This is a genomic window from Metabacillus sp. SLBN-84, from assembly GCF_053629595.1.
Map to the genome: position 1 here is coordinate 2,642,581 of NZ_JBRJIP010000001.1, position 115,343 is coordinate 2,757,923.

116 protein-coding genes and 4 pseudogenes (2 of these 120 only partly in view) are annotated in these 115,343 nt (G+C 43.8%); 33 read left to right on the top strand and 87 right to left on the bottom strand.

All coding sequences use genetic code 11. The features are described from left to right. The 3 genes from abc-f to RKD52_RS13515 all read right to left on the bottom strand — a co-directional run. Nucleotides 1-1,645, bottom strand: partial view of a ribosomal protection-like ABC-F family protein gene (gene abc-f / locus RKD52_RS13505; protein WP_454100095.1) — the 5' portion only. Its footprint begins 116 nt before the window's first position; 1,645 of the gene's 1,761 nt are visible here — the first part of the coding sequence; the start codon lies at nt 1,643-1,645; its stop codon lies beyond the left edge, outside the window. Nucleotides 1,646-1,926: 281 nt separating this feature from the next. Further along, nucleotides 1,927-2,802, bottom strand: coding sequence for an aminoglycoside phosphotransferase family protein (locus RKD52_RS13510; RefSeq protein ID WP_454100096.1), 876 nt, complete (start codon nt 2,800-2,802; stop codon nt 1,927-1,929). Further along, nucleotides 2,799-3,965, bottom strand: a complete 1,167-nt coding sequence (locus RKD52_RS13515) for an acyl-CoA dehydrogenase family protein (protein WP_454100097.1) — start codon at nt 3,963-3,965, stop codon at nt 2,799-2,801. Before RKD52_RS13515 ends, RKD52_RS13510 begins: the two co-directional genes overlap by 4 nt. Nucleotides 3,966-4,125: 160 nt before the next feature. Between RKD52_RS13515 and RKD52_RS13520 the strand changes: the two genes are divergently transcribed. Beyond that, entirely contained in the window at nt 4,126-5,355 is a 1,230-nt protein-coding gene (locus RKD52_RS13520) for an aminopeptidase (RefSeq protein WP_454100098.1), read from the top strand. A 119-nt stretch (nt 5,356-5,474) separates the two neighbouring features. Continuing rightward, nucleotides 5,475-6,389, top strand: a complete 915-nt coding sequence (locus RKD52_RS13525; RefSeq protein ID WP_454100099.1) for a CobW family GTP-binding protein — start codon at nt 5,475-5,477, stop codon at nt 6,387-6,389. 92 nt (nt 6,390-6,481) lie between these two features. Here RKD52_RS13525 and RKD52_RS13530 read toward each other — a convergent pair whose 3' ends face one another. Both RKD52_RS13530 and RKD52_RS13535 read right to left on the bottom strand, forming a co-directional pair. Then, entirely contained in the window at nt 6,482-7,324 is an 843-nt protein-coding gene (locus RKD52_RS13530) for an ABC transporter permease (RefSeq protein WP_029565527.1), read from the bottom strand. Beyond that, the gene (locus RKD52_RS13535) at nt 7,317-8,522 is read right to left on the bottom strand and encodes a quaternary amine ABC transporter ATP-binding protein (protein WP_454101225.1); all 1,206 of its coding nucleotides are present in this window, start codon (nt 8,520-8,522) and stop codon (nt 7,317-7,319) included. Before RKD52_RS13535 ends, RKD52_RS13530 begins: the two co-directional genes overlap by 8 nt. A gap of 218 nt (nt 8,523-8,740) precedes the next feature. Here RKD52_RS13535 and RKD52_RS13540 point away from each other — a divergent pair, with 218 nt between their 5' ends. Beyond that, nucleotides 8,741-9,610 carry a glycine betaine ABC transporter substrate-binding protein gene (locus RKD52_RS13540; RefSeq protein WP_454100100.1) on the top strand — a complete coding sequence of 290 codons (870 nt, stop codon included), beginning with the start codon at nt 8,741-8,743 and terminating at the stop codon, nt 9,608-9,610. An 82-nt stretch (nt 9,611-9,692) separates the two neighbouring features. Here the strand turns inward: RKD52_RS13540 and RKD52_RS13545 are convergent, their stop codons facing one another. Next, entirely contained in the window at nt 9,693-11,312 is a 1,620-nt protein-coding gene (locus tag RKD52_RS13545; RefSeq protein ID WP_029565524.1) for an ABC-F family ATP-binding cassette domain-containing protein, read from the bottom strand. Nucleotides 11,313-11,474: 162 nt separating this feature from the next. Between RKD52_RS13545 and RKD52_RS13550 the strand changes: the two genes are divergently transcribed. Beyond that, nucleotides 11,475-11,735, top strand: a complete 261-nt coding sequence (locus RKD52_RS13550; RefSeq protein ID WP_369732878.1) for a hypothetical protein — start codon at nt 11,475-11,477, stop codon at nt 11,733-11,735. Nucleotides 11,736-11,761: 26 nt separating this feature from the next. Here RKD52_RS13550 and RKD52_RS13555 read toward each other — a convergent pair whose 3' ends face one another. From RKD52_RS13555 to lepB, 3 genes are all read right to left on the bottom strand, one after another. Next, nucleotides 11,762-12,124, bottom strand: a complete 363-nt coding sequence (locus RKD52_RS13555; RefSeq protein WP_454100101.1) for a DUF1499 domain-containing protein — start codon at nt 12,122-12,124, stop codon at nt 11,762-11,764. Nucleotides 12,125-12,180: 56 nt separating this feature from the next. After that, nucleotides 12,181-13,104: a DUF4349 domain-containing protein gene (locus RKD52_RS13560; RefSeq protein ID WP_454100102.1), complete on the bottom strand. Its 924-nt coding sequence runs from the start codon at nt 13,102-13,104 to the stop codon at nt 12,181-12,183. A 69-nt stretch (nt 13,105-13,173) separates the two neighbouring features. Beyond that, the gene (lepB, locus tag RKD52_RS13565; protein WP_454100103.1) at nt 13,174-13,713 is read right to left on the bottom strand and encodes a signal peptidase I; all 540 of its coding nucleotides are present in this window, start codon (nt 13,711-13,713) and stop codon (nt 13,174-13,176) included. Nucleotides 13,714-13,907: 194 nt separating this feature from the next. On the opposite strand from lepB, the gene RKD52_RS13570 reads away from it, so the two are divergent. Further along, the gene (locus RKD52_RS13570) at nt 13,908-14,555 is read left to right on the top strand and encodes a LysE family transporter (RefSeq protein WP_454100104.1); all 648 of its coding nucleotides are present in this window, start codon (nt 13,908-13,910) and stop codon (nt 14,553-14,555) included. A gap of 13 nt (nt 14,556-14,568) precedes the next feature. On the opposite strand, the gene RKD52_RS13575 is transcribed toward RKD52_RS13570, so the two are convergent. The 10 genes from RKD52_RS13575 to RKD52_RS13620 form a co-directional block, all read right to left on the bottom strand. Beyond that, nucleotides 14,569-15,192: a YdcF family protein gene (locus RKD52_RS13575; RefSeq protein WP_454100105.1), complete on the bottom strand. Its 624-nt coding sequence runs from the start codon at nt 15,190-15,192 to the stop codon at nt 14,569-14,571. Between the two features lie 370 nt (nt 15,193-15,562). Beyond that, nucleotides 15,563-16,756 (bottom strand): ABC transporter permease, encoded by a 1,194-nt coding sequence (locus tag RKD52_RS13580; protein WP_454100106.1) that lies wholly within the window; start codon nt 16,754-16,756, stop codon nt 15,563-15,565. Further along, nucleotides 16,753-17,439: an ABC transporter ATP-binding protein gene (locus RKD52_RS13585; protein WP_454100107.1), complete on the bottom strand. Its 687-nt coding sequence runs from the start codon at nt 17,437-17,439 to the stop codon at nt 16,753-16,755. The genes RKD52_RS13580 and RKD52_RS13585 overlap by 4 nt, the downstream gene beginning before the upstream one ends. Continuing rightward, on the bottom strand, nt 17,436-18,560 hold the full coding sequence (locus tag RKD52_RS13590; RefSeq protein WP_454100108.1) for an efflux RND transporter periplasmic adaptor subunit: 1,125 nt from the start codon (nt 18,558-18,560) through the stop codon (nt 17,436-17,438). The genes RKD52_RS13585 and RKD52_RS13590 overlap by 4 nt, the downstream gene beginning before the upstream one ends. Then, entirely contained in the window at nt 18,557-19,264 is a 708-nt protein-coding gene (locus tag RKD52_RS13595) for a Yip1 family protein (protein ID WP_369732869.1), read from the bottom strand. The genes RKD52_RS13590 and RKD52_RS13595 overlap by 4 nt, the downstream gene beginning before the upstream one ends. A gap of 128 nt (nt 19,265-19,392) precedes the next feature. Continuing rightward, a complete protein-coding gene (locus RKD52_RS13600; protein ID WP_454100109.1) occupies nt 19,393-19,941 on the bottom strand; it encodes a hypothetical protein in 549 nt (182 codons plus the stop codon). A gap of 130 nt (nt 19,942-20,071) precedes the next feature. Continuing rightward, nucleotides 20,072-21,892 carry an ABC transporter ATP-binding protein gene (locus RKD52_RS13605; RefSeq protein WP_454100110.1) on the bottom strand — a complete coding sequence of 607 codons (1,821 nt, stop codon included), beginning with the start codon at nt 21,890-21,892 and terminating at the stop codon, nt 20,072-20,074. Between the two features lie 8 nt (nt 21,893-21,900). Continuing rightward, a complete protein-coding gene (locus RKD52_RS13610) occupies nt 21,901-23,655 on the bottom strand; it encodes an ABC transporter ATP-binding protein (RefSeq protein WP_454100111.1) in 1,755 nt (584 codons plus the stop codon). A 221-nt stretch (nt 23,656-23,876) separates the two neighbouring features. Then, on the bottom strand, nt 23,877-24,425 hold the full coding sequence (locus RKD52_RS13615) for a flavodoxin family protein (protein ID WP_454100112.1): 549 nt from the start codon (nt 24,423-24,425) through the stop codon (nt 23,877-23,879). Further along, the gene (locus RKD52_RS13620; protein ID WP_454100113.1) at nt 24,422-25,015 is read right to left on the bottom strand and encodes a GrpB family protein; all 594 of its coding nucleotides are present in this window, start codon (nt 25,013-25,015) and stop codon (nt 24,422-24,424) included. The genes RKD52_RS13615 and RKD52_RS13620 overlap by 4 nt, the downstream gene beginning before the upstream one ends. Before the next feature lie 220 nt (nt 25,016-25,235). Between RKD52_RS13620 and RKD52_RS13625 the strand changes: the two are divergent. From RKD52_RS13625 to RKD52_RS13645, 5 genes and pseudogenes are all read left to right on the top strand, one after another. Further along, nucleotides 25,236-25,524 (top strand): annotated as a pseudogene (locus tag RKD52_RS13625) (hypothetical protein). Between the two features lie 102 nt (nt 25,525-25,626). Continuing rightward, nucleotides 25,627-25,887, top strand: a pseudogene (locus tag RKD52_RS13630) (spore germination protein); the annotation flags it as partial. Between the two features lie 120 nt (nt 25,888-26,007). Continuing rightward, complete coding sequence (locus tag RKD52_RS13635; RefSeq protein ID WP_029285275.1) at nt 26,008-26,250, top strand: spore germination protein; 243 nt, start codon at nt 26,008-26,010, stop codon at nt 26,248-26,250. Nucleotides 26,251-26,274: 24 nt separating this feature from the next. Next, on the top strand, nt 26,275-26,718 hold the full coding sequence (locus RKD52_RS13640; protein WP_454100114.1) for an Hsp20/alpha crystallin family protein: 444 nt from the start codon (nt 26,275-26,277) through the stop codon (nt 26,716-26,718). Between the two features lie 12 nt (nt 26,719-26,730). Beyond that, entirely contained in the window at nt 26,731-27,129 is a 399-nt protein-coding gene (locus RKD52_RS13645; protein ID WP_454100115.1) for a hypothetical protein, read from the top strand. 70 nt (nt 27,130-27,199) lie between these two features. Here the strand turns inward: RKD52_RS13645 and RKD52_RS13650 are convergent, their stop codons facing one another. The 10 genes and pseudogenes from RKD52_RS13650 to RKD52_RS13695 all read right to left on the bottom strand — a co-directional run bounded on the left by RKD52_RS13650 (nt 27,200) and on the right by RKD52_RS13695 (nt 40,798). Then, complete coding sequence (locus RKD52_RS13650) at nt 27,200-27,760, bottom strand: maltose acetyltransferase domain-containing protein (RefSeq protein ID WP_454100116.1); 561 nt, start codon at nt 27,758-27,760, stop codon at nt 27,200-27,202. A 113-nt stretch (nt 27,761-27,873) separates the two neighbouring features. Beyond that, nucleotides 27,874-29,238, bottom strand: coding sequence for an aminotransferase (locus tag RKD52_RS13655; RefSeq protein WP_454100117.1), 1,365 nt, complete (start codon nt 29,236-29,238; stop codon nt 27,874-27,876). Between the two features lie 18 nt (nt 29,239-29,256). After that, nucleotides 29,257-30,720, bottom strand: a complete 1,464-nt coding sequence (locus RKD52_RS13660) for a CoA-acylating methylmalonate-semialdehyde dehydrogenase (RefSeq protein WP_454100118.1) — start codon at nt 30,718-30,720, stop codon at nt 29,257-29,259. A 1,284-nt stretch (nt 30,721-32,004) separates the two neighbouring features. Continuing rightward, on the bottom strand, nt 32,005-33,621 hold the full coding sequence (locus RKD52_RS13665; RefSeq protein WP_454100119.1) for a PucR family transcriptional regulator: 1,617 nt from the start codon (nt 33,619-33,621) through the stop codon (nt 32,005-32,007). Nucleotides 33,622-33,748: 127 nt separating this feature from the next. Then, nucleotides 33,749-33,958, bottom strand: coding sequence for a hypothetical protein (locus RKD52_RS13670; protein WP_369732857.1), 210 nt, complete (start codon nt 33,956-33,958; stop codon nt 33,749-33,751). 13 nt (nt 33,959-33,971) lie between these two features. Next, nucleotides 33,972-35,447: an NCS1 family transporter gene (locus RKD52_RS13675; RefSeq protein ID WP_454100120.1), complete on the bottom strand. Its 1,476-nt coding sequence runs from the start codon at nt 35,445-35,447 to the stop codon at nt 33,972-33,974. Between the two features lie 52 nt (nt 35,448-35,499). After that, nucleotides 35,500-36,921 (bottom strand): dihydropyrimidinase, encoded by a 1,422-nt coding sequence (gene hydA, locus RKD52_RS13680; RefSeq protein WP_454100121.1) that lies wholly within the window; start codon nt 36,919-36,921, stop codon nt 35,500-35,502. A 16-nt stretch (nt 36,922-36,937) separates the two neighbouring features. Continuing rightward, a pseudogene (gene preA, locus RKD52_RS13685) lies at nt 36,938-38,219 on the bottom strand (NAD-dependent dihydropyrimidine dehydrogenase subunit PreA). A 310-nt stretch (nt 38,220-38,529) separates the two neighbouring features. Then, nucleotides 38,530-39,888 carry an NAD(P)-dependent oxidoreductase gene (locus tag RKD52_RS13690; RefSeq protein WP_454101226.1) on the bottom strand — a complete coding sequence of 453 codons (1,359 nt, stop codon included), beginning with the start codon at nt 39,886-39,888 and terminating at the stop codon, nt 38,530-38,532. A gap of 19 nt (nt 39,889-39,907) precedes the next feature. Then, entirely contained in the window at nt 39,908-40,798 is an 891-nt protein-coding gene (locus RKD52_RS13695; protein ID WP_369732853.1) for a nitrilase-related carbon-nitrogen hydrolase, read from the bottom strand. Nucleotides 40,799-41,051: 253 nt separating this feature from the next. Here RKD52_RS13695 and RKD52_RS13700 point away from each other — a divergent pair, with 253 nt between their 5' ends. Beyond that, entirely contained in the window at nt 41,052-41,345 is a 294-nt protein-coding gene (locus RKD52_RS13700) for a DUF6509 family protein (protein ID WP_454100122.1), read from the top strand. A 37-nt stretch (nt 41,346-41,382) separates the two neighbouring features. Here the strand turns inward: RKD52_RS13700 and RKD52_RS13705 are convergent, their stop codons facing one another. The 4 genes from RKD52_RS13705 to RKD52_RS13720 all read right to left on the bottom strand — a co-directional run bounded on the left by RKD52_RS13705 (nt 41,383) and on the right by RKD52_RS13720 (nt 44,178). Continuing rightward, nucleotides 41,383-42,000, bottom strand: coding sequence for an acetate uptake transporter (locus RKD52_RS13705; RefSeq protein ID WP_454100123.1), 618 nt, complete (start codon nt 41,998-42,000; stop codon nt 41,383-41,385). A 454-nt stretch (nt 42,001-42,454) separates the two neighbouring features. Next, complete coding sequence (gene cspD / locus RKD52_RS13710) at nt 42,455-42,655, bottom strand: cold-shock protein CspD (RefSeq protein WP_029281530.1); 201 nt, start codon at nt 42,653-42,655, stop codon at nt 42,455-42,457. Nucleotides 42,656-43,112: 457 nt separating this feature from the next. Then, a complete protein-coding gene (locus RKD52_RS13715; RefSeq protein ID WP_454100124.1) occupies nt 43,113-43,568 on the bottom strand; it encodes a TlpA family protein disulfide reductase in 456 nt (151 codons plus the stop codon). A gap of 67 nt (nt 43,569-43,635) precedes the next feature. Beyond that, nucleotides 43,636-44,178: a peroxiredoxin gene (locus RKD52_RS13720; protein WP_029281532.1), complete on the bottom strand. Its 543-nt coding sequence runs from the start codon at nt 44,176-44,178 to the stop codon at nt 43,636-43,638. 332 nt (nt 44,179-44,510) lie between these two features. Here RKD52_RS13720 and RKD52_RS13725 point away from each other — a divergent pair, with 332 nt between their 5' ends. After that, the gene (locus RKD52_RS13725) at nt 44,511-45,353 is read left to right on the top strand and encodes a mechanosensitive ion channel family protein (RefSeq protein WP_454100125.1); all 843 of its coding nucleotides are present in this window, start codon (nt 44,511-44,513) and stop codon (nt 45,351-45,353) included. Nucleotides 45,354-45,394: 41 nt separating this feature from the next. Here RKD52_RS13725 and RKD52_RS13730 read toward each other — a convergent pair whose 3' ends face one another. From RKD52_RS13730 to RKD52_RS13750, 5 genes are all read right to left on the bottom strand, one after another. Continuing rightward, entirely contained in the window at nt 45,395-45,637 is a 243-nt protein-coding gene (locus RKD52_RS13730; RefSeq protein ID WP_029281537.1) for a YkuS family protein, read from the bottom strand. Nucleotides 45,638-45,680: 43 nt separating this feature from the next. Further along, entirely contained in the window at nt 45,681-46,811 is a 1,131-nt protein-coding gene (locus tag RKD52_RS13735; protein ID WP_454101227.1) for an N-acetyldiaminopimelate deacetylase, read from the bottom strand. A 79-nt stretch (nt 46,812-46,890) separates the two neighbouring features. Then, nucleotides 46,891-47,601, bottom strand: coding sequence for a 2,3,4,5-tetrahydropyridine-2,6-dicarboxylate N-acetyltransferase (gene dapD / locus RKD52_RS13740; RefSeq protein WP_369732848.1), 711 nt, complete (start codon nt 47,599-47,601; stop codon nt 46,891-46,893). 81 nt (nt 47,602-47,682) lie between these two features. Then, nucleotides 47,683-48,150: a flavodoxin gene (locus tag RKD52_RS13745; RefSeq protein WP_454100126.1), complete on the bottom strand. Its 468-nt coding sequence runs from the start codon at nt 48,148-48,150 to the stop codon at nt 47,683-47,685. Nucleotides 48,151-48,284: 134 nt separating this feature from the next. Further along, a complete protein-coding gene (locus RKD52_RS13750; RefSeq protein ID WP_029281541.1) occupies nt 48,285-49,157 on the bottom strand; it encodes a LysR family transcriptional regulator in 873 nt (290 codons plus the stop codon). Between the two features lie 126 nt (nt 49,158-49,283). Between RKD52_RS13750 and RKD52_RS13755 the strand changes: the two genes are divergently transcribed. Continuing rightward, complete coding sequence (locus tag RKD52_RS13755; RefSeq protein ID WP_454100127.1) at nt 49,284-50,015, top strand: sulfite exporter TauE/SafE family protein; 732 nt, start codon at nt 49,284-49,286, stop codon at nt 50,013-50,015. Nucleotides 50,016-50,026: 11 nt separating this feature from the next. Next, on the top strand, nt 50,027-50,389 hold the full coding sequence (locus RKD52_RS13760; protein ID WP_454100128.1) for a VOC family protein: 363 nt from the start codon (nt 50,027-50,029) through the stop codon (nt 50,387-50,389). A gap of 20 nt (nt 50,390-50,409) precedes the next feature. On the opposite strand, the gene RKD52_RS13765 is transcribed toward RKD52_RS13760, so the two are convergent. From RKD52_RS13765 to RKD52_RS13790, 6 genes are all read right to left on the bottom strand, one after another. Beyond that, nucleotides 50,410-51,852 (bottom strand): MDR family MFS transporter, encoded by a 1,443-nt coding sequence (locus RKD52_RS13765; protein ID WP_454101228.1) that lies wholly within the window; start codon nt 51,850-51,852, stop codon nt 50,410-50,412. Between the two features lie 151 nt (nt 51,853-52,003). Continuing rightward, the gene (gene cbpB, locus RKD52_RS13770; RefSeq protein WP_369732842.1) at nt 52,004-52,447 is read right to left on the bottom strand and encodes a cyclic-di-AMP-binding protein CbpB; all 444 of its coding nucleotides are present in this window, start codon (nt 52,445-52,447) and stop codon (nt 52,004-52,006) included. Between the two features lie 197 nt (nt 52,448-52,644). Beyond that, nucleotides 52,645-52,839: an antirepressor AbbA gene (gene abbA, locus RKD52_RS13775; protein ID WP_029281550.1), complete on the bottom strand. Its 195-nt coding sequence runs from the start codon at nt 52,837-52,839 to the stop codon at nt 52,645-52,647. Nucleotides 52,840-52,912: 73 nt separating this feature from the next. After that, nucleotides 52,913-53,431, bottom strand: coding sequence for a ribonuclease H-like YkuK family protein (locus tag RKD52_RS13780; RefSeq protein WP_454100129.1), 519 nt, complete (start codon nt 53,429-53,431; stop codon nt 52,913-52,915). A 483-nt stretch (nt 53,432-53,914) separates the two neighbouring features. Beyond that, a complete protein-coding gene (locus RKD52_RS13785; protein ID WP_369732840.1) occupies nt 53,915-54,064 on the bottom strand; it encodes a hypothetical protein in 150 nt (49 codons plus the stop codon). 14 nt (nt 54,065-54,078) lie between these two features. Beyond that, nucleotides 54,079-54,315 (bottom strand): YkuJ family protein, encoded by a 237-nt coding sequence (locus RKD52_RS13790; RefSeq protein WP_029281554.1) that lies wholly within the window; start codon nt 54,313-54,315, stop codon nt 54,079-54,081. A gap of 176 nt (nt 54,316-54,491) precedes the next feature. Here RKD52_RS13790 and RKD52_RS13795 point away from each other — a divergent pair, with 176 nt between their 5' ends. Beyond that, nucleotides 54,492-55,454, top strand: coding sequence for an MBL fold metallo-hydrolase (locus RKD52_RS13795; protein WP_454100130.1), 963 nt, complete (start codon nt 54,492-54,494; stop codon nt 55,452-55,454). Between the two features lie 22 nt (nt 55,455-55,476). Beyond that, complete coding sequence (locus RKD52_RS13800; protein ID WP_454100131.1) at nt 55,477-55,713, top strand: glutaredoxin domain-containing protein; 237 nt, start codon at nt 55,477-55,479, stop codon at nt 55,711-55,713. Between the two features lie 46 nt (nt 55,714-55,759). On the opposite strand, the gene RKD52_RS13805 is transcribed toward RKD52_RS13800, so the two are convergent. The 5 genes from RKD52_RS13805 to fadH form a co-directional block, all read right to left on the bottom strand. Further along, a complete protein-coding gene (locus RKD52_RS13805; RefSeq protein WP_454100132.1) occupies nt 55,760-56,656 on the bottom strand; it encodes a manganese catalase family protein in 897 nt (298 codons plus the stop codon). Between the two features lie 98 nt (nt 56,657-56,754). Next, nucleotides 56,755-57,414 carry a DUF3993 domain-containing protein gene (locus tag RKD52_RS13810; protein WP_454100133.1) on the bottom strand — a complete coding sequence of 220 codons (660 nt, stop codon included), beginning with the start codon at nt 57,412-57,414 and terminating at the stop codon, nt 56,755-56,757. A gap of 182 nt (nt 57,415-57,596) precedes the next feature. Continuing rightward, nucleotides 57,597-57,836 carry a hypothetical protein gene (locus RKD52_RS13815; protein ID WP_369732835.1) on the bottom strand — a complete coding sequence of 80 codons (240 nt, stop codon included), beginning with the start codon at nt 57,834-57,836 and terminating at the stop codon, nt 57,597-57,599. A gap of 56 nt (nt 57,837-57,892) precedes the next feature. Continuing rightward, entirely contained in the window at nt 57,893-59,113 is a 1,221-nt protein-coding gene (locus RKD52_RS13820; RefSeq protein WP_454100134.1) for an EAL-associated domain-containing protein, read from the bottom strand. Between the two features lie 129 nt (nt 59,114-59,242). Further along, a complete protein-coding gene (fadH, locus tag RKD52_RS13825; RefSeq protein ID WP_454100135.1) occupies nt 59,243-60,049 on the bottom strand; it encodes a 2,4-dienoyl-CoA reductase in 807 nt (268 codons plus the stop codon). A 157-nt stretch (nt 60,050-60,206) separates the two neighbouring features. Here fadH and RKD52_RS13830 point away from each other — a divergent pair, with 157 nt between their 5' ends. Further along, entirely contained in the window at nt 60,207-61,019 is an 813-nt protein-coding gene (locus RKD52_RS13830) for a metallophosphoesterase (protein WP_454100136.1), read from the top strand. Between the two features lies 1 nt (nt 61,020). On the opposite strand, the gene RKD52_RS13835 is transcribed toward RKD52_RS13830, so the two are convergent. The 3 genes from RKD52_RS13835 to RKD52_RS13845 all read right to left on the bottom strand — a co-directional run bounded on the left by RKD52_RS13835 (nt 61,021) and on the right by RKD52_RS13845 (nt 67,082). Continuing rightward, nucleotides 61,021-63,120, bottom strand: coding sequence for a sensor domain-containing protein (locus RKD52_RS13835; protein ID WP_454100137.1), 2,100 nt, complete (start codon nt 63,118-63,120; stop codon nt 61,021-61,023). 166 nt (nt 63,121-63,286) lie between these two features. Beyond that, on the bottom strand, nt 63,287-65,398 hold the full coding sequence (locus tag RKD52_RS13840) for an RNA degradosome polyphosphate kinase (RefSeq protein ID WP_454100138.1): 2,112 nt from the start codon (nt 65,396-65,398) through the stop codon (nt 63,287-63,289). Nucleotides 65,399-65,555: 157 nt separating this feature from the next. Then, nucleotides 65,556-67,082, bottom strand: a complete 1,527-nt coding sequence (locus RKD52_RS13845) for a Ppx/GppA phosphatase family protein (RefSeq protein WP_454100139.1) — start codon at nt 67,080-67,082, stop codon at nt 65,556-65,558. Between the two features lie 368 nt (nt 67,083-67,450). Between RKD52_RS13845 and RKD52_RS13850 the strand changes: the two genes are divergently transcribed. The 4 genes from RKD52_RS13850 to RKD52_RS13865 all read left to right on the top strand — a co-directional run bounded on the left by RKD52_RS13850 (nt 67,451) and on the right by RKD52_RS13865 (nt 71,522). Next, nucleotides 67,451-67,945, top strand: a complete 495-nt coding sequence (locus RKD52_RS13850; RefSeq protein ID WP_454100140.1) for a L,D-transpeptidase family protein — start codon at nt 67,451-67,453, stop codon at nt 67,943-67,945. A gap of 89 nt (nt 67,946-68,034) precedes the next feature. Further along, on the top strand, nt 68,035-69,324 hold the full coding sequence (locus tag RKD52_RS13855; protein ID WP_454100141.1) for an MFS transporter: 1,290 nt from the start codon (nt 68,035-68,037) through the stop codon (nt 69,322-69,324). A gap of 124 nt (nt 69,325-69,448) precedes the next feature. Beyond that, complete coding sequence (locus tag RKD52_RS13860) at nt 69,449-70,972, top strand: HD domain-containing phosphohydrolase (RefSeq protein WP_454100142.1); 1,524 nt, start codon at nt 69,449-69,451, stop codon at nt 70,970-70,972. An 82-nt stretch (nt 70,973-71,054) separates the two neighbouring features. Continuing rightward, nucleotides 71,055-71,522, top strand: a complete 468-nt coding sequence (locus tag RKD52_RS13865; protein ID WP_369732825.1) for a YkyB family protein — start codon at nt 71,055-71,057, stop codon at nt 71,520-71,522. Nucleotides 71,523-71,584: 62 nt separating this feature from the next. Here the strand turns inward: RKD52_RS13865 and RKD52_RS13870 are convergent, their stop codons facing one another. Together RKD52_RS13870 and RKD52_RS13875 are read right to left on the bottom strand one after the other, a co-directional pair. Next, complete coding sequence (locus RKD52_RS13870) at nt 71,585-72,487, bottom strand: chemotaxis protein (protein ID WP_454100143.1); 903 nt, start codon at nt 72,485-72,487, stop codon at nt 71,585-71,587. A 98-nt stretch (nt 72,488-72,585) separates the two neighbouring features. Next, a complete protein-coding gene (locus RKD52_RS13875; RefSeq protein ID WP_454100144.1) occupies nt 72,586-73,905 on the bottom strand; it encodes an MFS transporter in 1,320 nt (439 codons plus the stop codon). A gap of 254 nt (nt 73,906-74,159) precedes the next feature. Here RKD52_RS13875 and RKD52_RS13880 point away from each other — a divergent pair, with 254 nt between their 5' ends. Continuing rightward, nucleotides 74,160-75,443, top strand: a complete 1,284-nt coding sequence (locus tag RKD52_RS13880) for an NCS2 family permease (protein ID WP_454100145.1) — start codon at nt 74,160-74,162, stop codon at nt 75,441-75,443. A 527-nt stretch (nt 75,444-75,970) separates the two neighbouring features. On the opposite strand, the gene RKD52_RS13885 is transcribed toward RKD52_RS13880, so the two are convergent. After that, on the bottom strand, nt 75,971-76,456 hold the full coding sequence (locus RKD52_RS13885; protein ID WP_454100146.1) for a DinB family protein: 486 nt from the start codon (nt 76,454-76,456) through the stop codon (nt 75,971-75,973). Nucleotides 76,457-76,513: 57 nt separating this feature from the next. After that, on the bottom strand, nt 76,514-77,764 hold the full coding sequence (locus RKD52_RS13890) for an ATP-binding protein (protein ID WP_454101229.1): 1,251 nt from the start codon (nt 77,762-77,764) through the stop codon (nt 76,514-76,516). A 228-nt stretch (nt 77,765-77,992) separates the two neighbouring features. Here RKD52_RS13890 and RKD52_RS13895 point away from each other — a divergent pair, with 228 nt between their 5' ends. From RKD52_RS13895 to RKD52_RS13910, 4 genes are all read left to right on the top strand, one after another. After that, nucleotides 77,993-78,550 (top strand): PadR family transcriptional regulator, encoded by a 558-nt coding sequence (locus RKD52_RS13895; protein WP_369732820.1) that lies wholly within the window; start codon nt 77,993-77,995, stop codon nt 78,548-78,550. After that, nucleotides 78,540-79,004 carry a GNAT family N-acetyltransferase gene (locus RKD52_RS13900; RefSeq protein ID WP_454100147.1) on the top strand — a complete coding sequence of 155 codons (465 nt, stop codon included), beginning with the start codon at nt 78,540-78,542 and terminating at the stop codon, nt 79,002-79,004. The genes RKD52_RS13895 and RKD52_RS13900 overlap by 11 nt, the downstream gene beginning before the upstream one ends. A 131-nt stretch (nt 79,005-79,135) precedes the next feature. Then, the gene (locus tag RKD52_RS13905; RefSeq protein ID WP_426864468.1) at nt 79,136-79,333 is read left to right on the top strand and encodes a hypothetical protein; all 198 of its coding nucleotides are present in this window, start codon (nt 79,136-79,138) and stop codon (nt 79,331-79,333) included. A gap of 206 nt (nt 79,334-79,539) precedes the next feature. Beyond that, on the top strand, nt 79,540-79,836 hold the full coding sequence (locus RKD52_RS13910) for a transporter (RefSeq protein ID WP_369733075.1): 297 nt from the start codon (nt 79,540-79,542) through the stop codon (nt 79,834-79,836). Nucleotides 79,837-80,062: 226 nt separating this feature from the next. Here RKD52_RS13910 and RKD52_RS13915 read toward each other — a convergent pair whose 3' ends face one another. Then, nucleotides 80,063-80,617, bottom strand: a complete 555-nt coding sequence (locus tag RKD52_RS13915) for a TIGR00725 family protein (RefSeq protein WP_454100148.1) — start codon at nt 80,615-80,617, stop codon at nt 80,063-80,065. Between the two features lie 102 nt (nt 80,618-80,719). Continuing rightward, a complete protein-coding gene (gene corA / locus RKD52_RS13920) occupies nt 80,720-81,691 on the bottom strand; it encodes a magnesium/cobalt transporter CorA (protein WP_454100149.1) in 972 nt (323 codons plus the stop codon). Between the two features lie 155 nt (nt 81,692-81,846). On the opposite strand from corA, the gene RKD52_RS13925 reads away from it, so the two are divergent. Then, nucleotides 81,847-82,995, top strand: coding sequence for an aminotransferase A (locus tag RKD52_RS13925; protein WP_454101230.1), 1,149 nt, complete (start codon nt 81,847-81,849; stop codon nt 82,993-82,995). Nucleotides 82,996-83,038: 43 nt separating this feature from the next. Here the strand turns inward: RKD52_RS13925 and RKD52_RS13930 are convergent, their stop codons facing one another. From RKD52_RS13930 to RKD52_RS13945, 4 genes are all read right to left on the bottom strand, one after another. Then, the gene (locus tag RKD52_RS13930) at nt 83,039-84,850 is read right to left on the bottom strand and encodes a PAS domain S-box protein (RefSeq protein WP_454100150.1); all 1,812 of its coding nucleotides are present in this window, start codon (nt 84,848-84,850) and stop codon (nt 83,039-83,041) included. Between the two features lie 299 nt (nt 84,851-85,149). Further along, on the bottom strand, nt 85,150-85,323 hold the full coding sequence (locus RKD52_RS13935; RefSeq protein ID WP_369732813.1) for a hypothetical protein: 174 nt from the start codon (nt 85,321-85,323) through the stop codon (nt 85,150-85,152). A 43-nt stretch (nt 85,324-85,366) separates the two neighbouring features. Further along, complete coding sequence (locus tag RKD52_RS13940; RefSeq protein ID WP_454100151.1) at nt 85,367-86,038, bottom strand: carboxymuconolactone decarboxylase family protein; 672 nt, start codon at nt 86,036-86,038, stop codon at nt 85,367-85,369. A 118-nt stretch (nt 86,039-86,156) separates the two neighbouring features. Then, nucleotides 86,157-88,283: a peptidoglycan D,D-transpeptidase FtsI family protein gene (locus tag RKD52_RS13945; protein ID WP_454100152.1), complete on the bottom strand. Its 2,127-nt coding sequence runs from the start codon at nt 88,281-88,283 to the stop codon at nt 86,157-86,159. 386 nt (nt 88,284-88,669) lie between these two features. Here RKD52_RS13945 and RKD52_RS13950 point away from each other — a divergent pair, with 386 nt between their 5' ends. Continuing rightward, nucleotides 88,670-89,428: a CAP domain-containing protein gene (locus RKD52_RS13950; RefSeq protein ID WP_454100153.1), complete on the top strand. Its 759-nt coding sequence runs from the start codon at nt 88,670-88,672 to the stop codon at nt 89,426-89,428. Between the two features lie 45 nt (nt 89,429-89,473). Here RKD52_RS13950 and RKD52_RS13955 read toward each other — a convergent pair whose 3' ends face one another. The 13 genes and pseudogenes from RKD52_RS13955 to RKD52_RS14015 all read right to left on the bottom strand — a co-directional run bounded on the left by RKD52_RS13955 (nt 89,474) and on the right by RKD52_RS14015 (nt 101,569). Beyond that, nucleotides 89,474-89,935 carry a GNAT family N-acetyltransferase gene (locus RKD52_RS13955; protein ID WP_454100154.1) on the bottom strand — a complete coding sequence of 154 codons (462 nt, stop codon included), beginning with the start codon at nt 89,933-89,935 and terminating at the stop codon, nt 89,474-89,476. After that, nucleotides 89,911-90,804 (bottom strand): annotated as a pseudogene (locus RKD52_RS13960) (NAD(P)-dependent oxidoreductase); the annotation flags it as partial. The pseudogene RKD52_RS13960 and the gene RKD52_RS13955, both read right to left, overlap by 25 nt. 18 nt (nt 90,805-90,822) lie before the next feature. After that, nucleotides 90,823-91,323: a hypothetical protein gene (locus RKD52_RS13965; protein ID WP_454100155.1), complete on the bottom strand. Its 501-nt coding sequence runs from the start codon at nt 91,321-91,323 to the stop codon at nt 90,823-90,825. Continuing rightward, a complete protein-coding gene (locus tag RKD52_RS13970) occupies nt 91,320-91,793 on the bottom strand; it encodes a hypothetical protein (protein WP_454100156.1) in 474 nt (157 codons plus the stop codon). Before RKD52_RS13970 ends, RKD52_RS13965 begins: the two co-directional genes overlap by 4 nt. 59 nt (nt 91,794-91,852) lie before the next feature. Beyond that, a complete protein-coding gene (locus tag RKD52_RS13975; RefSeq protein WP_454100157.1) occupies nt 91,853-92,638 on the bottom strand; it encodes an SDR family oxidoreductase in 786 nt (261 codons plus the stop codon). Between the two features lie 109 nt (nt 92,639-92,747). Beyond that, on the bottom strand, nt 92,748-93,776 hold the full coding sequence (gene splB / locus RKD52_RS13980; RefSeq protein ID WP_454101231.1) for a spore photoproduct lyase: 1,029 nt from the start codon (nt 93,774-93,776) through the stop codon (nt 92,748-92,750). Nucleotides 93,777-93,918: 142 nt separating this feature from the next. Next, nucleotides 93,919-94,161: a transcriptional regulator SplA domain-containing protein gene (locus RKD52_RS13985; RefSeq protein WP_454100158.1), complete on the bottom strand. Its 243-nt coding sequence runs from the start codon at nt 94,159-94,161 to the stop codon at nt 93,919-93,921. A gap of 38 nt (nt 94,162-94,199) precedes the next feature. Beyond that, entirely contained in the window at nt 94,200-95,738 is a 1,539-nt protein-coding gene (locus tag RKD52_RS13990; protein ID WP_454100159.1) for an ATP-binding protein, read from the bottom strand. A gap of 117 nt (nt 95,739-95,855) precedes the next feature. After that, nucleotides 95,856-97,571, bottom strand: coding sequence for a phosphoenolpyruvate--protein phosphotransferase (ptsP, locus tag RKD52_RS13995; RefSeq protein ID WP_454100160.1), 1,716 nt, complete (start codon nt 97,569-97,571; stop codon nt 95,856-95,858). Beyond that, the gene (locus RKD52_RS14000) at nt 97,571-97,837 is read right to left on the bottom strand and encodes a phosphocarrier protein HPr (RefSeq protein WP_029281636.1); all 267 of its coding nucleotides are present in this window, start codon (nt 97,835-97,837) and stop codon (nt 97,571-97,573) included. Before RKD52_RS14000 ends, ptsP begins: the two co-directional genes overlap by 1 nt. Nucleotides 97,838-97,936: 99 nt before the next feature. Further along, nucleotides 97,937-100,036, bottom strand: a complete 2,100-nt coding sequence (ptsG, locus tag RKD52_RS14005; protein WP_454100161.1) for a glucose-specific PTS transporter subunit IIBC — start codon at nt 100,034-100,036, stop codon at nt 97,937-97,939. A gap of 223 nt (nt 100,037-100,259) precedes the next feature. Next, nucleotides 100,260-101,102 carry a glucose PTS transporter transcription antiterminator GlcT gene (gene glcT / locus RKD52_RS14010; protein WP_454100162.1) on the bottom strand — a complete coding sequence of 281 codons (843 nt, stop codon included), beginning with the start codon at nt 101,100-101,102 and terminating at the stop codon, nt 100,260-100,262. An 83-nt stretch (nt 101,103-101,185) separates the two neighbouring features. Beyond that, nucleotides 101,186-101,569 (bottom strand): DUF6843 domain-containing protein, encoded by a 384-nt coding sequence (locus RKD52_RS14015; RefSeq protein ID WP_454100163.1) that lies wholly within the window; start codon nt 101,567-101,569, stop codon nt 101,186-101,188. 137 nt (nt 101,570-101,706) lie between these two features. Between RKD52_RS14015 and RKD52_RS14020 the strand changes: the two genes are divergently transcribed. Both RKD52_RS14020 and RKD52_RS14025 read left to right on the top strand, forming a co-directional pair. Next, nucleotides 101,707-102,132: a hypothetical protein gene (locus tag RKD52_RS14020; protein ID WP_454100164.1), complete on the top strand. Its 426-nt coding sequence runs from the start codon at nt 101,707-101,709 to the stop codon at nt 102,130-102,132. Between the two features lie 111 nt (nt 102,133-102,243). After that, nucleotides 102,244-103,041: an HAD family hydrolase gene (locus RKD52_RS14025; RefSeq protein ID WP_454100165.1), complete on the top strand. Its 798-nt coding sequence runs from the start codon at nt 102,244-102,246 to the stop codon at nt 103,039-103,041. Nucleotides 103,042-103,071: 30 nt separating this feature from the next. Here the strand turns inward: RKD52_RS14025 and RKD52_RS14030 are convergent, their stop codons facing one another. Next, complete coding sequence (locus RKD52_RS14030; protein WP_454100166.1) at nt 103,072-105,468, bottom strand: putative bifunctional diguanylate cyclase/phosphodiesterase; 2,397 nt, start codon at nt 105,466-105,468, stop codon at nt 103,072-103,074. Nucleotides 105,469-105,697: 229 nt separating this feature from the next. On the opposite strand from RKD52_RS14030, the gene RKD52_RS14035 reads away from it, so the two are divergent. After that, complete coding sequence (locus tag RKD52_RS14035; RefSeq protein ID WP_267881635.1) at nt 105,698-105,829, top strand: hypothetical protein; 132 nt, start codon at nt 105,698-105,700, stop codon at nt 105,827-105,829. A gap of 238 nt (nt 105,830-106,067) precedes the next feature. Here RKD52_RS14035 and RKD52_RS14040 read toward each other — a convergent pair whose 3' ends face one another. The 6 genes from RKD52_RS14040 to RKD52_RS14065 all read right to left on the bottom strand — a co-directional run bounded on the left by RKD52_RS14040 (nt 106,068) and on the right by RKD52_RS14065 (nt 108,636). Next, nucleotides 106,068-106,154: a putative holin-like toxin gene (locus RKD52_RS14040; RefSeq protein WP_369733073.1), complete on the bottom strand. Its 87-nt coding sequence runs from the start codon at nt 106,152-106,154 to the stop codon at nt 106,068-106,070. Between the two features lie 167 nt (nt 106,155-106,321). Next, complete coding sequence (locus RKD52_RS14045) at nt 106,322-106,573, bottom strand: hypothetical protein (RefSeq protein WP_454100167.1); 252 nt, start codon at nt 106,571-106,573, stop codon at nt 106,322-106,324. A 420-nt stretch (nt 106,574-106,993) separates the two neighbouring features. After that, nucleotides 106,994-107,857, bottom strand: a complete 864-nt coding sequence (locus RKD52_RS14050) for a cation diffusion facilitator family transporter (protein ID WP_454100168.1) — start codon at nt 107,855-107,857, stop codon at nt 106,994-106,996. Nucleotides 107,858-107,895: 38 nt separating this feature from the next. Then, nucleotides 107,896-108,036, bottom strand: coding sequence for a YvrJ family protein (locus RKD52_RS14055; RefSeq protein ID WP_029281653.1), 141 nt, complete (start codon nt 108,034-108,036; stop codon nt 107,896-107,898). Nucleotides 108,037-108,168: 132 nt separating this feature from the next. Then, nucleotides 108,169-108,384, bottom strand: coding sequence for a DUF2922 domain-containing protein (locus RKD52_RS14060; protein WP_454100169.1), 216 nt, complete (start codon nt 108,382-108,384; stop codon nt 108,169-108,171). A 33-nt stretch (nt 108,385-108,417) separates the two neighbouring features. Then, nucleotides 108,418-108,636: a DUF1659 domain-containing protein gene (locus RKD52_RS14065; RefSeq protein WP_369732794.1), complete on the bottom strand. Its 219-nt coding sequence runs from the start codon at nt 108,634-108,636 to the stop codon at nt 108,418-108,420. 187 nt (nt 108,637-108,823) lie between these two features. On the opposite strand from RKD52_RS14065, the gene RKD52_RS14070 reads away from it, so the two are divergent. Continuing rightward, entirely contained in the window at nt 108,824-109,279 is a 456-nt protein-coding gene (locus tag RKD52_RS14070) for a hypothetical protein (protein WP_454100170.1), read from the top strand. A 267-nt stretch (nt 109,280-109,546) separates the two neighbouring features. Further along, entirely contained in the window at nt 109,547-110,623 is a 1,077-nt protein-coding gene (locus RKD52_RS14075; protein ID WP_454100171.1) for an FAD-dependent oxidoreductase, read from the top strand. 8 nt (nt 110,624-110,631) lie between these two features. Here the strand turns inward: RKD52_RS14075 and RKD52_RS14080 are convergent, their stop codons facing one another. The 5 genes in view from RKD52_RS14080 to RKD52_RS14100 are tightly spaced (at most 11 nt apart) and all read right to left on the bottom strand, a layout consistent with a single transcriptional unit that may run on beyond the window. Continuing rightward, complete coding sequence (locus RKD52_RS14080; protein ID WP_454100172.1) at nt 110,632-112,053, bottom strand: dihydrolipoyl dehydrogenase family protein; 1,422 nt, start codon at nt 112,051-112,053, stop codon at nt 110,632-110,634. 11 nt (nt 112,054-112,064) lie between these two features. Next, complete coding sequence (locus tag RKD52_RS14085) at nt 112,065-112,646, bottom strand: CDP-alcohol phosphatidyltransferase family protein (RefSeq protein WP_454100173.1); 582 nt, start codon at nt 112,644-112,646, stop codon at nt 112,065-112,067. 9 nt (nt 112,647-112,655) lie between these two features. After that, entirely contained in the window at nt 112,656-113,309 is a 654-nt protein-coding gene (locus RKD52_RS14090) for a TVP38/TMEM64 family protein (RefSeq protein ID WP_454100174.1), read from the bottom strand. Beyond that, nucleotides 113,306-114,292: an ABC transporter ATP-binding protein gene (locus RKD52_RS14095; RefSeq protein ID WP_454100175.1), complete on the bottom strand. Its 987-nt coding sequence runs from the start codon at nt 114,290-114,292 to the stop codon at nt 113,306-113,308. Before RKD52_RS14095 ends, RKD52_RS14090 begins: the two co-directional genes overlap by 4 nt. Nucleotides 114,293-114,297: 5 nt before the next feature. Then, nucleotides 114,298-115,343, bottom strand: the 3' portion of a protein-coding gene (locus RKD52_RS14100; RefSeq protein WP_454100176.1) for an ABC transporter permease subunit. The gene runs 610 nt beyond the window's last position; only the last 1,046 of its 1,656 coding nucleotides appear in the window; its start codon lies beyond the right edge, outside the window; the stop codon is at nt 114,298-114,300.

Here is a 115,343-nt window from a genome sequence, read left to right on the forward strand (position 1 = left end):
CTGCTGTCAGACGGTTATTCACTTTCAGCAGTTCTTCCTCATCGTCATTAGGCACGGTATTTTCATTCTTTAATGCAGAATAATACTCACCAATTCTCATCTCGGCTCTTCTAATGCTCCCGTACTCAAAAACCAGCAGTTTATCGCACAGTTTTTCAACAAGATATCTGTCGTGGGAGATGATGATGAGGGTGCCTTCAAACTGACTGAGCGTCTCCTCCAGCTGCTCCCTGCTTGGCAGATCGAGATGGTTCGTCGGTTCATCCAGAATCAGACAATCGTATTCGTTTAAGATGAGCCCGGCTAGTTTCACTCTGGTTCTCTCGCCAAGACTCAAGCAGCCAATCTTCTGCTCTATTTTGTCTTCTTTAAGCCCCATATTGGCAAGCAGTGTCCTTGCTTTAAGCAACTTATCCCTGTCGGCTGCCTGCATGGCTTCGAGAACACTTTCATCTGCATTTAAGTCACCCACATCCTGGCTCAGACAAGCGATTTTCAGTGTAGGGCTCCTCCATAATTCTCCGCCGGACAATCCTTCAATTCCCTGAAGCATCCTTATAAGAGTCGTCTTTCCTGCACCGTTTCTGCCGATGACTCCTATTCTTTCTCCATGTTTCATGTAAAAATGGCTGCTGCCGATCAGAGTGCGTCCTGCAAATGATTTCTGAAGACCTTTTGCTTCAAAAATCCGTTTTCCCCTCTTCCCTGCAGCATCAAATTCAAACTGTACAGCCGTATCCTCAAGAGGCTTTTCAATTTTATTTTTTTCAAGCTCTGCTTCGAGCCTTTTCATTTTAGACCGAACTTGCACATCCATCTTTTTTGCTTTTGCCCGGTGATACTCTTTAAAGCCCATTTGCCTGCGCTCAGACAGACTTCCCTGTTTTGTTGAATTCCGGTGTGCCTTTTCAGACCAGCTGCGCAGGTTCTCCATTTGTCCCTCAATATTCGCTTTATGCCTCTGCTGCAATTCATAATCATGCTTTTGTTCCTCAAGCTGCCGCTTTTTTTCCTGTCTGTACGCAGTATAATTTCCTTTGTATTCCTTTAGCTTTTTGTTCTCAAGTTCAAAAATGTGTGAAACAGTCCGGTCCAGAAAATGCCGGTCATGGGAGATGATCAGTACTGCTCCCCTGAATGTTTGGAGCCAGTCTGCCAGCCATTCAATGCCATGATAATCCAAATGATTGGTTGGTTCATCCAGAATCAGCAGGTCGGGATTTGATGAAATGACCTGAGCAAGAGCAAGCTTCAGCTTTTCTCCCCCGCTCAAATGCAGGAGCCGATCTTCTTCCCAGTCAGCCACCTTTTCAAGTCCAAGCCTGCCTGCTGCTTCAAGCACTGTTTGATCCCCTTCGCTGTTCAATGCGTCTTTAAAATTCTGTACGGAATAATCTACCGACTGAAGCAAATAGCCAATTTTAAGGCCTGCTTTCCTTGTCAAGCTGCCTTTGTCAGGTTCAATTGTTCCATACAGCAAATTCGCAAGTGTTGTCTTTCCCGTGCCGTTATAGCCTGCCAGTCCGGCACGATCACCTTCTCTGATGTCAAAACTGACATCCTCAAAAACCAATTTATCTCCAAAATGCTTTGTCAGTCCGTTTATTTTTACAATTACTTTTTCGTTTCGACTATTTTTAGCCATAAAAAAACCTCCCAGTTTGCCCTAGAGAGGATTTTCAACCATATGAAAGAAACCGAAAGAACCTGGCATACAGATGCACAGAAAAATCTTTTCAATTCGGAAATGGTATGAAAAATGAGCGCACTCATCCTATTCTCTAGGTCCCGTTTTTTCTTTATTCAAAAAACGTTTAGAAAATAAGATTAGTTCCACATTGTTTCAAGCACCTTTTCCTTTCCAAAAATACACTATACTTCAGTATATTCAGTATTCTGATTAGAAGTCAACAAAAAATGGCATATTCAAAGCAGTTTTTCATACAAATCAGCGAGTATCAGATTTTCATCAGCGCACGGCATATGATCTTCTTTACACCAGCAGGCGCTTAAAACGGCCCCGCAATAGCCCCACCGGATCATCTTTTTAAGGTTAAGTCCGGCTGCTTTCTCAAATAATGACAGTCTGTTTTGAAGGACAGCAAATGGATGGAGTTTGTCAAAAAGATAATTCCTGCAAAAAGCGGCAGCTTCAAACTCCTTTTCGCCAATCACGCCTTTCGGGTCAATCGCTTTCCATTCCCCTTGATGGCTGAGGATATTATTTTGATGCAGGTCTCCATGCAAAAGAGAGGGATGATGCATTTCAAAAAGCAGCTCATTTACGATCACAGATGCCTTCTTGAGGTACCTTTCGGGAATATCTTCTGCAAGGTCCAAACCTTTAAACCAGTCAGATAAATGAGGAAAGTGCAAGCTGCCCCAGTCATCAGTACGAATACTCCCCATAACAGCCGCTGCCGCAGCGACTGCTTTTTCATCTTCCATGCTGTCTGAGAGAACCGTACCCGGAACTGCCTTTTCAAGCAGCAAAAATCCTTCATCGGTATGATCCTCAAGCAGCTTGATCATTCCGGCGCCTTTTCCAAAAACAGCAAGGGCGTTTTTTTCGTTAATAAGCTCTTTATTAGCAGGCAATCCCACTTTAATAACCGCTTCCACGCCGCCATTAAGCGTAACTTCAGCAACAAAATGAAAGGTCATTGGATAGAATTTGCCAATCCTGATGCCGTATTTTTGCTCCCACCCGGCCAGCCTGGCAGGAAGTTCCCGAAGCCAGACATCTCCATTCTCACCATGAACGCCGCGGATTGTCTGCTTGAACGTTTCAGGAAACATCATGATCCTTCACTGAATGCCTGGTCGGCCAGAAGCTTATAAGTAATGTCATCTGCCGGGGGGTTATGAAGTCCGGCTCTTACATCCCGGTAATAGCGTTCAATTGGATGAGAACGGAATATACTTTGTCCGCCGACAATTCTCATTGCAAGATCAACGACTTCTACGGCCGTGTTTGTTGCAACCGTTTTGGAAGCCGCCAGTTCTGCTGAAAGTGTGTGCCGCGTATCGGGACTCTCATCCCACTTTTCTGCTGTGCCGTACAAAAGGTGCCTTGCCGTCATAAGCTTTACATCCATTTCTGCTGTCTTTCTTCTGACTTCAGGAAGCTCAGAAATCGGATGGTCCAAACTGTTTGGCTGATGTTTCTTCGCAAACTCCACGGCGAAATTTCTTGCGGCAATCGCGATTCCAAGATAACAGGCCGGAATATGAAGGAGCCAGCCCTGCGGCATCGGTTTTTTGGCAGGTTTTGAACGGTAAGAAGCAAGCGCCTGATTTTCGAGCACAACATCGTCCAGAATGAGATCATCGCTCCTGGTCCCTCTCATGCCAAGCGTATCCCACGTCTCCATGATGGAAAGTCCTTTTGAATCCTTCGGAATAATAAATTCTCCCACTTCACCAGATTCTTCTATTGTTGCTGTAATTAAAAAATAATCAAGGGCAGGGGCAAGCGATGTAAAGATCTTCTTCCCGTTGATGACCCACTTATCCCCCCTGCGGACAGCCGTTGTTTCCGGTTTCCCCCCTCTTGCAGGACTTCCGCTGTTCGGCTCGGAAGCAGCGCTGTTGATGATTTTGTCGAACTGTATGATTTCTCGCGAAATCTGCGCGTACAATTCTTCCGGCCATCTATTGGTTTCTCTTATATTCATTAAAATGCCGAGATGCCAGCCAAGCGAAAGCGCTGTCGGTCCGTCTCCCTGCGCCAGGGTTTCCTGGACCATGACAAAGTCATAAAGAGACAGTCCTGATCCGCCGTATGCATCCGGTATAGACAATGTCAAAAAACCGGCTTTTTTCAAGTCATCAAAGTTTTCAAATGGAAAGAGCGCATGGCGGTCATAATATTCCGCACGCTCAGAAAAGGTTTCAGCAAGCTTCTCCGCCTTTGCGGCAAGCTGTTTTTGTTTATCGGTCTTGATAAAAGATGAATTCAGCATACACTCACCCGCTTTCTGACTATATTTTATCTCTTTCATACATCGTTGAAAAGAATTCCGGTCTGAGCAGCTCCAGAAAATAGAATACTCAGTCTTTTTTATTTCCTAAAACCGGCAGTTCTGATAAAATAGAACCAATCTTATATAAGGAGCTAAACAAATGACTTCTTTTCAAACAAACTTAGAAAAATATGCTGAGCTAGCCGTTAAAGTCGGCGTAAATATTCAAAAAGGACAAACGCTTGTCATCAATGCTTCTCTTGATGCAGCGGAATTCGTCCGTCTTGTTGTCAGAAAAGCATATGAGACTGGCGCAAAACACGTTCAGGTTGAATGGGCGGACGATGAAGTAACACGCGCACGCTTCGAGCTTGCTCCGATGGAAGCGTTCAGTGAATTTCCTGAGTGGCGCGCAAAAGGGCTTGAAGCACTGGCTGAAGGCGGAGCTGCTTTCATGTCCATCGTTTCATCATCACCGGATTTGCTGAAAGGCATTGATTCAAAACGCATCGCAGCCAATTCAAAAGCTGCAGGAACGGCGCTTTCAACCTACAGAAATTACATACAGGCAGACAAAGTCAGCTGGTCTGTCATTGCTGTTCCTTCTGAAAAGTGGGCGGCAAAAGTGTTCCCTGATGCAGAAGACCAGGCTGTAGATCTGCTGTGGGATGCTATTTTTAAAGCAACACGCACTGACCTTGAAGATCCTGTTTCGGCATGGAAAGAACATGACCGGTCACTGAACAGCAAAGTCGAGTATTTAAACGGCAAGAAATATAAAAAGCTTCACTACCGTGCAAAAGGAACCGATTTAACGATAGAGCTTCCCGAAAAACATTTGTGGATCGGCGCAGGCAGCACAAATGAACAAGGTCATGACTTTATGGCCAATATGCCGACAGAGGAAGTCTTTACTGTACCTGCAAAAGAAGGCGTAAACGGCACAGTAGCCAGCACAAAGCCGTTAAGCTATGGCGGGAATCTGATCGACAACTTCTCCATCACGTTTGAAAACGGGAGAATCACAGATGTGAAAGCAGAAGAGGGCGAAGAGATTTTGAAGGAGCTTGTCGCTACTGATGAGGGATCTCACTACCTTGGCGAAGTTGCTCTCGTACCTCATGACTCCCCGATCTCCATGTCAAATGTTCTTTTCTATAATACGCTGTTTGATGAAAACGCGTCGAACCATCTGGCAATCGGCAATGCGTATGCATTCTGCATTGAAGGCGGAAAGAAAATGTCCCGAGAAGAGCTTGAGAAAAACGGCGTCAACTCAAGCATCACTCATGTTGACTTTATGATTGGCTCTGAAGAGATGGATATTGACGGCATTCTTGAAGACGGCACAAGCGAACCGATTTTCAGAAAAGGAACATGGGCTATTTAATTTAAGCGACTTTACCCAAACCTGCATGACATTCGTGCAGGTTTTTCTATTGGAATTGACGCTGGATACAGCCTTCATGTACCATAGAAAAATAGCTTATAGAACGGAGCGTACATGATATGAAATCTGTTGAAGTCTACATTCTGTCCGGATTTTTAGGGGCAGGGAAAACCACTCTATTAAAAAATATTCTAAAACAGGAACAAGAAAACGGAAGAAAAATTGCCGTCGTGATGAACGAGCTCGGTAAAATATCCATAGATTCGGATGCTGTTTCTGATGATATTCCGCTGAAAGAACTGCTCAACGGGTGTGTCTGCTGCACGATGCAGGGACAGCTCGAAGCACAGCTTCAAGGCATGCTTTCGCAGTATGAGCTTGATGCCATCTATATTGAAACAACAGGTGCAGCACATCCTATTGAAGTCCTTGACGCCTGTTTGTCTCCTGTTTTTGCAGACAAACTTGCTATTGGAGCCATTGTCACCCTTGTTGACGGCCCACGCTATCACGACCGTACCGGCCTTAGCATTCAGCTTCAGAAACTGCTTCAGGAGCAGATTCATCATGCAGATGTTGTGCTTCTTAATAAAATCGATTCCTTATCAGATTCTGAGCAGGCGTCCCTTGTAATGGATATTCAGAACATAGCTCCTGCATCCAAGGTACTGCTTACCCAGTTTGCATCCATCCGCCTGAGTGATTTTCAGCAGGTGTCACGCATGAAGAGACGTGAGCACGAGCAGACACATGTCGAGCACCATCTTCATTTAAAAACGTATGTACATACCTTTACAGGTCCAATTGATTTTGACTCATTTGAGAACTTCCTGCGAACGATGCCTGATACGATCTACCGGGTAAAAGGCTATGTTGCTTTTACCCGCTCGGCGGAAACGTATCTTTTTCAGTATTCCTACGGGATGCCGATTTATATGAAAGAACCTGTTAAAATGAAAAAAACCCTTGTCTTTATTGGAGAAAACCTGGATCATGACTGGCTGAAGCAAGAGCTTACCAGTCTGCAGCACTGAAAAACCTTCCTGCACACCTGCTGCAGGAAGGTTTTTTAACGTCTATACTGAGCTGTACAGTCTTCAGTATTTCATACTTGTGCAAAGTCTCTTTATACCTCTTTTTTACGAGTGCCCAAATGCTGTGTGATACGGTCCAGAATAATGGCAAGGATAACGATTGATATTCCTGCTTCGAATCCTCTTCCTACTTCAATACGTGTGACCGCCCGGTAAACGTCGACTCCAAGTCCCGGTGCACCGACCAGAGAAGCGATGACCACCATGGACAGCGCAAGCATAATGCTCTGGTTGACACCTGCCATAATGGTTTTTGTGGCAAGCGGCAGTTCTACCTTCATCAATTTCTGAGCTGTAGTCGATCCGAAAGCGTTCGCCGCTTCAACGAGGTCCTCCGGAACCTGTCTGATTCCAAGGTTAGTAAGCCTGATGGTAGGCGGCATGGCAAAAATGACAGAAGCAATAATGCCAGGCACAACGCCGATTCCAAAAAAGAGAATGGCTGGAATTAAGTAAACAAAAGCGGGCATAGTCTGCATCAGGTCCAGTATTGGCGTTAAAATCTTTGAAAAGGTATCGTTTTGTGAAGCAATGATACCAAGAGGCACTCCAATAATAACGGAAATGATTACAGAAGTAAGGACCAGTGAGAGTGTGTCTATCATTTGCTCCCAGTATCCAAGATTCAGAATAAACAGGAGCCCTGCCAGTGACAGTAAAGGAAGGGACCAGCTTCTGCTGACAAACCAGGCTATTGCTGCGACAATCACTATCAGCAGCAGTGCAGGTATCGCCATCAGCCCGTAAACAATGAAATCTGTAAATCCTTCAATACCATTTGAAAGCCATCCGAAGAAACCTTCAAAGCTTTCATTTAAATAGGTAACAAATCCATCGACCCATTTTCCAACAGGTATTTTGGGGATATTATTCATGCGGCTGCACCTCCTTTGATTCTGTTCCCGCCAGTGCCTGAATGACTTTCTCGCGTTTTATAACACCTTTGATTCTTCTGTTTTCATCTACTACCGGCAGAGGGTACTTGCTCGCAGCCATCTTTTCATAAAGATCCTCAAGCACTGTGTCAAGCTCCACATAAGGCATTTCTCTTTTCACATATGTTTCAGTCGGCACGTTTTCTTTAATCGCTTTTACCGCATCGTCAGCTGTGATCAGGCCGATCAGTGTCTGCTTTTTATCTACGGCATACACACTCGAATAGCCTGCATCACGCATAAGCGTCAATGCTACACGAGGTCCTCTGTCGATCTGGATGGTTTCCGCCCGGTTCATGATGGATCCTGCCGTTATGACCTTGGACAGATTCACATCTTCTACGAACCGCTCAACATATTCATCAGCCGGATGAGTCATAATTTCCTCAGGAGTCCCTATCTGGACGATTGATCCGTCCTTCATCAGAGCAATCCTGTCCCCAATGCGAAGTGCTTCATCAAGATCATGGGTAATAAAGATAATTGTTTTCTCCATTTTTTCCTGAAGCTCAAGCAGTTCATCCTGCATATCTTTCCGAATCAGCGGATCAAGTGCGCTGAAGGCTTCATCCATTAAAAGAACATCCGGTGCGTTTGCCAGTGCACGGGCAAGGCCCACCCGCTGCTGCATGCCCCCGCTCAGTTCACCCGGATAGCTGTCTGCGTACCCTTTTAATCCTACGAGCTCAAGAGATTCTCTGGCCCGCTGATAACGCTCTTTTTTCTTCCAGCCCTGAATTTCAAGACCATACTCAACGTTTTCAACGACCGTTCGGTGGGGAAATAAAGCAAATCGCTGAAAAACCATGCTCATTTTCTTTCTCCGAATTTCTCTGAGAGCATCTCCCTTCAGCTTCATAATGTCCTCATCATCTATAAAAATATGGCCGGATGTAGGATCAATAAGCTTATTCAGCAGCCTGACCAACGTTGATTTCCCGCTGCCTGACAGACCCATAATGACGAAGATCTCTCCCGAATAGACCTCAAAGCTCGCCCGGTTAACACCGACGGTCATTCCGGTTTCTTTCAGAATATCCTCCTTTGAGCTCCCTTTTTTAAGCATAGCAACTGCTTTTTGCGGGTTCTTTCCGAATACTTTTGTGACTTCATCAACTTTCAACTTTACCGTTTTCATCATACACCTCTCGCTAGCGACTTCTTTGTATCAGTTTTCACATCATAAAAATGAAATATGTAAGTTTTCCGTTCTAATTGGCAGAATAAAGAAGGACGGATGTTTGGGACCTAATAGATAGTACCCGATCCTAAGAAAAACAAAACAATTTTATGTTTCCAGAAAAGTTTTTAAGGGAATATAAGGTGATATACATATATCCTTTGGAGGTTCAATACGTGAAAAAATATTTTTATGCCCTATCTTCAATTATTCTTTTATCAGCATTACTTGCATCCTGTGCCCCGGCAAATTCAGACAAGAAGATAAAAATTGGCATGGTGAACTGGATTGATAACATTTCTACTGCTTACTTGTGGAAAATCATCCTGGAAGAGAAAGGCTATGATACAGAAATTATCGAACTTGAAAAAATTGCTCTATGGACCGGTATATCCAGAGGGGATATTGATGTCACCGGACAAGTATGGCTCCCTCTGACAGACAAGCCCCTGTACGATAAGTTTAAAGAAGATGTGGAAATCGGGGAACCTTGGTTTGAAGGTACAAAAATGGGGATTGCTGTACCGGCATACGTAAAAGATATTAACAGCATCGAAGATCTGAATTCAAAAAAAGGGCAGCTAAACGGGGAAATCATCGGAATCGACCCGGGATCAAGCTTGATGCAGCTGACATCGAAAGCCAAAAAAGAGTACGGGCTTGAACTTGAACTTGTCGAGTCTTCGGAAGCTGCCATGCTGACTGAATTTAAAAAAGCGTATGAAAAGAAACAGCCAATTGCAGTCACTCTCTGGAATCCTCATTGGGTTTTTGCAGATTATGAAATAAAGTATCTGAAGGATTCTAAAAACGTATTTGGTGCGCCTGATAAAATACATTCTATGTCACGAACAGGATTCGAAAAGGATCATCCTGAAATCGGCAAATGGATGTCTGAATGGGAAATGAATGATGAACAGCTGAATTCCCTCATTAAAGAAGTACAGGAAGAATCACTGACTCAGGAACCTGATGCCTATGAAAAAGGGGCAAGAAAGTGGATTGAGAAAAACAGGGAACTTGTCGACAGCTGGACCGACGAATAACACACCTCGAGAATACTTCAAGCTCAAAAAAGAGCAGAACAAAAGACCGCCGAATGAATCGGCGGTCTTTTATTTGTTTAAATTAAGCGTACAACCCCTGTACTTGCTTTTGAACATCTTCATTTTCAAGGTACTCATCATACGTCATTTGCTTGTCGACAACGCCGTTTGGAGTTACCTCAATGATGCGGTTGGCAATCGTCTGTACAAACTGATGGTCATGTGACGTAAAGATCATAGCGCCTTTGAAAGCAATAAGACCGTTGTTCAGTGCTGTAATCGACTCAAGGTCCAAGTGGTTCGTCGGTTCGTCAAGAAGCAGGATATTTGAGCTGCTGAGCATCATTTTTGAAAGCATGCAGCGTACTTTTTCTCCTCCGGACAGAACGCTTGCTTTTTTAAGCACTTCTTCACCTGAGAACAGCATTCTGCCAAGGAAACCGCGAAGGAAGCTCTCGCTTTGGTCATTCGGCGAATACTGGCGGAGCCAGTCAACAAGGTTCATGTCGACACCTTCAAAGAACTCGCTGTTGTCTTTCGGGAAATAGGCCTGGGAAGTTGTAATTCCCCATTTGAACGTTCCGCTGTCAGGCTCCATTTCACCCATCAGAATTTTGAAGAGCGTTGTAATCGCAATTTCGTCGCGGCCGACTAACGCAATTTTGTCCTCTTTGTTCATGATAAAGCTGACATTATCAAGCACTTTCACGCCGTCAATCGTTTTAGAAATGCCGTCTACGCGGAGAACATCATTCCCGATTTCGCGCTCAGGTGAAAATCCGACATACGGATAGCGTCTTGAAGAAGGCCTGATGTCATCAAGCGATATTTTATCAAGCAGTTTCTTTCTTGAAGTGGCCTGCTTGGATTTTGATGCATTCGCACTGAAGCGTGCAATGAACGCCTGAAGCTCTTTGATTTTTTCTTCTTTTTTCTTGTTCGCATCCGAAGCCATTCGGGATGCAAGCTGGCTTGATTCGTACCAGAAGTCGTAGTTTCCGACATAAAGCTGGATTTTACCGTAGTCAAGGTCAGCGATATGAGTACATACTTTGTTCAGGAAATGACGGTCATGGGACACAACGATGACGGTATTCTCAAAGTTGATCAGGAATTCTTCAAGCCATTGGATCGCCTTGATGTCAAGGTGGTTGGTAGGCTCATCCAGAAGAAGAACATCCGGTTTGCCGAACAGAGCCTGTGCAAGAAGAACCTTCACTTTGTCTCCGCCCGTAAGATCTGCCATTTTCTTCGCATGAAGATCTTCAGTGATGCCAAGTCCTTTTAAAAGAATGGCAGCCTCACTTTCTGCTTCCCATCCGTTAAGCTCTGCAAATTCACCTTCAAGCTCAGCCGCACGCATGCCGTCTTCATCTGAGAAATCAGCTTTCATATAGATTGCATCCTTCTCCTGCATGACTTCATACAGACGTGCATGGCCCATAATAACGACCTGCATCACTTCAATTTCCTCGTACTCGAAGTGGTTCTGTTTCAGGACAGCAAGACGCTCTCCAGGTCCCATGCTTACATTGCCGGACTGTGCTTCAATTTCTCCAGAGAGAATTTTAATAAATGTTGATTTGCCTGCACCGTTTGCCCCGATTAATCCGTAGCAGTTTCCCGGTGTGAATTTTATATTAACATCTTCAAAAAGTTTGCGGTCACCATAGCGCAATCCTACATTGCTTACTGTTATCATTAAAGTTAAGCCTCCATCTATACAATATCTACAAAATTATAACACGAACCGGAAGAAAAAAATATGCATACAGGAACTGATTTCAATGTTCACAGTCCTGACATGTTGAATCTCCGGTTTTTATGGTAGGATTATGTTCAGTACATCACGGAGGTATCTGCTATGAAATTACTGACTTTAATGGAATATTCTCTGTATATCTTCTTTACGGGGCTCTTTCTCGCTTATACAGGATTTAAAACAAGCAACATGACCTTTTTCATTGGTCTTGTGATTATTTATCTGCTAGTGCATTACTTCAGCAAAAAGATTCTAACCCGGCTTGGAAAAATAGATGAAAGAGTTTCGTTTCCAAAAACAATCCTTGGGATAATTGGTTCTGTCTTTATCACCATGCTGATCTTAACCCTCATCTATACGTAAAAAAAATCAGACACCTGTCTGATTTTTTACGTTCCGGATTCTTTTTTAAATCTCTCCTCAATCTCCTCCATGCGCCTGCGGTTAACACCGAAGTCATAATAGCCGGTTCGGGAAGCCGATCTAAAATGAATTTTTTTTGCCTTGTCATTCATTTCAAATTCCACATCGTCTTTAAATTTCATTTTATCCGACGTAAATACCGCATGAAGACGGGTACCGCTCTGCTCGGCAATTTCAGCGCCCTTCATGGAATAAAGAACATTGCGCAGGTGATTCATTGCTTCAGATGCACTGCATGAATACGTGATGGGATTCATGCTCCGTCCGCCTTTTTCATTTGTCGTTGACACACAATTTTTTGTAAGCTTTGAACATGCTTTAATTGTCATTATTCATCCCGCCTTTTCCTTCTTTTTCCCAATCTGAGAAAAAAGAAAACACAGAATCAGTCACCCATATCAGCCGGAGGTGCCGGATCGTTCCTGTTCATACGTTTTTTTACAGCAAGCCATATGGCAAAGCCGGCAAGGAAGATCACCGCAAGTACAGGCAAATTTCCAGCTGTAAAGACGATGATGGCTGAACCTGCTGACAATAGAGTATTTAAGCTTTCCATGAACTTCTGTTTTGTTTTCAGCCATGTATTCAAGTTTTCATTCTCAAGGCCGGGAACATTGATTTTATTTTCTGATAGATGTATGGAAACAGTGGCGAAAGATGTTTGATTGTTTAAGTAATTGATTCTGCCTGTAAGCTGTTCAATTTCTTCCTGAACAGCACTTAAATCATTTGAAATTTTTAAAAGGTCCTCCGTTTTTTGAGCTTCTTTCATAAAGCTCAGCAGCCTCTCCTCAACGGTCTTTTTAGATTTCAGCCTTGATTCTAAATCCACATATTCCTCCGTTACATCCTGTCCTGAAACTGTTTGGTTTTCAACCTTGATGCTTCCCTTTTCAACCATAGTCAGGAACGACTGAAAGGCTTCCTGAGGGACTTTTACGGTCAGCGTCCCTTCCTGCGGCTGGTCTTCTTCCCCTGAATATGTATTTGATTCCATGATATATCCGCCTAGTGAGGCAAGTGTTTTCTGTATGGATGACACAGCTTCCTGATAGCTTTTCACCCTCACGGACATGTCAGCCGTGTAGATCACTTTGCGGTCTTGCGGAATAGGTGCTGCTGTTTTGCTGTCATTTTGCATCGTCGTTTCTTCAGGAGCAGGTTTTTCGGATTTCTCCGCAAAGTCAGCATTGGACATTTCTTCTGATGAACTTCCTGAGCTGTCCATTTTTGATTCCTCTGAGCTGCTGCAGGCTGAGACGATCAGAATTAAAATAATCATGAATAAAGATACCGCGAATTTTCTCATGGATTGACACTCCCCTTTTTCTTTACACGATTAGACGAGAGTGTTTTCCATTTCGTTACATTCTTTCTATTATTTTGTTGACCTTATTTTTTCAAAAGGATAAAAAATGAATGCCGCTTTTCCCTCGATGCGGCTGATTTTAATGCTGCCGAGTCCATTTCGTGAATCCATGCTGTTCGCGCGGTTATCGCCCATGACAAACACCTTGTCTTTTGGAACTTTGACTGGCGGAAAGTCCTCCATAATGTATGTGCCAAGTTCCGCTGCCTTCTGCTCGTTCGATTTGATATACGGTTCATCTGACGGCATTCCATTTACACGCACCTTGTGGTCTCTCACTTCTATACGATCTCCCGGCAGTCCAATCACCCGCTTGACATAATGAATCCCTTTCTCTTGTCCGCTGATAATCACAATATCACCATGCCTTATGCCACCGGAGACAAACAGGGCTTTGTTTACAAACAGTCTCTCTCCGTCATGAAGCGTCGGATCCATCGAAGAGCCTTCCACCATGTAGGGTTCAAATAAGAACAATCTGATTAAAAGAGCCAGTCCTGCTGCAAAAAGAACTGCCTTTCCCCATTCAATAAAAGAATGCCGCTTCATTCGACTAATCAACCTCCTCTGCAGTCCTTCCAGACAACCTATTTGTGAAATTCCAAAAAAGCAGGCGTTTGTCATTAAGTTTGCCGAATACAAGTAAAATTCCTCTAAAGTTAAAAAATTCCTCCTCCCCCAAAATTGAAGGACGAAATAGACAGCCATCTGAATACACTTTAGGGACAAGGATGGAAAGGCAGATGAACAAATTGGATATGATTCTGTTTATTATAAAACCGCTTGTGCTTGGGATCAGTCTTGCTGCTCCGGTCGGCCCGATAAAGCTCGAGATGATCAGAAGGGGGATTAGAGGGGGGTTTTGGCCTTCCATGTTCGTCGGACTCGGTGCGGTCACGATCGATATGGTCCTTATGTTTCTTATATTTCTCGGACTTGCCGTTTATCTTACTCATTCGTTCTTTTCTTATGTTCTTAGCGCGGCCGGTTTTTTATTGCTGGCCAGGCTTGGCATAAAAAGCATGAAGAGCGCGCTGTCTGATGAAAACATGCTGGACCACGCAAGTGAAACTACTGCTGAAAAGAGTTCCTACTGGACAGGGTTTTCCATTGCTCTTGCCAATCCGTTTATTTTCATTTTCTGGCTTGGTGTTTACGGTTCAAGTTTAACAACTCTTGGCCCTGGACATTCTTTCATGTACCTTTTCCTCTTCAGCATGCTGATCATTGCAGGGATTATATTATGGAACATCAATGTTGCGATGACGGTTCATTTTCTAAGAAATTATTTGAAGGATTGGATTCTAAAAGCTGTATCGTTTGCTGCCGGAGCTTATCTCCTTGGGTACAGTTTTTATTTGCTTTCACATTTGTTCACGCTGCTTATTTAAACAAAAAAGAGGATTACCCGCTGGGCAATTCCTCTTTTTTGTTCATCATTTCAAATGGAAGCGTCACAAGATACCCTGCATAGAACAGCACTTCCTTTGAGTAAACGGGAAGTTTCGTTTCCCATGTTCTGTATGCGGATGTGGTGGTTGGAGATGAGTAAACGTTCATCCCGATTTTTTCTGCCAGCAGCACCGATCGCTTCATATGGTAGGGGTCACTCACAATGGTATATGATTCAATGCCTGCTTTTTTCCCTTTTTCATAGGCAAATTTCAAATTATCTTCTGTCAGTCTGGAACTTGTCTCAACTAAAATATCTGATTCGCGGACACCATGATCGACTGCATAGTTTTTACCGACTACAGATTCAGGAAGATCGGTCTGAATCGCTTTTCCGCCTGTAAAAATAATTTTCTCCACCTTTTTTTCCTTGTACAGTTTAATGGCATGATTGATGCGTTCTTTGAAAACAGGAGACGGATCTTCTCCCCAGGCGGCTGCTCCAAGAACTACTGCTGCATCTGTTTTGACTGAATCATGTTTGTTTCCATAGAACCATATGCTTGCTGAAGAATAAAGGAACAGTCCGATAACCGCTATCATTGTCAGTTTTATAAGCGTTCCTGCAAGTTTCATCTTACATCATTCCAATCTCGTGGCACATAAAATCTCTATTCCCTTTGTATCATCATCACAACCACGTAGCAAGGGTTTTCTGTGATTTCCTTTTTATGGATTTTTAAAGGTTGGTATTTTTTGCGTTAGTGATACTGTTCCCTTTCGCTCCAGTCACTTGCTTTCCGCGGGGAGGCATGGGATCCTTCTCGGCGAGCCTGCGGGGTCTCCCATTCCCTCTTCATCCCGCAGGAGTCAAGTGCCTTCCGCTGCAGTCCACTAGCAGTCATTCGGACAAGTACTCAAAATAAAAACACACCGATTGCTGAAGCTCGTCGGTGTGTCTAAAAACTTTTTCAGTACCTGAACCAAATCCGTCCAGAAAAATTGTTTATTCATAACGCAGGGAATCGATCGGATCAAGACGGGCTGCTTTGTTTGCCGGCAGCATGCCGAAAATGATGCCGATGACCATTGAGAATGCTAGTCCTCCCAGGACGACTTGCCAGGATACGAGTGACGGCCATCCGGCAAACACGGAAACGAGTGAAGCCCCTCCTGCACCGAGTAGGATGCCAATGATGCCTCCAATGAGGGTAAGCGTGATGGATTCGATGAGAAACTGGGTCAGGATCTGACGCTTTGTCGCTCCAAGCGCTTTTCTTATGCCGATCTCACGGGTTCTTTCTGTTACGGAAACGAGCATGATGTTCATGACGCCAATTCCGCCGACAAACAATGAGATGCCTGCGATTGAACCAATGATCAAGGTCATGATCCTTGTTACCTGACCAATTCCTTCAGCGATTTCCTCCATATTAAACACCTGATAGGAATCTTCCGTATCATGCTTTTGATTCAGCATGGAAGTGGCTTTTTTTCCTGCTTCCTGCAGGCTTTCTGCATCTTTTGCCTGCAGCGTCACCTGATTAAAATCTGATTTGCCGAAAGAAGCGCGATACGTATTGGACGGGATGTAGATTTCCATTGAACCGAACGAAAACAGCCCCTCCGGTTTTTCAAGAACTCCGACAATTTCAATCGGCTGACCATTGATCCAGACAATTTCCCCGATCGGGTCAGTGTCTTTGAAGAGCTCTTTTTTCGTCTCTTGGCTGATAATGCCGGCCCTTTCGCCTCCGATAAAATCAGCTTCCATCAGATTTCTTCCAGATTCGATCTTCAGCTGATTTACTTCGATGTAAGCCAGATTAATGCTGAAAATCGACGTATCCGCCGTTTCCTCTTTATGACGCACCGGCATGAACTCAGAGCTTGAAGCAACAACTTTTTCAACCTCTGGAATGCCTGCCATGTCATTAATATCTGACTGGTCAAAAGCAGACTTCATATACGCATTGGGGTCTGATTGCATTTCTTCCTCACTCGGCTGGTAAAAAACTTCGATCGTATTGCTGGTACCGGTAAACTGTGATTTAAGCATTTGCTCTCCGCCCTGCCCGATGGCTACAACTAAAATAACGGACGCAACCCCGATAATGATGCCAAGCATTGTTAAGATCGACCGAAGTTTATGAGCCAGAACAGAGGAGAACGCCATTCTGATGTTTTCAACAAAACTCATGCGTTTCTCCTTTCTGCTCCCTGAGAGATAATTTCACCGTCTCTGACCATAATGACCCTTTTTGTATAATCGGCTACTTCCTGTTCATGGGTGACGATTATGACAGTCGTGCCTTCCAGATTAAGGGCAGCAAATTGCTCCATGATTGATACACTTGTTTTTGTATCCAAAGCCCCTGTCGGTTCGTCAGCAAGAATCAGACGGGGCTGATTAACGATAGAACGGGCAATGGCAACACGCTGCTTTTGCCCCCCCGACAGTTCATTTGGAAGATGATTGATTCGCTCTGAAAGGCCGACCTTTTCAAGCGCAAGTCTTGCTCTTTCTTCGCGCTCTTTCTTTTTAATGCCGGCATAAACCATGGGTAATTCAACGTTTTTAATCGCTGTAAGTCTCGGAAGAAGCTGAAACTGCTGAAAAACAAAGCCGATGGAGAGATTCCGCACACTTGCAAGCTCTGAATCCTGATAGCCTGCCACATCTGTACCATCGAGGAAGTATTGGCCTTCTGACGGCCGGTCCAGACAGCCGATAATGTTCATCAGCGTTGACTTGCCTGAACCGGACGGTCCCATGATCGAGATGAATTCTCCCTCTTCAATGACAAGGTTGATGTTCTTCAGCACGTCGAAGGATTCTTTTCCGACCTTATAGCTCTTTGTGATGCCGGAAAGACTGATCATTTCACCGTCACTTCCGTCCCGCTCAGAAGATTGTCTTGGGGTTTTGCCACCACTTGATCTTTGTCTGTCAGCCCTTCTTTAATTTCCATATAGTCAGAAGAAGCTGTACCAATTTCAACTGTTTTCTTCTTTGTTTTGCCTTCTTCTACTGTATAGACATAATAGTCTTCCCCGTCCTGTTTGACCGCATCTACAGGCACTGTCTGTACGTTCCGCTTTTCTGTTTCAATTTCCATAATCAGCTTAAAACCGGGTTTTGCCTGCATTTCACTGCCTTCAATGATGACTTCAACAGGGTATTGAACGGCTGTATTTTCAGTTCCCATCGTTCCTGCTGCAACTTCTGGAAGAAGGCCGATTTTACTGACTTTCCCCTTCCATTCAGCATCTGTCACAACATCAGAACGAAGGGTTACAGGCTGGTCTTTGGCAACTTTAAGAGAATCATATTCTGACAGAACTCCGCTTACAATATAGGAATCTGTTTTTGCAATATGTATGACCGCTTTCAGCGTACCGTCTGCAGACTGTGTATGCTGATCCTCAACGGCAATAACGGTGCCGGCCATCTCGCTTTTCACTTCAAGATTCTCAAGCTGCTTTTGGACTGTTTCTTTTTGAAGATTCAGCTGGCGCAATTCGATGTCTGCCATTTTAAGCTCCATCTTCAGCTGGTCACGCTCTGCTTCAACAGTTTTTTCTGCTTCTTTTTTACCTGCCTGCTCAGCTAACTCTTTTTCTTTTTCATCAAGATCCTCCAGCTGATCTTTCAGCTGGCTGATCTTAAGATAGCTTGATTCAATAGATAGCATATTTTGTTCTTTTTCGAGTGCTGCCTGTTCATTTTCATACCGGAGAAGAGGGGTTCCTTCTTTAACAGCATCCCCCTCTTTCACCAGAATTTCGGCGATCCGGCCTTTCTCAGGTTCCTGATAGATGTATTGCTCGCTTTGAAACTTAAGTGTCCCGGGAACCATTACATTTGAAACGATTTCCCGGTCTGATAGATTCACTGTGCTGACTTTAACCTCTTCTGTATTCATGGCACGGTATACATTCACACCTGCAAGTAATACGATAATGGCTGCAACTCCGATGGATATCCAGATTTTTTTCTTCATGCTGCCGGTACAAGTCCTTGCAGCACTCCGCCGGCTACAGCAAGAACAGCTCCAAGTGCAAAGAAGATAAGGGCGATTGTCCATGAAGCTGCTTTAGATAGACCTGCCACTTTCTGAAGACCCAGCGCCGTCAGAACAACACCCCAGATTGTGAAAACTTCAACCGTCATTAAAAGACCGCCAAGGCCGCCCTCAGCGCCGACAATGCTGTTCACACTAGTATAAGGATTCACATAATTTTCATCTTTAATGAAGAAAGCAATAAGTCCATTTAAAAGAGTGCCGATTGACGTAACAAAAGAAATATAGATTGTCATAGAAAGAATTTGTTTGAACTTTACAGCCGAACCGGTCATTTTCACGATAGCTAAAGTGATAGCAGCCATAATAATAAGAACAACAATGCTTCCGATTGCTCCTACAGCCATGCCGACAATAGTCATCACAGTAGTGAACATGGCCGCTTCTTCTGATGACATTCCGATATCGGACGGCATATCCTCAGTTAGCGCCGGCGTATGAAAAACGGTAAGCACTGTCCCGATTAAAATCATGAGTGTAACAAGCAGAAAACCCGCAAGCACTTTAGGGTTTTGGCGGATGCGGTCAAATTGCTCACCCGGGTTCATAATCATACCGAATAATGATGGTTTATTCGGCGGCGGTGTGTTTCCTTCCAAAACAGGATTCGTTTGATGTTCCATATCCATATACCTCCACTTTTTATGTATTCTGTAAGTAATACGTGTATTTTAGCAGAAGGTTTCAGTTTTTCTTTAAAACTCCCAAAATATTTTGCAGTTAATGAGTTTTCATACGGCTGATTCCTGGCTTATTCGGCCTCTCTCAAATCTTCTGCCAGTCCATCGTCATCCAGGTTCTGAAATCCCTGGATCTTTTCTTTTTCCTGCGTTGAGAATAATGCTTCCCCATCTACATTTGCCGTTTTTTCTTCTCCATTTTTATGCTGATAGCCGACCTCTGCACTGAACATATAAAGCGCGGATTGGTTCTCATCCTGTTTTACCGTCAGATTTTTAAGACTCAGCGTGTATCCATTTTCGTATGCCAGTATTGTGTATTGAGCACCAATCGTCGACAGGAACGTATTTAAGTAATCTTCTGTCATGTACGGCCCATATTCTTTTTTTATGTATGCATCCAATTTCTCATTCTTTTCCTCGCCATTAACTACCTTCCTGTATTTAGGATTCAGCATTAAATCTGCAAATGTTTCATCAGGACCTGTGAAAAGACGGTTCAGTACTTCGTTGACTGCTGTCTCTTCCTGCTTCCTGTCTTCTTCACCGCTGCATGCTGCTGTAAAAAGTGCTGCCAAAATCAAAATCACACCTATCAGAAGCGATTTTTTCTTCACCATAAAATATCACTCTCCTTTCTTAGAAAATACGATTCAATTGACTAAACGTTTCATTTTAATAGAATCTTCCCTCAATATAAGCATTAAGACTTAAAAAAATGAGCCAGCCGAAACGGCTGACTCTTTGCTGTTATCCTGCATCAAGCATTTTAAACTGTGACTTTACCAGTTCAAAATAAATTCCCTGATGTTTCATTAATGCATCATGATTGCCCTGCTCCATAATGTTTCCGTGGTCGAGGACGATGATGTTGTCTGCCTCGCGGATGGTTGACAGGCGATGGGCGATCATAATGGCGGTTCTGCCCTTCAGCAGCGTTTTCAATGCCTGCTGAATTTTCATTTCAGACTCCGTATCAATGCTTGCTGTTGCTTCATCAAGTATGAGAATTTTGGGGTCTGCAAGAATGGCTCTTGCAAAAGAAAGAAGCTGGCGCTCACCGACAGACAGAACATTCCCCCGCTCTTCCACTTCTGTCGCGTAACCGTTCGCCAAATCTTTTATAAATTCATCAGCACCTACCGCTTCGGCTGCTGCAATCACCTCTTCATCTGACGCTGACGGTCTGCCGAAACGGATATTTTCCATTATTGTGCCGGAAAAGATAAACGTATCCTGCAGAACCACACTGATTTGTGAACGGAGACTTCCTATTGAAAGATCTTTAATGTTATAGCCGTCGATTTTCACTTCGCCCCCGGTAGCATCGTAGAACCTGCTGATCAGACTCGCAATCGTTGTTTTTCCTGAGCCGGTATGTCCGACAAGTGCTACAGTCTGGCCGGACTTGATTTCAAGAGAAACGCTGTTTAATGCCTTTCGGGTGCCGTCATAGGAAAATTCGACTTCATCAAAGGCGATGTTTCCTTTCATATCCGGCAGGACAACAGGGTCATCCTTTTCAGAAACAATTGGCTTTTCATCAAGAAATTCAAAAATCCGTTCAGAGGAAGCCATCCCCATCAGCAGCTGATTGTACACCTGCCCAAGTCTTGAAATCGGCTCCCAGAACATGCCCAGATAAAAAGCAAACGAAACAAATTCTCCAATTGTAATCGATTTATTTGCAATGAGAGAAGCGCCAAACCAGATAAGAATTGCTGTTCCGATTGCATTAGTCATTTCAACGAATGGCCGGAACACGGCGTTCTTCTGGGTCGCATCCTGCCAGCTGCTGAAGTTCTCTGTATTGATTCCGTCAAAGAACTCGATGTTCTCTTTTTCCTGAGTATACGCCTGCGTCACGCGAATTCCCTGAATACTCTCGTTCAAATGCGAATTCAGCATGGACTGCTTAAGCCTTACTGTCTGCCATGATCTTCTGATTTTTTTCCGCAGGCTTGTTGAGATAAAGAACATCACCGGCAGAATAATCATAATGGCAAGGGCAAGCGGCGGACTGATGGTAAAGAGAATGACGATAACGCCGATCAGCAGCAGGAAATCCATTAATAGATTGATAACCCCGCTTGTGAACAGCTCCTGAAGGGAATTGATGTCATTCATGATCCTTACCAGAATGGACCCCGCCGACCTTGAGTCAAAGAAACGGTGGGAAAGGGACTGTACATGGGTGAACAAATGCTTGCGCAAATCATAGATCACGTTTTGCCCGAGCATATTCATCCACCTGATCCGGAGGGTATTCGCAACATAGGAAACGAGATACAGTCCGAAAATCGAACCTACAAGCACCCACAGCAGATCAAGGTCTTTTTGGACGATCGCTTTGTCAAGGGTATAGACGCCAATCAGGATCGGCACAATCAGCCTGACGATCGTTGTCAGAATGACCGTTAAAAAAGACAGCGGCAGAAGATTCTTTGAATAAGGCTTAATATAGCCCATCAGACGCCCCATCTGCTTCCAGTTAAAAGGTTTTTCAATAATCTGGTCCGTTGAATAATAGAACCTCTGTTTAATCAAATTTTGTTTTTCATCCGTTTTCATGTTCCCACCTACCCTGCGTTTGACTGAACTACGGCTTGCTGATCTTTGTACTGGATATCATAGATTCGTCTGTATGGGCCTTCAGCCTGAAGCAGCTGTTCATGCGTCCCTCTCTCTGCGACCCCGCCGTCTTCAAGGACAATAATTTCATCTGCATGTTTTAATGAAGAAATGCGGTGGGCAATGATGATCGTTGTACGGTCCTTCATCACCATTTTTAAATCCTTTTGAATCCGGAATTCTGTTTCCATGTCAACAGCACTCGTTGAGTCATCCAGAATCAGAATGCTCGGATCAACACATATAGCCCGCGCTATCGAAATCCGCTGTTTTTGACCGCCTGAAAGTCCCATTCCCCGCTCACCGAGCATCGTGTCGTAGCCTTCAGGAAGCTCCATAATAAAATCATGCGCCTGGGCCCGTTTTGCCGCATTTACAATCTCATCCATCGTGGCATTTGGTTTCCCGTAAGCAATATTAGACTTGATTGTCGTAGAAAAAAGGAATGATTCCTGGAGGACAACTCCAATACTGCCCCGCAGTGTTTTAATTGTATGATCTTTTATATCTTTGCCGTCCAAAAGGATTTGTCCTGAAGTGGCTTCGTAAAAACGTGTCATCAGCTGGGTGACCGTCGTCTTTCCTGAACCTGTGGCGCCTATCAGCCCGATTGTTTTCCCTGGAGGCGCATCAAATGACACATTTGTAAGGGCAGGAACATCTTGATCATTGTATGATAAGGAGACATTCTTAAAGGTGACATGCCCTGACAGCTTTTCTCTGGAAAGCTGTTCATCCCTGTCCGTAATTTCTTCATCTGCTTCCAGAATTTCGAGCAGCCTTTCCCCGGATGCCTTTGACTGGGAAAATAAGTTAATGACAAATCCAAGGTTCATAATCGGCCACATGATGTACCAGACGAGACTGTAAAAGGCTACAAGTTCCCCGGGCTGAAGACTTTCGTTTATGACCATATATCCTCCAAAGCCCAATAGAGCAACAACTGAGATGTTGCCGATAAACTCCATCAGCGGAAAGTACTTTGCCCAGACATCAGAAGTATCCAAATATTTTTGTCTGTATTCATTGTTGGAGGAATTAAACTTTGAAATTTCAAAATCTTCTCTGGATAATGATTTTACAGTATGAATGCCGCTGATGTTTTCCTGCACGTTTGTGTTCAGCTTTCCAAACGATTTTCTGATGCTTCTGAATGCCGGATGAACCCTCTTGTCAAAACGGTAGACCGCTACGGCAAGAAACGGAAGAGCCGCAATTGTAACAAAAGTGAGCGGCACAGAGTAATAGAACATGACGCACAGACTGATGGCAATAAGAATAATGAAGCGGATAAGTTCAGCAATCCCGAATGAAAGAAAAAACCGGAAGCCTTCTACATCTGCTGTCAGCCGTGACATCAAGTCGCCTGTTTTCGCATTATCATAGTAGCGGAACGGAAGCCTCTGCAGTTTTTCATATAGTTCATTTCTCAATCTGTAAACAGATTTGATGCCGAACATGTCGCCAAGATACTGATGAAAGTATGTCGCAACTCCTTTAACCACCATAATTCCGACAAAGCCCAGGGCAATCCACGGCACAAGCGAAAATTGCTCTTTCAGCACCACATCATCAATCGTAAACTGAAGCACCATTGGATACACAACAGTAATCCCCGTCATAATGAGCAAAAAAGCCATTGACCATAAAAAATCATTTTTGTAAGGCATATAGAAGGCCTTAAGCTTCTTAAATGTTTCCACTTCTTATCCCTCCTCCGGCCTCAACCGTTTCCTCAACTGTTTAAATTTACAACGTATTACTTAATATATCGGGTTTCGAAATATATTTCTAGTCATTTTACTCAATTTTTAAAAAATTAATGCTAATTAATGAAACAGGTTTAAAACTTTATCATGAAACGCCTCCATCCATGGTCTTACATGAAAAAAACATGGATGAACTCATCCATGTTTTCTGAACATTACCTATTCATATGCTTAATCTGCGCGTTCATGACTTTTGCTTCTGCAGCTGCTTTTTTGTCTTTTTCCATATCTCCGGGCGCATTGGCTTCCCCAATAATGTAGCCGCAAAATTCCATGCCGACGAAATCAAAGATATACTGAAACTGCTGGATCAGCGGCAATGCCTTTATTCTAGGGGAGTCTCCGCCAGCAATGACTACATAGGCTTTTTTCCCTTTAACTGTTTCTTTAAAAGATAATTTTTCATCCCGTAATGCCTGTGACCACCGGTCGAAAAAGTCCTTCATTGAACCAGACATTCCGTACCAGTACAGCGGGGTTGAAAAGACAACCGTGTCCGCCTTCAGAAAGGCGTCAATGACAGAATCAAAATCATCTTCAACCGGCTGAAAGCCCCCTTCCTCATGCCGCTTATCAGCAATCGGCAGGATGGTTTTTTTACGGAGATGGATAGCCGTATGCTCTGTTCCCTCTAACACCCAATCTGCCAATTTTTCTGAATTGCCGTTCTCCCGGCTGCTTCCATATATGGCTAATAAACTCATTCCGACACTTCCTCTTGATTTGTTTTCAGCTGTTTTGCTTTGTTTAGTATGTGCATGACACAATCTGATTTTGCAGATGCATAGTCATTGCCGCTTTCCCACTCTTTTTCAGAGAGGGCTCTTTTTGTTTCTTCATAGTATTTGAGGTCATCGGGACTGGCCCGAAGATGATCACGGAACAAAAGATGATCCTCCCACCACTGATGCGTAACCGGCACAGCATGAATATGAGCGGTTCTGTGCTCCCTGGCAACCGTCAGACCCTCATCTTCAACAGGATTTGGATAGAGGTCAAGCACATCCTCTTTTACCCCAATAAAAAACCGCCTGAAGGGCAGTGCCTGATCGTAAACTTTCTTGTATATGTATGGCTCTCCTGCAAGAGCTGAAACCACATCGGGCAAGTCCTTTTCACCAGGGACGCCGATCAGAATATCGATTATCGGCTTGGCAGACAGACCTTCGACAGACGTGCTTCCGATATGCTCAATTTTAAATTCCGCATTTTTAAAGCATTTTTCAAGCTTTCTTTTTTGCTGCTGGAACAGTGTTTTCCAAGCCGGATCATATGCCGCAAGCTCAATTTTCATATGCAGGACTCCTTTATAAAAATTCACCTTGACTATCGTACCATTACCTGTAAGCTTTTTTAAAGCATTTTGCATGACTTCGGTACGAACGATTTTTCTCCAAAGACGCCCACCCGGCAAAGCTTTTCCCTGCATATACTTTTTTTGTGCAGGCATCAATGAAATGCTTATCCCTGTTCAAGGAGATGTTAAAATGGAAAATCAGCAGGAACTGCTTGATATGAATGATGTCAGAAGACCGTTTGGATTTGGCGGTTTTGGAAGGCCGGGATTTGGGTTTGGAAGACCGGGGTTTGGTTTCGGGAGACCGGGATTTGGATTTGGCAGACCGGGGTTCGGGTTTGGCTTCGGACGTCCATTTGGGTTTGGATTATGGCAGACCGTTTGGATTTTATCCGTTTGGATTTGGTTTTCCGTTCTTTGGCGGACTTCTCGGAGGACTCGCGCTGAGCTCGCTGTACAATCCATATTATTATGGATACGGATATCCTTATTACGGCTATTATTGAAAACGGGAAGAATGACTCTTCCCGTTTCTTATTTTTCCGGGCAAGAACCGATGAGCCCTTTTCTGCATATGGATAACGTAAAGATGAATAGAAGGTGAAGCAATGCCTACAGTTGTTAATCTCTACTGCTTAAAGGTAAACAGTATTTCAGGCAACGGATCCGTAACAATTGGGGAAGCGATTCACAACAGTCATACATCCAACAATAAATCTCAGGGACTTAACTCTTCTTACGGTGACACCTCCCCTGCAGAGGCATTGATGGAAAACGTTTATATTGATCCGGATGTCAATGATCAAACCGATATTGCCAACTCTGATCCTATCAGTATAGGTGTTCCGGCGCAGGTTCCTGTTCCCATTCCAAATCCGCCGGTAAACGGGTTTCCATTTCCGGTGCCCGCAATGGCTGGTCCTGGTTCAAATATGGATTTACCTCCTGAGGTATATGTTCCGATTACTAAAAAGTAAGGAGTTAAAGATATGCCCTTTCAGATAAATGTGTTTAACTTTCAGGTCAACGGTGTTACCCAGAACGGGAATGTTGACTTGGGTCCTACTGTCCATAACAGTCATACCGCAAACAGCAAATTCTTTGGCGTTAATTTTTCCCTCGGCAATTTTTCTCCAACTTTTTCACAAATGAACACATGTACAATTGATCCGGACGTAAGCGATCAGGATCAAATCGCGAATCCGTCGATGCCGGTTGTCAGTCAGATATAAAAATGGGATTAAAGGAGGAGCTCTATGGATATTCACAAGGTTCAAAAATGGCTGGAATTTACGAATGCCAATCAGAAGAATGATTTCTGGCAGAATATTTTTGATCAGCAAAAGCCTGAGCGGCTTTTTGAGGAAAACCATAAGCCTCTTTATGACCTATATAAAAGCGATACACATGTATGTGCAGTCATTGAGCTCCCCGGGGTTGGACGGGATGATGTCACATTTGCGCTTAAATCCAATATCGATTTAATAGTAAAAGGTCATAAAAGGGCCTTGTACCCCCAGGAGATGGAAGTTGAAAAACATCGGGCCTACGGGGATTTCGAGTGGGTCATCCGGCTTCCTGAACCTGCTCACGCCAGTCAAATCAGCCTCCACTTTGATCATGGTCTTGTTTATGCTGCCTATCCTGTTTCGAGAGCGGAACCCATTCAGCCAATAGAAGGTCACAACAATCTAACTTAAGTGTGTGATACTATGCTATTTTCCTACTTAAAAAGAAAACTGCTGGCAGACCTTACAGATCAGACAATGATTGAACGGGATCAGCTGGTGAAAAAAATTGAATCTCTTGAAAACGAAATCGGCATTCTTGTTAAGCATTTGGCTAAAGAACAGGTGAAAGATGTTTGGAAGAATGAATCCCGTTCGATCATTATCGAGAACGTAACCATTGAAAACCTGAACATCGATCAGGCCGATCTCAGCAGCAACTTTGGGCAGCTTGGCATCAACGAATTAAGCGGCCAGCTGAACATCGGCACAACGTATCAATCGAAACTTTCGGATAAGATTTCTGAAAAAACAAACAGACTGTTTGAACAATCCGGGGAAGCAGGGCCGAAGACAACCATTCGAAAAAGGCGGGATGAATAGGAACATCCGGAAAGTTCCTCATTCATTACATAATGAAAGCTGAAATCGTGGTCGATTTCAGCTTTTGGTGTCAGTTATTTTCAATTACTTTTAAAACCTTTGCCGGATTTCCTCCGACAACTGTGTTTGGAGGCACGTCCTTTGTCACGACCGCACCGGAAGCAATCACAGCATTGTCGCCAATCGTTACGCCAGGATTGATAACAGCAGCTCCTCCGATCCATACATTGTTTCCAAAGGTAACCGGCTTACCGAACTCTCTGCCGCTGTTACGTTCTTTCGCGTTTAAGGGATGAGTTGCCGTATAGATGTGAACACCAGGTGCAAGCATGCAGTTGTCTCCGAATCTTACTTCGCATACATCCAGAATGACACAGTCAAAATTAGCAAAAAAGTTTTCGCCGACATGGATATTCGAGCCGTAATCACAGCGGAAGGTCGGCTCTATGTAGACATGGTCGCCAGTTGAACCTAAAAGCTCTTTCAGAAGGCTGACACGTTCAGGGTCTGTTTCAGTTGTTTCGTTAAAATGACGGACAAGTTTCCTTGCTCTTATTCGCTCCTCTACGAGCGTTTTGTCTTGAGGGTCGTACATTTCTCCTGCCAGCATGATCTCTTTTTCCGTTCTCATAGTTGTCGCTCCTTCTGATTTTTGATACCTAAAATCTTACTCTTTTTTTCATGTTTTGTTAAGCACTGCAAAATAAAAAGACAGCACAGATTTCTCTGCACTGCTCGAGGTATTTAAGACAGGTCCGCGATTGTATTCAATTCTGAAATCAGCGTTTCTACAATAAATGCTGCATCCTCTTCCTCGATATTCAGAGGCGGTGAGATGGCCAGCACGTTGTTATAGCCTGCCACTGTAGCCCCGTTCTTTCCGATCAGCAGCCCTTTTTCCTTGCATGCAGCCATGACTTTATTGACAAGACCGGCATTTAACGGGGCTTTTGTTTCTTTGCTTTCGACAAGCTCGACTCCAATAAGAAGACCCTTCCCTCTCACATTGCCGACCAGAGGATTTTTCTGCAGCCTTGAGGTGAGTTCCGATCTTATTTTTGCGCCAAGCTCTGCTGAGCGCTCAAACAAATTCTCTTTTTCAAAGATTTCAATGTTTTTAAGGGCAAGGGCACATGCTGCCGGATTTCCTCCAAAGGTATTTACATGGCGGAAATAATCGTATTCCTCCGTCCCTTTAAAGGCTTCATAGATTTCTTTTTTCACAGCCGTTGCAGACAGAGGAAGATAGGCGCTTGTAATTCCCTTTGCCATGGTGATGATATCCGGCTTTACTCCGTAGTTCATAAAGCCGAATGCTTTCCCGGTCCGGCCGAATCCGCAGATGACTTCATCCACAATCAGGAGTGCGCCGTGCTTCTCGCACGATTCTTTAACACCCTGCATGTACTGCTCAGGAGGCATCAGAATGCCGCCTCCGGTAATGATCGGTTCCATAATAACCGCAGCGACTGTCTCGCTGAGCTCCCAAGTCATGGCCTGATCAATCGCCTGAACCGATTTGAGCTCAGCAGGCTTTGCACCTTCTTCTTCAGGAAAACGGTACTGATCGGGCGGTGCTACATGGATAAAGCCCGGAGCGAGAGGTTCATATTTGTACTTCCTCTGCGCCTGGCCGGTTGCAGCCAGTGAACCAAGAGTGTTGCCGTGATAGGCTCTGTACCGTGAAATAATCTTGTACCGCTCATTGCTTCCTGTCTGCTGATGGTATTGGCGGGCTATTTTAAACGCCGTTTCATTCGCCTCAGATCCGCTGTTTGAGAAAAAGATGACATAATCCCCGCCAAGCATGTCATTCAGCTTCTCCGAAAGCTCAATGGCAGGCAGATGACTCTGTGTCAGCGGAAAATATGCAAGCTTTTTCAGCTGTTCATAGGCTGCTTCTGCAAGCTCTGTTCTCCCGTAGCCAGCATTGACGCACCATAATCCAGCCATGGCATCAAGATACCTCTTGCCGCCGGCATCTGTCACCCATGCTCCCTTAGCTTCTTTCGCGATTATGGTTGCCTCTGGATTGAACGGCTTCATGGAATGCCACAGATGCGCTTCGTCTTTTTGCAGGGCATCTTTTACATCTGTACTCTTTTGCATACTCATCCTCCCTGTCTGTTAAAAATCAAATCGGGATGTAATCATTTTTTTCCGCGTATAGAAGTTTACGCCGTCTTTTCCGTTAACATGTAGATCACCGTAAAAAGAATCCTTCCATCCTGAAAACGGGAAGAAGGCCATCGTCGCAGGCACGCCTACATTGATGCCGAGCATTCCGGCATCCGCTTCTTCTCTGAATGTGCGGATAGCCTGCGCATCCTTCGTATAAATGGTTGCCCCGTTTCCATAACGGGATTTGCGGATATATTCAAGAGCCACGTCAAGGTCTGATGCTCTCAGAACACTGAGTACCGGCGCAAAGATTTCTTCTTTTGCAAGGGTCATGTCCGGGGTGACTTCGTCAAAAATGGTCGCTCCGAGGAAATAGCCTTCGTTGTTGGCTTCCATATCTCTCCGTCCGTCTCTGACAAGAGCCGCTCCTTCTTCCATCCCCTTCTCAATATAGCCTATCACTTTCTTCAAATGGGAATCCCTGATAACCGGTGTAAGTAAAACCTCATCATCCAGGCCATTCCCCATCACAAGTTCATCCGCTTTTCGCTTAAGGATCTTCATGAACTCGGTTCCGTCTCCGACCGTGACAACTGCACTGCATGCCATACACCGCTGGCCCGCGCTGCCGAATGCCGAACTGACAATATGCTGGGCTGCTTTTTCAAAGTCAGCGTCCGGCATGACGACATGATGATTTTTTGCTCCCGATAACGCCTGCACGCGCTTTCCGTTAGCAGCAGCTTTTTCATAGACATATTTGGCGACCGGCTGTGAGCCGACAAATGAAATCGCTTTTATTTCCGGATGCCCGAGCAGGCCGTTAACCACATCGCGGCTTCCGTGAACAACGTTCAGCACACCGGCCGGAGCCCCAGCTTCCGTAAACATCTCCGCAAGTCTGTTTGACAGGAGCGGAGTTCGTTCAGAAGGCTTCAGCACAAAAGTATTTCCGCATGCTACTGCAAGAGGGAACATCCAAAGCGGCACCATCATCGGAAAGTTAAAAGGCGTAATGCCGCCTACTGCCCCGAGCGGGTAACGGAACATTTCAGAGTCCATCTCTTCAGCAATTCCGGAAAGCGACTCGCCCATCATCAGACTTGGAGCCCCAGCCGCAAACTCCACACACTCGATTCCCCTTTGGACTTCCCCGTAGGCTTCTTTATAAGCCTTGCCATTCTCTGAAACAATCAGTTTCGCAAGCTCCTCATGGTTTTGGGACAATAAGTGATGATAGGCAAAAAGAATTCTGGCCCGCTTTGGAACAGGCACACGCTTCCAGGTTTTAAAAGCTTCTGCCGCTGCCATTGCAGCTGCATGCACATCCTCTTCAGTTGAAATCGGCACCGATGCTATTTTCTTTCCCGTCGCAGGATTGATGACATCCTGCATCTCACTTCCAGCAGCACTCACCCATTTCCCGTTAATAAAATTCTTTATAACCGCTGCCTCATTAGCAACTGTCATTCTCATCCCTCCTGATTACTGAAAATTCTATAAATTCATTATCCCCCACAACACCACCATGTTCATTAGACACACTGTAAAACAAAAGAAAGGAAGAATGCTACATAGTGACAAGAAAAGCGGAGCCGACTGTTCAGGCCTAGCAGTCAGATAAGAAATCACTGGAATCGATCGTTTGCTTACCCTCCGATATCGATTCTCGGTTTGAGAGGGTAGGATTCAGGCTTTTGCTTACCCTCCGAAATCGATTTTCAGTTTGACAGGGTACGATTCAGGCTTTTGCTTACCCTCCGATATCGATTTGCAGTTTGAGAGGGTACGATTCAGGCTTTTGCTTACCCTCCGTTATCGATTTTCAGTTTGAGAGGGTACGATTCAGGCTTTTGCTTACCCTCCGATATCGATTTGCAGTTTGACAGGGTACGATTCAGTCATTTGCTTACCCTCCGATATCGATTATCAGTTTGAGAGGGTACGATTCCAACGTTTGCTTACCCTCCCACATCGTTTCTCGGTTTCCGAGGGTACGATTCACGCTTTTGCTTACCCTCCCACATCGTTTCTCGGTTTCCGAGGGTACGATTCAGTCATTTGCTTACCCTCCGATATCGATTATCAGTTTGAGAGGGTACGATTCAGGCTTTTGCTTACCCTCCGAAATTGATTTTCAGTTTGACAGGGTACGATTCGATCTTTTGCTTACCCTCCGATATCGATTTTCGATTTGACAGGGTACGGTTCGGACGTTTGCTTACCCTCCGATTTCGATTTTCAGTTTGAGAGGGTACGATTCAGGCTTTTGCTTACCCTCCGATTTCGATTTTCAATTTAAGAGGGCACGATTCCAACGCTTGCTTACCCTCCAATATTGATTTTCAGTTTGACAGGGTACGATTCCAACGCTTGCTTACCCTCCGATATCGATTTTCAGTTTGACAGGGTACGATTCCAACGTTTGCTTACCCTCCGTTATCGATTTTCAGTTTGACAGGGTACGATTCCAACGTTTGCTTACCCTCCGTTATCGATTTTCAGTTTAAGAGGGTACGATTCCAACGTTTGCTTACCCTCCGTTATCGATTTTCAGTTTGATAGGGTACGATTCACGCGTTTGCTTACCCTCCCACATCGTTTCTCGGTTTCCGAGGGTACGATTTACGGTTTTAGAGGGGAAGGTCCAGCAGCTATCTCGCCCCCCAAAACCGATTTTCAGTTTTACTGGATGCAATTTCCCCTCCCGCACAGCAAAAAAGAGCACCTCCACTTAGAAGTGCTCCTAATCTATTATTCAATTTTATGCTGCAGCGGAATGGTCCCTTCTGTGTTCCTGATAAAATCATAGGCCATGAGCATAAACTCAAGGGCAAGGCGTTTGTCTGAATTCATGAAGTTCTCCCCAAGCAGCAGCTCAAGTTTTTCGATGCGGTGGTACAGGGTCTGCCTGACAATAAAGAGCTTTTTGGAGGTTTCCTGCTTCGACCCGCTGCAGGCAAGATAGGTTTTCAGCGTAATCAGCATATCACCGTTGTACTTGCGGTCGTATTCAAGAACAGGACCGAGGTATTCATTGATTGTCTCTTCAAGGTCACCGTGTTTTTTTAAGAGAGACATCATTCTGTACATATGAAGATCCTGATAAAAGCAGCTTTTTCCTTCTGCTGAGAGTGAGTCCTGCAGGGCGAGAGTTTCTTTGGCCGTCTGATAGCTGTACGGTATATTCCCCAGTCTGTCCGCGAATTTTCCCACACCGATAGTGAGGGAGGAGGCTCTCTGCCTCTCTGTTCCGCTTCCTGAATATATTCTGGAAATCGCTCCGCTCATGCGGTCTTTCCAGTCCTGCTTGTTCCGTTTGTTTCCTGCAATGAAAATCAGGTGATGGCGGACTTCTACGGTAAACAAGTGAAAGCCGAATTGTTCAAAAACGGTTCTGAATAATAACTTAAAGTAAGTGCTGTCTGCATTTTGGGTCTGGCCTGCGGCATCAGGGGATAATTTGCAGATGCACACCGCGCCTCCGTTAAGCCTCAGCATAGGATCTTGAAAAGCAAGCTGCTCTTTGATCACTTCATCGGTATATTCTCCCTCAAGCCAGTTGGTCAGCCACTCGCTTTCTTCAGCCATTTTTTTCTCTTTTACATAAAGGTCCCTGAGCAAATGCTGGGCAAATGCATTTGCCGTTCGGTCCAGTACAAGAAGGTCAAATTCGTTCAGTTCTCTGCACTCGGTCCATATATGCAATTCTGCATATGTTTCGCCGAGAATTTGGACGGGCTGTCTTGCCGCCCATGCTTTCTTTTCCTCACTTCTTAATGAAAATAGCAATGCTTCCTTTTCGCTGATGTCAGGTTCCGGGAAAAAGTCGGTTTTATTCCCTCCAAGAACAGCCGCCACCTGTACCTCCAGATAAGATTGCATAAATTTGAGGATTTGTTTGTAATCTTCAATTTCAAGAAGCATTTTATTCAGCTGCTGAGAATAGGTTTCAAGTTCAGATAATAGTTGATATTGTTTATTGATGATGAGGGAATGCACATCTTGTGTAATTTCAACAAAAGGCACTTCGTGATGAAACAGAATGATGGGAAAATGGCGGGAATCAGCAAGTTCAATAACATCTTCAGGTATGGTATGGATATGAGTGCCGAGCTCAATGCACAGTCCGGCAGCCTGCCTGTCGATTAACTGCTGAAGAAAAGAAACAAGTTGTCCGGGATGATCCTTGAAACCAAGACCGGTAGTCAGAATCAGTTCATGACCATTTAAGAGATTGCTGATTTGAATCGATTCGACAATATGCACCCATTTTAACTGCCGCCGCAGGCCATTTGCTCCTGCAATGACTTCAGTCCGGGAAAAATGCTTTCGATTTAAAATCTCATCAATCGTTATGTATGATTTCATCCGCACACCCCTTTTTTGATGTCTCTTCCTTATATTATAAAAGAGGCACAGGGTGAACACTATACGTTTGTCAGCTTTTCTCACAAAAAAGATAGGACAAAATCTGCCCTATCCGCGTCGAACAATGTCAATTTTTAGCTTGTGCAATAAGCATGGCCGAAAAGTATTTTCTGCCATCAGCCGTTTTCACTTGCATTTCCGCTTCAGAATCATCCTGATCTTTGAAGACAAGGAATGCTCCGCTGAGGTTTTCTGTAACGGAAGATATCTTCCACCCTTTTCCGAGATAGTAATCGATTTTGTCCCGTTCAGCAAGATACTCCTGGTAATCTGACATCTTTCTCCTCCTATTATATGTGTTCTGTTGGAGCAGGCGAGATTGCTATGTTCGGCTCATATTCTTCTTCAAGATCAATGATCCAGTCGTTTCCTGCGGTGATACCGAGGTATTTTGAATCATCCGGGTCAGTGATTTCAGCCTGTGCATATTTTTTAAACCACCAGTATTTTGCAAGAAAATAGTAGCTTGCCCCACCGGCTGCAAAACCAATGATAAATGAGTAGTCTTTAAATATGACAGCAGCCGCTCCCCCGGCTATCCATGCTATATAGCCCGCTGCATTAATGCCTTTATAGTATTTGTACTGTCCTTCTGTTTCGTAGAGGTCCTTTACATTCACTCTTCGCTTTCTGAGAAGATAGTAGTCTGAAATTAAAATGCCGCAGATGGCGGAAAGAATGCCCCCGACGACGAGCAGAATTTCAATTATGATACCAAACAGGCTCCAAGGCTGCACGACAATTCCAATTAGGCCTGCAACGGCAACTCCCGCCCAGAAAGGCACTTTCGGACCGCCAACATTTGAAAAGATAGTGGCAGCCGGTATCAGGTTGGCTGACGTATTGGTCGACCACTGCGCAAGGACTATCATGATGAGCAGTACGCCGAGAACGATGCCTGTTGCAGACTGCTGCAGGGCAACAACCGGGTCGTAGTTCGTCACAGCGATATAGGAAACCGCACCAATCACGACCATAAACGTTTGAACAATGGGATAGGCGATCAGATTTCCTGCAATTTGGCTCCTGTTCCGCTTAAACCAATTACGCTCCATTTTAGGAGCCTTTACGAACCTGGAAAGGGAGGGCATATCTGCCGCAAGCGTTCCCCAAAACCCCATGTTCGCCATGATGACAACCATAAAAGCGGTGACAGCTGCACCTCCGGCTGCCGGACTCTCTACCCATGACCAGACGCTTCTTCCCTGCGCCAGGGCCTGATCTGACAGCGTAAAATACATCCATCCGGAAATAAGAATAATAACGGGTGCCGCAAGATCTGCAAAGCGCTCGATCGCTTTCATGCCGAGAGCCGTGTTGACAACTTGCAGAATGGCAAAGATGAAAAAGCAGACCATCCAATTATCAAATCCAAATAACGTTGCAAGAATCGCATTCATCGCGCTTGCTCCGAAAAACGTATTCACTCCAAACCAGCAGGAAGCAACAAATCCCCTCACAATAGAAGGAATGTGTGTCCCAAATGTCCCAAACGGCGCTCTCATATAAACCGGAAAACTCAAGCCGTGCTCAACACCTATGTCGCCCGTAAGCGTCATAATAAAACCAAGAGCAACGGATCCCAGTATTGTGGCGGCCACGACCCATCCAAGCGGAAGAGACTGGACCCCGGAACCCCCAATGGCAAATGCAGCAAGAACAACAGCCATCCCTACCCAAATCAGGCCAAAACCAAGTGAACCGATGTTTTTCTTATGATGAGGAATCGGCAGCAAATCCGGAGATTTCAAATAACCTTTCGCCACAATACATGTCCCCTTCCGCATGAAACATTTAAATTTTCAAGAAGCCTCACTCTTATTTTATTGAAACCTTTGAAGAGCCGGCCGTTCCAAGCTGTTTCCCGTATTTAGCCCGTTTTATATATTGTCCGCTGCCGGTTTTGCCTGCAAATTGTCTGTCGCGCACGACAAATTCCCCTCTTGAAAGAACGGAAACGGGAACTCCTTTCACCTCCATGCCTTCAAACGCATTATAGTCCACAGCCATGTGGTGGGTTGAAGCAGAAATTGTTCTCTCTGCTGACGGGTCAAACAGCACAAGATCAGCATCAGATCCAACTGCAATGGTTCCTTTTTTCGGATACAGGCCGAACAGCTTCGCAGCCTTGGTGCTCGTCAAATCAACGAACTGATTTAAATTGATCCTGCCTTTGCTTACCCCTTCAGAAAAGAGAATGCTGAAACGGTCCTCAATAATCGGCCCGCCGTTAGGTATTTTCGTAAAATCGCCCTTGCCAAGATCCTTTTGCCCATTAAAATCAAACGAGCACTGATCAGAACCGAGTGTCTGCAGCACGCCTGTCTTCATGGCGTTCCACAGAACATCCTGGTGCTTTTTCTCGCGGAGCGGAGGTGACCAGACGTACTTGGCGCCTTCAAACTCAGGCTTTTCTAAATAAGACTGATCAAGCACAAGATATTGCGGGCATGTTTCTCCCCAGACATCAAACCCTCTGCTCCTTGCTTCGGCTATTTTTTCTACAGCCTCTGCACAGGAAACATGAACGACATACAGCTGCGATCCCGCAAGACCTGTAAGCTGGGCTGCTCTTCCTGTTGCTTCGCCTTCTACTTCAGGAGGACGTGTAAGAGCATGATAAACTGGATCTGTTTTGCCTTCTTGGAGTGCCTTTTTTGTTAAATAATCAATCACGTCCCCGTTTTCTGCGTGGACCATGACAAGTCCGCCGAGCTCTTTTGCGGTCAGCAGTGTCCGGAAAAGGGTTTCATCATCTGCCTGAAAAACATTTTTGTAGGCCATAAAGACTTTAAAGGAAGAAATTCCTTCTTCTTCAATGACAGAAGGCAATTCATCAAGGACATGATCATTGATTTCTGAGATCATTAAGTGGAAGCTGTAATCGATTACGGCTTTGTCTTTGGATTTCTTATGCCAAGTCTTTATGGCGTCCTTTAATGGCTTTCCTTTTTCCGTCAGGCAGAAATCGATGATGGTCGTTGTGCCTCCAAAGGCCGCTGCGGTCGTCCCTGTTTCAAAATCATCTTTTGTAACGGTTCCTCCAAACGGCATATCAAGGTGTGTATGAGGGTCAATTCCTCCCGGGAAAATGTAGCATCCGTTTGCATCAATGATTTCTGCACCGTTTTCTGTCAGATTGAGGCCAATTGCAGCAATCTGTTCTCCGATAATGAGAATATCTCCCTGAAAGGTATCCGAAGCTGTCACAATCGTTCCGTTTTTAATGAGTTTTTTCACAATTCCTCCCCCTTTCCTATTTCACAGCATTGGACGTTCCAAGAGAAGCGATCGCTGACTGCCGCTCATTCCAAGTCATTGGTGGCAGTTCATTTGCAAGTTCAACCATGTCAATAGCCCCGTCAACAGGACAGACGATGGAACAGAGATTGCAGCCGACGCAATCTTCTTCCCTTACTTTTAAGTATGGTTTTCCGTCAGACGTCATCAGCATATCAATGCACTGATGGGACGTGTCTTCGCACGCAATATGGCATTTATTGCAGTTAATGCAGACGTCTTCATTAATTTTTGCAGCAATTTTATAATTCAGATCAAGCTCGCCCCAGTCTGAATACCTTTCAACCGATTTTCCGACAAGGTCCATAACGGACGCAAGACCCTTTTCATCTAAGTAGTTTGAAAGACCTTCAATCATGTCCTCAACAATTCGGAAGCCATGATGCATGGCAGCTGTGCATACTTGCACGCCGGTTGCTCCCATCAGCATGAATTCAACTGTGTCCTTCCAGTTTGAAATCCCTCCTATTCCTGATATCGGTACATTAATGCGGGGATTTCTCGCACATTCAGCGACCATATTCAGCGCAATTGGCTTAACAGCAGGACCGCAATATCCGCCGTGAGCCCCTTTTCCTGCTACATGCGGAATCGTATTCCATGTATCGATGTCTACTCCTGCAAGGCTGTTGATCGTATTGATCATCGAGATGGCATCAGCTCCGCCTGACGCTGCAGCTTCTGCGGTCACGGTGATATCGGTAATATTCGGCGTCAGCTTCACGATAACAGGCGTTTTCGCAGCTTCTTTCGCCCAGTAGGTCTGCCTTTCAACGAGATCAGGCACTTGTCCTGAGGCCGCGCCCATACCGCGCTCTGCCATACCGTGAGGACAGCCGAAATTCAATTCAAGCCCGTCAACTCCGACATCTTCAACACGCTTGACAATTTCATGCCACTTTTCCTGGTTTTGGCTCAACCATCAAAGAAGCGATAATTGCATGATTCGGAAACCTTTTTTTCGTTTCATAAATTTCCTTCAGGTTCACTTCAAGCGGCCGGTCCGTAATAAGCTCAATATTGTTAAAACCTGCAACGCGCTGTCCATTAAAACTGACTGCTGCAAATCGTGAAGAAACATTCAGGATCGGATCACCGAGTGTTTTCCATACAGCTCCTCCCCAGCCTGCTTCAAATGCCCTCTGAACCTGATAGCCCGAGTTTGTCGGCGGAGCTGAAGCAAGCCAGAACGGATTCGGAGACCGTATCCCGGCAAGATCAATCTTTAAATCAGCCATGTTTTGGATCCTCCTTTATAAGAAATGTGGAACCGCCTCGATCAGCTCCGAAAGACAGAAAAGAAATCACCGGAAAAGGCCGGGTTTGCCTTTTACGGGGATTTTGTTCTGGCCGAGGAGTTAGGCGGTGGAACTGGACAATACGAAAAGTGGAACCGCCTTGGTCAGCTCCGAAGGACAGAAAAGGATCAGCCAGAAAAAGCCGGGTTTGCTTTTTATGGCTGAGCCGTTCTGGCCGAGGAGTTAGGCGGTGGAACTGGACAATGCGAAATGTGGAACCGCCTTGGGCAGTTCCTAATGACAAAAGAAATCACAAAGCAGGGTTCAGCGCCTCTGAAATTAGTTTTTTGTGAATCTGATAAGCTGTCAGTTTCCCCTGCTGGGCAGCGGAGACGACCATGGCTTCACCCTGGCCTTTTCCGAAGATAACATCACCGCAGGCAAATACTTTTTCGTTTGAGGTCTGATAAGTCCCTGCTGTGAGCTTTACGACTCCGTCTGCATGATCGAGGCCAAAACTCTCTATGAGAGATACATATCTTGATTGGCCGATCGCCCGGATGACCGCATCTGTTTCAATGATGAATTCAGATCCTTCAACAGGCACCGGACGCGGCCGCTCTCCTTCACTTGCTGAAGCAAGCTCCATTTTGATGCATTCAACACCTGTCACTTTGTTTTCTTCATTTTTAATAATCCGCTTTGGAGCCGTCAGCCATCTGAAGACGACGCCATCCTGTTTGGCAAATTCATACTCAAACTCGTAGGCTGTCATTTCAGCTCTTGTTCGTCTGTAGAGGATGCTCACATCCTCTGCACCAAGGCGGACTGAGCAGGTTGCAGCATCGATTGCCGTGTTCCCTGCACCGATTACGACCGCTTTTTTCCCGGCAAGCTTAAGCGTTTTTTTTGTTTTTGTTTCTTTGACAAATTCAATGGCATCATAGACACCATCTGCATCCTCGCCTTCTATGCCAAGCTTTGGCACAGCAGCCATTCCTGCGGCAAGAATCACGGCATCATACTCCTCAAGCAGCTCTGAAGGCATAATGTCTCTTCCAACTTTGGTATTCGTTCTGATCTTCACGTCAAGGCTTTTCACCTGATCGACTTCCCAAAATGAAATGGCCTGCGGCAGCCTGAATGAAACAATTCCGTAAGTGTTTAAGCCGCCTGCCAGACTTTCCGATTCAAAAATGGTGACTTCATAGCCAAGCAGAGCAAGTTCTCTTGCAGCTGAAAGACCTGCAGGACCCCCGCCTACAACGGCAACATTTTTTCCGTTCTTTTCCCCTGCTTGAAACAGGACCTGCTCATTATGAATCGCCCAGTCGGTTGCATAGCGCTGAAGGTTGCCGATCATAATCGGTTTCGTGGAGGAATTCAGCACACAGGCTCCCTCGCAAAGTTCCTCAGTCGGACAAACACGGGAGCAGCTTGCGCCGACGGGATTTGCCGACATAATGGTTTTAGCTGATCCTTTCAAATTGCCTGAAGCGATTTTCTTAATAAAAGAAGGAATATCGATGCCGGTCGGACATGCTTTAATGCATGGTGCATCATAGCAGTACAGGCACCGGTTTGCTTCTTCTAGTGCTTCCCTGGCAGACAGTGGCGGTTCTACTTCCATGAAGTTCTGTTCAAGTTCTTGGGCCGTAATCTCTCTCATCAAGCTCATTACCTCCTTTTTAAGGCAGCAGGGCCGTCATTTCCTGATACGTTTCAGGGCGTCTGTCCCGGTAAAATTGCCACGTATCCCGGACTTCGCGGATCACTTTTTTATCCATCTCCCCAATGACCACTTCATCTCTGTCACGGCTTCCTTCAGCAACAAATCTGCCTCTTGGATCGGCGAGATAGGATTGTCCGTAAAATTCACCCATATTCCATGGCCCCTCATATCCCACCCTGTTGATGGCGCCTATATAATAGCCATTTGCAACAGCATGTGCAGGCTGTTCAAGTTTCCACAGGTATTCTGACAGGCCTGCAACCGTTGCTGAAGGATTAAAGACGATTTCCGCACCGTTCAGACCGAGAAGCCTTGCTCCCTCAGGAAAGTGCCTGTCATAGCATATATAGACACCAATCTTCGCAAATGCTGTATCAAAAACCGGGTAGCCGAGATTGCCTGGCTTAAAGTAGAACTTCTCCCAAAATCCGCCGCCGTCTTTTCCGACTCCGACATGAGGGATATGATGTTTGCGGTATTTCCCTAAATACGTTCCATCCGCGTCAATGACAGCAGCAGTATTATAATAAGTTGCGATTCCTTCCCTTTCATAAATCGGCAGCACGATCACCATTCCGAGCTCACGGGCAAGCTCCTGAAACCGTTTTGTGGTCGGTCCGTTTGGAATTTCCTCTGCTGCATCGTACCATTTCGTATTCTGTTCCGTGCAGAAATAAGGGCCGTAGAATATCTCCTGAAGACAGACAATCTGCGCACCCCTGCTGCTTGCTTCCCTCACAAGCTTCATATGCTTTTCAATCGCCCGTTCTTTATGGATATCTACAGCCTCATTTCCGTCTGTATCATTGCTTGCCTGAATTAAACCGATGACCACTTTATCCGGCATATAAAAAACCTCCTCCGTTTCGCATAAATAGTCTAAATATTAAAAAAATAATACCTGTCTCTATTTTACTTTTAACAAATTGGCTTTACACTGTACAAATTGTTAAATGGTTAAGGAGATTTGTCTTGCAGAATGTAAAATATAAGCAGTGTGCTGTCAGTATATCTGACACTCTTTTCTATAAAGTTGTTTTATGGACTTTTTTTAGGTAGGATAGGTAGGGAGTATACCCTGAAAGATTGGAATGATACATATGAACATAGCAGCCTATACGGTTGAAAAACTGCAGGATCCATTTGGCATTCTCACCGGAGACCGGTATGAATTTATTCTTGAGCTTGAGGTAGATGAAGAGGATGAGCTTTATACTGAAAAAGGTCTCCTGATGAAGGTGATTTTTGCTGTAAACGACACCGGTGAAGGAACCGTTTCTGTTTATCATCTGATGGAGCAGGAAACAAATGGCGTTCTTGATTTTGAGCTTGAAGAAGAAGAAGAAATCATGGTTAAAGCATTTTGCCAGGAGCATTACAGAGAAGAAAAGTAAAACGAGCAGGGAATGAACCCTGCTCGTTTTCTTTTGCTTATTTTTTGAAGATCCCAAAAGGTTTTCCAACAGGCAGCACTGTTTTTTCGAAATGAGTATTCAGTACCGCTGCAGCAGAACCGTAGAACGACAGCAGGGCAATGATCAGCTCAGATACAGCAGCAAGCATGTGGGTCGCCTCATGCATAATATCAAAAGCACTCAGTGAAAGTCCGATAAATAGAAAATCGATAAAAACAAAAATCAAAAACAGGACCTTGTGTGTTTCCATTGCACCGATTGTCATGAACAGACTGAAAATCAGGTATCCGACAAATGCAAATCCAAGCTGTTTTGGATCAGCGGCTGCCGCAAGTTTCTCGCCGAACACGCCCATTTGAATCAGCCAGGTTGCGCCGACTCCAAGCCAGAAAAGACCGAAAGCGCCAAATGCAGTCGTTCCAAACGTGTTGTTGTGTTTTGCATCGTGAACACTTGCAAAAAGCTGTGCAAAGCCGCCCAGGAATATCGCCCAGGGCAATATAAGTGAAAGACCGTCAGTCAATCCAAGTTTTTGTGACGAAGCCACTAGTGTTACCATAGCGAGTCCAAATAGCCCGATTGCCGAAGGATCTGCAGTAGTGATTTTTACTTGCTGTACATTTTGTTGATTCATGGTGAGCCTCCTAAATATTTAACACATACTTGACCACGATACAGGATGCAGATACCGGTGTCAATGGATTTTTTAAGAGCAGTTAAAGGTAACCGTTTGCAAAAAAAATATGACCCTTCTTGTTTGGCAGCACGCTGAGAAAGGTCATATCCCAGTTGCTTATGACCCTTTATACCTCGTCGGACACTGCGAAAGGTCGTATCCCAGTTGCTTATGACCCTTCTTGCATCACAAGACTCTGCGAGAGATCGTATCCCAGTTGCTTATGACCCTTCTTGCATCACAGGACTCCTGCGAAAAGTCATTTCCCACCTGCTTATGACCCTTCATAAGCGGACGGAAATCTTTAAAAGCCATATGTTTTCAACTGAGGTTTTCAGATGTGGTGACATTCTGCAAATCCAGCAAAAAGCAAATAAAAAAGCCGCTCAGACCTGAGCGGCTTTTTCGTTCATTATAATTTTACAACATTCTCAGCTTGAGGTCCGCGGTTGCCTTCAACGATGTTGAATTCAACTTCTTGGCCTTCTTCTAATGTTTTGTACCCTTCGCCAGTGATCGCGCTGAAGTGAACGAATACGTCGTTTCCGCCTTCAACTTCGATAAATCCAAAGCCTTTTTCTGAATTGAACCATTTTACTTTTCCAGTCGTCATGAGAGAAAACCTCCAAAAATTTTTTAATATGCCCTACTATTTACAACATGGTAAATAAAATATTCACATATTATAAAGAGTATCAATTAGAGGAATAGATAGTCTTTATAACATGTGAATGCTAAATGCCATATAAAATCATAAAAAGATTTTGATAGTGTGACAAATCTATTGGTTATTCATTTATTATCTGTGAACACAAAGCAACGAAAGCCCTACCTCTCTCTCGTCCTTGCGGCTCCGATGACCGCGCCAGCTTGAATTGAGCTAACAAAAATCAAAGGATTTGAATTTGAAGCATTTGTCCGTATAAGGACTGATTGACTCATTATTAATATGGTAGAAGGGTATTTTATAATGAACTAACTTTTTCATTATACATGGAAAGGTTTAGAAAATCAAATAAATGGTTAAAAATGTCGAAAAAAGAAAGCGCTCCTAAAACGGAGCACTTTTTTCATTCTGCGTTTTCTGTTTCGGCAAGCACGCGGTTTACACGTTTTTCAAGCATTTTCATGCCGCTTCCGCCTGCCTGGAAGTGACGGAGAGCTCCTGTTTTGTCAAATACATAATAAGCAGGAACATACTGATTTTCAAATGCATCTGTCAGCTTATGTTCGCTGTCAACAAAGATTGGCTGTGAAATATCATGCTCAGCCGCAACTTTCTTGATGTCTTCAAGGTTCAGATCGTCTTCTGATCTTGGCATGTGAACAGCCACAACATTCAGTTTGTCTTTGTACTGATCTCTGAATTCATTTACCTGAGGCATTGCCTCTTTGCAAAGATGGCAGCTTACTGACCAGAAATGGATCAGTGTAGGTTTCTCGCCAATCAGGTCTTCTTTTGTCAGCTGGCCGTTCAGCCATTCAGTTGCGCCGTTCAGTTCAGGCATTTGTGCGCGTAATTTCATTGTGTTTCCCTCCATTGCTTGTTTAAAAAAGGCCTAACAAAAAGTTAGACCTCTCATCAACCGTTTATTAAAGTGTAGCTTGTCCAGGTTTCCAGTTAGCCGGGCAAAGTCCGCCAGTTTGAAGAGCCTGAAGCACACGAAGTGTTTCATCTACGTCACGGCCGATGTTGTTGTGGTTAACAACAGCGTATTGAAGCTCGCCGTCAGGATTGATGATGAATAGTCCGCGAAGAGCTACGCCTTCTTCTTCAATAAGGACGCCGTATTCGCGTGAAACCATATGGTTTGTATCCGCTGCAAGCGGGAATTTAAGATCGCCAAGGCCGTTTTCTTTACGGTCTGTGTTGATCCATGCAAGATGAGTGTGGATTGTATCAGTTGAAACGCCGATTACTTCAGCATCAAGATCTTCGAACTCATCATAACGGTCTGACATTGATGTAATTTCAGTCGGGCAAACGAACGTGAAGTCCATTGGGTAAAAGAACAGCACTGTCCATTTGTCGTTTTTCATATTTTCTTCAAGGCTTACTTTTCCAAATTCCTTGTCAGCCATTACCGCATCCATTTCAAAGCGCGGTGCTTGTTTACCTACCATGCGTTCTGCCATGATGTATCCCTCCAATATGTAATTGATATCTGGAATCGATATCAGCTTAATTGAGAATCATAAAATGATTTTCTCAATTATTGTCTTGTTTATTTCACATTGACCATTATAGTGCAATGTTTATTTTCAGTCAATGTTAAATAATAATTAATTTAAAAAAGGCGTGTTGCTTAAAATGGAGCACATGTATTGGTATTCCCTTTTCAGGTTGAAAACAATCACCAAATCTCAGCAATTTCTGATTAAATTCTACAAAATCAAGTTTAACATGACGTCCTTGGGGTAACCAAATAATTAGTCTTACTTTATTTGTACAGGAAGGATGTTGGTTCATGGAATTTTTTGATTTAATCAGCAGAGTAAACTGGGTAGGCCTATTGACGGCAGCCGGAGTGATCACACTTAAGCTGATCGGCATACTCATTGCTTTTCTGGTCGTAAGGGCTATCGGCACAAGAGTGGTTGAAAAGACGTTTAAGAGGGTTCAGGAGCGTCAGTCCATTTCAATTGGGAGATCCAGAACGCTGCAGAGTCTGACACTCAATCTCTTCTCATATATTCTGATCTTTATTTTTGTCGTGATGGTGTTTGAGGTATTTGAATATGATGCAACAGCTCTCCTTGCCGGGGCTGGAGTTGTAGGGCTTGCCATCGGTTTTGGAGCACAGGGACTTGTCAGCGACGTGGTGACAGGCTTTTTCCTGCTTCTTGAAAAACAGCTTGATGTCGAGGATTATGTAACAACGGCAGGATACTCTGGCATTGTTGAGCAGGTTGGCCTGCGGACTACCCAGATCAGAAGCTTTGACGGAACGCTTAATTATGTGCCGAACAGAGAGATTATCAGTTTAAGCAATCATTCCAGGGGCAACATGCGGGCACTTGTTGATATTGGCATTTCATACGATGATAATATTGATGAGGCTATTTCGGTTATTCAAAAGGCATGTGATGAAATGGCCGCCCATGATGCATCAATCATTGAGGGACCAAGTGTGATTGGGGTTCAAAGCCTTGGCGCATCGGATGTTGTGATCCGGATTATCGCCAAGACAGAGAATATGATGCAGTGGGGAGTAGAGCGCAATCTCCGTAAAAAAGTGAAAGAAACACTTGATGCACACGGCATTGAGATTCCGTTTCCGCATCAGGTTTATATTGAGAAAAAACAGTAAACAGCAAATGAGCTGCCGGCTTCGGCAGCTCATTTCTTTTTCTATTGAAGCCTGCTCTCCACCTGCTGGCAGATTTCATCCGCTGTATAACCGCTGGCTGTAAAAACAGAACCGCTTGTTACTGCATTGCTGATTCCCATAATGTTGGAATCCTGGCCTGTAATAATGCAGCAATCACAGCCTTTTGCATCCTCTTCATTGCGGAGTTCCACAACATCATATCCCTTTGACTGAAGTGCAGCTGTAACATCTGATAATGATTGTTCAACACCGATTTTTGGCATCTCATCCACCTCCTAAGACTAATGTGTCTCATAGGAGGTACCTTTATTCTGATAAGCCGTTCGCTTTGTAGAGAAAATATCTGCACATAAGGTCAACAGCTGCCCCTATCGCTTCCTCTTTAGGCTGAAGCTTTGAGTGATGAAGTCCATACGGGGAGTCCACTCCGAGCCAGAACATGAATCCCGGGATTTCATCCAGCATATATCCAAAGTCTTCGCCCGTCATGGCCTCTCTGCACAGCACAACTTCAGTATCTGTGTTCACTTTTGCAAAATCCATGAATTCTTCCGTCAGCTCATGATGGTTGTATACCTGATGGTACATCGAACCGTAATCAATGACCGCGCTGCAGGAATAGCCGACCTCAAGCCCTCTGACAAGTGCCTCAATGCGTTCTTTTACTTTATCCATTGACTCAACGGACAGTGTTCGGATCGTTCCTTCAAGCCTTGCATTTTCTGCAATAATGTTCTGAACGGTGCCTCCTGTTATTTTCCCGAACGTAATCACCGCACTGTCAAGCGGGTCTACGTTTCTTGAAACAACGGTCTGCAGCTGCGTGACAAGCGATGCAGCAGCAACAATCATGTCCTGAGCCGTATGAGGATAGGCTGCATGTCCCCCTTTTCCCTTTAAGTCAATGAATAATTCCGATGTATTCGCAAAAAGAAGACCGGGACGTGTGGCGATTGTACCGACAGGATATTCCGGAGCAATGTGAAGTGCCGTAATGAAATCAGGTTTCCACTCCTTCATTTCTTCGCTTCTGAGCATCGGTTCAGCTCCTCCGGGGCCTTCTTCAGCAGGCTGAAAAAGAAACAGCAGATCATCTCTGACTGGATGTTTGACGAAATAATGAATGATTCCAAGCGCAATCGTCATATGGAAATCGTGGCCGCAGGCATGCATGAGCTCCGGATGATCAGATTTGAAGTCGTAGCCGGTTTCCTCGCTGATGGGAAGTCCGTCAATATCGGCACGGTAAGCAAGTGTTTTCAAAGGAGCTGTTCCTTTTACTTTTACAAACAAACCGGTTTTCCATTTTTTGATTTCGAGTCTTTCTGCGGGTAAAGACCCGAGATGTTCCAATAGGTACGCCTGAGTTTTATATTCCTGAAAGCCAAGCTCAGGAATTCGGTGAAGATCCTGTCTGATTTTTGACAATAGGTCCATTTGATCCAATCGTATCCCCCCTGTTTCTATAGAGAAGGCGTGGATGCTAAAACATCCACGCCGGTCAATCATTCAAGTATTAAAGCTGTCTGAGCTCTTGTTTGATTTCAGTTTTTGATTTTGTTTTTTCATCGATATCTTTAATTTTGCGGGCAGGAGTACCTGCTACAACTGTATAAGGCTCCACATCGTCAATGACGATCGCGCCTGCAGCAACGACAGCGCCTTTACCGACTGTAACGCCTTCTAATACGACGGCATTGGCTCCGATGACTACATCATCTTCAATGACAACCGGTTTTGCAGATGGCGGTTCGATGACGCCTGCAAGAACAGATCCCGCTCCGATATGGCAGTTTTTCCCTACTGTAGCGCGGCCTCCAAGAACAACGTTCATATCAATCATCGTGCCTTCGCCAATTACTGAACCGATGTTGATGGAAGCTCCCATCATAATAACGGCGTTATCTCCAATTTCGACTTGGTCGCGGATAATAGCGCCAGGCTCAATTCGCGCTTTAATGTTTTTCATGTCAAGAAGCGGAATCGCTGAATTGCGGCGGTCATTTTCAACAACAAAATCATCAATTTTCGCTTGGTTTTGAGAAAGCACCGTCTGAATTTCAGCCCATTCGCCGAAAACTACACCGCTGCTGCCGTTTATGAATGTTTGTGAAGAAGAACCGAAATCGATTCCTTCAAGATCGCCTTTCACATACACTTTTACAGGTGTCGATTTTGTACTATTTTGAATAAACGAGATAATCTCATTCGCATCCATCATTTTCATATGTATTCCTCCTTCAGACTATATACCTCATTACTGTATCAAAGGACGGGTTTGTTGACAAGCTGAAACCGGACGCCTCATTTATATCATTGATTTTCCGGCAGCAGCGCTCCATTCGGCAACTGCATCTGCAAACATTCTGCAGGCTTCATGTTCCAGATCTGATTCAGGTGAACCTTCTATTTTTAATGTATCATGAAAAACTTCTGCCCCTGTTTCTTTAAACCGCCTTTGCAGCAAGTCTGCTGCCTCGCAGAATTTCGGATAGGCATGATCTCCTGACCCGAAACAGGCAACCAGCTTCCCTCTTAGGTTTAACTCTGAGAGTTCTTCATAAAAATCTTCTGCCTCATACGGAAGGTCTCCGTCTCCCCACGTGTAAGACCCGGCAAAAATCACATCATAGTTGAACAGCTCATCTGTCATGCAAAGATCCAGCTCCTCAAACACTACATCCATCCCTTTTTTACTTAGCTGCTGTCCGATCAGTCTTGCCATGTCTTCTGTATTCCCTGACATGCTGGCATATAGAATAAGAGCCGTTTTCACTCGTGCCACCTCTTCAATTGATAATGATTTTCATTTTCACTTTTACTTTAATTGAAAACTATTCTCATTGTCAATTGTTTCTGCTGAAATAAAAAAACAGCATTATCAGCTGCTTGCACAAAAAATCGTCCCTTTTACGAAATTCCCTCTTCGTTCAAAATATCGAGAAATGCCTGCACTTGTTTTAATTTAAAGGATGACTCAAACCCAAGCAGCCATGTATCCCTTACGATTGGATCTCCGTGCTCGTTTAATAATGGGATTTTATGAATGTCCCGATTATCGTCCACAAGCGTAACCGAAGGCAGGATTGCATATCCGATTCCGTTGTAGGCCATTTGTTTGCACGTTTCAATCTGGTCGACAACAATCGTGCGCTTTGGGCTGCTCTGAAAATGTTTATGCCACCAGTCCTGAATCTCCTGGTAATAGGATGAGTCGCTTTTAAACTGAATAAAGGGCCGCTCGGTATCAATCAAATCCTCAACCTTATGAATTTCTGAATCCACTAAGTACAGGGTGTCTGTCAGCAAGTGCTTCTTGACCCCTTTCCACTCCGGATTGCCTCTGATGATGCCGAGGTGAACGTGATCTTCATACATGCTTTTTAAAATCTCGCTGCTCCACCCTGTAACAAGCGAAATCTTTGCATGAGGATATTTGCTGACATATTTTTTTAGAATGTTAGGCAGCCAGTGCTGTCCGATGATGGATGCCACGGCGATCTTCAGTGTTCCGTGCACTTCTCCTTCAAGCTCTGAAATCTCTTCACGCAGTTTTTCTTCTTTCTTCGTCACTTCTTTTGCGAATGCTACAATCTTTTCTCCCGCAGGCGTAAGCGTCAGTCCTTTTTGTGAACGGATAAAAATTTGAAAGCCCCATGACTTTTCGATGGACTGCAGCCTTTGTGACAGCGCAGGCTGGGAAACAAAAAGCCGTTCGGATGCTTTTCTCATATTCATTTCTTCAGATAGAACTACGAGCATTTTTAATTCAGTCAGCTGCATAAATACCTCCTCTATAAGTTTTCCTTATATTATATGCTAATTTATTCATAATTTCATTATTGTCACTCGAAGAATATACTAAGGGTGAAAAGCGCGCTTTAACTTGTCAGGAAGATGTGATGCTTTATGGAATGGCCGATCTTTTTCATCGGTATTGCAGCAACCTTCATCGGCACTCTTGCAGGGAGCGGCGGGATGATCAACATGCCCCTTATGCTCATGTACGGACTGCCTATTCACACCATTATCTCCTCTAATAAATTTGCAAATACGTTAAGTTCATTTTCAAGCTTTGCTGTTCTTCTTAGAAAAAAAGAAGTGAACGTGAAGGAAATGGCAGCAACTGCGCCATTTACGGTTGGAGGAGGTGTGCTTGGAGCTGCCTTCACAAGTCAGCTGAGCGGTGAAGTGATGACTGTCATCGCTCTCTTTCTCCTCCTTTTCGCTTTGGGGCTCAATCTGTTGAAAAAACCGCAGGAACAGAAAACGGCTGAACCCCGGCTGAAGAAAAGCCTCTACCCTCTCGTTTTTGGAATTGGAGCCTATGACGGCATGTTCGGGCCCGGGCAGGGAACTCTCCTGATGTACACCTTTTTGCATAACGGATTTTCCTATATTAAATCAGTTGCCTTTACACGCTTTCAGACTTTTTTAAGCTGCACCGGAGCATTCACTGCCTACGCCCTTTCAGGCATCATGAATTGGAATATTGCGCTGAGTCTTGCTGCTGGAAGCATACTTGGAGCACAGATTGCAGTGCGTTTTGCAGCAAAGCTCAGTTTTAAACAGGCGGCTTGGCTGATACGTCTGATCACTGTTCTCCTCATTCTTCAGTTATTCTATAACCTTATCTTATAGGAGGTTTCCCAATGAAAATAAAAAGCCTGCATCATCTGCAGCTGTGCGTTTCTCCTGCAGAAGAAGAGCCTGCCCGCCGATTTTACATTCAAGAGCTCGGATTTGAAGAAATACCTAAGCCGCCGGCACTTTTAAAGAATGGCGGTTTCTGGTGCCGGGCAGGATCAATAGAACTGCATATCGGCCTTGAGGAAACGGACAGATCCAAAAGCAAGCGGCATCCGGCCTTTGAAGTAGAAGATCTTGAAGATGCCAGGGATTATCTGACTAAGCTTTCTGTAGAAATGAAAGAAGAGATACCGATTCCCGGTGTAAACAGATTTTCATTTTACGATCCATTCGGAAACCGGATTGAACTCCTTGAACTAAATTAAACAGCAAAAAGGCGCGGGAGTTACTTCTCCTGCGCCTCTTTCTTTTCTTTTGGAAGCCTTAATATAAGAACGAAACTGATTACAGCAAATAGGAACACAATAATATAAACACTGTGAAGGGAGTATGTCAGGCCTTCTTTTAAAGCCTGCATGGCATCATCAGAAAGCTTTGATGCTTCCTCAGGGCTGAGGAGCCTGTTAATGGAATCAAGATTGATTGTTTCACCAATTCCTTCATCCCTGAAATAAGACTGCAGCCGGGTATTTAGTATTCCTCCAAGCAGAGCGGCGCCAATCGTATTACCCAGCGTTCTCATAAACATGTTGGCCGCTGTTGCTGAACCCCTCTGCTCCCAGCTGACTGTACTTTGAATGGAGACAATGAAAGCCGTCGTGGTCATTCCCATCCCTATGCCGACAAGGAAGGAACCAAAGGCAGCCCACAGAGGGCCGTCGTCCGGTGTCAGCGTGAAGAAAACAGCACTTCCGGCGATCAGGGCTGCACCTCCGATAACAGAGGTGGTTCTAAAACCAATTTTAAAAAGGAGCCGCCCTGATATGGTTGATGCGATTGGCCAGCCAATGGACATGGCAGTAAGAGTAAATCCCGCAATAATCGGAGTCTGTCCCATCACAGCCTGTACAAAAGCAGGAAGAAAAGATGAGATTCCAATCAGCATCACACCTGTTGTTAATGAGGTCATGTTTGCGATGAAGATGCTTTTTTCTTTCCAGATACTAAACGGCATCATAGGCTCTTTTGCACTTTTTTCCTGTCGAATAAATAGGACAAAAGACAAAACGGCAGCCGATGAGATCAAAAGGACCGGACTCGACATCCATGGCCATCTGATGCCTCCTTCCACAAGAACAATCATAGCTGTGCTTATGGAAAGAAATAAGAATAGGGCTCCTTTGTAATCAATTTCATGTTTTTTCCGCTCCACATTTTCGTGGAGATATAAAACAAGCCCTGCAATCGCTAAAAGCCCAAGCGGAATATTAACCCAAAAGACAAATCTCCAGCTCACAAACTGGACTAAAAGCCCGCCGATTGCAGGTCCCATTACGGCAGAAATCCCCCATACGCTTGATAAGTATCCCTGAATTTTAGCCCGTTCTTCTTTTGTATAAATGTCCCCGACAATTGTCGATGCAATCGGCATGACAGCGCCTGCTCCAAACCCTTGGATAAACCGTGCTGCAATCAGCCACTCCATCGAGCTGACCAGCCCGCACATCGCAGAACCGGCGAGAAAAACAGAAATGCCGAATATAAGGACAGGCTTTCTGCCGAACAGATCGGATAACTTCCCATAAATCAAAACGGTAACAGCATTCATCAGCAAATAGGACGAAAAAACCCAGCTGTATAATGAAAATCCTCCAAGCTCTCCTACAATCGCAGGCATGGCTGTGGATACAATTGTTGCTTCAATAGCAGCCATAAACATTGCGAGCATAACCGCAGCCAGGATAAATGGGCGTTTTCTATTCGAAGACTGCTGCTTGATTTCTTCTTTTTCAAGAATAGCCTGTGCCACCTTCATCGTCTCCCTTTTCCGTTAAAAAGCAAAAGAAGGAGCAAATGTTCCTCTCCTTCTCTCCCGGAATTTATCTATTTTCAATCATTTGTTTCTGAAGTTCTTTCAAAATTGCGCGTCTTGTCAGGATTCCCTCAAAAATGCCGTCGTCATCGACAACACAGACAAAAGAGTGATCAATGACCAAATCCAGCCCTTTGGAAATCGGATCTTTTAAATGCAGCCTTGGAATATCTGCATTCATAGCCTCTTCAACCTTCATATGTTCAAGCTTCTCAAATTCAATTCGCTGGAGGCCAAGGATTGCATCCATCATCATGTTTGTGCCAAGAAGTCCATGCAGTTTAAAGAAAGGATCAAGAACCGGCACTGCCGTGTAGCCTGTTTTCGTCAAAACAAGCAGCGCATGCTCGAGGTTATTGCCAATCTGTACATGTGCAACCTTATCTGAAGGTATCATATATTCTTCTATCGTTGATTCATTCAGCAATTTCTTTGTATGTATGCTAATCACATTTGTTCTCCCTCTCTAAAAAAGTTCACACCGAACCCATTTACCCCGCTTTAAAAATGTTCAAACTACCTTCTTATTCTACCACAAAGAGGGAAAGTAATGCGGATTCATCTTTTCTTTGCCATTCCCTCATCAGCATGTTTTAACATGAAAAGCAAAAAAAAGATACTCTTGCTAAGAGTACCAGGCGTATGTAATCATTTCACTTCAAATCGGATTCGGTCATACAGCCGGATCAGTTTTTGATAGGTTGCATGATCAGACTGTTTTGTGCCGTTTTCAATTTCATAAATCTCGCTGCTGACCAGCTCCAGAGCATATTGCTGTTTTAGAAGAAGCTCAACTAAAAATTTTTGGTCGTCCTGTGAAAGAATTTCTGCTGCAGAATTCATAATAGATTGCCCCCTTAATGATAGATTAATCAATGAAAAAGCACTGCGTCAACCGCAAATTCCGACAGATTCATTATTTTGTGAACCGATTGGCATAGCTGAATGCAGTATAGGAGTCAGGCTTGATTTTTGCTTCCAGGCCCATAGCCTGAATTCTTCCGGTCATCTCCTGAATAAGGTCCTTTGTCACACCCTTCCTCCCAATATCCAGATGAATTTCAAATGTAAGATCTGCTCCCTCATCCGAATAAGGAATAAGAATTTCTGCAAGCTCTGCCAAATAAACGGATGTAAACGCATAGGCAAGCTCCTGGCTTAAAGTCGTTTCCATGGATATTTTTTCATGGAGGCTCGTCATTGGCCGCGGGATGACCGAATTCTTCAGGCAGCCCCACGCTCCTTTTCCGAGACGGTGAACATGAACAGCAGTGATAAACTTTGTTTCTGTCTGATGAACCTGTGAATCTGTCCCGATTGACAGAAGATAGGTGCTTCTCGGGTCTTTCTTCAGGAAGGATTTAATTTTATGGATCATAGCTTCAAATGACATGTTTCCTTCAGAGACATTGTAAAAGACAAAATGGTCAGTCATATGACAGCTCCTTTTCAGCGGAAATTACAGAACCAAGATATTATATGCTTGGCTGAAGAGAGTATTGAGCAAATTGGCGTAAATTTCATAGTATATTTTTTCCTCAAAGCCCTCTTTTTAAACAGTCCGCTGTTTCACCGCTGAACAGATCCGCCTCCTTTACCCGAGTCACTATATATAACGTTTGAAATTGAATGAAGGTTTCGGATTTTCACACAAATTTATAAAAAGTTTTTTCACTTAAATAAATGTTGGTTAAAACTAGAAAATGACCAGATCAAAAGCGGAAGCGCCAAGGCCCGCTCCGATAGGCAGATAAGAATCCGGCAGAAAAGTCCGGGTCCCGCCTTTTTTGCCGGATTTGTTCTGACAGAGGATCTAGGCGCTTACGCTTGCCGAGGATAACTTTGTTATGTTTTCCACAGCCTTTTAACTTTATAATTTTCTAAACATCAAAAAAAAACAGCCAATGATTTTGGCTGTTTACCCTTTTTTCGTTTGAATATTACGCATATGATAATGGCAGTTGGAACACGAATAATTGACATTCTGATTGGACAGGGCAGTCAGCACTTCATTCAGAGGCTGCTGCTCATGGCAATTCGGACAAATGACGCTTGGTTTCGTATTCATCGGTTCCCTCCCGTTTATTGGAGCAAATCAAAAATTTCAATTGCGATCATATCGATGTTGTCAAATTGATAAGACTGGGGCTTTTCATCTTTTTGGAATACTTCGAGTTCGAACGTATCCGTTTTATCAAAATATTTTACACTGCAGCGTTTTTCACCCTCAACTTCAAAGAAGCGCTGGCTTGGTTCATTCGAAACGGCATTTTCCTGCAGACTTTGAAGTCTAGTTATGATACCTAAAAGCTGTGACATTAGTATCACCTCCAACAGAGTGAGTCAACTTGAGGTCCGCCTTCGCCTCTAGTTTGTGCGTCCTTCTTCATTCTATCCATCGGATTTACAGCTGCCTGAAAATTCTTTACATCGTCTCCGGGCAAACATAAAATGGGTATGATGGGAGAAATCAATGATCACAAGGGGGTAAAAACGTGTCGCTTGTAACCAAAATGGATGAACGTTCAGCAATCATCGACAGTCATGATTTAGGGATGACGGGTCGTACAAGTTCCTATGTATTACTTGAAGAGAATATCACACTCTTTGAGCCTTCATCAAGTCCTTCTGTTCCACATATTAAAAATGGGTTGAATGACCTTGGCGTCCGGCTTGAAGATATTTCCTATATTATTGTTACCCACGTCCACCTTGACCATGCAGGCGGAGCCGGTTTGCTTCTTGAAAGCTGTCCGAATGCAAAGGTTATCGTGCATCCGAAAGGGGCAAGGCATTTAATCGATCCCACCAGGCTGATTGCCGGTGCAAAAACGGTGTACGGCGAACAGTTTGATGATCTTTTTTCGCCGATCGTGCCTGTGCCCGAAGACCGGATTATCGCCATGTCAGATGGCGAATCCATTCAGATCGGACCGGATTCAAAACTCACTTTTTATGATACACCGGGGCATGCCAATCATCATTTCAGCATTTTAGACCATAAAAGCATGAGTATGTATACAGGGGATACAATCGGCATTTACTATCAGGAGCTGCTTTCTGAAGGGCTTGAATTTTATTTGCCGTCCACTTCCCCGAATCAGTTCAACCCGGAAGCGATGCTTAAAGCCGCGGATTTATTTGACAGCCTGGACTTAAAGGCAATCCATTTCAGTCATTTCGGAGTGAGCCGCAATCCAATAGCCGCTACGGCTGCGCTCAGGGAATGGCTGCCGGTCTTTATCAGGGCAGCGGAAACAGGCGCTGGTCAAACCGGGGTTCGTTCTTTAGAAAAAGCAGCAGAACGTGTTAAAATGGAACTTCAGCACGAGATTTATGCGTATCTTGATTTAAAAGGCATCCCAAGATCACACAGTGTATACAGAATACTGGATCTTGATTTATCCGTCTGTGCAATGGGTCTTGTCGATGCATATGCCAAAAAGATAAAGAGCTGAAAAAAAAAGGAGCATGACAGGAATGAAAGAAGTAAATGTTTATACACAGCCCGAATGTCCTCCGTGTCAGATCGTCAAGCAGTTTTTAGATCATCACGGGATACAATACAAGGTTTTCAATGTAGCAGAAGATGCTGAAGCAAGAAAGAGAATGACAGAAAAATTAAAATCTTTTTCTACACCAACAGTGACGGTCGACGGGGAAACAGTAACTGGATTCGATTTGAAAAAGCTTGAAAAACTGCTTGAAATTGGCTAAACGAGCAAAAAGGATGTCCCAAAGTTTTATTTTTGGGACATCCTTTTTATATTCCCGCTGACCTCATCAGCCTTTTAGCAATTTCATCAAAATCCTCTTTAGAAATGCCCGGTGCGAATTCTTCAGGTACTTCATCCAGTTCCGGCACCGGAGCTCCTGATGGCATTCCGTCAAATACTTTTAAAGGCTGGCCGTCAATCGGATGCGGTCCCTTCCAGATTTTATTTATGTCCCTGTAATCCGTATCACTGAACGTATAAAGCCTCAGATGGATGCCCATGTCCTCGAATTTTTTCGCATCGGCGAAGGCTTTATTATCAAGATTAGGTATCGGCAGCATTTTTCCGACATCAACACCTGTAATGACTTCAAGAGCTTTTGCATAGGCAACGACATGTACCCCGCCCCGAACGAGCAAGTACCCGATCATCTCTCTTGCAACCGGGTGGTCCGTCATCTCATACACTCTCATTTTATGCGTCCTTGCCCCGCATTCAAGGAAAAAGTTATGAAGCAGATCAAGGACCAGATTCCCGCTGTTGAATACATTTTCTCCCGTCCATGGTTTTCCCATCGAGTCAAATGGATAGGAAGTCTGTGCCGTCTGAATGAAATGCTGGCTGTTCCTTTTGTCCTTTGCCCCCTGCATAGGTGTTGCATCAGGAGGCGCAGGATACGTTGAACCGGTGAGCATTAAATTGATGGTATTGGAAACGAGCTCAACATGGCCAAACTCCTCGGCTGTTATGCTAGAGACCAGGTCATAAAAAGGCTTCAGCTTTTTCTTCTGCCTGAAATTAAACGACTGAAACATATAATTATTCAGCGTTGACATCTCTCCAAATTTTCCGCCGAGCAGCTCCTGAACGGCAGCTGCCGCATTTGGATCCGCATACTTCGGCTTTGGCAGCTCAATCAGCAGCCGGTTAAACCGCTTTATCATCCCGTAATCCCCCTTTAAAAGAGTGTTTCCCTCTAAAGGGTATGCAGGCCGGGATTTGTCTTATTACCTGTCTGATGTCCAGGGTGGTTTCTTTCTTATCACTCCGCATATCCTGCAGCACTTGCCTGAACGTCAGAGGCGTAAGCGCTCAGCAGTGTTTTCATTTGAAAATAAGGGTTCCAAATAAAACTGAAACCGTCCTCATTTCCAAATGAAACAGCCTCCCGCTTATCGAAAATCAGACTGACATTAAACGGCTTCTTCTTTTCTGGAGATTCTATTTTAGGCTCAGTCTCTGAAAAGACGACATCATCAATTTTGTACCCGCCGTTCTCCTTCACAAACAGGACAGCCTCATAATGGTCATCATAGCTCACAGGCCCCTCCTCTTCTGCAGGAAAAAACTGAAATAATTTATGCGTATTCTTTTCAGCGCCGAACGTCATCTCTTCGTCATAATTAAAGTAAGGCATGCAGTAAGGGGTAAAATCGCTGCCGTATACGATATAGCCGTTTTCAGTTTCTTTTACGTTCTCTTTTACATACGTTTCAATAAATGAATGCGTGAAATAAGGCTCCATCATAGCCTTTATTTCCTTTAATGGCCGTTCCTTTTCGGTGAGGGCGGCTTGTACCTCTGACGCCTTCTGCACTGCCTGAACCGACTGTTCTTCAGTCAGCAGTTCCTCAGCAGAGCCTACATGTCCATAACCCAGAAATACTATAAGTGCGACGAGTGTGCTTAAAAGAAGTTTCATGTCATTACCCTCCCGCTAATATCTGTGCTTAAATTTTATCAGAGTCTGTGTCGTTTTCATCCAACGATAATCCACAAAATACCATCATTTTCTGACAATTTCTCTTATTTTAATCCTTACCCTATTGAGAAAAGGATAATCGTCTTTTTTCCAAACAAAAAACAGCAGCTGACTGCTGCTGTTTACCATGTACGTGTGAAAGCAAGATAAAAAATGTAGATTGCAATGAAAGCTGCTGCAATCAGGCATGCCAGGAATATTGGATTGCGGATATAGGGATGGGCCTGAATTTTCTCATTCATTTGGGTATCGTGTTCGCTCTTTCTAGTGTCCACAAGCCGGCCTACACCAATGGTATACAGCAGTCCGCCTGCTGCAATCATAAATGCCAGGATAGCCAGAGCGAGTGTGAATTTGTCCATATTGTCACCCCTTAGAGCGTTCTTTCTTTCTAGGATGGCGCAATGAACAAAATTTATTACAGCAGCCCCTCATTTTCATAAAGATAGGAATAGGGCAGATCGAGAAACAGGTAATGCTGCTGATCAATCGGGTAGGAGAACGTTCTGATGGATTCACCGGTTTCAATGTCGCTGTACACATCACTGAAAAAGCCTTTTTTTCTGATCTGCATCTTCATGATATTTTCAAGAAAATAAGGGCGCCAGCTCCAGTTTTTATGATGATGGTGAGGCTGAATTTGCCATTCATTGTCTTTTTTCAGGAAGTTCGAGCTTTGCTGAAAACCGTCACCGTCGCAGACATAGATCCTGAAACAGCAATCGTTCAGTTCTTCTGCAAGTTTTTTTATTAATTCATCAAATGATCCGGCAGCATGCCTGGATTCTTTTGCAAAAAGAAGGCTGATTCTTTGGTGAAACTGTTCAGACAGGTTATAGAAATGCTGCAGTTTTTTCTTTTCGTACCTGATAAACGCCTGAAACTCTCCTGTCATTTTCTCTTTCAGGAGGTAAGGTTCTATTTTCCCTTCTCTTGGCGGCTGAAGATAATCCCCCTGAAAGAAACGGCCGCCATTTTTCCACGCGTACTGAAATTGAAAGTGAAGGTCAATTTCGCTGTACAAAATGGCTGCACCAATTTTTCTTGCAAGCAGAGATATGGAATACAGAACATCGTGATACGTTTGCAGAGGAGACGTTAACCTGAGAGGCTGCAGATCAATCTTCAGGATATTTGGCATCAAAAGAGCAATTCTGTCCAGATTGCTGCTTGCTTTCCCTACATTCTCAACCGCCATTTTAATGCCGTATGTCCGGTAATAGGTAAAAACATGTGTAAGCTGCCGAATATCTCCAGTAAATGTATGTTCCGTAATTTCAATCACGATCCGATCAAGATTTCCGCCCTTTTCCTGCCATTGAAACAATAGTTCGAGAAGGCTTTCACCGTGATCGAGCATGAGCAGGTTCGCATCTCTGTTAATAAAAATCAGGGTATCATCAGCCGGATCAAGAAAACGATCCAGCGCCATATGTAAGATGTGGTAATCTGCCTCGAGTCTGTATTCATCAGGAATGGAATCATCTCTAAAAAATGGCCCCATGCTCTTCCATTCATTATCAATGTAGATTCTCCCCACAATCTCATACCCGATGACCTTTTGTTCATCCGCACTGAAAATGGCCTGGCAGAACGGTTTTGCGCGCTCCAGGTTAGCCATGATATCCAATGGATCCATATCCCATTCCCCGCTTTCTCTCTTTGTTTTTGTATGATTATACCATAGAGGGAGGCCGGTTTAATGGTGCTTAAGATATGAAAAAAGATGCTCTGAAGCGAGCATCTTTTTTGAATGTATCGTCAGTAATTAAAACGGGTGCTGATTCAGCCATTGTCCCCCGTCTAATGTAATGCATTCCCCGTTCATGTACGAGGCTTCATCAGAAAGAATGAACGAAGCAAGGGATGCGATTTCCTCCGGTGTTCCAAGACGGCCGAGCGGCACACTTTTCAGCGTTCTTTTAGCTGCTTCCTCAGATTGAAACAGCTTGTCAGCTCCCCCAGTTCTCTCAATGGGACCAGGTGCGATGGCATTTACCCGAATGCCGTATTTTCTTCCCCATTCAACAGCAAGCGTTCTTGTCATGGACAGCACGCCTGCTTTCGCTGCAGCAGAGTGAATGACACCCGCTCCTGCTCCCCATGCATATGTAGCAACCATATTCAGAATTGATCCTCTTTGCTGCTTTTCAATCCAGTACTTCCCTGCTGCACTGCTGCAGTAAAACGTTCCGTTCAAGACAATATTGATAACGGAGTTCCATCCATTAACAGAAAGCTGTTCAGCAGGACAAATGAAATTCCCCGCAGCATTATTGACAAGTCCGTCAATTCGTCCGAATGCTTCATCCGTTTTGCGGATCAGTTCTTCCGACATTTCAGGCACCCTCACATCCATCTGAAAAGGAGTGATTGTCCCTTCAAGACCTGTCATTTCTTCTTTGGCTGCTTCTAAATTTTCAAGTGATCTTCCGGTAATAACAACGTTCGCGCCTTGTGCAGCAAACTTTGCCGCCATTGCTTTTCCCATCCCGCTGGAACCGCCTGTTACAATAATTACTTTATCCTTCAACAAAAACACCCCCAAAATGAATGACCATTCATATTTTACCATAGTTTTCAAATAATTAAAATAATTATCTGAAAAAGAGGAAAACGGGCCGTCTTTCTAAAAGTAGTAGGGGCAGTTTTTAAAAAAAGGGGGCGGCGGTCTGGAACACACCCATTCAAGAAGGAGTTTTCTCAAACTTTTTTTATCAGCAGCTGCCGGGATGCTTCTTGCTCTTTTTTTCGGCTATGCTTATGCAAGATATATTGAGCCGAAATTGATAAAAGTGACTCAGATAACTATGAAAAACGCCAAAATCCCTCCGGCCTTTGATGGCCTTAAAATGATTCAGTTCAGCGATACCCATCTGGGTCATGATTATTCAATTGACCAGCTTGTCAAAGTTGTCAGTAAAATAAACCAGCTTTCCCCCGATATTATTTTATTTACAGGTGATCTTGTCGATAAACCGAATCAATATGAATATTTGCATAAGATCGCCCCTGAACTGAAAAAATTAAAAGCACCGCTCGGAAAATACTCCATATACGGAAATCACGACCATGGGGGATACGGCACAGACGTTTATAAGGCCATAATGGATGAGTCCGGATTTTCTCTGCTGAAAAACAGCGGCAAAAAGATTGCATTGCTGGATGGTTCATTCATCTATTTGGCCGGGATCGACGATTTGATGCTTGGAAAACCTGATTATCAGCAGGCACTTGCCGGAGCAGACAGCAGGCATTTCACTCTCCTTCTCGCACATGAGCCGGATGCCGCACTGGAAACGAAAAAGCACCCTGCAGACTGGCAGCTTTCAGGCCACAGCCACGGCGGCCAGGTCCAGCTGCCCCTGTATGGCCCGCTTGTAACTCCTCCCTTTGCTTCTGTCTATACAGAAGGCATGTATGAAGAGGATGGGCTGACCCTGTATGTGAACAGGGGGCTTGGTACAACGAGGCTTCCTTTCCGATTTCTTTCCGTTCCTGAAATCACTGTTTTCACTTTAAAAACAAACGAAAAAAGCACCTGAATTAAGGTGCTTTTTTGGTGCTGCAGCTGAACCCGGACGTTATTTCTGACGGCAAAAGCGGGCCTGAAAAATAAAACCCCTGGCCCCTGTTGCAATTCAGCGAGAGCAGCCACTCCGCCTGATTCTCAGTCTCAATTCCTTCTGCAAGAACTTCAAGAGAAAGGCTTTGAGCAAAGTGAACGATTGAAGCAATCACAGCTCCGTCTTTGCCATCACTAATTTCGCCTTTAATAAATGCAGGGTCGATTTTTAAAAGGTCCACAGGATACGTTTTAAGGCTTTGCAGCGAAGTTAATCCGCTCCCAAAATCATCAATCGCGATCCTCACACCAATTTCTTTAAGCTTCTTCAAAGCAAGTGAAGCTTCTTTTTGATGATGAAGCGCGCTTTCAGTCACTTCGAGTGTAATTTGCCGGGGCATAATCTGATAGGTCTGAAGCAGCGACCGAATCATTTCAGGAAGGTTGCGCTGCTGAAATTGTTTGGAAGACAGGTTGATGGAAATGCATTGGTCCCCGAATCCTTCAAACCTCCACTCTGCCAGCTGCCTGAACGCTTCTTCCATAATCCATTCTCCAATGGGAATCATTAGTCCTGATTCTTCTGCAGCAGGAATGAATTCGGCAGGAGAAACGTTTCCAAGCACCACGCTTTCCCATCGGACAAGAACTTCAAAACCCTCTGTCGCGCCCGTTTCAAGGTTAATCTGAGGCTGATACACAAGGTGAAGTTCATCGTTTTCAATCGCCTGCCTGAGGCCTGAATCCATAGCAAGCAGCCTTTTTGACCGGTGATTGAGCCCGGCATGGAATACTTGAAATTGTCCCCTTCCCTGATGCTTGGCATCATATAGGGCAAGATCGGCCCCCGCAATCAGTTCTTCCCCGCTTAGTCCATGCTCAGGGTACAGGCTGATTCCGATGCTCGGACTGACAAAATAGACAAGTTCATTGAGATAATAAGGGTCGGCAAACAAATCAAGGATTTGCTTAGCGTAAGTTACTGCTTCCTTTTGATTTGTATTTTTGAATAACAGAATAAATTCGTCCCCTCCGTGTCTGTAGACACTGAAGGACGGTGCTTCAATTGACTGCAGGCGAGCGCTTACTTTTTGCAGGAGCAGATCTCCTGCTGCGTGACCTGCCGTATCATTCAGCCATTTAAATCTGTCAAGGTCTATATACATGAGCGCATGAACAGAGCCCGCATCGCTGCTGAAACATTCCTTAAGATGTTTTTCAAGGGCCGTCCGGTTCAAAAGACCGGTAAGAGCATCATGAAAAGCCATATGACTGATCAGGGCCTCGTGCCTCTTTTGCTCAGAAACGTCTTTAGCAAACAGATAGATGCCCTGAACGCTTCCATTTAAGACAATCGGAAATGTTTTCAGGTGAAGGTTCCATTCCTTGCTTTTCACTGTCAGCTTGACGTCTGTCTCAAACGTTCTTCCTTCAGAGGCTTCCGTTAACAGCTTTTCAGTTTCAGCTGCGTTCTTTTCAAACAGTTTGAATATGGACTTCCCTGTAATTGAAATCGTTACTTTTTTAAAAAGATTAATTGCAGCGGGATTCGCCGACAGGATGGTGCCGTTCAGATCGAGTGAGAGGATGCTGTCATTCGTGTGATCGAACAGGGACCTGTATCTCTGCTCGCTCTCAATAAGCTTTTGCCTTTCAAGCATTCGATCAGAAATATCCCTTGTGACTGAAATAATATAGATGACGTCTCCTCTATCGTTTAAAATAGGCGTAAGCATCGATTCGCCAAACATGCCGGACCCATCCAATAACTGCACTTGATCCTGAAAGGAATAAGGTTCTTTTAACTCAATGACGGTCCTGTACATTTCCGTGAGGTGAAGGGAGACGTTTTTATCCATCACATCCGAAAGCGCCATGCCCCCGTAATCATCTGGAAGACCCGCATGCCTCACTCCTTCGTCATTCACAAATACATACCGCAGCTGGCCCTCATCAACCTTCATCAGAAAAACAAGGTCTTTTATATGTTCAAGAATAATAGCAAAAATAATCGATTCTATTTTTTCAATGTTCTCTTCTGAACTGAAATCTTCTGTAATGGCTTTCTTTAATTTATTCATGATACCCTCATTCTTAACATGGTCTTATTCTATCACTGCACCGTTTTTAATAAGTCTTTTTTCATAGTATCATATCCTGCGGTGCCTGTACTATGATTCCTTGTGTGAAATTGAGGGTACCATTTTCTTCACGGCAAAAAAGAGCACCTGAAAGGCACTCTTCTGATTATTCCTCATCCTCAGAAACTCTGTAGGATAATTTCCGCAATATTGCCTGGCTGTCAATCTCCTCTTCATCAGGCAGCCTTGTTACATAGTGATAGTCACCCGACGCATCCTGTTCTCTTGCTTTTACGTTATCAGCCAGCATAATATCAAGCATAGAGAAGATTCTGGATTTTATTTTACCATCAAACACAGGAAATAGAATTTCAACCCTTTTTTCCATATTTCTGGTCATCATGTCAGCAGAGGATAAAAACATTTTCTTTTCGCCGTTGTGATGAAAAGAGTAAATCCGGCTGTGCTCAAGGAATCTTCCGACAATGCTTCTTACCCGGATTTTTTCACTGACTCCTTCAATTCCCGGTCTAAGGCAGCACGTGCCCCGCACAATCAAGTCAATCTTCACTCCTGCAATAGAGGCCTCATAAAGCTTCATAATAATCGCCTTATCTGTCAGCGAATTCATCTTCGCAATAATTCTGCCGTTTCCGAAATGACGATGATAATCGATTTCCTGATCAACAAGCTTTAAAAAATCCGTCCGGATATCAAATGGTGCGACAGACAGATGATGAAATTCCGGTTTTTCTGTATAACCGCTTAAATAATTAAAGAAGTTCGTAGCATCTATTCCAAAATGGTAGTCAGAAGTGATTAGACTCATGTCCGTATAAATTTTCGCTGTCTGATCGTTGTAATTTCCGGTCCCCAGATGAACAAACCGTTCAATCAGGCTGTTTTTCCTTCTGACAACAAGCGTGATTTTGCTGTGGGTTTTTAAGTAGGTCATGCCGTAAATAACATGACATCCCGCTTTTTCCAGTTCCTTTGCCCACTGAACATTGTTTTCTTCATCAAACCTTGCTTTAAGTTCAACAAGGACGGTTACCTGCTTGCCATTTTCAGCCGCTTTTTTCAGCGCTTCAATGACGGGCGATCCTCCGCTTACCCTGTATAGTGTCTGCTTGATGGCTAATACATCGGGGTCTGCCGCTGCGTCTCTGACAAAATCAATCACAGGTTCGAATGATTCATAGGGGTGGTGCAAAAACAGATCCTGCGCGGCAGCTGTCTCAAAAACATCATCATCAGCAAGAAGATCTTTCGGAGGCTGGGGAATAAACGTTTCAAACGTAAGATGTTCAAATTTAGAACTCAGTTCTTTATAAAAACCAAACAGAAAAGTAAAATCAAGCGGCCCGTCAATTTCATAAACATCGCCGCTGTGGATCTCAAGTTCTTCAAGCAGATAATCCAAAACGTGCGAATCAAAGCCGTTTTTTCTTACTTCAAGCCGGACGGCTGCACCCCATTTTCTTTTCTTCAATTCTTTTTCAATTTCCTTCAGAAGGTCTCTAGCTCCTTCTTCATGTATCGTCATATCAGCGTTTCGGGTTATGCGGAAAGGAGTGACTGACAAAACTTGATAGCCGTGGAACAGCTTATGTATATGGCGTGTAATCACATCCTCCAAAAGCACATATGCGCAGTCATTTTCGCCTGAAGGGATGGAAATAAACCGGTCGAGCACAGCCGGAACCTGCACAATGGCTGTTTTTGCCCTGAATTCTTCTGTTTCAGAGTGATCTTCAAGCTTAACGACAAGATTGAGGCTTTTATTCAGAAGCATTGGAAATGGCCTGTATGCATCAACAGCCATTGGGGTGAGAACGGGAAATATGTGCTCGTCAAAGTGTTTTTCAATGAGATCAAGCTGATCCATGTGCAGGCTGTCTAAGCTTAAGAATAAGATTCCTTCTTCCTTTAATGCAGGGAGAATCACATCATTATAGGTGCCTGCCTGGAGATCTACAAGTTTATGATTCAGTGCTGATATTTGCTTAAGCTGCTGTTTCGGGGTAAGTCCTGCTTTGTTCTCAGGCTTGCCGAATCCCGCTTTCACCTGGTCCTTTAGACCCGCAACCCTGACCATAAAAAACTCATCAAGGTTTGAGCTGAAAATCGCAAGGAACTTCAATCGTTCCAGAAGAGGATTTCTGCTGTCAATCGCCTCTTCGAGCACTCTTTTGTTAAAAGCAAGCCAGCTGAGCTCCCGGTTATTGTAATAGTGAGGGCTGCCAAGTTTTGCCTCATCGGTGTGTAATGTGCTCATAAAAAAGTCACCCTTTTGAATTAGTCATTTGGATTCATTTGTAATGATAGCACTTGAGTTTAAGAGGAATGTAAATGATGTGTAAAGATTATATGTGGTTTATGTAAATGCTGCAGAAAAAAGAAGAGCATCTCCTCTTCTTTTTTCCTTTACTAATCTATTGCTGAAACTTCAATTGAATGTTTTTCTTCAGCAATTTTTCAAGATTCTTTTTTTGTTTTTCTGCCTGGTACTCCTCTGGCATAAAATTGCCTTCACAATAAATCGTGCACACTGTACGGTCGATATCATCCTGCAGGCTGACTGAACGGACAACATTTCTTTTTGTCGCATTCAGACTGTAGGCAAATTTTATAATCGCCCCAAGCAGCATAATGTTGTGCTGCTCCACCTTTGAAAACCAGTGTTTGAAAGGAGCTGAATATTGTTTGTAGGCAGACTTGCTTTTAAAGGAGGCGATCAGGGCAAGCTTCAGTCTGTCTCTATGGGAAAGACCGTCTATCGTGCGGTTGGCGATCAGGTAAAAAGTATGCTGGCTGCTTGATTCGGAATCAATGTACTGTCCGAGATTATAAACAAATGATCCTTTCCTGATCAGGCGGATATCTTCTTCTGTATAAGAAATTTTCCCCGCAGCAGCTAAACCGGAATACAGCTCAAGGGCAATTTTTGTGACATGCTGCACGTGATCAAGGTCAATGTCATAATCACTCAGCAATTCGTGAAAGCTTTCTTCAATGACACTCGGAAAAATGGCTGTTCCTGTGCCTCTAGTAAGCTCTTCATAAAATACCCCGTCCCTCAGGCCCTTTCGGCTCAAGATAAACCGGTCTGAGGCCGTAATGTCGCTCAGAGTGACAAAAACCTGCGCTGCCGGAAGAATAATATCAGCCCTGTCTTTTGACAGACCCTCCGTTCTTTGCAGCTCATGCATGGACATAGGGGAGAGAAATCGCTGAACATCCAGGAGATCGTTTGCCGACATTTCATATAAGTGGACGCCGGCAAGCGGATATTCCTGCATGGCCTGATGGATTTGAACAATATTCCGGGCACTTCCCCCAATACCGACAACCGGCAGACGTTTATTGATAAGCCAAGGCAGTGTTTTGAAGTTTTCTTCAAGGTAAATCCTTAGGTCGTGCAATTCCGTCTTTGTCGGTTTCTCCCCTTTTACAAACTCTTTTTTTAAAGATAGAGCACCGAAAGGAAAGCTGTGATAATTTATGAGCTTCCGGTTTTCAAAGTAGGTAATCTCGGTACTCCCCCCGCCGATGTCAATTGTAATTCCGCTCCTGATCTGAGTGGAATTTACGGCTGCAAGGAAACCGTAATAAGCCTCTTCATATTCGGAGAGAATGCGGATTGTAAAATCTGTTTTTTCTTTGACTATTCCCAGTACGTCGTCCTTATTGACAGCCTGTCTGACGGTCGCCGTAGCTGCACACTTCACATCTTTAAGGTCATGATGCCTCGTTACTTCCTGAAAACTGAGCAGAGATGAAACTAAAACGGTGATTCCTTCGTCGTTTAAGATGGACTCATCTGTTAAATAATTCCTCAGCCTCGCCGAAATCTTTACATTTTCAATTTCTTTGAGTCTCCGGCTTTTATCGCGCTGATAAATAACCAGTCTCATTGTGTTGGAGCCAATGTCAATAATCGCATATTTTTCCTTAATCATCTGCTCAACTCCTCTGAATATACAAAAAATTATATCACAGAAACAAAAGCGGAAGCGCCTTGGTCAGATCCGATAGGCAGATAAGAATCCGGCAGAAAAGTCCGGGTTTGACTTTTTTGACGGATTTGTTCTGACAGAGGATTTAGGCGCTGTAGCTGGACGAAGATAACTCTGTTGCATTTTCTTAAAGTTAATATTTTTTAAAATTAGTTAAAGGCATAAGAAACGGAATGGCACACCGGGCGGAAACAAAATCCATATGTGCACATATGATGCTTTAACACACCGGAACTGAGCAAGTGCCTGATAAATCCGGAGCCTAATCATGTAAAACGAAGTATTCATCACAAATAAAGCGGTGAAAACAGATGATCTATCTTGTAAAACCCGGTGAGACTCTCACCTCTATAGCCCAGGACTTCCGCATCAGCCCGGCAGTTCTCGTTACTGCCAATCAGCTTTCAGATCCAAATAAATTAACCGCCGGACAGCCTCTGATTATTCCCGGGCTGCCTGAGCCTTCCTCCATTCCTTACAGCATCATGATATCGATTGGCCGCAGACAGCTGACTCTGCTGAATAGAGGACAAGTGATGAAAGTCTATCCGATAGCTGTCGGCAAAATTCTTTCAAGAACCCCTATTGGAGAATTTGTCATTGTCAACCGCCAGCCTAATCCGGGAGGTCCGTTTGGAGTGCTTTGGCTCAGCCTATCAAAAATTCATTACGGCATACACGGAACGAACGATCCAAGCTCAATTGGAAAGGCTGTTTCAAAAGGATGCATACGCATGCAGAACAAAGATGTCCTTGAACTCGGGTCCATTGTCCCGAACGGAACAAGGGTCTCCATCCGCCAGTAAAATTTTTACAAAACCTTTATGTTAAAATGAACATGTTTCTATTATAATAACTACTGTGACTACTATCCTGCAAAATAAGGAGCAGCATAATGAAAATCTTTGAAAACAGAAATTTTGTGAAGCTCTTTTTTGCCGCACTCGCTTCGCAAATGGGCACTACAATCGGAAATATGGCCTTTGCCTTTTATTTATTGGACCGTTTCAGCCACCAGCCGTCCTATGCGACACTGGCAGAACTGATGTATTCACTTCCAACATTGTTTGTTTTCTTTCTGGTCGGGGTGGTTGCAGACCGTTTTGACAGAAAAAAAGTAGCTGAAAACTGTGACTGGATCAGAGCATTTCTGACTGTGCTTCTGTTTGGTTCCTTATTTTTGAATTCCATCCCGCTTATCTTCTTCCTGCTCTTTTTAAGAAGTGCAGTGACAAAATTCTTCTATCCTGCCGAAGCGAGCCTCGTGCAGGGAATTTTAAGTAAAGAGCAGTATGCGCAGGCTGCAGGGTTGAACCAGATTCTCTTCAGCATCTTTATGGTTTTCGGGGTTGGGCTCGGTGCAATTGCCTATCAGACAATCGGACTGAAGGGCGCCGTGGCTTTCGATTTTATCAGCTTTGTCATCTCTGCAATACTCATCCGGCGATGCAAAATTCCCATGGAGGCAAGGCTTCCGAATGGAAAAGCGAAATGGAAAGATTTCAGTATTTCTTCCACTTACCGTGATTTTAAAGACGGCATTCTGTATATTGTAAAAAACAAACTGCTTGCTTCGCTCGTGTTCGGTTTCTTTGTTTTCGGGTTTGTAAATGGCGCATTTTCCATCCTTCCGATTTTTACTATGAAGTACGAGCTGTCGCCTGACAATTACGAAAAGTATGCGTCATTTTTCGCGATTTCTCTTGGAGCCGGCCTTCTGGCGGGAAGCCTCATCGGTACACTTATGTCTTCGAAATTCAAGCCGCATCAAATGATGATTTATCCGATTTTCGTAAGCGGCATTCTGATTTTCATGCTCGGTCTGACCGATCATCTTGGCATTTTTCTTGCCACTGTGTTCATTATTGGGACATGCATTGGACCGATTAATGTTGCCATTGGGGGCTGGATGCCTAAAATCGTGCATCCAAAACTGATGGGCAGAGTAAGCGGATGGACAGACCCATTGATGATGTTTGCACAGTCCCTGACCCTTGGCATTATTGCCGTAGTCTTTCCGAAATTCATCAGCAATATTGAATATCTCTACTATGGAATGGCCACTGTGATTCTTTTCGTTTTCCTTTTCTATGCCCTTACTTTGCCAAAGCTAAGCAAAGAACTTGAATATTCCCAGAAAAAACTTGCACAGCGGACAGGAAAAGAACAGATCCATATTTCGTAAGACGTTTTCACGGCAGCAGACTTCATCTGCTGTCTTTTTTTTCAAGTTTTCAGTGTCCCGGTAAAGATTCAGAAAAAACAGCCGATATTACTAAAGAAGTATTGACTGAAAGTTGGGTCCTGAATTGACAATATATAAAGAGTTTATAACAAAGCTGATCATTCATAATTTTACTGCTTCTTTATTAGCTGTATTTGGCGTGGGTTCCGTTCTTATTTTTACTACATTAACAGTCACTCCATCTGAAGTCATGCTGCTTATGCTGCTGCTCTTGTGTTCGATTATCTGCATGAGCCTATGTGAATGGGCACTGTTCCGGAGACACATCGCACCGATCAAAAACGTTTTCAAAGAGAGTGATACCTCTTTAGATACACTGGATGCTGCTTTCAGACAGACTCATCGTCTACCCCTTTTAAGTGTATACAGAATTTTGGGTCCGCATCTTTTTGGGTTTTCTGTTCCGGCTTGTATGTTTGGAATCTACCTTATCAACAATAACTTGCTGAATATCCCGCTATCGTACATTCTTCCTGCTTTTGCAGTCACTTTTTTAGTTGCGGGCATGCACAGCGTCATTGAATTCTTTTTATGCTCCAAAGCGGTGAAGCCTATGCTTATTACCCTCCGCAATAAAGGTCTTATGCTCTATGGGAAGGATCTTGTACCAGATCGGGAAATCCCCATCTCTTTAAAATCCAAAGTAATGTTCAGCGCCATTTACATTGGTGTATATCCCCTGCTGTTATTTGCTCTTGCTTCACAACTGCGTTTTAAGGAGAATGTGTCCCCGGGATTGCCTGAATACTGGAGCTGGTCCTTGCTGATTGTAATCATGTCTGTGCTGTTTGCAGTGTTTGGTTCTTTTTTGCTATTCAAAAACATTTCTGAACCTATTGAGAAGCTTCAGGAGGGCATGGCTGAGGTTGAACAGGGGCAATTCCATTACCGGAATGAGGTTTATTCGGATGAGTTTGCAACGGTTATCGCAGGCTTTAATAAAATGATACGCGGGCTCAAAGAGCGTGATCAAATCAATAATCAGCTACTGGAAAGTTTGTATACAACACTTGCTTCAGCTCTTGATGCAAGAGATCCTTATACCGCGGGCCACTCCATCAGAGTAGCGGAATATTCCGTTATGATCGGCAGGGAAGCAGGGTTATGCGAAGAAACACTTGATGATTTGAGGAAATCAGCGCTTCTTCATGATATAGGCAAAATCGGCATTAAAGACAGCATTCTCATGAAAGAAGGACGCCTGACAATGGATGAGTATGAAGAAATAAAAAAACATCCGGTCATAGGCGCCGGAATCCTCCTGAGTGTTCAGCCTGCTGAAATGCTGCGGCCGCTCATACCAGGCGTCAAATATCATCATGAGCGATTTGACGGTCACGGGTACCCTGAAGGTCTTGCCGGAAATGACATTCCTCTTTTCGGAAGGATTATGGCCGTTGCTGATGCCTATGATGCGATGACCTCTGACCGGCCTTACAGACGGGGGATGCCGTCTGAGACTGCGCTCTCCATTATTAAAGAGGGCCGGGGCACGCAATGGGATCCTGTTTATGCGGATTATTTCCTGAAGATCATGGATTCGTTTTCAGAACGTCAGCTGATGAACGAAAACCGGGAAAACGGGTGATTGATTTTAGATTAAGTTTGCATTTTACACCTGGAAACGTATAATTTAGAATAAGCGAATAAATGTGCAAAGGAGAGAGAAAATGGACGATCAGCGAAATCAGCCGCTTAAACCAACGACAGATAATGTAGCAAAAGCAATCTATATCGTAAACCGCCATGCTAAGACGGCGCCAGACCCGAAATTTTTATATATGCTGAAAAAACGGGCACTTCAAAAACTATTAACCGAAGGAAAAGCAAAAAAAGAAGGACTGCACTTTTCCAATAATCCTAAAAACAGCAAGCAGCAGTCAGACGTTCTTATATCTGCCGGAGAATATTATTTTCATATGCCTCCCACTAAAGATGACTTCGAAAATCTCCCACATCTCGGTTCACTGAATCAGTCGTACCGAAATCCAAAAATACATTTATCCCTGGCAAAAGCAAAAGCACTGCTTCAGCAGTATGTCGGCGTAAAGGAGTCGGTTTCAAACCGCCCTTCTACCAATAAACCTGCACCTACATACAAAAAACCTGTATTTAAACGCTTGGGCGAGAGCTATTGAAGAGAAATAAGAAAGAGCCATTTCATCATACGGAAATGGCTCTTTCTCATTTATACTGCAATCTAAAGGATATATTGATCAATCATGGAAACGAGCTCAGCAATTTCAGGTTTGCTTACCTGCCCGTCTGCCCCGACTTTTCTTCCTTTATGTTTAAGATCCTCCGTTATGAGCGATGAAAAAATGAGAACAGGTAAAACCGCAAGTGTCGTATGCTCCTTGATGCGCTTCGTCAGATGGTGGCCGTCCATTTGCGGCATTTCGATGTCTGTAATCACCAGCTGCACTTCATCTTTTAATGCACCGCCATTGCTGCACAGCGTTTGAAGGTACTCCAGTGCGTCTTTGCCATTTTCAAAAAATTCCAGATTTACAAATCCCGCTTCCTGCAGCGTATCATGCAAAAGCCCTCTGAGTAATGGCGAATCCTCTGCGATGACTATTTTCTTATCTGACCGCTCGCGCTTGCCGAGCTTTTTTATTTGATTTAAGTGAATGCCTGATTCCGGATTAATCTCAACAATCAGTTTTTCAAAGTCAGGCAGAAGAATCATCTCGCCGTTCCATTTCACGACTCCTGTAATCTGACTTTCGAGACCCTGGTACAGCCGGGACGGTTTTTCAATCAGGCTCCATGAAATCCGGTGAATTTGAGTGACGCCATGCACATGAAAGATGACCTTTTGTTTATTAAATTCCGTCACAATCAGCTTGTCTGCAGAAGAATTCGGATTCTCCCCCAGGCCAAGTGCTTTTGCTGTATCCACTACAGGTAAAACTTCCCCTCTCAGCTCGGTAATGCCTTCAACATTCGGATGGGCATGAGGCACTTTTGTCATAGTCTGAAGCTGGATGATTTCTTTCACTTTAATGACATTAATCCCGAATTTCAGACCTGCTACAGTAAATTCAACGATTTCAAGCTCATTTGTGCCGCTTTCCAATAATATCTCTGTCTGCTGCATCGTTTTCTTCCTCTCTATAGTTACACATACCTTATATATCGGAACAATTCGATCTTTCTCAACCGGACAATGAAAAAAAGCCTGAGGAAATCTCAGGCTTACGCTTCATTGTCAGGAACAAACATATGGACAGCAAGCCCGATGCCTGCAAGTATCATCAGAGAGCCAATGGCAATCCTGCTTGCAAGATCACCGTAATCTGCAAGAACAAGTGTAATAGTTCCGTATAGAAGCGGCCCGGCAATGGATGACACCTTGCCGGAAAAGGCAAAAAGCCCAAAGAACTGTCCCCTCTTGTTTTCCGGCGTCAATTCTACAATAAATGTCCTTGACGTGACCCACATAGCCCCAAGAGAAACTCCGAATAAACTTCCAGCAACCCAGAACATGGCTGCATTAACAGCAAATGCAGCAAATGCCAGCGCTATGACCAGGATGATTCCAACATACATGATGCTTTTTTTCGTTCCTGCTGCCCTTGTTATATATCCAAAAAGAAAAGACCCTGCTATGCTTGCCACCGTTGAGACAAGGTACAGCAAAATAAATTCACCTGAAGAAAATCCAACAATAGCCTTTGAATAAACAGCCATCATCGCTACCGCTGTGGCGATGGCATCGTTTAAAAAGAAATAGGCAATCATGAATAAAAAAACGGCTTTATACGTTCTTACTTCCTTAAAGGTCCGGATAATTTCTCTGTAGCCATCCAAAAATCCCGTCTTTTCCGCTTTACCCGCAAAAGGCTTATCTTTTACAAAGAAAAAAAGCGGAAGTGAAAAGACCAGAAAAAGAAGGGCTGTCGGAATAAATGCCCTATGAAAGCCTGAATCTCCAATAAGCAGATAAACACTGAGGCCGACAAGGGTTCCGACATATCCTACGGCAACACCGAATCCTGATATTAGAGGAATCTGCTTTCCAGTGCCTAAATCAGAAATCATCGTATCATAAAAGATCAGGCTTGAATGGTAAAAGAATTTCGCCATGATAAAGAGCAAAATAACGTACACTAAACCGGCGGGGAGTCCAAACAGCGTATAAGAAAACTCTGTCATTCCAAAAACGCCCATAAGTATGGTGCACAGCACGGTTATTAAGGTAAAAGGAATAATATATGCTTTCTTTTTCCCCGATCTGTCAATTAATACGCCAAACAGCGGAGAAAACAGAACGAGCAGGAAGCTTGCTGCTGCATTGGCATAGGATATGAATGAACTTGCAATCTGATCCAGTCTTTCGTTTGCGCCAATTACTTCCTGCAGATAAAAAGGAAAGAAAATGGTAGTAATATTTGATGAAAAGATAGTGTTCGCAAAATCATACAGCGCCCATGACAGAATGGGGAGCGACAGGTACAGTCTCCATGCCCTCTCCTTTTGAAGAGTCAACGTGTCAGGCTTTTCTAATTGTGCCATTTAGCATCCTCCGTTTTCTTTTTGTATGGTTAACTTCTTTAAACAGAGAGCCGCCACCTGCCCGTTTACAAAAAATTAACGTGAACGAGCTCCTGTATGTTTAATAAGAGTCATGATAGTAAAGCCTCTCACAGAAAATGACAAATAAAGATAATGCACAAAGTCTTCCCTCTTGGTATAATGCTATATGTGAATCGGCTGATGCCGGTTGAACGGGTTGGGTCGAGGGTTACTTTTTAAGGAAGGGTTAAAAATTGCATAAGTACTTTCAGCTTGAGCAACATGACACGACAGTCAGAAAAGAGCTGCTCGCAGGAATGATTTCCTTTTTTACGATTGTCTACATCGTAGCCGTAAACGGTGCGATCCTGGCTGACGCCGGCATTCCGATTGAAGCAGGCATTATCGCGACCATTCTTACATCTTTCATTGGCTGCGTACTGATGGGCTTTATTGGAAAAACACCGATTATTCTAGTTCCAGGGATGGGGGTGAATGCGTTATTCACCTACACAATCTGCGGTTCAATGGGACTCTCCTGGCAGGAAGGTCTTGCGGTCGTTTTTGTCTCAGGACTTCTTTTTGCACTTGTTGCATTCACGAAGCTCTCTGGCATCATCAGCGCTTCCATACCTGATTCGCTGAAAGAAGCGATTACGGTTGGAATTGGAATATTCCTCACGTTTATCGGTCTGCAAAAAGGCGGTATTGTCACCGGAAGCGAGACGACTTTTGTCAAACTGGGTGATTTTACAGACCCCCATGTCTTCGTTACGCTGATTACATTAGTGATCACGATTGTGCTCTTTGCCAGAAACATTCCGGGCAATTTCCTGATCAGCATACTTGCCGGTTCAGCAATCGCTGCAGGATTCGGCTTGATTGACAGCTCTGAAAGCAGCGGGTCCTCCTTTTCGGCAGCTTCGTATACTCAGGTTTTTGGCGCCATGTCATTTAATCAGGCAGCAGATCTTGCATTCTGGACGGCCACTTTCTCACTCACGATGGTCATTGTGTTTGAGAACATCGGCCTTGTTCATGGACACGTCAATATGATAAGCAGACAAGACAGGTACAGCAGTTCGCTCAGGGCAAACGCCATTTCTGCCATTACAGCGGGTTTATTCGGAACAAGTCCAACAGTAAGCACGGTCGAAACAGCTGCAGGCATTCAGGCAGGCGGACGCACAGGACTGACTGCCATAACAACAGGATTCCTGTTTTTAGGTTCACTGTTCTTTCTGCCATATCTTAAATTGATTCCAGACAGTGCAATTGCCCCTATTTTAATTTTAATCGGCGGGCTGATGATTCAGAATATCCAAAACATCGATCTGAAAGATTTTACGGAAAGCTTTCCGGCCTTTTTGATCATTGCACTCATTCCCCTTACCTACAGCATCGTAGACGGAATGGCCTTTGGATTCATTGCATATCCAATCTTAAAACTTGCCATGAAACGCACAAACGAAGTGGCGCTGCCGCTCTACATCATCGCGGCGCTGTTTTTGGCGAATTTTATTACACATAGTATCTAGAAAAGCGGAATCGCCCGTTTAGCCCTGACAGGCAGAAAAGAAATCCCCGGAAAAGTCCGGTTTTGACTTTTTTGGGGATTTTGTTCTGACGGAAGGGTTGGGCGATGGAGCTGGACACCTAGAAAAGCGGAATCGCCCGGTTAGCTCCGGGAGTCAGATAAGGAAACGGCGGTGAAGGCGCTTTTTGCCTTTGCCGACGGTTCCGTTCTGACAGAGGAGTTGGGCGATGGAGCTGGACACCTAGAAAAGCGGAATCGCCCGGTTAGCTCCGGGAGTCAGATAAGGAAACGGCGGTAAAGGCGCTTTTTGCCTTTGCCGACGGTTCCGTTCTGGCAGAGGAGTTGGGCGATGGAGCTGGACAATGAGAAAAGCAGAATCGCCCGGTTAGCTCCGGGAGTCCAATATAAAAACCCAGTTCAAGTTGAACTGGGTTTTTTACTGCTTCTTAATCATTCTTATCACAATATACAGGGCTGTAAACAAGAATATAGCACCGGCAACGGCGAGTGCCTGCATGAGAAAAGACATCATGAAGTCCTGCTTTTCTCCATTTTTTTCAGAAATGCGTCAATCTGTGCTTTATGATGCAGGTCATGATGAATGAACTCTTCCATATAACCTGCAATGGTAAACGGATGATCTCCGATGCTGAATTTAAAATCAAATTCTTTTCCTGTAAAAGACCGGAATCCTTCAACAACGGCAGACCGAGATTGAGTGAACTCCTGAATAAGCGCCTTCTTCCCAATTCCGCTTTTCGCATACTCCGCTGCCCTGCTGTTGACTGCCTCAATATCAGGGAATGGATCTAAAACAGCGTTCATATGTATGTTCTGCAGTCTCTGCTCAAGGGTAAACCTGTCCCATGAAATAAGATGTGAAATTATTTCAGCTATGGACCATTTTCCATGATCAATCGGATGATGCCATAGCTCTTCGCTTGTAAACTCCAATGAGATGACCCAGTTTGTAAAGTCAGAATAATGCTGATTCATTTCATCTATTGTTTTCATCAGTCTCCCCCTTTTCCGTTATACATTCTCTCCGAACGTACGTTTCTCCTTCTTCTGTCAGTGATTCATTTCCTGAAATAATTGAAGGCTAATGATTACACAGGTGCCCTTTCCAAGCTCACTTTGGTATTCGACTGTGCCGCCCATTTCCCGAATCAGCCTGTTTGTGATCATCGATCCAAGACCGGTGCCTTTTGATTTTGTGGTATAGAACGGCAAACCGAGATTTTTTCTTACTTCCTCAGTCATTCCTTTTCCGTTATCGCTGATGGCAATGCTGATGGTGCCGTCTGCATCATGCGTTATTTTGGTTATTTCTACTTCTCCGCTGTCTTCAATGGATTCAATTGCATTTTTAATCACATTCATCAAAGACTGCTTAAGGAGATGGATGTCCCCATATACTTCATTTCTCCCGTCAGATTCGAAAGACAGGCTGACATTGGAATAATACCCGAGCGGTTTCAGCAGCTCTATGCTGTCTACAAGCACATCATCAATATCAATCTTCGTCATCTCTCGATTTCCGGGCTTTGACAGCAGCAGATAATCTGTAATAATTTTGTTTGTCCGGTCCAGTTCTTCCAAAATCAAAGGTGAAAACTTCTTCAGATTTTCATCACCTGTATTCTGCTGTATATATTGGATAAATCCTCTGACCGTTGTGATTGGATTGCGGATCTCATGGGCAATGGCGGCTGCCATTTGGCCAATTGTCGTAAGTTTATCCATATAAACCATTTCATCAAACTGCTTATTTGTTTTTATAAGGCTTTCAATAATATAAATCATCGAAATACATGAAAAGTAAAAGGTCAGGAAATAGACAAAGTAAAAAGGAAGCCCCAGAAAATTCATCTTAGAGTAAATGATCAGGATATAGACAGCAAAATAAACGGCAAAAATGATGCTTCCGGACATGTATTTATTGCTTGACTGAAGAAACGCCCTTCTGAACAGCAGTGCCATAACATAGGCAAAGACTGTAACAGCAATCCCGATCAGATAGAACTCTCCGCCGATTAAAAATCTGGCAAAGCATGTTACAATAAGGACAATTCCACCTGATATAAAGCCGGAATACAGGGTAATAATCATTACAACAACCATTCTCAAATCAAAGTTCGTGTCCCCGAGTGTTTCAATCGGGTAGGCCATGCAAAGAAGAGCGCCAAATGAGCTGATCAGCCCGTAAATGATTTTCTGTTTTAATGCCGGCTTTTGCGTTGAATGAAACGGAAAAAACAGGTTTGCATTATAGGTTAGGGAAAATAGAATTGTAATATTAACCAATAGCGGTTTAATCATTTGCAGCACACGTATTCCTCCATAAAGGAACTATTTTTTCAAACACTTTATTTTACAGGATAGAACAGAAAATAGATAGATGGTTCATTTACATTCCCACCGATACCTTTCCCTTTTATCGAATTAGTGAACCTTCATGTAAAATCGTTGCTAAATGGTCAAACTAGACTATATAATCAAAGTAAGCTGATAAAGAAACACCAGCTTCGGTAAAGCGAGGTATGCTGTATGTCAATGAAATTGGTCATACTTGGGCTCTTAATGGAACAGAATGCCCATCCCTATGAAATGAAGCAGATTATGGAACAAAGACATATGGACCACTTTATGAAACTGCAGAAAGGCTCCCTGTATTATGCAGTTGAACAGCTTTACAAGAAAGAGCATATTGAAATTGTTGATATTATTAAAGATACGAACAGGCCTGATAAAACGATTTATTCGATTACCGAATCAGGGAAAAAGCTCTTTCACAAAATGATTCTGGACGAACTGTCGAGCGACTCAAATCTGTATCACCCTCTTTTTACGGGCGTTGCTTTTACTCTCCACAGCAATCCTCAAGAAGTGGCAGAAGTTCTTGAAAAGAGAGTGGAGCTGACAAAAAAAAGAGTGGCAGAGCTTGAAGGAATTCTTGATTTATATAAGAGGCTTCCGAGAGCTGTTATTCACTTAATTAGGGGATCAATCCTGCATGGAGAAGCAGAACTTGCCTGGTTAACGGATTTAATTAAAGATGCGCGTGCAGAAAAATTAAACATATTTGGTGGTGCTGATGAAGATTAGATTATTTGAACAAAAAGATCTTGAATCTGTCATCAATTTATATATTGATACAGTCAATGAGATTAATGGCAGAGACTATTCACCTGATCATATCCATACACTGGCTCCAAAAAGTCGGGATCATTATGAAAATTGGGGAGACCTGCTTTCAGTGAACACGACACTCCTTGCAGTAATAAATAAAAAAATAACAGGTTTTGGCACACTGACGCATAACGGAGACATTCATTTTTTATATGCTCATAAAGACCATCAAAGGACGGGAACCGGATCTGCCCTTCTTGAGGCACTCGAGAAGACGGCAAGAGATTTGGGCCACAAAAAGGTCACTCTCAATACGGGAATTACAGCCCGGCCCTTTTTCTTGAAAAGGGGCTACTCCGTTTTAACTGAACACTACGTATCTATTGATCCCATGCTTTTCATTCAGTACAAAATGAAAAAATACCTTTAAACCTCCTGTAAACGATTTCGATTTGGCGATTTTATGACATCTTCTTTTCAGCGGCAGATTTCATTCAAAAACATGGTAGAATTCTAAATGTGTTTTTTGAGTGATCTCTAGTAAAAGAAGGTGTTTTTTCGGTGGGAACCGTATTGCTGTTTCATGAAAATCAGGATATGACTGTTCTTGAGGATGTTCCTGAAGAAATATATGTGCAATTAAAAGAAAATGCCGGCTCAGAGTCGTGCAGCTGTAAAGTGAACGGCAGAACAATGATTCTTCCTCCCTTTCATTTCGCCGTCTGGCAGGAGCAGATGGATTGGGATTTCGGCTATTAATGTCCCGTACGCAAAAAGGAACACTCAAAGAAGTGTTCCTTTTTGCGTGTTGCTGCACGCAGTCCGGTATTCCATTCACTCCCTTCCTCGTTGATGCATACTGTGTGTTGTAGGCTAATGAGGAGAGGAATGTTTATATGTACAATCCATACGATCGTCAGGGATTTCCAGGTTTTCCGGGAGCAGGCTTTGGTCCTGGAGGAGGTATGCCGCCTGGTCCGCCGCCAGGGTTTGGAGGAGGAGGAACGCAGGCACCGACAGGACCGCCTCCAAGTCAGATCCCACAGCAAAGTCCATCACTATTTGCAGTAGACCCGGGAGCCATCAGCGGATGTCTTTTCCGGTTTACGTACGTTTGGCTTAACAATGGAAACAGCTTTTGGTTTTACCCGACATTTGTCGGCAGAACATCCGTCGCAGGGTACAGATGGAGACCGCGCCAATTCAGATGGGACTATTTCGGAATAGACACGCAGCGGATTGCTTCGTTTTCTTGCAGGTAGCCCAGAAAAGCGGAAGCGCCTTGCTTAGCTCCGAAGGACAGAAAAGGCTCCGCCGGAAAAAGCCGATTTTGCTTTTTTTGGCGGAGCCGTTCTGGCCGAGGAGTTAGGCGCTGGAGCTAGACAATGTGCAGAGCGCAATGAACGAAATGACTTCTTAACTCCTAAGCATAGTAAAGAAATCACACGAAAAGCGGACGGCCAAACAGCACGTCCGCTTTTATTTTTATTAATCTCCGATAATCCCTGTATTTTTCATTTCATCAAGCGGATGTTCGATTCTTAAGAACGCTCTGTCTACTGCCATTTTTGCTGAGTCCGCGTAGTGAATTTCCACGGTCCGGCGCTCGTCAAGATAGGCTCCTTCAAATGCGGCTTCCTTCAGTTTCGCCGCCCACCCTCCAGATGTTTCAATAACAACGGCAGGCTTTTTATTCATATAGGCAGCAGACAGCTCTCCCAATGTTCCATTTCCTCCCCTGATCATAATTATCGCATCTGAGGAATGAACCAGCACGAGACTTCTGTAATCAAAGGATAAGCCCGTCGTAATCGGAACATCCAGGTAATCGTTGGCAACATGTGTCTCATCTCCTGCCAGAATCCCGATGACAAGACCTCCCGCTTCTTTTGCCCCTTTGGACGCAGCCTCCATCACTCCGCTTCCGCCGCCTGTCAGCAGGACGGCATTTCGCTTGGCAATTTCAGCTCCCACTTCTTCACTTATTGCCCGCACTTCTGCAGGGATCTCTCCCGATTGGCCAATAACAGCAATTCTTTTCAAACCTTCCACCGCCTCAGTCTTTTCCTTTATTATACTATCATTTTCCTCTTCATTCTTTTAATTAAACGTAAAAAAACTGCCCGAAGGCAGCGTGTATTTGCGTTATAGCTTTGTTCCTTTATGATACCTGAACCAGCCCATTTTCGCGAAAAAGTAAATCATTCCCGCTGCAATCAGCACCATAATGCCCACAACAATAAAGTAATTGTATTTGCCGGCAAGCTCCGGCATGTACTGGAAGTTCATCCCGTAAAGCCCAGCAATAAATGTGAGCGGAAGGAAGATGGACGAGATGACCGTCAATGTCATCATGACTCTGTTCATTCTGTCTGAACTGATGGAAAGATAGCTGTCCCTGATATCTGCGCTCAGCTCTCTGTTCGCATCAATCATTTCAACAAGCTTCAGCAGGTGATCGTATATATCCTGAAAATAGATCTCATCTCTGATATAGGCTTTCAGACTGCTGGAACTTATCATCCTGTACAGCAGGTCCCGCATTGGAATAATTGTTCTTCTCAGCTTATACAAATCTGTGCGGATATCAAAAACACCTTCCATCAATTCGCTGATAGTCAGATCCTTTGTATTTTCCTCGATTTCATTCAGCAAATCCTCAAGCTTATAGACAGGAGGGAAATATTCATCTACCAGCTGATCCATCAGCTGGTGCATCAAAAGGGAAGGCCCCCCTTCCTTCAGACCTTCGTCCTTTTTCAGCTTAAACCAGATATTATTCAAATCCCTGATCGGCTTTTTATGGAAAGTAACAGCGTAATTTCTCGCAATAAAGAGATCAAGCTCTTCGGCATCAAGTGTTTTTTGCTGGATGGCATGCATGACAACAAACAGATAGGTATCATAAGTATCAATTTTCGGTCTCTGAACAAACTCCACACAGTCTTCAATAGCTAAAGGATGAAAGCGGAAAAATTTGCTCAGCAGTTTCGTTTCCTCTGCAGTAGGATCCTGAAAATCGACCCAATACCATTTAATTTCGGGTTTTCTCAGTTCTTTAAGGGGCAGGTCATAAACAACCTCCCCGCTGGATTGAACGGCTAATGTACGTATCATTCTGTCACATCTTTCTTTGTAGGTAAATGTATTTTTGACCTTTACCCTTCTTAATATGTTGCTAAACACGCGCAGAATGGGTGAATTAGTCTGAATAATTGTGTATGATGGTAGAATAACACGTTATTTGATTACTTAGAAAAAGGATGAACATGATGGAGCACCTTATTAATCAGCAGGTTAAAAACATTCAGATTTCTGGCATCCGCCAGTTTTTCAATATGGTCTCAGAATTTGAGGATACCATATCACTCACAATCGGCCAGCCGGATTTTTTAACTCCAGCTCATGTAAAAAAAGCCGCCATTGAGGCGATTGAGAGCGATTTTACAACGTATACCCACAATGCGGGCTATCCAGAACTCACAGAAGCTGCCGCTGCTTTTGTAAAAGAAAAGTATGGACTTTCCTATCAAGGAAAAGATGAAGTGATTGTAACCGCCGGAGCCAGTCAGGCCATTGATATTGCATTCAGGACCATCCTTTCTCCGGGAAGCGAAGTCATCCTGCCTGGACCGGTCTATCCAGGCTATGAGCCAATCATCTCACTGTGCGGAGCCAAAGCGGTGCACGCTGATACAACCGGACACGGGTTTAAATTAACGGCAGAACTGATCAGCAGGCATCTGACAGAAAAAACGCGGTGTGTCGTCCTGCCGTATCCATCCAATCCTACAGGCGTTACACTTGATGAGGAAGAGCTAATGAAAATTGCCGAACTGCTTAAAGGCAAAGATCTTTTCATTTTGTCAGATGAAATATACAGTGAACTTGTTTTTGATGGAAAACACCGTTCGATCGCATCGTTCCTGCGTGATCAGACAATCGTCATAAACGGGCTTTCAAAATCACACAGCATGACCGGCTTTCGAATCGGGTTTGTGTTCGCACCGGCTTCCATCAGCAAGCATCTGCTGAAGGTGCATCAGTATAACATATCCTGTGCATCCTCCATCTCGCAAAAGGCTGCTCTGGAGGCCCTTACTGCAGGCAAAAACGATGCAGCACCTATGAACGGGGAATATTCAAAAAGAATGAACTATGTGTACAGGAGATTGACGGAGATGGGGCTCCCGACTGAAAAGCCGGACGGATCCTTTTACATTTTTCCTAGCATCAAGCATTTCAATGCCTCGTCTTTTGATTTTGCCTATTCTCTTGCAAAGGATGGGGGGGTGGCTGTAGTGCCCGGGAGTGCATTTTCTGCTTTGGGGGAAGGATACATCCGGATCTCTTATGCCTGCAGCTTTGAACAGCTAAAAGAGGCGATGGACCGGTTTGAACACTATATAAAAAGCCGATAAGATTGGCCAGCGGACGCTATATGATTCGCTGGCTTTTTGCCTTTCAAGCTTCCGGCAGCTTCAGTGAAAAAACCGTGCCCATTCCAGGCTCGCTCTCAATGCTCATGCTGCCTTTATGATTTTCAATGATTTTATAAGTGATCATCAAGCCAAGGCCTGTTCCCTTTTCTTTCGTCGTGTAGAATGGTTCGCCGATTTTTTTCAGGGCTTCTTTAGGTATTCCCTCCCCTTCATCTTTCACATGCACAAAAATAAAACCTCCCGCTTTTTCGAAACGAAGCTGAATGGCTCCTCCTTTAGGCATGGAATCAATCGCATTTTTAATCAGATTAATAAATACCTGTTTCAGCTGGTTCTGATCACAGTGGATAAACAGTTTTTCTTCCTGGGGAACGGTTTGGATGATGACATTATTCATAATCGCCTGCGTTTCAAGAAGCGTTGCAACATCACTTACCAGAGCTGTTAAGTCCGTTTTTTTCAGGACCCTTTCCTGAGGTTTTGCGAGCATCAGCAGTTCGCTCAGGATCAGTTCAATTCGGTTCAGCTCAGAAAAGACAATTTCGTAGTACCCTTGATCGTGACGGTTTGCAGAATGCATAAGCTGCAAAAACCCCTTGATGGCCGTCAGCGGATTGCGGATTTCATGGGCAATGCCGGCTGCCAGCTGTCCAGCAACGGAAAGTTTTTCAGAGCGAAGCATCAGTTCCTCTGCCTTTTTCCGGTCAGAAATATCCCTCAAAATGACCTGAACGGCCCGTTCGCCAAAATAGGTGGTTGGAATGCAGACCATTTCCGTATAAATTGTGCTGCCGTTGTATGTATGCCAGGATTGCTTCGTTACTTCCACTTCAGACTTTTCTTCGACAATACTGCGGAGTTTCTCCCTCACCTGTTCATGATCTTCCTGTTCCAATAAGGCAAAGACGTTTTTGCCGAGCATATCAGGATAGTCTCCAGCTTCAAAAAGCTTTACTCCCGACTCATTAATAAAAACCCATTTGTCTCTGTGAATAACGGCAATAGTATCAATGGAATTCTGAATCAGGAGCTGATACCGTTCCCTGCTTTTCTGAAGGATTTTCTGGAACTTCTTGCGTGATGAAATATCAATCAGAACGACCAGTTCCGCCGGCTTGTTTTTATAAATGGCGGGGGCCGCTTTAATTTCCACTTCAACCGGTGTTCCGTCAAGCCTTCTCCACGTTTGTTCAATAAGGCCTACATAGGAGCCCTGCTGCATTCTTTGTATGCGGTTTTTTACAATGTCATGATAATCATGATCGATGATATCAAGAACATCTTTCCCAAGAAGATCTTCTTTTGAGGACCCTCCAAGCAGATCAATAAGGGCCTGATTTACATAGCAAAGCTGACCCTTCTGGGATATAAACAGGGGACATGGCAGTTTCTTCAGCAGTTCTGTCGCATGAACACTTATTTCCTGTGATTCTTCACTTAAAAAGGGATTATTCAGCTGCACACGCCTTGCCGGATCTCCATGCTGGCTTGGTTTTGGAATTTTCAGCTTAAGAATAATCTGATTTTCCTCTGCAGCTGCTGTTCTTATAAAATCAATATCAGCTTCCAGCCATATATAGGTTTCATTCTTTAACATGAAACGAAAGGTGCACGGATGAAGATGATGTTCATTGTAAAAATAGCTCTCCACTAAAAAAAGATCGTCTTTATGAACATATTCCTTCAATGTGGTGCCAATCATTTCACTGCTTTTAAAGCCCAGGTGCTCTTCGCTGTTTGCAGACATAAACTGAAACCTGCCGCTGTCGTTCATCACTGCAAACAGCTCTGCCTGCGGCAATACCTGATATTCGCTTTCTGTTTCCTGCTTCATGCATTGCCCCCCTTAATATGTAAATCACAACACAATACCGTGCTATCTGCTTTTGGGAAACAGCAGTCAAAATGATCGTCATGCGGGAGACTGAGGGAGAAAAATGAAGAAACAAGGAAGCAGATGATCTTCGCCTGCAGAACGTTCGATTTTACTTAACAAAATTCGATTCTGTCTTTCAAAATTCCTTTATGATTTCCTGAAAAAGTTAATTTTTTCTGAAAAAGAAAGCGCAGGTTATCATGATTGATAAACGGCGGTCATAAAAAAAGCAAGCCGGTATGGGATCCGGCTTGCTTTTATCCTTTATATTCACCAGCATTTTTTGAAGCTTTTTCTTTCTTTGCTTTTTCTTTATGAGCACGGTTTGTAGCGGCGCTTCCCAGTTCATTGCTGAACTCAGAGTCCGTTTTGCTTGAGTCAAAGCCTTTTTTGTTCTTCTGATCAGCATCGTTTTTGTTTGTTTTAGACATGTTCTTCCCTCCTTTTATTTACCTTAGTTTTGGCAGGTCCGCTTCAATTATGTGTAGAGTTTTCGTTTTCACCCTCAAAGGATTTCAGCATATTCACCGCATGTGTGACAACGCCGCCTGACCTTAAAAGCGCTGCTGTTATTGCCGCTTCCGCCAGTTCTTCCTTAGAGCAGCCTTCCTGTTTGGCACCTGCTGTATGGGAGGCTATGCAATAGGGACATTCTGACGTGTGCGCCACCGCCACTGCAATCAGCTGCTTTTGTTTGGCCGAAAGCTTGCCCGCAGCCATTGCCTTAGAAAAAAAAGCATGGGCCGAAGCTCCGATTTCCGGAGTCAAATCGGTCATTGTTTTTAAATCAGCAAGATCAGAGCTTTTATAAAATGCATCTGCAGCATTTCCGTCGTATACCCTGTGCATCTGCATTCTATGGGCATAGGCGCCGCCTGCTTCGACTGCAGCCGAGACCATAACTGCTTCAAATAATTCCTCCGCACTTGCCCCTTCTTTCTTTGCTTTTTTTGTATGAAAATCAATGCAGTAAGGACATTCCGTTGCATGAGAAACAGCCACAGCTATGATTTCCTTGTCCTTTTTTGTTAAATGTCCGTCACTCAATACCGCTTTGCTGAATGCAATATATGACTGATAAAGCTCAGGCGCAAGATCAGGAAACCTTTTCATAAGCTGAATGTTTTCAGGAGAGTAAAATCCCATGTGATCCCTCTTTTCTTAGATTTAACCTATTTTTTCCTACTATATAATGGGCTACTCTGATTTCAGAAAAAAAGGCAAAGAAAAAGCCTTCCTGTGAAGGAAAGCTGAAGTCTGCCTGTTATTCCTGCCCGGCTTCTTCCTGTGAAGAGGCATCAGCCGAACTGTCTGCATCCTGATTCTGCGGTTTCGAATCAAGGTTTGCATAGGCTTCGATTGCGCGCTTGGCGATATTTTTGTTTACAGGATGCCCTGCCCGCAGCCCAGTATAAGGAACCAATACACTGATAGCTACTTCAGGCTTTGATGCAGGGTAATACCCTACGAAAGCTAAATTATTTGTATCAGTACCCCAATATGCTTTCTTGCTCAGCTCACCATAATAGCTTGTTTGGGATGTTCCAGTTTTCCCTGCTACATCGTATTCACCAAAGACTCCTGCTGCGGTACCTTCAGTTTTTGTAACGGCTTCAAATCCCCGTTGCACTTGTCTTATGTCTTCCGGTGAGTTATTTATTCGATTTAGAATAGTTGGTTCATGTTCAGTTACAATCGGTCCAAGCTGTTTTTCTTCATTCGGTGAATGGATACTTGTTACAATCCGCGGTTCAACACGGTAACCGCCATTAGCTATAACGGATACGTACTGAGCCATTTGAAGCGGAGTATACGTATCAAACTGGCCTATTGCCATATCGACAAGCTTACCCGGATCACTCGCACTTGTTTGCAGACCAATTGATTCATTAGGAAGATCAATTCCTGTCGGCACACCAAGTCCGAATTGGCTGTAATAATTCCGCAGACGCTGATAATCACTTGCTGAAATATCAAGAGGTCCATTTGGAATGTATGTCTCCCCTGCAATTTCAAGAGCGATTCTGAACATATAAACGTTTGAACTTTTTTGAAGAGCTCTTATGTCAGAGACAGGCCCCATATTTCTGACTGACTTTTTATCAGGAGCACCTTTCAGTTTCATCGGAGTATCAACGTAGACAGTGCCCCTTGGTATTCCATGTTGATATCCAGCCAAAACAGTTGCCCCTTTAATAGTAGAGCCTATTTCATACTGAGTTGTAAAGTTCCCTACAATATAATCGTTTATTTTCCCCTCTTCAAAACTGTACTTCTTACCCGACATGGCAAGCACGTCGCCTGTATGAGGGTCCATCATGACCGCAAAGGCTCTGTCCACGAGGTAATTTCCGGATTTTCCGCGGGCAACTTTCAGTTCTTCTTCGACAATTTGATCGAGCTGCTTCTGCAGATCAAGGTCAAAGGACAGTTTTAGATCATAGCCGCGTCTTCCCTCGTCGATGACCGATTCGGAAATGACATTGCCGCTTGTGTCCGTCACATATTGCACTTTTGATTTTCTCGGATTCAGATAGTCCTCGTACTGATACTCAAGGTTGCTTCGTCCAACCCGTTCGTTGCGTGCATATCCGCGGGCTGTGTAATATGATTTTCTTGCTTCGAGAATTCCCTGTTTAGGAGTTGTAACACTGCCGAAAACCCCTGTCAGAAGGTCGCCGTTAGGATAGGAACGTTTCCAGTCCGTGATGATATCCACACCCGGCAGATCTTCAAGATTTTCAGCCACGCGTGTCAGCTCGTCCTTTGTCAGCTCTTCATCTTTTGTCAGGCCTGTAGCTGTTACAATTTGGGGCTCATAGGCATAGCCGGATGAAAAACGGGTATAAAGAGCCGCTATTTCAAGTTCTGAAGGATTTGCTTTTAATGCATCCAGTTCTTTTACGGGTACCCGGTCGATCTGAAGTTTATAGGTTTCACTGCCTTTTTTCGATTTTTCCTTTTCTGTTAAGAGGTCTGCTGCCTCTTCAGGATTCGCTGCCACCCAGTAGTCCTTCAAATCCCGTTCCTTCAGAAAATCGGATGGAACGTCAATTAATGAAGCCAGTTTCGCAGCAGTTTCGAGCTTGTCTTTTGCTTTGGTTGTTTTTTCAACCGTATACGTAATCGCGTCTACACCGATGTTTTCAACAAGGACATTTCCGTTCCTGTCATACATCTTGCCCCGCGGAGCAGGAAAACTGGCATAGTTGGACTCTGTGCGGCTGACTTCCTTGGAAAACTCCTCTCCCTGGACAATCTGCACAACACCAAGCCGGATAATAAGTGCTACAAACAGCAAAAACACAAAGAAAAAGAAAACGTTGATGCGGATTAAGCGTTTTTTCTTTAATTTCCGCAAATCCGCCTGACTATTGCCTTGCTCAGTCAACGCAGTTTATCTCCTTTCAAAATCGGATTCATCCGATTGTGGGTTCATTCATCTAATTACAATCCTATTGTAACACTTGTGTAATACTTGTTACACAAAAATGGGGGTAAATTTTTTGTCAAGAAACAATTCAATGAAAAAGTTAGTTTTGATGGATAATGCTAGAAATCATTCGTCCTTTATGTGTTTGGTCTGACAGCTGTTTAAATTGCTGAAAAGTCTTTGCTGACTGGTCTTTATGAGACTTACAATTTGTAAGGATGATAGATTGACATTCTGCATGAGTGTCAATGGAAAGCACTGGCTGATATATTACAAGAATCGTGTGTTACGATATGTGTGTAGCAAGGAACACAACAAAAAAAACTCTTAGGAGGAATTTTTTCATGAAAAAGAAGTCTATTGCACTTTCAGTTGCAGCAGCAGCTACTATTTTTACATTTAATGCGGGTGGACAAACTGCAGATGCAGCAGCTCCACAGCAATCAAATATGCAAGTTAAAGCTTATCAAATTGCCGGTCAAAACTGCAATTTAAATCAGGAACAAACACAGGATATGCTGAAAAACATCAACAATCCTGAGCTTCAAAAAATGGTTGAAGAGCAGCTGAGCCAGTTTAAAGCACAGCAAGGACAGGCTGCACCGCAGGCACCTAAGCAAGAGCAAGCTCAAGCGCCTAAGCAAGAAGCAGCTCCAGCACCTGCACAGCAGCAGGCACCTGAAGCAAAAGAAGAAGCTCCAAAGCAAGAGCAAACTCAGGCTGCAGTAAGTGAATTTGAGAAAAAAGTTGTAGAGCTTACAAATGCAGAGCGTGAAAAGCAAGGTCTAAAACCTCTTCAGCTTGACGAAGAACTAAGCAAAGTAGCTAAAGAAAAGTCTAAAGACATGCAAAGCAAGAACTACTTTGACCACAACAGCCCAACTTACGGATCACCATTTGATATGATGAAAAAGTTCGGCGTTGAGTATACAACTGCAGGCGAAAACATTGCAAAAGGACAAGCTTCTCCTGAAGAAGTTGTACAAGCATGGATGAACTCTGAAGGTCACCGCAAAAACATCATGAACGCTGACTTCACACACATCGGTGTGGGCCACGTTGAAGAAGGCAACTACTGGACTCAAATGTTCATCGGAAAATAATAGAGTTTGATCGTCATAGACAGCCGGGATATCCGGCTGTCTTTTTTATGTCAAGGGCATTTTCAAGCGGACCATATCAAGACATGGTATTCCATTTTCATAAATTGGCTTATCATAATGATCCAGGAAGTAATTCTTGATAATTCCGTCTAACCTGAAGCCGCACTTTTGATAAAGGGCCAGCTGGTCAAGGCTCGAATTTCCTGTACCAATTTCCAGAAAAGTAAAACCGCCAGTTTCCCCTTCCATTTTGGCACGTGCCAGCAGTTTCTTTGCAATTCCTTTTCCCCGGAATGCTTCATCAACTGCAAGATTCATCACTTCTAATGATGTGGATGAACGTTTAACGAGAACCAGTACACCAGCTGTCTGTTCTTTATGTTCTGCCAAAAAAACGAGGCTCTTATGAAGGTACTTTTGAATGGCTTTTTCCTCAGGATCTGCTTCAAGCAGCAGGTGTATTGGAGCAGATTCCCCGCTATTCAGTTTTCTGATGATGATTTCCATAACTTGTACAGAGCCTGTGTTCCGCTCTCGGCTTCCCCTTTTTCTGAAAGCTCCGTATACAGCTTGTGGGCAAGTGCGAGGCCAGGCACCTCCATTTTCAATTGTTCAGCTTCTTCGATGGCAATGCTCATGTCTTTCAGAAAATGTTTGACATAAAACCCAGGTTCAAAATCTTCCTTCAGCATTCTTGGTGCAAGATTGCTTAATGACCAGCTTCCCGCAGCACCTGCTGATATGCTTTTCAGCACATTTTCAGGATCAAGACCTGCTGAATGCGCATACGCAATCGCCTCGCTAACCCCGATCATGCCGGCTGCAATTGCAATTTGATTGCACATTTTAGTATGCTGTCCGCTTCCTGCAGGCCCCTGGTAGACAATATTTTTTCCAATAATAGAAAAAATCGGCAAACACGCTTCAAATGCTTCCTTATCTCCGCCGGCCATTATGGACAGTCTAGCCTCTTTAGCACCTACATCTCCGCCTGAAACAGGTGCGTCGATTGCGTAAATCCCCTTTTGCTTCGCCAGTTCGTAGATGCGTATGGCAAGGCTCGGCTTAGAAGTTGTCATATCAATTACGTAGCTGCCGGTTTTTGCAGCATTTAAAATTCCATTATCTCCCAAATAAAGTTCTTCTACATCTGATGGATATCCAACCATCGTCATAACGACATCAGAGTTCCGGGCAAGCTCTTCTGCTGTCTCTCTCCAGACCGCCCCCTCTTTAATCAGATCATCCGCTTTATCTTTTGTTCTCGTATAAATGGAAACAGAGTAGCCTGCCTTCAGCAAATGCATGGCCATGCTCCTGCCCATTACGCCCGTTCCGATGAACCCTATACTTTGTGTCATACATCTCTCCCTCTCTTTTTCAGCTTCCTCTTTTTATATAATGGAAGACTTTTCTTTCAGCTTATCATATTCCTTCATGACAAAATGAAAAAAGATGATAAAGAATGTCTGGATGTACAGGTAAATCGGAAATGAATATTGCATTTTGTACCCTTTGCCAAAATCAAAGATTCCGACTTGAACGGCCACCCATTCATAAAACACCGAAAACATTGACCAAAGAATGATGTATGGGATTGTCAGAATACCCCTGATTCGAAAGTGCTGATAAATAAATAGAAAAAAGTAACCGAAAAATCCATACATGCTGTAGTAAATAAAATCCCATACTTCGAAGTTCGGCGAATCATTGACATCATATATGTCGTAGGGCGGAATAGCTAATATGTGATCTGCAGTCAGCCCGATAAACGCACTGAACGTAAAAATAAGAACGGTAACGCCTGCCGGAAACTTTTTCGGGAGCTTTGCCATGATCAAGAGAGCAGCAGCAATGGTAGCAAGAATATAAAGCTCATTTTGCATGCCGTTCATCTAATCGTCACTCCCCTTTTCAATACCGGCCTGAATAAAGTCAGGGCAATGATTCCTGTCAATAGCAGCAGCGGAGTGTGGATAAGCGGGATTGCCCATCTGTTTTCAACATACTTCATGACTTGGAAGTACATGCAGAGCTCCTCCATTCCGACAACAATGCCAAATGATGCAGCTAAAAGAAGGAATTTGCCAAGAATGCTCCTTACATTTAATAACAGATGGAGAATAAGCAAAAACAAAAGAGGGATAATCAGGACTCTTTGTAAAATTAAGACGGTAAATCCCTCTGGCGTTTCATACGGTACCGCCCACCTCAGGTTTTCAGTAATAATTGAACAGAACATATTATTCATAATTGAAGTCGTCAAAAAAATAAATACTGACTCAATCGGGTTGCACTTTTTAGGCATATACACAAAAATGTGAACCAAAAGCCAGATGATAATTGCAGCGAGAACGATCGCCATCCATAGAAGCCACCTTACCTGTTTTATCTATGGCTTAGTTTACTTCAGCGGCTGGTGTTCTATACGGATTTAACCATTCCTCCGTCAATCAGCTGGGTCTGACCCGTCATATAGGTATTTGCATCTGACAGCAAAAAGAGAACATAGGCTGCAAATTCTTCCGGCGTACCATACCTCCCCGCTGGAATTTTCTTTTTGTTTTCCTCTTCTGCGTCTTCAGCACGAATACCGAGCCGCTCTGCTGCCGCCTGATCAAGGGAGGCTGTCCGATCTGTCGCAATTCTCCCCGGTGCTGCCGTATTAATCAGAATTTGATAAGGTGCAAGCTCGGATGCAAGCGTCTTTGTGAGGCCGACAATACCCAGCCGGAACGTATTGGACAGTACAAGTCCCGGGATTGGTTCTTTAACAGAAGATGAGGCGATATTAACAATCTTGCCTCCTTTTCCTCTCATATAAGGAAGGACCGTTCTGATCAGTCTGACATGGCTCATGACGTTCAATTCGAAAGACTTTTGCCAGTCTTCATCTGTCATCATTTCAAATGTGCCTGTCGGCGGGCCTCCTGCATTGTTAACAAGAAGGTCTATTGTTCCAAAGCGTTTCGCTGTCTCCTCTACAAGCTGCACAATTTCCTCTCCATTTGAAAGATCGCATGCTTTGTATTCAATTCTGCCGGATGCTTTTTTGGAAATCTCTTCTTTAACCCTGTGCAATTTTTCAGGGTCTCTGCTGGTAATCATGACGTTAGCGCCCTCTATTGCAAGTGCCTCGGCAACAGCTCTTCCAAGTCCCTGGCTGGATGCTGCAACAAGTGCCGTTTTCCCCTTAAAACCTAAATCCATCTTCAGCACCTCTTCCTGATTTATCTTCTCTTTTATAGTATCAGGATATGGACAGGAATGCCTTATTTGAGATTTAAAACCAGAAAAAACAGAGAAAGCCTCTGTTTTTTCAAGTGAAATATTCAATTTTTGCATTCGGAAAAAAGTCATCGATATAGCTCTCAAGCGTATCTCTTAATTCAGCTTCTTCATCTTTCTGATAAATATATTTTCCAATTCCATATCTCCCCCACTTATAGCGGCGGTCATCTTCGTTCATTTCCAGCTTTGACTTAGGATAGTTTTTCTGAATAACACGCTTGGCAGGCTTTGTGAACCTGTGCTGAATCATCTCAAAGGTAATATCCTCTCTTGCTTCCGGCGGCAGCAATTCATCAAGTTTTGTAAAGAGTTCTTTATAGCCTTCCTGCCATCCCTCGTGGATATAGATTGGCGCAACTATGAATCCGAGCGGATATCCTGCCTTGGCAACTTTAACTGCAGCTTCAATGCGTTTATCAAGCGGCGATGTTCCAGGTTCAAAATTCCGGATGACATAATCAGCATTAATACTGAACCGAAATCTCGTCTTCCCTTTGTGATCGGCATCCAGCAAGTGATCGACATGGTGAAATTTTGTCACAAAACGCAGGCGGCCCATATCAGTGTTTCCAAAAAACTCAATGGCCCGTTTAAGCGAATGTGTCAAATGATCAATTCCGACGATATCAGATGTACAGGAGGCTTCAAAACGGGTCATTTGCGGCGCCCGTTCTTCCATGTATTCCTGAGCCCGCTGAAAGATTTCGTCTGTATTCACGTACGTTCTGATATATGGCTTAGATCCCATCGTCGTCTGCAAGTAACAATAATGACAATGCCCCATGCATCCTGTAGCAAGAGGTATGGCATACTCAGCAGATGGCTTTGATGAATCAAAGTCCAATGTTTTTCGGACTCCGACGACTAATGTTGATTTCGCATTCCGGTATTTCTGAAGATCGTTCTTGCCGGGAATATTGCGCACCTGATTATGTGAAGTTGTTTCCCGTATTTCAAGACCCATCTTTTCAAATTTTTCTTTCAGCTCCACTCCAAGAGGGTATTCAAGTGCCCTTGGTTCGATATAGACGAGCTGCGGCACGAATGGTTTCACTATGCTGTCACTTCCTTCTGATTAAAAGCGGTATGTTAATAAGGTTTGTCTTTCAAGGAGTTCATATCCTTTTTAAATATTTCCTAAAACAACATAGGGCTTCCGCGTCTTTTTAAACATAAAAAAACTCCGCATAAACGGAGTTTTACTCGTATTGCTCGTAATCAAACAACTTGTTGTACATCTCTTCTGCATCTGAGTATGAAGGAAAAATCGCGTCTCCTTCGTCAAGTAAATGGTATGAATCATGGATAAACAAAGCTTTTTGTCCGGGCTCTGTCGGATGATCGACTACTTCTGCCTGCTGAATATTTGCTACATTTGCTGCATGGGGGTTTCGGTAGATCACATACACCTTATCGCCTGCTCTGACATCTTTTTTCTCCATTTTACATCACCTTTCAATCTGGTTGATGCAGTTAGTTTTTACCCATTTCCAGAAAGTGATGCAGGAAAAGTGGCCGTAACCTTCGTACCTGAACCTTTTTGGCTCGATATGGCAAGTGTTCCGCCATGCTGGCGAATAATCTTTTCAGTAATAACAAGGCCGAGCCCTGTCCCTTTTTCCTTTGTTGTAAAGAAAGGCTTGCGGATCTGAGTGAGCAGATGTTGGGGTATCCCCTCGCCCTCATCGGTGATTATTACTCTGATGCAGTCTTTATCAGCACATGCTTCAACCAGGATTGTTCCGCCGCCTGACATTGCATCAAACGCATTTTTTAAGAGGTTGATCAGAACCTGCTTAACCTGATTTTCATCCCCCTTTACCGGGAGCTGTTCTGCGCTGCACTTGAACTGAATGCCGATATTTTTAAGGGCACTTTCCGTTTCAAAAAAACGGATGATCGACTGGATGAGTTCTTTCATATTCATTTCTTTCTTGTACACAGCCTGAGGTTTTGAAAGGATTAGAAACTCACTTACGATACTGTTCATCCGTTTCAGTTCCTGAAGCATGATCTTTGTGTAGTGCGGGTCAATAATGTCTTTCTTTTCATCCATCATTTGCAGAAAACCCTGAATCACCGTCAGCGGATTTCTGATCTCATGGGCAACGCCCGCAGCCATTTGACCCGCTACCTTTAGTTTTTCATGCTGAAAAAGGGCAAACTCTTCTTCTTTTTTCTCTGTAACATCGCGTATCATTTCGCAATAGGCAATCAATTCTCCTGAGGGATTATAAAGAGGTGTAGTCGTCACTTCGACTTCTATGGTCTTGCCGGATTTCGTTCTGTCTCTCCTTGAACTGACGCCTGATTTTTCTGCTGAATGAAATGGAAAGAGACTTCCTGAAATTTCCTGATTGCTCCAGCCGTAAAGGTCGGTAAACGCGGGGTTTACATCTTTTACCGTTCGCTCAGGATCAATGATCGCTATGGCGTCATGGCTTTGTGAAAAAACAAGGTCAAATTTCGCCTCAGTTGTTTTCAGGTTTCTTGACACCTTGTCGTTTTGCCGCTGGACTTTTTCCCATAGGTAATTTATATATTTGATGTAGTAGAACAGAATAACAACAATGATGATTGCAAAAAAGACATAGTACATGACATCTATTTTTTCAAACGAAGACGAGATGATTTCATAACCGTTCAGAAAAAAATAAAACTGGCTGCAGATGGTGACTGCACCTGTTATGAAGACAACCTTCAGATTTTGAAACACGGCGCTGAAAATGACTGGGAAAAGCAAAAAAATAAAATTCACTATATATGGATCTGTGTAGTTTAAGGCAAATAAATAGCAATAGATAAGCCCGAGGGAACTCCAGACAAAAAAAGAGTCCTTCTTTATAGACCTTAGAAGGAAGGTATAGCACAGGAGGATGCCGGCAAAGATCAAAACGATCGGAAAATATTTATAGCTTCTTTCAATGACTAAAATAAAGAGCGCGTCCAAAATAAAGATGACCCACATGGACTTCAGCAGGAGTTTTTTTCTCAAATCTTGATTTTCTATCCGGTTCACTAAAGCTTCCCCATTTCTTCTGCATTCGTGACTATTTTACCATATTTTACTCAATTAGTGGAAATGAGGAAGGAAAAACACAAATAAAAAGACCTGCCGCAGCAGGTCTTTTCAAACTTACACGTTGAATTTCGCTTTAACGAATTCAACTACTTCTTCTGTTGTGCTCATGGAAAGGATTTCTTCTTTAAAGCTTGCAGCTTCTTCTTTTGAAAGGTTCTTAATTAAAGAACGTGCCGGAAGGATTGAAGTAGCACTCATTGAGAACTCATCAAGTCCAAGACCGAGAAGAACCGGAATCGCTAAAGGATCTCCTGCCATTTCTCCGCACATGCCAACCCATTTGCCTTCTTTGTGAGCAGCTTCAATGACAAGCGTCACAAGACGAAGAATAGCAGGGTTATAAGGCTGGTACAAGTATGAAACGCGTTCGTTCATACGGTCGGCAGCCATCGTGTACTGGATCAGGTCGTTTGTTCCGATGCTGAAGAAGTCAACATCTTTGGCAAACTGATCTGCAAGCACGGCAGTTGAAGGAATTTCAACCATCATTCCAATTTCGATGTTTTCTGAAACCTGAACGCCTTCGCTTACAAGCTTCGCTTTTTCTTCTAGAAGAATGGCTTTAGCTTCTCTGAACTCATCCACAACCGCTATCATCGGGAACATGATTTTCAGGTTGCCGAATGTGCTTGCACGAAGCAATGCACGCAATTGAGTGCGGAAGATTTCCTGTTCTTCAAGGCAAAGACGGATCGCCCGGAAACCAAGGAAAGGATTCATTTCTTTTGGAAGGTTTAAGTATGGAAGCTCTTTGTCTCCGCCAATGTCAAGGGTGCGGACAACAACAGGCTTGCCTTCCATGCGCTCAAGCACAGCTTTGTATGCTTCAAACTGCTCATCCTCTGTCGGAAGCTGGTCGCGGCCCATGTATAGGAATTCAGTACGGTAAAGACCGACAGCTTCTCCGCCGTTTTCAAGAACTCCGCGAACATCGTCAGGAGTTCCGATATTGGCTGCAAGCTCAACATGCTGTCCGTCTTTTGTAACGGTTTCTTCATTAACAAGCTTCGCCCACTCGGCTTTTTGCACTTCGTATTGCGCTTTTTTCTTTTCAAAGCCTGCAATCACTTCTTCAGAAGGATTGACGACTACATCTCCGTCAATTCCATCCACGATAACAATGTCGCCATTTTTAATGTCAGAAGTGGCTTTTTTTGTTCCGACTACTGCCGGAATTTCCATTGAACGTGCCATGATGGCCGAGTGTGATGTTCTGCCGCCGATATCTGTCGTAAAGCCAAGAACATACTGACGGTTAAGCTGTGCAGTATCTGATGGTGTAAGATCTTCGGCAATGATAATCACTTCTTCAGAAATCATGCTTGGGTTTGGAATTTCAACGCCAAGAAGATGGCCGATTACGCGTTTTGTCACGTCGCGGATGTCCGCTGCACGCTCTTTCATGTATTCATTGTCCATCGATTCAAACATGCTGACAAACATGTCTGATGTTTCTTTCATTGCAAATTCAGCGTTGACTGATTCGCTGCTAATTTTATCTTTTACAGGATTAAGCAGTTCAGGATCGCTGAGCACGAGAATATGGGCTTCAAAAATTTCGGCTTTATCTGCGCCAAGTTCTCTGAATGCATGCTCTTTGATTTGTTCAAGCTCTGCTTTGGATTGTTGGATAGCTTCTTCAAAGCGTACAGTTTCAGCTGCTTTATCTGCAACCTCGCGCTTTGATACTGTAAGATCTGGTTCTTCTAGTCGGTAAGCTTTTGCAATCGCGATCCCAGCTGAAGCTCCAATCCCTTTTAGTTCAGTCATTATTCGCCTAAACCTTCTTTTTTCATTGTTTCTTCAAGAGCTGCGATTGCATCGTTTTCATCTGAACCAGCTGCAGAAATTGTGATTTCTGAATCTTTGGCGATACCAAGTGACATAACGCCCATGATTGATTTTAGGTTAACTGTTTTTCCGTTATATGCTAAGTTCACATCAGCATCAAACTTGCTTGCCGTTTGAACAAGCACAGTTGCCGGACGTGCGTGGATACCTGATTCTGCTGTTACTTTAAATGTTTTCTCTGCCATAATTAATCAATCTCCTTTATAGTTAAATAAAGCTTGTACACAATACCTTATCATAACAGCCGCATCACATGGTTGACAAGTGATGCGGCTTAAGTTCATTTATTTTTCGATAGAAATGATGTGCTCTTGACCAGCTTCAACGCTGCCTGAAGACTTAATCACTATCGATTCGCCTTCGTTTAAGTTCGTGAAGACGATCGGCGTCATGATAGACGGTGCGTTTTGTTTCACGAAATCAAGGTTCACTTCAAGTAGTTTTTGGCCTTTTTTAACTGTATCCCCTTCTTTTACGAAAGCTTCAAAGCCTTCACCTTTCAGGTTTACAGTGTCAATGCCGACATGAATCAGAATTTCATTCCCGCTCTCAGACTCAAGGCCGATTGCATGTTTAGTAGGGAAAACATTCAGGATTTTTCCGTCAACCGGAGAGACAATTGTTCCGTTTGAAGGAATAATCGCAATTCCGTCACCCATCATTTTGCCTGAGAATACTTGATCAGGAACTTCTGTGATCGGGTGAATCTCACCTGTAATAGGTGAAACAAAAGAGAATTCCTCTACATCATTTTTAAGCGGGCCTGGTACAACGTCCTCTATCTGTTCTTCTACTTCTTTTTCAGGTGATGCAGGTTTTGCCGGACGAGGTGTTTTGCCTGCCATTACATCCTGGATCTGTGATTTCAGACTGTCTGATTTAGGGCCGTAGATAGCCTGGATGTTGTTTCCAACTTCAAGTACTCCTGCAGCTCCAAGACGCTTAAGACGGTTTTTGTCTACTGCTTTAACGTCATTTACAGTCACGCGAAGGCGTGTAATACACGCATCAAGATGCTTGATGTTTGAGCTGCCGCCAAGTGATTCAAGGATGTTGTATGGAAGGTCGCCTGCAGCTTCCGTTGTTCCGCTTGTATCTTCATCATCCTGTTTGTCCTCGCGGCCAGGTGTCTTCAGATTGAATTTGCGGATCGCAAAACGGAATCCGAAGTAATAGATCAGCGAGAATACAAGACCCACTGGAATGACAAGCCACCAGTCAGTACGGTTTGGAAGAATTCCGAACAGGAAGTAGTCAATAACCCCGCCCGAGAATGTCATTCCGATTTTTACGTTCAGAATATGCATCGTCATAAAGGACAGACCTGCAAAGACTGCGTGAATCGCAAACAAAATTGGAGCTACGAAAAGAAATGAAAACTCAAGCGGTTCAGTGATACCCGTCAGGAATGATGTTAATGCGGCTGAACCCATGATGCCTGCAACAAATTTTTTGTTTTCAGCTTTTGCTTCATGATAGATCGCAAGTGCTGCAGCAGGAAGACCGAACATCATGAACGGGAATTTACCTGTCATAAATGTTCCAGCTGTCAGTTCAGCGCCATCTTTGATTTGTGCCATGAAGATACGCTGATCTCCGCGCACGATTTCTCCGGCCTGCGTTGTGTAATTTCCAAACTCATACCAGAACGGAGAATAGAAAATATGATGAAGACCAAAAGGAATAAGAGAACGCTCGATTAAACCGAAGACGAATGCTGCCAATGTTTTGTTGGATTCCAGAAGGCCTGTTGAAAAGGCATTAAGTCCTCCTTGAACCGGCGGCCAAATAAACAGCATAACCAAACCAAGAACAACAGCTGACACAGCGGTCATAATCGGTACAAAACGTTTACCTGCAAAGAAACCTAAGTATTGAGGCAGTTCAATGTTAAAGAATTTGTTGTACATGTATGCACCGAGGACACCGACGATAATACCGCCGAAGACCCCGGTCTGTAAGGTCGGCATTCCAAGCACCCTTGCATATTCAGGATGCAGCTGCTGGAAGAATTGCGCAAGCTCTACAGCGTCACTTGGAATTTTCCCTGTTTGAATCAGTACTGCACTCATTGTAGCGTTCATAATTAAGTATCCGATAATGGCTGCAAGACCAGCAACACCATCACCGTTAGCCAGTCCAATAGCAACACCTACTGCAAAGAGCAGCGGAAGGTTTGCAAAGACAATGTCCCCAGAAGACTCCATTACTTTAGCAATCAGCTGGATGATATCATTTGTCAAAAATGGCACTTTTGATGTTAATTCCGGATTTTGCATCGCATTACCAAATGCCAGCAGGATCCCTGCAGCAGGAAGGATGGCAACCGGCAGCATAAGTGCTTTACCAATTTTTTGGAGAACTCCAAATAAATTTTTAAACATGTTTTAACCTCCTTGAGGAATAGTTTGTGTAAGCAGCAACCAAAAAAAACATGAAAGCAAATTACAAGCGTTTACATTTAAATCCCAAAAAGAACGCAAAAAAAGCATGGTGCAACAAGGACATCCGCACTCAAAGGGTATACTTCCCCTTATGGGCGGTTTCAACACGTACTTGTTCACTCATGCCTGATCGTATCAGTAACACGTAAGGTACTTTTTAAGATTAAGTTTTGTTTGTTAAACGGTATAAATGGAGGGTAAGATACACTGCCTCAGCTTCATATACCGGTTTTTTCAAGAATTGCTGCATTACTTTGATCATTTTCCAAGATGTATTGTAGCACAGCGGATATTCTTTTTTCAACAGTAAAGCAAATTTTTCTGGCTCTTCCACACTCTCACCTGATAAAACCCTTTCAATCGTATATCGCAAATGCCTGACAAGCCTCATATAATTTACGCTGTCCTGATTCACTTTCAGCTTCATGGAATCCTCGATGACGCCGATCAGCTGGCCGATCAGCTGTGAAAATTGATTCACATCTGAGATTGGTTTATTCGTGATGGCACTGTGAATGTGCAGGGCAATAAATCCAATTTCCCCGACCGGCAAGTCCACTTTAAGCCGGTCATTGATCATATGAACAACTTCCTCTGCTATCATGTACTCATTTGGATAAAGGGTTTTGGTTTCGGTCAAAAACGGATTTTTAATATCCATCCCTTTTTGAAGGCGCTTAATGGCAAAAGTTATATGGTCAATAAGCGCGATATGAATATGTTCATTGAGGGGGAGCTTTACCTGTTCTGCGATATAGTGAATCACATCGCTCACTACCTCAATCATATCTTCATCTACAAAAGGCAGTAGCATTTTAAATTGCTCTTGTTCCTTCTGACTTTTAAGCACAAACATTTTTTCATAGGATGTTTCTTCAAGCCTGTCCCCGCGTTTACGGCCAAATCCAATCCCTTTGCCGATCAGCACGACTTCCTCAAACGAATCGTGCTCGGCAATCAGCACATTATTATTCAGTACCTTTTTTATTGTAAAGGACTCCTCCACGAAATCCTCAGCTCCTTTTATCTCTCAATGCTTCATATCGTACTAATAATGTCATATGCAGTCAACTGCGAAGAGCCTTGCCGTTATTTATCTTCCGGTGTATACTCTGTTTTTTCAAAATCCTCTTTGTTTCCTACGAAAAAAAAGGCTTCTCCTTTATTCTCATCTCCGGCTGACGCGCCGTGGATCATCTTCCCTTCTGAAAGCTCTTTGCGTTTTCCCTCTTTATCCACGTAATAATACTTATTGGAGGCCCATCCATCATGAATATCTTTTTCCTTCACTTCTGCATGCCCCTCTTCGGACACTTTATATTCTCTCTCGCCTTCCCCTTCGGAAGGCTCATTGTGAACGGTCACCCAGCCAGTAAAACCTTCAGGAATTAGAAATGTCCGCTGGCCCTGATCCGCCTGTTTACATCCTGTTAAAAGGGAGAACGCCAAAACGAAAATAAATAGTTTTCTCATTAAAATCACTCCTTCAATATCATGACTATTCGTTAGGATTGGCCATTCATGTAAATCTATCCTCCTGTCCGCCTTCATGAAATTACTGCCAGAAAATAATCTGCGATATTGGGGAAAGTACAAAGGAGGTGTTCATCATGAAAAAACAAATCATATGCTTTTTATCAATCTTCTTCCTTATAGCCCTGCCTGCAGTCAAGGGATATGCAGAAGTAAAGGAAGTGAAAGTAATTGATGTAGAGACGGGCGATGTTGTAAAGACTGCTCCTTCTACTGACTACTATTCAAATGAGTTGAAGAAGGCTATTCAATCAATGAAAGGCATTACTGTAAAAATAAATCCGCTTCCTAAAAAAGGATATCTGGTGCTCATTCAGCCTGTTATGCCATTTAAAGTGGAAAATAAGTGGTTCAATGGCATCGTATCAGAAGGTATGATCGTATACAGCAAAGAAGACGATCCCCGCCTGATCTTGTTTACAGATGAAAACAAGCCGCTGTTCTTTGAAATAAACTACAGTCCTGAGAACATGATTAAAACCCTTGGAGTAGACCAGCCCTGAAAAAGAAGACAGCTTACAAAAGACCATTTAATTGCAGCCGCAGCAATGTCTCTTTAAAATAAACCAAGTGTTATTCTTTTAAGCAAAATACCGAAAGGGAGGAACTCCGGTATGATTAAGTTATTTGTAAGTGATCTCGACGGGACACTGCTGGATCACCAGAAAGAAGTTTCGGAAAAAGACATTGAAGCCTTAAAGCAGCTGAAAAAATCAGGTGTGGATATATGCCTTGCTTCTGGACGAATGGATGTGGAGATTGGGGAGATCTTAACGAAAATCGGTGAAAAATACCACCGGATCAGTCAGAACGGAGCCTTTATCAACACTGACAGCGATGAATCGCTGCATGCTCTTACTTTTGAAAGTGTGATTGCACAAGAAGTGTTTGAAGTTGTTCGATCTGAAGATTTTATTATAATTGTCGCAGACTACAGCACCAATTATACAGAGCGGCGTAATGAAGCCGTGACAAGCATTGAATCCCGGATGTTTGCTCCCATAACAGAAAATGAACAATTGTCTGAAGGGATAGGCAGAGATATTAAAGCTTCAAAGATCTCCATACTTGGTGAGTATGAGTCCCTGCTGCCCCTGCAGAAAAAACTCCGCGAGAGCTATCCTGATACAATTGAAACGTACATATCCGACAGGCAGTGCCTGGACATTATGCCGAAACATATCAGCAAAGGAAATGCGCTTCACATGCTAATCCAGCACCTTGACATTTCGCCTTCGGAAATTGCCTGCATCGGCGATTCTTTTAACGATATTCCCATGTTCCGCTTAACCCCGTTCAGCTTTGCTATGGAAAATGCGCTGCCTGAGGTAAAGAAAGAAGCCGCCTATACTGCAGCTTCTGTCGGGGATGCGATTTTAAAAGTGCTGGAGATCAATGATAATAAGGGATAACGGCAAAAAAGGCGAGATACTCGCCTTTTTTTAGCTTGCTTTCCCGCTGGCAAGGTACTCGGCAAAAAATTCATCAGCCGGGATAGGCCTGCCGCCAAGGTATCCCTGAAATTCAAGACAGCCGAGGTTTGAGAGCAGTTCTTTTTGCATCAAAGTCTCCACACCTTCAGCAATAACCTTTAAGTTAAGATGGTGTGCCATTGAGATGATCATCGAGACAATAGCTTCGTTTCCATTTTGATGCTCCATTTCCTTAATAAAAGACTGATCGATTTTCAGTCTGTCGATATTCAGTTTTTGAAGATAGCTTAAGGAACTGTAGCCTGTTCCAAAGTCATCCATGCTGATTTCGATTCCTCTGTCTCTAAGCAGGGAAAGTTTCATATTTGCCTCAAGCTCATTGTCCATCATGGCTGTTTCAGTTATCTCAAGTTCAAGACTTGAGGCCCTTATATTGTAATTAGAGAGAACATCGTCGATTGTCTGCACTAAATCATCCTGATAAAGATGCAGGTGTGAAATATTAATTGAAATTCTTCCAAAGGATGCGTTTTTTCTTTCCCACAGCTGTACGTGTTTTCCAACTTCTCCAATGACAAACCTTTCAAGATCAAAGATCAGGCCAGTTTCTTCAGCAATTGGAATAAACGTTGAAGGAGGAATAAATCCAAGTTCCTTATGATTCCACCTGACCAGCGCTTCAGCCCCGATGATTGTTGACAGATTCTCTTTAAATTTGGGCTGGAAGTAAACCGTAAGCTCCCCGTACTGAATAGCTTTTCTCAATTCATTTTCGATTTTGATTTTTTCGATCATTTTATTGTTCATTTCCGGTGTATAGATGCTCCAGCTGTTAGAGCCGTTTATCTTTACATCATACATGGCAATATCCGCATACTTCAGCAGCAATTCCTCATCCGTGCTGTGAGTCGGATAGTGGGAAGCGCCGATGCTCGCTGTTACAAGACAGTCATTTCCTCTGACCTTCATCGGCAGCCTGAAGTGATGAACCATGTCATGTGCAAGTTCATTTGCTTCCTCAAGTGAGACATCCAGCAGAATGACACTGAACTCATCTCCCCCAAGCCTTGCTGCAAACGACCTTTCGGGAAGCACAGCAGACAGACGCTCTGCAATTTTAATGAAAACCTGATCTCCAAAAGCGTAGCCATAAAGATCATTGAGCCTTTTAAACCTGTCAAAATCAAGACTCAATACAGCAAATGTTTTTTCTTTTGCGATAACTTCAGACAATTTTTGCACAAAGAATCTTCTGTTGGGCAATCCGGTCAGCTCATCGTGATATGCGAGGTAGTTAATCCGTGTTTGAGCTTTTTTGCTTTCCGTAATATCCTTTATGACTCCGTATACACCTACAACTTCATTGTTTACTACCTGCCTTACGGCTGTGATGAGAATATCGAGGTCATCACCGTTCTTTTGCTTCATCTTTAAAGAGAGATCATTATCAATGAGAGTGCCCGTTACAATTTCAGAAAAATAGTGCATCACTTTTTGATGATCCTCTTTGTGAATCAGCTCTAAAAAACGCAGGCCAATCAGCTCTGATTCATTCAGCTGAGTCATCACTCCTGCGATTTTGTTGACAGATGTAATGGTTCCCTCTAAATCAGTCGAAATAACAGCATCAGGGCTTTGATGAAACAGGGACCTGAATCTCTCTTCTTTTTCATGAATTCTCTTAGTCTGTTCATACATCATTGTATGGCTGTATAAATCCGGGATCAAAGTAAGGATAAAATTTAAAAAGAAAACGAATAGGAACGGAAGCAAATACACATATTTTCCGCCTTCTGCAAATTCAAAATCCAGGACAGATGTCATGATGACATACGGAATTCCCGAAAGTGCAATTCCTCCGATGATGCTTCCTGCTGTACGATACCTGATGGACCTGCTCTGGTTCATTGCCCTGTCCTGAAGAGCGATCAGCAAAAGTCTTACAGCCGAAAAACTGAAGGCAACTGACAGGAGCAAAGCAAAAAGAATCAGCAGCGGCTTAATTTCCAAATGATCGCTGAAAATGACCATATAGCCGATAAAATCAACCATAACAATGCCGGCAGACATACCAAATCCCGTTTTAAAATACGCTGAGGTATTGAAATTTTCAGTGTCTCCCGATCTGATTGAAAAGACAGCGATCATGCTGCATAAACAAAAGCTGAGCACCAAATAAAAAGAGAACCATTTTTCTGAAACAGGAAGGCCGGCAGAGAAAACAGCCGTTACGTGCGTCAGCCAGAACATGAACCCTAGTAGCAGGCTCATTACCCATGGATTCGTTCTAAAGGAAGGTTTTACACTGTATTTGCGGATGGCGGCAAATATAGGAGCAAGATGATAACTAGCTATGGATAAGAGCATGACAAGTAAAACCAGCAGCAAATCTGCATTCACAAACATCGATCTGAACTCCCCCTTCATCCCTTATATCGAACGAAAGCGGAGATAGTTAAGATGTTCTGTTCGTTTTTTATAAATTTTGCCCTCTGTATCCCAAACTATTTTTCAAGTTAAAAGAATGGAATTCTAGATTGTTTCCAAAAAAATGATAAAAAGAGGTTTAAAATGCGGTATTTTGATGCAAACTATCGAACGAAAGTGATTTTCACCTTGAAAGGAGGGGAAAAAAATGAAGCAAGAGCAAAACAACAAGCAGCAGCAAAATATGCAGCAGCAGCAGCAAAACCAGCAAAATCAGCAAGCTGATACAGAATTTGCACAAGAAATGAATCAGCAAAAAGCTAACAAAAAACAAAAATAAGTTTACATAGTGTAAGCTGATAAGGACGGTTTATTTAACCGTCCTTTTTCCTATGTTCCGTCAAGCGCTGAATTTTTTAAAAATCAGCATGCGGGCAGGGATTTTTACTTTTTTTATGATATAATGTTTACGTGAAGCTGCAGATGGTGCCACATCTACAGCCAAAGCAGTCAAACTGCACTCATATGGATCAGCATCATCTTTTTGATTGCACGGGCCTCAAGGAACATACCGAGGTCTATTTTTTTTGTCCGAAGCCAAGCACGGCTACAATCAGCGTAGCAAATGAAACCATCACAACTAAGCTCTCAAATATAGTCACCATTCATCCCCCCTTTCCCCAGGGGTTCAAACTGATCCATAAAAGATTGACCTGCAAGTCCATTATAACATTTATCGAACAAAACAGGAACATACGTTTGTATTTTGATGCTATTTTACTAATAAGCTGCCGAAAGAGCAAAAAAAAGAGAGCTTTTGTGTGCCCTCAGGTTAAGTCTTAACTTTGGTGCGGTCCAATGTGTTTAAGGCGATTTGCATCTTTGCAAGTGTCCCTTTAAGCGTTTCTTCATGGTTGCACTGATCGTTCACGTACATCTCCGACAGATCATAAACGGATCTTGACAGCAGTTCGGCCACGTTCTTAAGTGAATAAGCATCAGGTGCGTAGCCGTCATGTAGCACTTTTCGCAGAATCTCATCACTCAGTTCTTTGATTTTAGCTGCTTTTTCTTTCTCCCTCATGATTCATCCTCCTTACGTTTCATACGTTATTACATTCGCTTCAGGAGCAGAATTCCCTTTGTATGATTCTGTCGAGAAATAATTCTGCTGCAGATGCCAGGCTGCATCAGTCATAAAAAGGCTGGGACAAAACATAGGACAGTCGGATTGCTGAAACATTGTTCATCGGCTGAGATTCGCACAAAAGATATGTATCTTATGTTTTTTGGACACCAGCTGGAGATTAGACCGTACGATAGAGCTCGAATCTTATGCTATTTGCACACCAGATGGAGATTATAACGTAAGAAAACGAATAAATCTTACGCTAAGGCACCAGGTATCAGATTATGATAATGCGTAAATAAACACGAATAAAAAAGGATGAATTTGACAATTGCAACTCAAATTCACCCTTTTTTATGTATGTCTCAGGTGCATTTACGATGGTTCTATATGAACATGGACATGAGATATCCGGTGTTCCTTTTCCAACCTGCTTTCAACAAGATCTGTTATTTCATGGCTTTCAGTCACATTCAATCCGGCATGGACCTCAATAACGACATCAACGAGAACACTGCTTCCGAGATACCTTGCCTTAATATCCTTTATTCGGTCGACACCCGGTGTCGATTCAACGGTGGATTTAAAGCTGAGGAGCTTTTGATCATCAAAACCGTCTGTCAGAGAATGGGCGGTTTCTTTAAAGATATCCCATGCTGTTTTACAGATAATAAACCCAATGGTAATGGCTGTGAGAGTATCAAGCCACGCAATCCCGAACTGAGAGGCGGCAATACCGGCAAATGCCCCGAGACTCACGAGCGCATCTGACCTGTTGTCATGTGCGGCGGCAATCAGCGCTTTGGAATTGATTTTTACAGCCAGAGCACGGTTATACCTGTAAACACCATACATAAGGGCCGCACTGATAATGGCCGTCCATGCGGTAATTAAGCTTGGGGATTCTGTTTTCGGCTCAATAATGGACTTAAAGCCTTCAAATAATACCTGAAGCCCCACTGACATGATAATAAAAGATGCAACAAGCGCAGCAATGGCCTCTGCTTTAAAATGTCCATACGGGTGGTCCTTATCGGGCGGCTTCTGGGAAATTTTCAAACCAATCAGAACGGCAGCAGAAGCAATAACGTCTGTGCCGTTGTTCAGGCCGTCTGCAAGCAGAGCCTGAGAGGAATAAAGATAGCCGATCGAGAGTTTTGCTGCGGCCAGAATTAAATAGGATGCGATGCTCAGCCAGGCACCGCGCTCCCCCTTTTTCAGGTCATCATAAACATCCACTTGTTCACTTCCTAACGCCGGTGAGTGCCGGCACATTCTTACTTGCTGTTCAGCTGATTTGGAAGCATCTGGATCGTACTGTTCAGAGTGTCCAGTTTACTTTCAATTCTATGCAGCAAATAGAGCGTCACCACGATTGGAAATCCGACTTCACTCACTACTTGAATCCATTCTTCCATAATAGGCTTTCCTCCTTTTCCATCATTTATTGCACTAAGACTGAAAACACATCTATTCAGCTGTAAACAGCCGGCATGATTTGAATACAGGAAAGGGCCGGATCCTCCGTGCATCAGATCCGGCCCTAATCTTTAAAACGTCAGGTCAGCTACATTGCGCTCAACGATGCGGCCTCCCTTTTTGCTGATGAAGTTTCCCCCCGCTGAAAAAAATGCGTTGGATGCTAGAATTTCATCCATTGCTAATGCCACGTCACCGGGCACAACAGGTTCTTTCGGAGAATCAATCATGATTTTCACGATCTTTCCTTCTTCATTTAAAAAATGAAGTTCAAGTGTTTTTGCCATACTCCCACCTCCTTGTCTCCAGCTGTTTTTTCATTACGCCATTACTTGATGAGAATCATTGCGTTCAACATGCAAAAGCGTTTCCGTCTGCAGTTCTGCAATGGCTGCTGCTGCCTGAAGCAGCTGTTCAGGCGTTGCTGAAGTCTTAATGTTGTTGTAATTTTTGTACTTGACTGCCGGCTCGCCCTTTTCATTTACACCCATATCAAACACAAGGCGGAGCTGTGAATCAAGAATGACTGTTTCTGCCATTTCATCACCTCCTTTCATGAATGTTATACATGGATTTCATGAATGGAGTAGCTTTGTCAGGCATCATTTTTTTCATCTTTTACATTTCATGCTGAAATTTACTGTATGTTCTCTGTTTTTTTACAGAAAATAACATTAGATCATATTCTTTAATACATAAGACAGACAGGGATAGGCAGGTTAGAATGTGAAAACAACTAAGCTTGAAGTTTTGTTATGGAGCATAGCATTTCCGGGGTTTGGGCAGCTGCTGAACAGACAGCTGGTGAAGGGGATCCTTTTTATTGCTCTGGAAGTGATCATAAATACGTACAGCCATTTTAACAGAGGAATTATGCTGAGCTTTTTAGGGGAAATAAATGCAGCTTTTAAGACGGTTGACTTTGGATGGCTCATGTTTTATCCATGCATCTACATGTATGCCATGTATGATGCTTACAAACATGCAGATGGACATCAGCCTGAGCTGTCCTTTCTGCCGTTTGCATCCTGTGCTTATTTCGTAACAGTCGGGTTAATGCTGTCCCCTAAAGTGAGGCTGTTTGGAGTTTTGCCCGGGCCGATCTGGCTGCCTATGCTGTCTTTAATCCCTGGACTCTCTGCTGGATTTTTCGTGAGATACCTGCTTCTCAAGATGAAATAAAACTCTCCAAGCTGTGTTTCACAACCGGAATATCGGGTAAATAATGGCTAGAGGCAAGATTTCAGCCAATCATGAATTCACTTACTCCAGCTGGCGCGGGCTTGGAACCGCAAGGACGTTTGAGAGGCAGGGCTTACGTTGTGTAGGTGGTACCGGCATGGCTGAATCAATCAGATTTTCACATAAGTACAGTCTACTATTACAACTACTTATTGCACACTGCGCTGTATGCGAGTGTGCTTTTCATTGCGGTCAAGGGGTGTTTGAATGAAGCATTTGGTGCTGCTTGGAGGAGGGCATGTTCACGCTTCCTTCCTTCAGAGAGCAAAATCAGAAAAATGGAATTGCCGCATTACATGTGTGTCTCCTTCAGAGTATCAATTTTACTCCGGCATGTTCTCCGGATTTTCAGAAGGGCTTTATGATGAAGCGGATCTCACTTTCAGTGTAGAGGCACTCTGCAAAAGAGCAGGAGCGCAGTTTTTAAAAGCAGAAGCAGTTAGAATTGATCCATTGAAAAAGGAGGTTCTTCTTCAAACAGGGGAAAAGCTGGCTTTTGACATGCTCAGCCTGAACCTCGGGTCAGAAAGTCATTCCCCTTTTCCCGGTCATCCAGCAGTTCATTCCATAAAGCCTTCTTATACCTTTCCTGAAAAGATGAGGAGATTCAGAGAAGCAAACCTGCCCGTTATTGTCGGAGCAGGAATCGCAGGTTTAGAGCTTGCTTTATCCGTATCAGCATACAGAAGGAAAAACGGGTTCCCTTCAAATGTTGCGATTCTTTCAAACAGCGGCATATTGCCTTCTGCAGATGAAAATATCTCAAAAGAATTGAAACGCCTGCTTGAAGCAAACAGCATCCGGCTCTTTCTCCATCAGTCAGCTGTATCCGCCAAACTGCAATCCATACAGACAGAAGCCAGTACAATTCCTTTCGACGCAGCGCTTATCCTTACAGGACCGGCTCCGCATCCCATGCTGAAGGAAAGCGGTATTGCATGCGATGAGAACGGATTTATGCTAGTCTCAAAAACTCTTCAATCCGTTCAGTTTCCCTATATTTTTGGTGCAGGAGACTGTGTGTCGTTTGAGGAATACCCTGGTCTTGCAAAGAACGGCGTGTATGCCATCCGGCAGGCTCCAGTCTTGTTTGATACTGTCAAAAGATTTCTGCTGGGGCAGAAGCTAAAGCCGTTCAAACCTCAAAAACGCTATATAAGTATCCTTTCCGCAGGAGATAAAAAGGGATTTCTCCTTTATGGAAATTTCTTTTGTTATGGACGTCTACCCTGGAAAATAAAGCACTGGATTGACAGAAGATATATGAAAAAGATGAAACGCTGAAGAATTCTTCAGCGTTTTACTTTGATCCATTTTTCTGTCAGCTTAGGCACAATCCCTGAAAAAAGTTTCTCTCTCCAATAAAGATCCGCCGTTTTTTGAACAGCTGCCGCCCTGTTTGGATAGGGATAGACCATCTGGGAAAGATCGCCGATTTTTTTCCCGAGCTGACTGGCAAATACGACCGGCTGCATCCAGTCTCCCGCTCCCTCTCCAATTGCATGTGCACCTATAATAGAGCCGTGTTTATCCGTTATTATTTTCACAAATCCCTCTGTCTCATCTTCGGCTATAAATCTGTCCACTTCATTGAGGTCAGCCTTATATACCCCAATTTCCTTGTGATTTTTCCGCGCTTCATCCTCCGTCATTCCAAGATGAAAAATCTCCGGGTGCGTATATGTAACCCAAGGCATGCTGTCATACTTGACGGTATGCGGCAATCCCAGAACTGCTTTTTGAACGACCCCTTTTCCCTCCATGCCGGCAGCGTGAGTAAAAAGCTGGTTTCCGTTAACATCTCCGATGGCAAAAATATGCGGAATGCTCGTCTGCATGGACCGGTTGACTTTTATGGCTCCTTTCTCGTCGCACTCAATACCGATTGTTTCTAGCTTTAGCCCATCACTATTCGGTTTTCTACCGGCTGCTACGAGAATATGGCTCACTTCAAGCGTTTTAAGGACATCATTTTGCCTTATCACAAGTTCTTTCCTGTCTTCAAAAGAAGACACTGATTCAATGGCTGCTTCAGTTAAAATGGTGAATTCCTTTCCTAGCAGGCGCGCTGCGGTTTCCCTGATCTCATCATCTTCTTTTGAGAGAGGCAATTGGGACCTTTCAATAAGTGTTACTTCGGTCCCAAGCCTTGAAAATGCCTGTGCAAGCTCCACTCCGATAGGTCCTCCGCCTATAACGGCAAGGCTTTCAGGGAGAACCTCAAGCTGAAATACATTCCGGTTTGTCAAATAGCCGCAATCGCGGATGCCGTCAATATCCGGAACCGCCGGTCTTGAGCCTGTTGCAAGTATGATTTTCTTCCCTTTTAGAATTTTATCTCCCACACTGATCTCATGACTTGAAACAAAAACGGCCTCGCCGTGAATCACATCAATCCCAAGATTCTCAAACCGCTCATCGCCATCATGCTCCTGAATAACAGCTATCGCCCTTTGAACGGACTCCATCACTTTTTTCATATCGGCTTTGCCGCCTGAGGTAAGTCCGAACGCGGCTGCTGCTTTTTTAGCGCTGTATACTTTGTTTGCTGCAGCGATAAAAGCTTTAGAAGGAACACAGCCGGCGTGAAGGCAGTCTCCCCCTAAAGCTTTCTCTTTCTCAATTAAAGCTGTCCTCGCCCCAAAGCTTGCTGCGCCTGCAGCAGCTGTCAGTCCCCCTGATCCTCCGCCAATCACAATTACGTCATATTCCATGTCTGATCCCCCTATTTCAAAATGGTTTTAGCTTCTCTCAGCCTCTGCATGGCTGTAAACAGTTCAATTGCAAAAAATAAATAGGTAATAAGAATAAGGTGATCAGTTAAAAGAATCATTAGAGAAAACAAAATAAATCCTTCTGTCCTCTCAGCCAATCCAGCCTGATAATAAAAGGTTTTCACTCCCTGCTTTTCGCTGACGGCCCCTACTGTAAGGAAGATGGTCATTGAAAGGATAATAGAAACCGATAACAGCAGAAGGGCAAGCCGCGCATCAGGGAAGGCAAGCGCAAGACCTACGATGACGCTTATTTCAACCACCCTGTCAAATGTAATGTCAAGAACGGTTCCAAAGCCTGAAGGTTTAGTCAGCCTCGCCATCGTTCCGTCAACGGCATCCAAATATCCTGATAACCACAGTACGGCCAAGGCCCATAAAGGCTGTCCGATATAAACGAAAAAACCGGAAGACGAACCGATGATAAAAGCCAGAACCGTCACCTGATTCGCCGTGAGCCCCGCTCGCAGGAGGCGCTTTGCAGAATGTTGGATGATGGGCTGAACATATTTTCTTGCATGTGTATCTAGCATACATTTTCCTCATTTCGATTCATTGGTAAGCAGCTGTTTTACTTTTTCCCTGAAAAGCAGGGGCAAGAGCATCAAAAGAACAAATACAGCTCCTGCAGCAGCAAGCAGCAGCACGTTCCCTTCGGCAAAGCTTGATCCTAAAAAGGTGAAGGCAATTGTACCCGGGATTACCCCTATAAAAGTTGCAGCTGCAAATGGAAGAAGCCTCACTTTTGAAATGCCGGCTGCATAGCTTATGACATCAAAATGGACAATCGGTATCAGCCTGAGGATAAGCACATAGAAAAATCCGTTCTGCTCAAGCTGCTTTTTCAGTGTCTTCATTCTTTGATTTTCTGATTTCCTGAACATGTCGAGTTTGAAGGTGCCGGCTGCCAAATAGGCAACTACCGCTCCAATTGTTGCGCCGGCCAGAGTATACAGTGTCCCCAAATAGGGGCCGAAAGCCAATCCGCCTGCAAGCGACATGACAGACGCGGGAAAAAGAATTAACGGTCTGACGGAATATAAAACGATATAAAGGAGCGGTGCAGCGGCCCCGAAAGATAATATCCAGTCCTTGATCGTCTTAGGCTGCAGATTCAGATAACGGCTGTTGAACCAAAGCAGTACTCCCGCTCCCGTTATAATGAAAAGCAATTTCCATACACTGTTCTTTTTCATCCTGCATCTTCCTCTTTTTCGGAATGATCAAACGACTGAATGAGTTCCGGATGAATGACTTCTACGTAGACTGAATCCTGAATACCTGCCGATATATCTGAATGGATGGTTATTCTATCATTTGCATCTTTCAGTTTAAGCGTATAGAAAGTGGCGCCATGCCTCATAAAAATGTGTTCAATTTCAGCAGCATATCTGTATGGATACTGCTCATTCTTATCGACAGCAAGCCTTAGATTGCTGACATGCACAAACGAGCCGCTGCCGGTCATCATCCCTTCGCTGAAGATCGAAGCGGCAGCTTCCGTTTTAGGATGCAGATAGAGGGTTTCCGGAACATCTGCCTGATGAACCCTGCCGTCAGCAAGAACGGCTGCCCGGTCCCCCATGTACATCGCTTCTTCCATATCATGTGTAACAAATAATGCAGACATGCCCTCTTCCTTAAGCAACTTTCTTACCCACATTCTCATTTTTTTCCTGAGCTCAGGATCAAGACTTGAAAACGGCTCATCCAAAAGGATCAGCTGGGGTTTCACAATAAGTGCCCTCGCAAGAGAAATCCTTTGCTGCTGGCCGCCTGATAACTCGTTTGGATAAGCATCTGAATAAGCTGACATATCCACTTTTTCAAGCATCGCAGCGACCTGTTCCCGCCGGTTTTTCTTTTTGGCAGCCTTTAAACCGTACTCAACGTTTTCAAATACCGTCATATGCGAAAAAAGCAGAGGCTGCTGAAACATCATGACGACCGGCCGTTTCTGGGGTTTACTCATGGTTACATTCTCTCCGTTGATCTTAATTTCACCCTCATCAAGCGTTTCAAGTCCTGCGATGCACCGCAGCAAAGTCGTCTTTCCTGTCCCTGAAGGACCGACAAGCGAAACAATTTCCCCTTTGGGTATGACCAAGTCCAGCCTTTTAAAAACAGGCTTTTGCTTATACATTTTTGTCAACGAGCATAGTTCTATTCCTTGATTCAAACCGATCACCTTTTCTGATATGGAGTTACTAAGCGAAGCAGCCCTTCAAACAAAAGCCAGATTCCAATTGGAAGGATGGCAAACAGCATGGAAAAACTCGCGATCACCGTGTCATCTGCACTGCTGAAGTAAGGAAAATACAGACCTGCAAGTGTAAGTACATTTCCCCCTCCTATCAGAGCTGTTAGCAAATACTGGCTTAGGGAGATCGTTGATGCCAGAAAAATAACGCTTCGTATTGACGGGATCAGCTGAGGAAAATAAATGGTGTAAAACACTTTAAACCTGCCGGCTCCAAGCAAAGCTGCCTGTTCGCCCGACAAAACTCCCGCTCTTTCAAATCCTGAACGCATCACTTTGATGGTGTAGGGCAGAGTCGGGAGCAGGTGGATCAGGACAACACCTGAAAGCGACCCGGCCAAGCCTGCCTGGATAAACACTGTATGAAGTCCCATTGCGATCGCCAGAACCGGCACAATGACAGGTGTAAGCAGCAGCGTTTCAACTGCTGATTTCCATTTAAAAGAATATTGGGCAAGAACCTGGGCAGCAGGTATGCCAAGCAGCAGGTTAAGCACAATCACACAAACGGCAATCGTGATGGACTGAGACAAAGCTTCTGCTAGTTTTGGCTCTTTCATCAATAAAGCGTATCCTCTTCCTGAAAAAGTTTCCGGAAGCAGTCCGGTCCATCCCGATGTCATACTTTTCGCTATAACGAATACGACCGGGGCTGTGAACAGAATCAGCAAAACGGCCATCACAGTACGGGACCCATTCCCATGAGGCATGCTTTCCACCGTACTGGACTTCGTTATTCTCTCTCTTTGCTTATTCAATAGGAGATAAACAGCTGCAAGAACTGCAAGAATGACAGCAGTTGAGAAAATCATAACAGCAAATGCAGCCGGTCTTCTGCTCCAGTCTCCCGAATAAAACCACTCATAAGTTAAAACAGAAACCATTTTCGGGTAAGTAGTCCCAAGCAGAGCAGGCACTTCGTAGGCTGCAAAAATAAAGGAAAACAAAAGAATAAAGATTTCGATCAGAC

Excerpts from the sequence above, each read along its gene's own strand:
- RKD52_RS13510 (WP_454100096.1), bottom strand. The coding sequence starts at position 2,802 with ATGATGTTTCCTGAAACGTTCAAGCAGACAATCCGCGGCGTTCATGGT.
- RKD52_RS13515 (WP_454100097.1), bottom strand. The coding sequence starts at position 3,965 with ATGCTGAATTCATCTTTTATCAAGACCGATAAACAAAAACAGCTTGCC.
- RKD52_RS13520 (WP_454100098.1), top strand. The coding sequence starts at position 4,126 with ATGACTTCTTTTCAAACAAACTTAGAAAAATATGCTGAGCTAGCCGTT.
- RKD52_RS13525 (WP_454100099.1), top strand. The coding sequence starts at position 5,475 with ATGAAATCTGTTGAAGTCTACATTCTGTCCGGATTTTTAGGGGCAGGG.
- RKD52_RS13530 (WP_029565527.1), bottom strand. The coding sequence starts at position 7,324 with ATGAATAATATCCCCAAAATACCTGTTGGAAAATGGGTCGATGGATTT.
- RKD52_RS13535 (WP_454101225.1), bottom strand. The coding sequence starts at position 8,522 with ATGAAAACGGTAAAGTTGAAAGTTGATGAAGTCACAAAAGTATTCGGA.
- RKD52_RS13545 (WP_029565524.1), bottom strand. The coding sequence starts at position 11,312 with ATGATAACAGTAAGCAATGTAGGATTGCGCTATGGTGACCGCAAACTT.
- RKD52_RS13550 (WP_369732878.1), top strand. The coding sequence starts at position 11,475 with ATGAAATTACTGACTTTAATGGAATATTCTCTGTATATCTTCTTTACG.
- RKD52_RS13555 (WP_454100101.1), bottom strand. The coding sequence starts at position 12,124 with ATGACAATTAAAGCATGTTCAAAGCTTACAAAAAATTGTGTGTCAACG.
- RKD52_RS13560 (WP_454100102.1), bottom strand. The coding sequence starts at position 13,104 with ATGAGAAAATTCGCGGTATCTTTATTCATGATTATTTTAATTCTGATC.
- lepB (WP_454100103.1), bottom strand. The coding sequence starts at position 13,713 with ATGAAGCGGCATTCTTTTATTGAATGGGGAAAGGCAGTTCTTTTTGCA.
- RKD52_RS13570 (WP_454100104.1), top strand. The coding sequence starts at position 13,908 with ATGAACAAATTGGATATGATTCTGTTTATTATAAAACCGCTTGTGCTT.
- RKD52_RS13575 (WP_454100105.1), bottom strand. The coding sequence starts at position 15,192 with ATGAAACTTGCAGGAACGCTTATAAAACTGACAATGATAGCGGTTATC.
- RKD52_RS13580 (WP_454100106.1), bottom strand. The coding sequence starts at position 16,756 with ATGAGTTTTGTTGAAAACATCAGAATGGCGTTCTCCTCTGTTCTGGCT.
- RKD52_RS13585 (WP_454100107.1), bottom strand. The coding sequence starts at position 17,439 with ATGATCAGTCTTTCCGGCATCACAAAGAGCTATAAGGTCGGAAAAGAA.
- RKD52_RS13590 (WP_454100108.1), bottom strand. The coding sequence starts at position 18,560 with ATGAAGAAAAAAATCTGGATATCCATCGGAGTTGCAGCCATTATCGTA.
- RKD52_RS13595 (WP_369732869.1), bottom strand. The coding sequence starts at position 19,264 with ATGGAACATCAAACGAATCCTGTTTTGGAAGGAAACACACCGCCGCCG.
- RKD52_RS13600 (WP_454100109.1), bottom strand. The coding sequence starts at position 19,941 with ATGGTGAAGAAAAAATCGCTTCTGATAGGTGTGATTTTGATTTTGGCA.
- RKD52_RS13605 (WP_454100110.1), bottom strand. The coding sequence starts at position 21,892 with ATGAAAACGGATGAAAAACAAAATTTGATTAAACAGAGGTTCTATTAT.
- RKD52_RS13615 (WP_454100112.1), bottom strand. The coding sequence starts at position 24,425 with ATGAGTTTATTAGCCATATATGGAAGCAGCCGGGAGAACGGCAATTCA.
- RKD52_RS13620 (WP_454100113.1), bottom strand. The coding sequence starts at position 25,015 with ATGAAAATTGAGCTTGCGGCATATGATCCGGCTTGGAAAACACTGTTC.
- RKD52_RS13635 (WP_029285275.1), top strand. The coding sequence starts at position 26,008 with ATGCCCTTTCAGATAAATGTGTTTAACTTTCAGGTCAACGGTGTTACC.
- RKD52_RS13640 (WP_454100114.1), top strand. The coding sequence starts at position 26,275 with ATGGATATTCACAAGGTTCAAAAATGGCTGGAATTTACGAATGCCAAT.
- RKD52_RS13645 (WP_454100115.1), top strand. The coding sequence starts at position 26,731 with ATGCTATTTTCCTACTTAAAAAGAAAACTGCTGGCAGACCTTACAGAT.
- RKD52_RS13650 (WP_454100116.1), bottom strand. The coding sequence starts at position 27,760 with ATGAGAACGGAAAAAGAGATCATGCTGGCAGGAGAAATGTACGACCCT.
- RKD52_RS13655 (WP_454100117.1), bottom strand. The coding sequence starts at position 29,238 with ATGCAAAAGAGTACAGATGTAAAAGATGCCCTGCAAAAAGACGAAGCG.
- RKD52_RS13660 (WP_454100118.1), bottom strand. The coding sequence starts at position 30,720 with ATGACAGTTGCTAATGAGGCAGCGGTTATAAAGAATTTTATTAACGGG.
- RKD52_RS13665 (WP_454100119.1), bottom strand. The coding sequence starts at position 33,621 with ATGAAATCATACATAACGATTGATGAGATTTTAAATCGAAAGCATTTT.
- RKD52_RS13670 (WP_369732857.1), bottom strand. The coding sequence starts at position 33,958 with ATGTCAGATTACCAGGAGTATCTTGCTGAACGGGACAAAATCGATTAC.
- RKD52_RS13690 (WP_454101226.1), bottom strand. The coding sequence starts at position 39,888 with ATGAGAGAGATTACGGCCCAAGAACTTGAACAGAACTTCATGGAAGTA.
- RKD52_RS13695 (WP_369732853.1), bottom strand. The coding sequence starts at position 40,798 with ATGCCGGATAAAGTGGTCATCGGTTTAATTCAGGCAAGCAATGATACA.
- RKD52_RS13700 (WP_454100122.1), top strand. The coding sequence starts at position 41,052 with ATGAACATAGCAGCCTATACGGTTGAAAAACTGCAGGATCCATTTGGC.
- RKD52_RS13705 (WP_454100123.1), bottom strand. The coding sequence starts at position 42,000 with ATGAATCAACAAAATGTACAGCAAGTAAAAATCACTACTGCAGATCCT.
- cspD (WP_029281530.1), bottom strand. The coding sequence starts at position 42,655 with ATGACGACTGGAAAAGTAAAATGGTTCAATTCAGAAAAAGGCTTTGGA.
- RKD52_RS13715 (WP_454100124.1), bottom strand. The coding sequence starts at position 43,568 with ATGAAATTACGCGCACAAATGCCTGAACTGAACGGCGCAACTGAATGG.
- RKD52_RS13720 (WP_029281532.1), bottom strand. The coding sequence starts at position 44,178 with ATGGCAGAACGCATGGTAGGTAAACAAGCACCGCGCTTTGAAATGGAT.
- RKD52_RS13725 (WP_454100125.1), top strand. The coding sequence starts at position 44,511 with ATGGAATTTTTTGATTTAATCAGCAGAGTAAACTGGGTAGGCCTATTG.
- RKD52_RS13730 (WP_029281537.1), bottom strand. The coding sequence starts at position 45,637 with ATGCCAAAAATCGGTGTTGAACAATCATTATCAGATGTTACAGCTGCA.
- RKD52_RS13735 (WP_454101227.1), bottom strand. The coding sequence starts at position 46,811 with ATGGACCTATTGTCAAAAATCAGACAGGATCTTCACCGAATTCCTGAG.
- dapD (WP_369732848.1), bottom strand. The coding sequence starts at position 47,601 with ATGAAAATGATGGATGCGAATGAGATTATCTCGTTTATTCAAAATAGT.
- RKD52_RS13750 (WP_029281541.1), bottom strand. The coding sequence starts at position 49,157 with ATGCAGCTGACTGAATTAAAAATGCTCGTAGTTCTATCTGAAGAAATG.
- RKD52_RS13755 (WP_454100127.1), top strand. The coding sequence starts at position 49,284 with ATGGAATGGCCGATCTTTTTCATCGGTATTGCAGCAACCTTCATCGGC.
- RKD52_RS13760 (WP_454100128.1), top strand. The coding sequence starts at position 50,027 with ATGAAAATAAAAAGCCTGCATCATCTGCAGCTGTGCGTTTCTCCTGCA.
- RKD52_RS13765 (WP_454101228.1), bottom strand. The coding sequence starts at position 51,852 with ATGCTCGCAATGTTTATGGCTGCTATTGAAGCAACAATTGTATCCACA.
- abbA (WP_029281550.1), bottom strand. The coding sequence starts at position 52,839 with ATGAATTCTGCAGCAGAAATTCTTTCACAGGACGACCAAAAATTTTTA.
- RKD52_RS13780 (WP_454100129.1), bottom strand. The coding sequence starts at position 53,431 with ATGACTGACCATTTTGTCTTTTACAATGTCTCTGAAGGAAACATGTCA.
- RKD52_RS13785 (WP_369732840.1), bottom strand. The coding sequence starts at position 54,064 with ATGAATACGAAACCAAGCGTCATTTGTCCGAATTGCCATGAGCAGCAG.
- RKD52_RS13790 (WP_029281554.1), bottom strand. The coding sequence starts at position 54,315 with ATGTCACAGCTTTTAGGTATCATAACTAGACTTCAAAGTCTGCAGGAA.
- RKD52_RS13800 (WP_454100131.1), top strand. The coding sequence starts at position 55,477 with ATGAAAGAAGTAAATGTTTATACACAGCCCGAATGTCCTCCGTGTCAG.
- RKD52_RS13805 (WP_454100132.1), bottom strand. The coding sequence starts at position 56,656 with ATGATAAAGCGGTTTAACCGGCTGCTGATTGAGCTGCCAAAGCCGAAG.
- RKD52_RS13810 (WP_454100133.1), bottom strand. The coding sequence starts at position 57,414 with ATGAAACTTCTTTTAAGCACACTCGTCGCACTTATAGTATTTCTGGGT.
- RKD52_RS13815 (WP_369732835.1), bottom strand. The coding sequence starts at position 57,836 with ATGGACAAATTCACACTCGCTCTGGCTATCCTGGCATTTATGATTGCA.
- RKD52_RS13820 (WP_454100134.1), bottom strand. The coding sequence starts at position 59,113 with ATGGATCCATTGGATATCATGGCTAACCTGGAGCGCGCAAAACCGTTC.
- fadH (WP_454100135.1), bottom strand. The coding sequence starts at position 60,049 with ATGGTAAAATATGAATGGTCATTCATTTTGGGGGTGTTTTTGTTGAAG.
- RKD52_RS13830 (WP_454100136.1), top strand. The coding sequence starts at position 60,207 with ATGCTTCTTGCTCTTTTTTTCGGCTATGCTTATGCAAGATATATTGAG.
- RKD52_RS13835 (WP_454100137.1), bottom strand. The coding sequence starts at position 63,120 with ATGAATAAATTAAAGAAAGCCATTACAGAAGATTTCAGTTCAGAAGAG.
- RKD52_RS13840 (WP_454100138.1), bottom strand. The coding sequence starts at position 65,398 with ATGAGCACATTACACACCGATGAGGCAAAACTTGGCAGCCCTCACTAT.
- RKD52_RS13845 (WP_454100139.1), bottom strand. The coding sequence starts at position 67,082 with ATGATTAAGGAAAAATATGCGATTATTGACATTGGCTCCAACACAATG.
- RKD52_RS13850 (WP_454100140.1), top strand. The coding sequence starts at position 67,451 with ATGATCTATCTTGTAAAACCCGGTGAGACTCTCACCTCTATAGCCCAG.
- RKD52_RS13855 (WP_454100141.1), top strand. The coding sequence starts at position 68,035 with ATGAAAATCTTTGAAAACAGAAATTTTGTGAAGCTCTTTTTTGCCGCA.
- RKD52_RS13865 (WP_369732825.1), top strand. The coding sequence starts at position 71,055 with ATGGACGATCAGCGAAATCAGCCGCTTAAACCAACGACAGATAATGTA.
- RKD52_RS13870 (WP_454100143.1), bottom strand. The coding sequence starts at position 72,487 with ATGCAGCAGACAGAGATATTATTGGAAAGCGGCACAAATGAGCTTGAA.
- RKD52_RS13875 (WP_454100144.1), bottom strand. The coding sequence starts at position 73,905 with ATGGCACAATTAGAAAAGCCTGACACGTTGACTCTTCAAAAGGAGAGG.
- RKD52_RS13885 (WP_454100146.1), bottom strand. The coding sequence starts at position 76,456 with ATGAAAACAATAGATGAAATGAATCAGCATTATTCTGACTTTACAAAC.
- RKD52_RS13890 (WP_454101229.1), bottom strand. The coding sequence starts at position 77,764 with ATGATTAAACCGCTATTGGTTAATATTACAATTCTATTTTCCCTAACC.
- RKD52_RS13895 (WP_369732820.1), top strand. The coding sequence starts at position 77,993 with ATGTCAATGAAATTGGTCATACTTGGGCTCTTAATGGAACAGAATGCC.
- RKD52_RS13900 (WP_454100147.1), top strand. The coding sequence starts at position 78,540 with ATGAAGATTAGATTATTTGAACAAAAAGATCTTGAATCTGTCATCAAT.
- RKD52_RS13910 (WP_369733075.1), top strand. The coding sequence starts at position 79,540 with ATGCCGCCTGGTCCGCCGCCAGGGTTTGGAGGAGGAGGAACGCAGGCA.
- corA (WP_454100149.1), bottom strand. The coding sequence starts at position 81,691 with ATGATACGTACATTAGCCGTTCAATCCAGCGGGGAGGTTGTTTATGAC.
- RKD52_RS13925 (WP_454101230.1), top strand. The coding sequence starts at position 81,847 with ATGGAGCACCTTATTAATCAGCAGGTTAAAAACATTCAGATTTCTGGC.
- RKD52_RS13930 (WP_454100150.1), bottom strand. The coding sequence starts at position 84,850 with ATGAAGCAGGAAACAGAAAGCGAATATCAGGTATTGCCGCAGGCAGAG.
- RKD52_RS13935 (WP_369732813.1), bottom strand. The coding sequence starts at position 85,323 with ATGTCTAAAACAAACAAAAACGATGCTGATCAGAAGAACAAAAAAGGC.
- RKD52_RS13940 (WP_454100151.1), bottom strand. The coding sequence starts at position 86,038 with ATGGGATTTTACTCTCCTGAAAACATTCAGCTTATGAAAAGGTTTCCT.
- RKD52_RS13950 (WP_454100153.1), top strand. The coding sequence starts at position 88,670 with ATGAAAAAGAAGTCTATTGCACTTTCAGTTGCAGCAGCAGCTACTATT.
- RKD52_RS13955 (WP_454100154.1), bottom strand. The coding sequence starts at position 89,935 with ATGGAAATCATCATCAGAAAACTGAATAGCGGGGAATCTGCTCCAATA.
- RKD52_RS13965 (WP_454100155.1), bottom strand. The coding sequence starts at position 91,323 with ATGAACGGCATGCAAAATGAGCTTTATATTCTTGCTACCATTGCTGCT.
- RKD52_RS13970 (WP_454100156.1), bottom strand. The coding sequence starts at position 91,793 with ATGGCGATCGTTCTCGCTGCAATTATCATCTGGCTTTTGGTTCACATT.
- RKD52_RS13975 (WP_454100157.1), bottom strand. The coding sequence starts at position 92,638 with ATGGATTTAGGTTTTAAGGGGAAAACGGCACTTGTTGCAGCATCCAGC.
- RKD52_RS13985 (WP_454100158.1), bottom strand. The coding sequence starts at position 94,161 with ATGGAGAAAAAAGATGTCAGAGCAGGCGATAAGGTGTATGTGATCTAC.
- ptsP (WP_454100160.1), bottom strand. The coding sequence starts at position 97,571 with ATGACTGAACTAAAAGGGATTGGAGCTTCAGCTGGGATCGCGATTGCA.
- RKD52_RS14000 (WP_029281636.1), bottom strand. The coding sequence starts at position 97,837 with ATGGCAGAGAAAACATTTAAAGTAACAGCAGAATCAGGTATCCACGCA.
- ptsG (WP_454100161.1), bottom strand. The coding sequence starts at position 100,036 with ATGTTTAAAAATTTATTTGGAGTTCTCCAAAAAATTGGTAAAGCACTT.
- RKD52_RS14015 (WP_454100163.1), bottom strand. The coding sequence starts at position 101,569 with ATGAGAAAACTATTTATTTTCGTTTTGGCGTTCTCCCTTTTAACAGGA.
- RKD52_RS14020 (WP_454100164.1), top strand. The coding sequence starts at position 101,707 with ATGAAAAAACAAATCATATGCTTTTTATCAATCTTCTTCCTTATAGCC.
- RKD52_RS14025 (WP_454100165.1), top strand. The coding sequence starts at position 102,244 with ATGATTAAGTTATTTGTAAGTGATCTCGACGGGACACTGCTGGATCAC.
- RKD52_RS14030 (WP_454100166.1), bottom strand. The coding sequence starts at position 105,468 with ATGTTTGTGAATGCAGATTTGCTGCTGGTTTTACTTGTCATGCTCTTA.
- RKD52_RS14035 (WP_267881635.1), top strand. The coding sequence starts at position 105,698 with ATGAAGCAAGAGCAAAACAACAAGCAGCAGCAAAATATGCAGCAGCAG.
- RKD52_RS14040 (WP_369733073.1), bottom strand. The coding sequence starts at position 106,154 with ATGGTGACTATATTTGAGAGCTTAGTTGTGATGGTTTCATTTGCTACG.
- RKD52_RS14045 (WP_454100167.1), bottom strand. The coding sequence starts at position 106,573 with ATGAGGGAGAAAGAAAAAGCAGCTAAAATCAAAGAACTGAGTGATGAG.
- RKD52_RS14055 (WP_029281653.1), bottom strand. The coding sequence starts at position 108,036 with ATGGAAGAATGGATTCAAGTAGTGAGTGAAGTCGGATTTCCAATCGTG.
- RKD52_RS14060 (WP_454100169.1), bottom strand. The coding sequence starts at position 108,384 with ATGGCAAAAACACTTGAACTTCATTTTTTAAATGAAGAAGGAAAGATC.
- RKD52_RS14065 (WP_369732794.1), bottom strand. The coding sequence starts at position 108,636 with ATGGCAGAAACAGTCATTCTTGATTCACAGCTCCGCCTTGTGTTTGAT.
- RKD52_RS14075 (WP_454100171.1), top strand. The coding sequence starts at position 109,547 with ATGAAGCATTTGGTGCTGCTTGGAGGAGGGCATGTTCACGCTTCCTTC.
- RKD52_RS14080 (WP_454100172.1), bottom strand. The coding sequence starts at position 112,053 with ATGGAATATGACGTAATTGTGATTGGCGGAGGATCAGGGGGACTGACA.
- RKD52_RS14085 (WP_454100173.1), bottom strand. The coding sequence starts at position 112,646 with ATGCTAGATACACATGCAAGAAAATATGTTCAGCCCATCATCCAACAT.
- RKD52_RS14090 (WP_454100174.1), bottom strand. The coding sequence starts at position 113,309 with ATGAAAAAGAACAGTGTATGGAAATTGCTTTTCATTATAACGGGAGCG.